Genomic DNA, 84100 nt, shown 5'->3' with positions numbered 1-84100 from the left:
CAGCGCGGAGCGGCAGAACAGCATGTGGGGCCCTTGGTGGGGTGGGGATTCTTGGGTCGTTAACCCGTCCACCAAGGGCTTCTTGCTGTTCAGAAGAGGTCCCGGGGGATCAGTGCGGGTCTGTGACCTGCACCTTCAGGAGGAAAAAGGCTCACTGCCATGGCAGACGCCTACGGCTCTGACTTCTCCTCTGAGAAGGTCGCCTGGTGTTCGCGGTACCGAACGCGCTTCCGCCGGTGGCCGATGACCGCCACCACGAAACAGCCAGATCGGGGGCGTCCACCACGGATGGAAGAACCCGGTGTATTCGGGGTCGAACACGACTATGGCTGGTCAGGGGACGGCGATCCATGGGAAAGGTGGTCGAGGGTTCATGCGTCAGGGACCTTTGCCTTCCGCCACGCTTGTCCAGGTCGAGGTGACGGCGCCAAAGACCTGACCGTTCACTCCGCCTCGGACTGCCGAACGTCACCAGGAGCTTACGCAGTCGAACACATATCCGACAGTCACCAAGGCGTTCCTCCCAGCGCCTCGCTTTGGTCGACCGGCTCTTGATAGCCCGCGCCCAGCCCTTTGATGACAACTTCTGAGAGGCGACGCTAACGTGGCAGATGATCGGCCGCGCTTCCAGGACCAGTGTCCGGACCGTCCTGCCTTCACGGCCCGCGCAGCCCAGACCGAAGAAGGGACGCATCAGCATGCTCCTGCCCGCACTCGTGGCGTTCTCCTACGGAGATCTGACCGCTGACCAGGTGCGATGGCTGCACGACACGCTTCGGCTCGAAGAAGGGACGCCCCGCACCGAGGGCTACGGGTCAAAGTCGAGCATCGCGCACCGCGTCTTCACCGATGGCATGTCGGACCATCTCGTCCTGGAACTCGGACGAGTCGGAGAGAACACGTGGGCGTTCTCCCTGTATTTCGAGGGGGAGCGGCCCTTGGCCGAGACCGTCGAAAGCCACCGGATGCTGTTTCGCAACCTCATTGAACAGCTCGATCTCTCGATCCTCGAAATCACTCCGGCCGCGACCGCCGACGAGGTCTTCGTCGCTTCCCCGCAGCCTGGCGATAACGTGGAGGGTGGTGTCGGTGTGTACTGGGACCTTCCCTACAAGGAACTGGAGCAGGCCTGGTCCCATCTCGGTCTGCGCAAGGACGCCCCTCGGGAGGTGAAGGCGGTCAAGCTCCGCGAGTTGATGAGTTTCCCGATCTGGTCCGTTGCTCCCGAGCCGCTCCGCAGCCAGGCCGAGGAGTTCCTCCGTGACACCTGACCCGACCAGGGTGGGAGTAGGCCGACCGTACGCTCGCACCGAGCCGGACTCGTGTGGAGGGACGGTCGGCCGCGGGGACCGGAGTCAGCCTTTACTCTCCGACGAATGTCTGGTCCAGCAGTTCTTTTGCCAGATCTGCGGCGATCTGCGCCAGTGCCTCACCGTTGCGGCCGGGACCGAAGGCGGCTCCCGGGGAAATCCGAGCGGCGAGCTCTTCCAGCAATCCCGCGACGATCATCGCGCGTAGCTCCGTGATGACCACGTCGCTGGACGGCTCGTCGGAAGGCCGCACCTGCGGGCTACGGTCTCCGTCGAGTCGCCGTCGCAGATCAGCCGCCCGCCCAGGCAAGGAGACCGGCTCCGCCCGCCGACCCACGTACCGCTTGGCGGCGAGCGAGTGCTCGAACGGATCAGGCGTTTCACGCTCTGCGCCGAGCGACGTCGGTGTACCACCCGCCAAGACAGAACGCAGATTCCGCAGCGCGGCATCGACCCGTTCCGGCGAGCCGTCCACGTCTGGCATCGCGTCGAGGACCCCGATCGCGGCGTTCCGCAGGCGCACGTACTCGACTCGAATCCCGTCTTCGGTCACCCTTGTTCCCCATTCTCCTCCGACTTGCGTTCGGCACATCTCCGAAGCCCGGATATCTTCTGCCGCCCTGTCCCCGAGCGGTAGCGGTACGGCTTGAACACCGGCCGCTGCGCGATCTCGAGTGTTTCTTCTATGTATGATGCCTTGTCGCAAGGTTCTTTGTGATTCCTGTTGGCTATCGCGGTGCCCCTCTGCCCTTCCCTGGGTGCCCTTTTGCTATTTCCCGGCTGGTCGAGAGGGTGCCTGTGCTTTCCTGGCTCGGTGAAGCCAAGGACGAGATCCGCACCGACCCGTACGTTCGCGACGGGTGTGCCCCATCGTCGTGCTCTGTCACTACGATCCCCCGGTCGCGGACACGGTTTCGGGCAACCGTGGCGGAGATCGTCGTGTCACCCTCCGCACCCGACGGCGGCCCCGGCCGGTGGATGGCGCGGTGAAACCCGTGGAGATGCATGTGTTCGGACCGTGGTACGCCGGTACCACAGAGGAGCTGTTGGCAGTCGGCCTCGACTCCAGACGGGAACTCACAGCTGTGCGCGAGCATCCAATCCCGGATCGGTCTCCCGAGAACGCCCCGAGGAGCAGCCAGTGATGGATGAGTACGCGCGGTTGTCGCGCGAATGGGAGTCAGCGCGCAGCGAGGACGCGCGATCCCGGCTGGAAGCGGACCTGGTGGCCGCCGCGAGGGACATCGTGACCCAGTGGCAGACCCCGCCCCTGCCGCCCTGGGCGGACGGCTCTTCGGAGAATGACTCATGGCGTAGCAGGTGGACCTTCGAGTACGCCTCGACCGGGCCTGACGGGTGGAAGCTGTCCGACGCCGACAACGAGCTCGTCTTCCGGTGGGAGATCCTCCCGCAAGCGATGGCAGGCGTGAGCAGGCCTGTGGGGCCGGTGCTCGCCTACATCGGCGGGCAGGCGGCCTCCGGTAAGACCACCGCCCAACGTGCTGCCATGGAGCGTATGGGAACCGACGGTGCCCTCATCGCCGACTTCGATGCCCTGCTCGAGTTCTCCCCGGTGTACCGGACGTTGATGGCGGAGGACGACCGTACCGCCGCCAGGCGGGTCGGCGGTGACGCGTGGGTGTGGATGAACAAGATCATCGACACCGCCCGAAAGAACAGACTGAACCTGATCCGTGAGAGCGCGATGGGCGGCGCAGAGGGCGCGGTCCGGGACTCTGAGCTGTTCCACGAGCTCGGCTACCGCGTGGAAGCCGACGTGATGGCGGTTCCCGAAGCGATCAGCAGGCTCGCGATCCTCAACCGCTACCAGCGGATGCGAGATGAGTATGGGTACGGTCGCCTTGTCGCCAGGAACATCCACGACGAAGCGGTCGTCGGTCTCCCAGAGACCATGGGGGCCGTCGACGAACTGGCGTTCCTGGACGCGATCACACTTCGCAGATGGGGCGGCCACATCGTGTACTCCAACTCCCTGGACGCCGAGGGGAACTGGCAGGGTCCGGCGAAGGCTGAGGAGACCTTGGAGAAGGAACGGCTTCGGCCGTTCACTGAGGAGGAGGTCCGCTGGTTCAGGGAGACCTACGCCTACCTTGACGCCGAGCTCACGGACGAGTTCCGGCCGGAACTCCTGGAGATCGCCGAATTGGCCGCGCGACACGGTGTCGAGATCATCCCTCAGACCATCTCGATCGACGGCGCCCGCGAGGAAACGAGCGTGAGGGATATGGACATCGCGGACCAGGAGCCACAGGCCGCGCCCGTCCACCACCGCGAGCGGTTGCTCCAGGACTACCAGCGGCGTCTGGCCGAGACACACCCCGCCGACGGCGAGGCGGTCTGGAAGGAGTTCTCCGCGGAATGGGCGCGGCTGGCTCGACAGGTCGGCATGGACCGCACCGACCTGCGCATCCTCGCCTACTGCACGGAGTGGGATCCCCACAAGGGCGGCATCGTGGCCGTCAACCGCAACCTCGTCGAAGGACTCGCCGCCGCCGGGCACGAAGTCTTCGTGCGCGTCGGGCACGAGGTGCCGCCCGACGTTCCCGGCAGCCGCATCCACCTTATCGGGCCTCGACATTACGACCCGGGCCGGGGCGAGCAGGAACAGCTCGTCTACGACGGCGAGGAACTGCCGTCGAACGTGGACGCCATCATCGGACACAGCCGTTACTCCGGGCCCGAAGCGTTGCGGGTGCGCGACGAGAGGTACCCGGACACGCCGTTCGTCCAGGTGGTCCACATGGTGACCGGTGCGCTGGCCCGAGTGGCGAAGCGACCAGACTTGGAGGTGGAGTTCGAAGGCATCGAGCGCCGCATGGTCGCCTCTGCCGACATGGTCGCGGCGGTCGGCCCGACCCTGGAGAAGGAGGCTCGCCGACTCGCCGCCACCAACCCGGGCGATCATGTTCCCGCCGTCCACCAGATCATTCCCGGCGTTCCTTTCGAGGAACAGCGGCTTCCGCTCTGGGACGGGGAACGGACACGACACGTGTTGCTGGTCGGCCGCGGTGACGCCCCGCAGAAGGGCGCTCACCACGCCGCGCTCATGGTCCGCCGGTTGCTGGGCGAGGGTATCGACGCGCAGTTGACCGTTCGCGGTGCCTCCCCAGAGACGGTGGAGGAGGTGAAGGAACGGTTGTCCGCCATCGTCGGCCGGGAGGTCGTGGTCAAGCCGTTCTCGATCGATCGAGGCGATCTGCTGTCCGACATGCGGCAGGCCGATGTGATGGTCATGCCCTCGCGGGCGGAGGGCTTCGGGCTGGTCGGGCTGGAGGCCGCAGGCGCAGGACTGCCCGTCGTGTTGCCTAGCACCAGTGGAGTCGGATCCTTCTTCGGCGACCCGAGTCGTTTCCCTCCTGAGATCACCCGTCTCATGTTGGTCGAACAGAGCTTCGAAGGCGAGGTGGATATCGAGCGCTGGACCCGGAACCTGCGGGAGATCCTGCTCGACATTCCCGCGGCCAGGGGGAACGCGCTCTCCCTGCAACGCCTCCTGCGCGAGGCCGACACGACGTGGGTGGGTGCGGCTCGGGCCTTGGCCGCCGGTATCCGGGCGATACCGGACCGCGCCGCGTCGCGCCCCCGGGCGCCCGAGCTGCCCGCGATGGTGGGCGATGGTTGGGTGAACTGCGCCGAAGGCCACCCGCATTGGGGACGCTTCGGTGCCGCCGGGCTGTTGCCGGTCCATCGTGCCGCGAACGGCGAGGCGTTCGCGCTCATGCACCACCGGGGCCCGGACACCGACCAGGGAGGAACCTGGGCACTTCTCGGCGGCGCGCGCGACAGCCATGAGTCCCCGACCGAGGCCGCCATCCGCGAGGCTGCTGAGGAGAGCACCCTCCGCCGCGCCGACGTCCGCGTCGAACGGGTCGTTCGGGACGATCACGGCGGCTGGACGTACGACATCGTGATCGCCACGGCCGACCGGCTGGTGTCGTTCGAGCCAATCGACGGCGAGACCATGGCTCTGGCATGGGTCCCGGTCTCCGAAGTCCGGGGCCTGAACCTTCATCCCGGCTTCGCCCAGAGCTGGCCGAAGCTCCAGAGCGAGATCGAGGCGGTGCTGAACGGCGGTCAACCCGCAATCGTCAGGGCTGGCGCCACGCCCCGTACCAGCGCGCTCCCGCTGCCCGTACACCCGGTCACCGCCGCGCGTGTGGTCGCCAGACAGGCGCTCGGGCACGGTGAGGGCATCTCGAGCAGGGAATTGGCCACGTTCGAGGACGGCACACGGGCCGTCTACGAGAAGTACGTCCGGACCGAGGACGCCAGAGTCAAAGTACTCGACTCGTACGTCGGCCGAGCGGTGGGTGCCCGTATCCCGCTGTCGCACCCGGTGGGGCTCCGTGAAGTTTACACCGACCACATGCTCGGTGAGCCGGCGTCCACCCGCCATCGGGATCTGGCCGACCTGGCGGACCAAGGGATGCCTTCGACCCGCGATGGTGTGTTCCTAGGTCTGTACCACGCGCTGACCGCCGTCCACGGCGTGACCACCGACCAGCTCGTTCTCGGGGGACGGCAGAGCCTGATCGCGGCAGAGGTCGGCACTGCCTCGCACGCTCCCTCCCCGGACGCGGCGAATCCGTTCGTCCGAACCTTCTTCCGGGAGACCGAGACGCACATGTTCTCGTGGGTGGACAATCCGATCTCACCCGGTGACATCGAGATCATGGGGCGACAGCTCGAGGACCTACGTCCCCTGTTCGACCAGTTCGGTCGGACCGATCTGTTCCATGCGTACATGGAGAGGTTCGATCGGGTGGCGGAGCACGCGACCGGAACCGATCGGCTGCTGCCCAGAGCCCCGGGTCACCAGGTCACGCCGCAGAACCAGGCTTCCGGGGAGCACACCCGTCAGCCCCCACTTCTGGACTCGCCGGAACGGATCGACCAACAGCGGATCGCTGAGGCACTGCTGAGTGACGACGGGCGCATCAGTGGCACGAGCCAAGCCAAGACCATAGCCATCGGGGTCCTCGCCCAAAGGATGCGGACCTCGACGCCAGAACTCGTCGTCTCCGCGTTCGGCCTGAATGTCGGAACCGACATGGTGGAAAGGCTGGGCGATCACCAATACGTCCTCGTACCGCTCAACGAGCAGTACCCCTCCATGGGGGCCGACGTCCTCCATGTCGACGAACTCGACCCGGCCGAGCCCGGACACGCTCCGGACAGAGTCATACGCATGGACCGGCCAGAGGCCGACGCCCTGGTGCGTCGGATCTCGGTCAGCGAACTGATGGGCGCTTGGTCCTACGGCTCCAACAACAATGTGCGCGTGCTGGCTCTCCAAGAGGCCACCAAAGAGGAATTCGGCCTTCCCCGGGTTCTGGAATGGAACCCGGACTCGGAGACGCGCAAGAGGGTGGAAATCGAACTTTTGTACAGCCGCGACGCCTTGCGGGACTTCGTACGTACCCAGTACGAGATGACTCAGGGGATCCTCGCCGAACGCGGCGTCTCGGAGCTGATCGGTTACCGGGCCTTGACCTGGCAGGAGGGAGCGCCCAGGCCCGATTGGGCCGATCTGAACGTCGGTGCCGGATTCCAGATGCTGCGCCGCCCCTTGGAGAGCTGGTCGGCGGACCGTCAGGTGGTCGCTGATTGGCTGGATACCCGCGGAGGCCCTGGCGTGATCCTGGCCGACCTCATGCCCGCTCAGGACATCCTGTCCCTGCCCACGACGGGTATGGGCTACCTCAGGCAGAAGGAATGGGTCGCGCTGCCCGGTGACCGCCCGAGCACGCTGGACGGTATTTCCGCCGGAAGAACGCAGGAACGTGCCGTTGAGCGGACCACGGCGAGCAGTGTCAACGTCGGTGGCCCTGTTCTGGGAGATGACAGGGCAGCCTTGGTGGAGGAGCCGATGAACCCCCCGGACGCACAGTCCCAGGGCTCGGACGGCCGGTGGCGTCCTCTGGAGATCACGAGCCACCGACTCAACCCCGCAGACCCGTTCGATCGCCGGATGATCCGGATCTTTGAGGGCGAGGAACAGTATCCGGACTGGTGGCCCCGGGACGACTCCGGCTATGCCATCGCCAAGCGCGACCTGGACTTTCTCGGTATCGATCCGGTCCAGATCAAGTGGATGGTAAGCAGGGAGGCCCCCATGGGGATGACTCCGGAGCTTTATGACCAGTTCGGTACGGAGATGTTGGAGGCTCTGCGGCGGGACGGCTTCCAACCGGAGCAGGTCGACATCCGCCTCAAGGGAACCGGTGCCGACGTCTTCTCCGGTATGCACAAGACGCTGCCCAATGAAGAGGAGCTGGCGGACAAGCCCGAGGCCGCCCGACGCATGCGGGAATGGTTCGGCGACAGTGCTGAACGTCCGCTGCGCCGTCCGTACGACGCGATGTGGCGACTGGGTCTGGCGTCCGTGCCGAGTGACTTCGATCTCGACATCAACAGCACTGCCATGATCCGTGCCGCCCGCGAACGCTGGAAGGAGCAGCGTTCCGACCGTTATCCGGGCGACTTCATGGGTGGGCACGGATACCTGGACAAACAAGCGGTTAAAGATGCTTTTCCGGAACTGGCCGAGTGGGCGAACAAGTGGGAGAAGAAGCTGGGGCGAGAGCTCTCGCTGGGAGCCTTCGAGTCCAGCGGGCCTGTCGACGCGACCAAGTTCGGGCGCTCCCTCTCAGGGCATTTCCGCAGTACCGATTGGGTCATTCACAACTCGGACCAGCCCTGGGATGCACGTACTCCCGGCGGCACGCGGCCCCAGGCCAGGGACTGGTCGACAGAGCACGCGAAGCAGGCGCAGGATCTCATGAGACGCGGAGAGCTCGCCGCCGGTGGCATGCGGCCCCAGGCCCAGAACTGGCTGACTGAGTACTGGAAGCAGGCGCAGGACCTCATCGAACGCGGTGACCTGGGACCAGAGACCGCTCCGGCGATGTTGGAACTGCACGCCCAGGCCGACCGGGTGGCCGCGGTCGCCTACAAGGACCAGGGCAAGCAGCTCGCCAAGCACGACTGGTACCAGAAGGTGCAGAAGGAGGTGTTCCTGGCGGGCCAACGCGGTGTGGACAACGCCGCCCTGCCGTCGAGCCCGAAGGAGTACTTCTCCGCCACCCAGGAAGAACGCAGACGCTACGTGCAGACGATGAAGACCACCAAGACGGCGCGGCGTCCCCAGCCTGGTCTGGCTTCCCCGGGTACACGGGGCGCCAAGACGTCCTCCCCTGCCGGTGACGGACGGAGCCGGGAAGCGCAGGAGGGCCCTGACCTGGAGCTCTAGCGGTGTGGCCAGATAAGGGAGTGGACAAGGTACGCCCGAAATCGGAACCGTCCCTGTTCAGGGGCCTTTCTGCAGGGCAGTCGAGGCCATGGGCGAGCACAATGGTCCGGGACGCGGCCGGGTGAATTCAGTTCGCCGGAGCAAGGAATCCCGACAGCGACACCGCGGTCAGCGGGCTTGGCATTCGAGCCCAGTCGGCCACCGACCGTCGCGAGGCGGACAGGGAATCCGTCGATCTGGGCTCGGAAGAGGTCAAATCGCGTGAGCGGTGGGCCGAAGACATGGAGGGCCACTCTCTGGCGACCAACTACGACCTGCCTGTCGAGGTTCTGGAGGCGATCGAGGCACCGGCATGGACCAGAGTTCGGCCATTTGGTTAGTCCGTCACGTTGTCACCGCGTGAGCGCGTCCAGGATCTCCTACTGAGTCTTGGGGATCCGTGGTGGGAAGGTCTGCTCGGTGCCGTTGATCGCGATGGTCGTCGAGCGTAGCGGCCGCAACCCTCGCGCCACGGCACGGATATCGCGCCCGGTCCGCGCCTGCACCTGTCGGGCGATCGCCACAGCGACACGATGGTCAGGTGCGCCTCGATGCTGTCCCTGGTGTGGTGGAACATCGGCCGGGCCGCCAGATCGGTCTTGCTCATCCGGAACGACTGCTCCCCATGCCACAGGTCGTGGTAAGAGCCGATCACCACCGCACCCCCACCGCCTTTGAGACGAACACACACCACGAAGGGAATCCGACGGCATGAGCGCGATCGAGTACGAGGCCAAGGTTCTGGACATCGACCCTGACCGGGTCACTCGGCTCATCCTCGACAAGGGCGGTGAGGACCTGGGGGAGGTGCTCCAGCGGCGCTACGTCTACGACATCGAACCCGAGGACGCCTCCCGGTGGGTGCGGCTGCGCGACACCGGTGGCCGGGTGACGCTCGCGGTCAAGGAGATCGGCTCCGACGCCATCGACGGCACCCGGGAGACCGAGACCGAGGTCGGCGACTTCGAGACCGCCAACGCGCTGCTGGGCAAGCTGGGGTACACGCCCAAGGCGTACCAGGAGAACCGCAGGCACAGCTTCGCACTCGACGGGGCCAGGTTGGAGATCGACACCTGGCCGCGCATCCCGGCCTACCTGGAGATCGAGGCCGACAGCCGGGAGGAGGTCGTGCGGGTGGCGGCGCTGCTCGGTTACGCCGAGGCCGAGCTGACGGGGGAGAACACCACGAAGGTGTACGCCCGCTACGGCATCGACCCGGCCACGATCATGGATCTGCGCTTCCAGGATGCGTAAAGGGAACGGGCGTGGTGCGCCCCGACGTTCGGCACGGTGCACCTCAACGAGATCAAGGAGTCCGACATCCGCCGTTGGCGCTACTCGCGGCTGCGCCGCAAGCAGAGCTGCACCCAGGTGCCCAAGGCGTACCGGCTCATGCGGGCCGTGCTCAACACCGCCGTCAAGGACAAGCTGATCCGGGAGAACCCCTGCCAGATCGACGGGGCGGGCCTGGAGGACGTCCATCTGCACGACCTCCGGCACACGGGCAACACCTTCGCGGCCGAGGCCGGGGCGTCGCTGCGGGAGCTGATGAACCGGATAGGCCACTCCAGCCCCCGGGCGGCGATGATCTACCTCCACGCCCGGGACGAACGCGCTCAGGAGTTGGCGGACCGGTTGGGTGAACGGGCCGCCGAGGAACTGCGCAAGGCCCGGGGACACGGCGGTGACGATGAAGACGATCCGCCCCTTGCCGGTGCCCGGGTCTGAGCATCGGGCACGTAGCGGGCACGCGGGCCATGTGGAGCCCTAGAAAGCAGTTAGGCCAGGTGTTCGGTTTTTACCGATCTGCCTGGCCTAACGTTGTTCGGAGCGGATGACGGGAATCGAACCCGCGCTATCAGCTTGGGAAGCTGAAGTTCTGCCATTGAACTACATCCGCGTTGTATCCCGGCGTTCCAACGGCCGGTCAACCACTGTCATCCTAGCCCACTCCCCGCCCCCGACGGCAAGTCGGTGACGGGGTCCGTGTCGGCGCTCCGTGTTCGTCCGGTGTTCCTCCGGCATCGCTCCTGGTGGCCCGTGCAGGCGGTAGGTTCGGAGCGTGTTGCTCTCCGATCGCGATATCAGGTCCGAAATCGATGCCGGGCGGGTCCGGATCGATCCCTTCGACCCCGGCCTCGTCCAGCCGTCGAGCATCGACGTACGGCTCGACCGCTTCTTCCGGGTCTTCGAGAACCACAAGTACCCGCACATCGACCCCTCGACGGAACAGCCGGACCTGACCCGGTTGGTCGAGGCGGATCCCGATGACGCCTTCGTCCTGCACCCCGGCGAGTTCGTGTTGGCGTCCACCTACGAGGTGGTCACCCTGCCCGACGACATCGCCAGCCGGCTGGAGGGCAAGAGCTCCCTCGGGCGGCTGGGGCTGTTGACCCACTCGACGGCCGGTTTCATCGACCCCGGGTTCTCCGGCCACGTGACGCTGGAACTGTCCAACGTGGCGACGCTGCCGATCAAGCTGTACCCCGGCATGAAGATCGGCCAGCTGTGCATGTTCCGGCTGACCTCGCCCGCGGAGCACCCCTACGGTTCCGCGGAGTACGGTTCCCGCTACCAGGGGCAACGCGGGCCGACCCCCTCGCGGTCGCACCTGAAGTTCAGCCGTACGCGCATCGAGTCCTGACGCGGCACCCCGGTTCTTTTCGACCGGGGTCTGTCGCGCGCACGGTCGATCACGCTACGTTGTCATGTTGGTACGGACCGTCCTGTGGTGCTCTTGTCAGCTATAGGTGACCAAGGTCACTTTGTAATGGCATGTGGCATAGATCACATATTGCTGTCCTGGGAGAACGCGGACCCCCGGCATAAGTCGACGGACCGTTTTTATGCCGTTTAAACATGTTATCTGCTGGTTACCAAGCGCCTGAACTGTGCGTACGCATCTCGGTAACGTGGCCCCCCGACGTGAACCAGGTGCTGGTCCGACCCCGAGAGGGGCGCGCAATCGGGGGGCTCTGCGCGAGCCGGCCGCCTGAGGGATCCGCGGGCCGGCGATCGGATGACCGCGCCTGCTCCGCGGCCGGGACAGCCCCGTAGAGGAGACCGTGCCAGCAGTACGAGCAGACCATCTGTACAAGGTGTTCGGTAGACAGTCCGGAACGGCCGTTCAACGGCTCTCCGACGGCAGCCACCGTGACACCATCGCCGACCTCGACGTGACAGCCGCGGTCATCGACGTCTCCTTCGACGTCGAACCCGGTGAGATCTTCGTGGTCATGGGCCTGTCCGGTTCGGGCAAGTCCACCCTGATCCGCATGCTCAACGGACTCCTGCCGCCCACCTCGGGCGCGGTCGAGATCGACGGTGTCGACATCACGGCCCTGAGCAAGAAGAACCTGCTGAGGCTGCGCGGAGAGAAGATCAGCATGGTCTTCCAGCACTTCGCGCTCCTACCGCACCGCACGGTCCTGGAGAACGCCGCCTACGGCCTGGAACTGCGCGGCGAATCCCGTCCCGAACGGGCCGAACGGGCCCGTGAGACCCTGGAACTGGTGGGTCTGGGCGGCTGGGAGGACAAGTACCCCCACCAACTGTCGGGCGGCATGCAGCAGCGCGTCGGTCTGGCCCGCGCCCTGGCCGCCGACACCGACATCATCCTGATGGACGAGGCGTTCAGCGCCCTCGACCCGCTCATCCGTCGGGACATGCAGACCCAGCTCCTGGAACTCCAGAAGAGCCTGGGCAAGACCATCGTCTTCATCACCCACGACCTCAACGAGGCCATGAGGCTGGGCGACCGGATCTGCGTGCTCCGCGACGGCCGGGTGGCCCAGATCGGCACCGCGCAGGAGATCCTCAACGAGCCCGCCAACGACTACGTCGAGCGGTTCACCGAGGACGTCGACCGCACCCGGGTGCTGACCGCGTCCGCGGCCCTGGACCCGCGGGCCGCCGCCGACGGTTCCGCGCCGCAGGTCGGGGCCGACACCCCGATCGCCGACCTGTACACGGACATGGCAGGCTCCGAATTCCTCCGCGTGGTCGACGAGGACGGCGGCGTGCTGGGCGTCGTGTCCCGAACGTCCGTGCTCGCCGCCCTCGCGTCCGGGAGGGAGCGGCAGTGACCCCCGTCGACTTCCCGCCCGCCCTGCCCATCGGCGAGGGTTTCAACGCGTTCAACGCCTGGCTCAAGACCCACTTCTCCGGTCTCTTCGACGCCATCGGCGAATTCATCCGTTGGGCGGTGGGCCTGCTGTCGGGGTTCTTCACGGACCCCGCCGCCGCGCAGCTGACGTTCATCGCCGCGGTGATCATCGCGGTCCCGCTGGTGCGGAGCCGCCGGATCCCGCTGGTCGTGACCGTCGCGGCGGTCTCGCTGCTCTACATCCTCCAGGCGTGGTTCGCGCTGGGGGACACGATCATCAACAACATGCCGCCCGCGCTCTTCCTGTGGGCGATGAACCTGTTCGACCAGTACGTCGACGCCTACTTCTGCATCTCGCTGCTGTTCCTCGTGGCCGTCACGGTCATCGCGGCCCTGGACCGGGGCACCCGGGTCCGCACCGCGATCGTCGCGGGCGGTTGGCTGGTGACCGTGCTGCTGGGATGGCTGCTGTTGCCCGCCGTGGTCATCGGCCCGAAGTCGGTGCTGATGATCCTGCTGCTGAGCCTGCTGGCGCTTTCGGTGGCCGGCTGGAAGATGGGCCTGTTCGGGCTGCTCGCGCTGTCCCTGGTCTCGTCGGTCGGCCAGTGGGACAACGCCATGGACACCCTCGGACTGGTGCTCGTGGCCAGCGCGATCGCCGTGGTCATCGCGATCCCGATCGGCGTCCTGGCCGCCTACAACGACCTGATCAGCAAGATCGTCAAGCCGATCCTGGACCTGATGCAGACGCTGCCGGCGTTCGTCTACCTGATCCCGGCGATCTTCTTCTTCTCCATCGGCGCGGTTCCCGGCGTGGTCGCGACGATCGTGTTCGCGATGCCGCCCGGCGTCCGACTCACGGAACTGGGCATCCGCCAGATCGACAGGGAACTGGTGGAGGCCGGAGAGGCGTTCGGCGCCCCGGGCCACAAGATCCTCACGGGCATCCAGCTGCCCCTGGCGCTGCCGACCATCATGGCCGGCGTCAACCAGGTCATCATGCTGGGTCTGTCCATGGTCGTCATCGCGGGCATGGTCGGCGCCGGGGGCCTGGGCAGCCAGGTCTACCAGGGCATCACCCGCAACGACGGCGCCCTCGGTTTCGAGGCCGGTATCGCGGTGGTCGTCCTGGCCATCTTCCTGGACCGCCTCACCGCGGCGGTCACCCGCAAGAGTCCGCAGGGGCGCGCCGCCGTCACCTCGGCCTGAGCACGTTCCCGCACACCGGCGGGCCCACCGCACCCGGCCCGCCGGACCGGAAGTCCCCTAGGGAAGGAATCCCACGATGTACACCCGCAAGCGCACCACCGCGCTGTCCGCCGCCGGCATGAGCGCCGCCCTCCTCCTCACCGCCTGTGGCGGTGGGGACCAGGACCTGACGGGGCCCGCCGAGGGCGAGGGCGGCGGTGACGCCCAGGAGGTCAACATCGCCCTGATCGCCTGGGAGGAGGCCATCGCCACCACCGCCATGTGGCAGGTCATCCTGGAGGAGAAGGGCTACGACGTCACGGTCACCGACGTCGACGTCGCCCCGATGTACCAGGGCGCCGCCAACGGTGACGTGGACCTGTTCCTCGACACCTGGCTGCCGGTGACCCACGCCGACTACTGGGAGGACTACGGCGACCAGCTGGAGGACCTCGGTGCCTGGTACGACAACGCCAGGCTGACCATCACGGTCCCCTCCTACGTGGAGGACGTGGACTCCATCGCCGACCTCGAAGGCCGCGCCGACGACTTCGGCGGCCGCATCGTCGGCATCGACCCGGGTGCCGGCCTGACCCGGGTCACCAAGGAGGAGGCGATGCCGGGCTACGGCCTGGACGGCGACTACGAGCTGATCGAGTCCTCCACCGCGGCCATGCTGGCGGAGCTGGACTCGGCGATCGCCGAGGAGGAGCCGATCGTCGTCACCCTGTGGCGTCCGCACCCGGCCTACGCCAAGCACGACCTGAAGGACCTGGAGGACCCCGAGGGCCTCATGGGCGACGCCGAGACCATCCACGCGGTGGGCCGCTCCGGGTTCACCGAGGACTACCCGGACCTGGCCGGCTGGCTGGAGACCTGGGAGATGACCGACGACGAGCTGGCCTCGCTGGAGGCGCTCACCCTGGACGAGTACGAGGACCCGCAGGAGGGTGCTCGCGTCTGGCTCCAGGACAACACCGACTTCCTGGAGCGCACCCTGGGCGAGGACGCCGAGGGCCTGGAGTTCTAGAACGTCCTCCGGGCACGGTCGCGTCGCGCACGCCGGCCGCCGGGGACATGGGGAAGGGGCCGCTCCGTACGGGAGGGGCCCCTTCGTCGTCGACGGGTCAGGGTGCGTGATAGCCGCCCTGGGCGCCGGGCTTCCACTGCTCGATCGGGCGTCGCCGTTCGCGCTTGGGCAGCAGGTAGGCCGCCAGCAGACCGCCGAGGAAACCGAACAGGTGGGCCTGCCACGACACACCGGGGTACTGGGGAAGGACACCCCAGATCATCGTGCCGTAGAAGAGCACCACACAGATCATGATGACGATGTCGATGGTCTTGCGCTCGATGATGCCGCGCAGCACCGTGTAGCCGAAATAGCCGAAGACCAGGCCGCTGGCGCCCACGGTGATGGAGGGCGGCGCGGTGAAGAACCACACGCCCACGCCGCTGACGACCGTGACGATCAGCGTGGTGATCAGGAAGCGGGACAGGCCGCTGAAGGCGACGAGCGACCCCAGGACGAGGAACGGCAGCGAGTTGCCGATGAGGTGCTGGAAGTTGCCGTGCATGAACGGGGCGGTGAGCACGGTCCAAGGCTCCCCGAGGTCCCAGGAGGACAGGCCGTACCGGTGGTCGAGCGTCCCTCCGAACAGCAGGAAGTCGAGGATCTCGAAGACCCACATGGCCGCGAGCATTCCCGCTACGGTCAGGATGGCGGTGATTCTGGACTGCGTCACGCAATCGAGGGTAGAGGACCCGGGCTTGCGAGGGTATGTCCGTGGGCCGTGTGGTGCGGATTCGGCTGATGTGGCCTGAGAAGTCTGACTACCTACCGTGGTGTCATGAATTTTCGGTCGGACCGTTACGGGAGTGAACGGGGTGACCGGGACCGTCGTGGAGCCGCGTCCGGAGCCCCGCCCATCGGGGGCCTCAGGAGGCCAGTGAGCGCTTGCGCGGGGGAATGCCCGCCATCGCCATGAACGACTCGACCTTGGCCGGGCTGGTCATTCCGGTCAGCGGCAGGTAGGTGCGCGAGGTGCGGCGGCTCCGGAGCGAGGGGAAGCGCTTGGGGCGGCCGGCGGTGTCGCACAGGCCCAGGGAGCGCACCCCGCCGGGCAGCAGGTAGTAGGAGCCGATGTCGCCGAAGGGAACGCTGACCTCGTACGCGCCGCGCCGGTAGTGGAACTCTCCGTCGGAGATCTCCAGCACGGGCGCCTTGATGAGGTGGCCGTGCACGGCGAGTCCCACGCCGAGGAGGACGAGGAGCAGGCCGAGCGTGATGTTGGCCCAGTGGGCGGGGTCCATCACGATCGCCACGGCGCCCAGCGCGGCCAGGAGGTAGCCGGACCACAGCTCCGCGTGCTTGCGTCCCGAAGGGCAGACCAGACGCACTGTTTGGGACACGGCAGAGGCCTCTCTCGCGGTGGCTGAGTGGATGACGGAGGTCGCCGCTGTCGACTTTATCGGCTCTCCGAGGGTGCCCACGGTGGTTTCGGACACCTCGACGAAGGGCCCTCCACGCGGCGGCTCCGCCGCCCCCTGGGCCTTTGGAGGGTATTGGAGCCCTTTGTCTTTTTATCATCACGTCATCCCATGTTTTGTGGTCGAACCACTGACTTCGGAGATGCCGCAGCCTGCCTCGCTCATTCCCGACCCCCATTGGCTCGATGCGATGTTCGTGTTCGTATGTCCGTTTTTCTGGAGTAATCACTCCGAGGCTGTGCGTGGTCAAACATTGTTTACTTTTGCGTAAACACCGTTGACTACAAAGTTATTGCGTCGACGCATTTCTGGCGTGTCCGAATCACCGGGCGCAAAGGTGCTCCATCCGCGCCTCCCTGGCCTGCGCGAACATCTGCGGCTCCGGCTTGTTACGGGTGTGTTGACGCGTGATGTCGACGCCCGAGGTCGATGAGCGCGAACCGGTTGCGGATGGGTCACGAATCCGGCATTGGGGCTATACAGACATTTCACTCGATGGTCTTCTGATCGACTAATCGCCTAAGTTCGGTGGGGACTGTGCGAACCATCCCTCCCCCCGCCGAAGGTTCGTATTAGTGATCAAGGGTGTGACTGATGCAGATTCGTAAGAAAATGCTGGGGGCTGCGGCCGTCGGTGTTTCGGCGGTGCTCGCTCTGGGTGCCTGTTCCCCCCCGCAGGACGAGGGCAACGGCGGTGGCGGCGAGAACTCGGTCACCTGGATCGTCAACCAGCCCGGTGGCGGCTGGAACCACAACTCCAACGAGGGTGGTTCCGTCTACGTCATCCAGATGCTCCACGGCGTCCTCCCGGTGCCCGGCTTCTGGAGCCCCGAGGGCCAGTGGGAGTGGAACACCGACCTCATCGTCAACACCCCGGAGCTGATCGAGGGCGACCAGGTCTCCTGGGAGTACCAGATCAACCCGGACGCCAACTGGAGCGACGGCGAGCCGATCAGCGCCGAGGACTTCATCTGGCAGTGGAAGATGACCAGCGGTGACGACGAGATCTGCGCCGAGGGCTGCAACTCGCGCGGTTCCACCCTGGGATCGCTCATCGAGAGCGTCGAGGGCTCCGACGACGGCAAGACCGTCACCGTCACCCTCAAGGAGGACGCCCAGTTCCCCGGGTGGTTCACCTTCGGTGCCGACGGCCTCTACCCGGCCCACGTCGCGGTGGCCGAGGGCATCGACCTCGACACCGCCGACGGCATGCTGGAGTCCTCGCACTTCTTCAACGACGCCCCGCTGACGATCTCCGGCGCCGAGTACGTCTTCGACGGCACCCCCGCGCTCGACGGCCGCACCGTCAAGGTCGCCAACGAGGAGTACTGGGGCGACACCCCCGACATCGGGGAGATCATCCTCGAAGTCAACACCGAAGAGGGCAGCTGGGTTCCCGCCCTCACCAACGGTGAGGTCCAGGGCGCCGCGCCGGCCTCCTGGTCCGACGACGTCATCACCCAGCTCGAAGGCCTGGAGAACGTCGAGTTCGGCGTCGACTCCGGCGGCAGCTGGGAGCACCTCGACGTCAACATGAACAACGAGGCGCTCCAGGACGAGGCCCTGCGCCACGCCATCTTCAACGCGATCGACGTCCAGAACATCGCCGACCGCACCTACGGCGAGAAGTTCCCCGACATCACGCCGCGGACCAACCACGTCTTCTCCACCAGCAGTGAGTTCCACCAGGACACCATCACCGAGCACGGTCACGGTGCCGGCGACGCCGACGCCGCCCTGGAGCTCCTGGAGGAGGCCGGCTACGAGCTCAACGGCGACACCCTGGAGCTGGACGGCGAGGCCGTCCCCGCGCTCCGCCTGCGCTACACCGCCGGTCACGTCGCCCGCGAGATCATCTCCGAGCTGATCCAGGCCGACCTGTCCGAGATCGGCATCACCGCCGAGATCGAGACCACCGACGACCTGGGCGGCACCCTCGCCGAGGCCGACTACGACCTCATGCTCTTCGGCTGGAGCACCACGCCGGACTTCTACGGCTCCCCGCACCAGTACTGGCACAGCGAGAGCGGCAGCAACTTCGGCGGCCTCGACGTCGAAGAGGTCGACACCCTGGTGGACCGGACCATGAACTCCTCCACCCCGGAGGAGTCCGCCGAGCACGCCAACGAGGCCGCCGCCCTGGTCGCCGAGCAGGCCTACGTCCTGCCCATCGTGGACACCCCGGCGTTCTACTTCTACGACACCTCCTTCATCGACGGTGTCACGGACAACAACGCCCAGTCCCGTCGGGCCCTGTGGAACCAGCACGAGTGGACCGCGGTCAACTAGCGGCCCCATCGGACCACTCCGCTCCCCTCAGGACGAGGGAAGGCGACCCCTGATCCCCGTGCCCGCGGCATCGCGCGGCACGGGGGTCGGGGCGGGACCCCGCCCGGCCGGACCATCGGTCGGGCGGGGTCCCCTTCCCGGGTCCGGAGCGTTCAACGAAGGACCTTCCCATGCTCGTATACACCGCGCGTCGCCTCGCCGTGGCGATCCCAGTACTCCTGGCGGCGTCGGTTCTCGTCTTCCTCATGGTGGACCTCAGCGGGGACCCTCTGGCGGATCTGCGGCTGCAACAGCCGCCGCCCAGCGAAGAGGTCATGGCCGCCGCCGAGGCCAGGTACTACCTCGACCGGTCGACCCCGGAACGGTACTGGCTGTGGATGACGGGGATCGGAGGCAACGGTGACATCGGCCTGCTCCAAGGCGAGTTCGGCCCCTCCGTCCGTGGCGGCGCCTTCGACATCGGTGAGCAACTGGCGTCGAGCATCACCGTCACCCTGCGTCTGGTCACCGCCGCCATCATCGCCGCCCTCGGGCTGGCGATCCTCTCCGGCGTGGTCAGCGCCATGCGGCAGTACTCCAAGCTCGACTACACCCTGACCTTCATCGGCTTCCTCGCCCTGGCCATGCCGACCTTCTGGCTGGGCGCGTTGATCAAGGAGGGCGGCCTGTGGTTCAACCAGACCACGGGCACCGGCTTCTTCTACACCATCGGCGCCAACTCGGCCCGGGTGAGCAACATGACCAACTGGGAGTACTTCCTCGACTCGGCCGGTCACCTCGTGCTCCCCACCGTCACCCTGATGCTCACCAGCTTCGCCTCGTGGAGCCGCTACCAGCGGACCTCCATGCTGGAGGTGCTCAACAGCGACTACGTGCGCCTGGCCCGCGCCAAGGGCGTGCCCAACCGCGTGGTGGTGCGCCGCCATGCCCTGCGCACCGCGCTCATCCCCCTGGTCACGGTGGCGACCATCGGCGTCGTGGGCATCATCGAGGGCGTCGTCATCACCGAGACGATCTTCCAGTGGCGCGGCCTCGGTTACTTCTTCATCGAGGCGGTCAAGACCAATGACGCCTTCGCGGTCATGTCCTGGCTCATGTTGAGCGGCACGCTCGTGGTGCTCGCCAGCCTCGTCGCCGACATCCTGTACGGCGTTCTCGACCCGAGGATCCGTTATGAGTGAAATGCAGAGCCGTATCGCGATGAGCGGTGGAGGCCCGGAGAACCCCGAACAGCCGGTCGCGAAGGGCGGGGACCTCACCCAGATCCAGATCATCTGGCGCCGTTTCCGCAGGCACCGGGCCGCGATGATCAGCCTGGTCCTGCTCGCGCTGATCACGGCCTTCGCCTTCCTGGGCCCCCTCGTCTGGCAGTGGGGCCACACCGTCAACTCCGACATCCCCAGCAACGCCGGCCCGAGCTGGGACCACCCCTTCGGCACCACCAAGCAGGGCAACGACGTGTTCGCGCAGACCATGCGCGGCGCCCAGCAGTCCCTCAAGGTGGCCTTCACCGTCGCGGTGCTCTCCACCGTGGTCGGCGCCACCTGGGGCGCCGTCGCCGGTTACTACCGGGGCCGGGTCGACGCGATCATGATGCGGATCGCCGACATCTTCCTCATCATCCCGCTCATCGTCGCCGTGGCCTCGATCAACGGCAACGTGCGGGGCGGCGCCACCTGGTACGCGGTGGCGCTCATCATGTGCCTGTTCTCGTGGGCGACGATCGCCCGCGTCGTCCGCGGCGTGGTGCTCTCCCTGCGCGAGCAGGAGTTCATCGAGGCGGCCCGCGCGGCCGGCGCCAAGGCGTCCCGGATCATCTTCCGACACCTGCTGCCCAACGCCGCCGGCCCCATCATCGTCGCCGCCACCCTGCTCATCGCGGTGGCGGTCCTGACCGAGGCGGGACTGTCCTTCATCGGGTTCGGCATCCAACCGCCGGACATCTCCCTCGGGAAGATGGTGGAGGGCGCGCGCACGGCCGCCTTCACCCGACCATGGCTGTTCTATCCGCCCGGTGTGCTGATCGTCCTCATCTGCCTGACGATCAACTTCATCGGTGACGGCCTGCGGGACGCCCTCGACCCACGACAGACGATGGTGCGGCGATGACCACGACGGAGAACATCAACGACGGCGCTTCGACGGCCGTCGACAAGGACATCGTCCTGGACGTCCAGGACCTCAACGTCACCTTCTCCTCGGAGGACGGCCCGTTGCAGGCCGTGCGCGGGGTCTCCTACCAGGTGCGCAGGGGAGAGGCCCTGGGCATCGTCGGCGAGTCCGGCTCGGGCAAGTCGGTCACCTCCATGGCGATCATGGGTCTGCTGCCCAAGACCGCGAAGGTGACCGGCTCGGCCCGGGTGCTCGGTCAGGAGCTCATCGGCCTCAACGACGCCCAGATCAGCAAGGTGCGCGGCGAGAAGATCGCCATGATCTTCCAGGACCCGCTCACCTCGCTGAACCCGGTGTACACCATCGGTTACCAGATCGCCGAGGCGATCCTCACCCACCGCAAGGTGACCAAGCAACAGGCCCGGGAGCGGGCGATCGAGCTGCTGGACAAGGTGGGCATCCCCCACCCCGACCGACGTGTCGACCAGTACCCGCACGAGCTCTCCGGCGGCATGCGCCAGCGGGTCGTCATCGCCATCGCGATGGCCAACGACCCCGACGTCATCATCGCCGACGAGCCCACCACCGCTCTGGACGTGACGGTCCAGGCCCAGGTGCTGGAGGCGTTGGAGGCGGCACGCCAGGAGACCGGCGCCGCCCTGGTGCTGATCACCCACGACCTCGGCGTCGTGGCCGGGCACGTGGACCGGGTGGCCGTGATGTACGCGGGCCGTCTGGTGGAGACCGGGACGGTCGAGGACGTCTTCTACCGCCCCCGGATGCCCTACGCCCTGGGGCTCCTGGGCTCGCTTCCGCGTATGGACGAGGCGCGCGGCGAGAAGCTCACCCCCATCCTGGGGACGCCGCCGTCTCTGCTCGACCTGCCGCGGGGCTGCGGGTTCGCACCGCGCTGCCCGATGGCCGAGGCCCTCTGCCACGCGGAGGAACCGGTCCTCAAGGAGGCGGTCGACGCGGAGGAGACCGACCTCCACCACCGTCACATGGCCGCCTGCCACTTCGGCGAGCGGCTGGTGGACGTGCGGCCCGAAGACCTCTTCCACCCCACGTCCCTCGACGCGGAGGTGCCCGTCGAGGCCGTCAGGGCGGAGGGCACCGAGGCCTCCGCCGAACGCGGGCGGGAGCACGAGGCGTCGTCCGAGGTGCTGCTCTCCGCCGTCGACCTGGTGAAGAACTTCCCGATCCGCTCCAAGGGCATCCTGCGGCGCAAGATCGGTGAGGTCCAGGCGGTCTCCGGGATCTCCCTGGAGTTGCGCGAGCACGAGACCCTCGCCCTCGTCGGCGAGTCCGGGTGCGGCAAGTCCACGACGGCCCGACTCCTGCTCCAGCTCATCCGGCAGACGTCGGGCGAGGTCACCTACATGGGACAGCCGCTGCACACGCTCAGCGACGCCCAGATGCGGCCGCTCCGACGCGACCTGCAACTGGTGTTCCAGGACCCGTTCGCGTCCCTGGACCCGCGCATGACGGTCACCGACATCATCGCCGAGCCCATGCAGATCCACGGGCAGGGCAGGACCGCCAAGGCACGGGTCAAGGAGCTGCTGGAACTGGTCGGGCTCAACCCCGAGCACGGTTCCCGCTACCCGCACGAGTTCTCCGGCGGTCAGCGTCAGCGCATCGGCATCGCCCGGGCGCTGTCGCTCAACCCGAAGGTGCTCATCCTCGACGAGCCCGTGTCGGCGTTGGACGTGTCCATCCAGGCCGGTGTGATCAACCTGCTGGAGGACCTCCAGGACGAACTGGGGCTGTCGTACCTGTTCGTCTCGCACGACCTCTCGGTGGTCCGGCACATCGCCGACCGGGTGGCCGTGATGTACCTCGGCAAGGTGATGGAGACGGGTACGACGGAGGAGCTGTTCGCCGCCCCCGCCCACCCGTACACGCAGGCCCTCATCTCGGCGATCCCGCTGCCGGACCCGGTCAAGGAGCGGACCCGCGAGCGGATCGTGGTGACCGGTGACGTGCCCAGCCCGGCCGATCCCCCCTCGGGGTGCCGGTTCCGGACGCGGTGCCCGAAGTTCGCGAACGAACTGGACGACGCGCGGCGGAACCTGTGCGTGGAGGAGCCCCCCGAACTGCTGGACCGGGGGACGGGCCACCGCGACGCCTGCCACTACTCCCAGGTGGTGGAGCTGATCTGACCCGGACACGGCACCGTTCCCGGGGCTGTTCGGGCCGGGAACGGCGCCTTCGGGTCATCCGTGGTGTCGGGGAGGGCAGGATCTCCCCGACACCACGCTCCGTCGGGTCGGAGAGGCCGGCGTGGTGTCCGGTTGTGGCCTATTTTCGGCTGTAATAAAAATTTGTTGGGGTTCTGGCCTGCTGTGGGATGAAAGAACGTTTCGCACGTTCGGCGTGTGCGTGGCGACCCACGGTGAGATTCGGTTAGGTTCGTGATCTTCCGTCCGAGCCGTTGGGAGATCCATGAGAACCCCTACCCCCCTCGCGTGCGCGCGACGCCGGTGGACCGCGGTGGCCGCCGCCGCACTGATACCGGTCACCGTGTTCGCCGCCCCCGCGCACGCGGACCCGGCCGCCGAGGCGGCCGACCTGCGGGCCGACCTCGACACGATCCTGGCCGACCCCTCGGTGGCGGACTCCGGGGTGGTCGTCCTCGACCCGGTGACGGGTGAGGAGCTGTACTCCCGTGACGCCGACTCGCCGTTCGTCCCCGCCTCCAACATGAAGCTGTTCACGGCCGCCGCCGCGCTGGAGGTCCTGGGCCCGGACCACACGTTCGACACCGAGGTGGTCATCCCCGCCCATCGCGGGAAGCCGCGCACGGTGCAGGACGTCTACCTCGTCGGCGGGGGCGACCCGACCCTTTCCGCCGCGGACATCGACGCCTTGGCGGCCGATGTCGCCGCCGCCGGTGTCAAGGTCGTCAAGGGCGACGTGTACGCCGACGACACCTGGTTCGACGACGAGCGCCTGGTCGACGACTGGTGGCCCGAGGACGAGCCCTACGCCTACTCGGCGCAGATCTCCGCGCTCACCGTCGCCCACGGGGAGCGCTACGACACCGGCGTCACCGAGGTCACCGTCACGGCCGCCGCCCAGGGCGGTGCCCCCACGGTCGACCTGGGCGCCGCCGAGGGCTACATGGAACTGGACAACCGGGCCACCACCGGCGCGGCCGGCAGCGGCAACACCCTCGTGGTCGACCGCCCCGTCGGCACCAACACCATCGTGGTGAGCGGATCCGTTCCGCAGGGCGCCGCCCCGATCGCGGTCCTGCGCACCGTGGACGAGCCCGCCGGACTGGCCGGGCACCTGTTCGAGCGGGCGCTGGAAGAGCACGGGGTCACGGTGCGCGGCGGGGTCGAACAGGGCGAGGTGCCCGACGACCTGCGCACGAGGGTCGTCGCCGACCACACCTCGCCGGACCTGGCCGAGATCTTCGTGCCGTACATGAAGTTCAGCAACAACGGCCACGCCGAGATGCTGGTCAAGTCCATCGGCCGGGAGACCGCAGACCAGGGCACCTGGGCGGCCGGACGGGTCGGGGTCGAGGAGGCCGTGGCCGGGCTGGGCGTGGACACCTCGGGTGTGGTGTTCCACGACGGTTCCGGACTGTCCCGTACCGACCGGGTGACGGCGAACGCGGTCGTCGACCTGTTGGCGAGCACGCGCGACGCCGACTGGTACCCGGTGTGGGCGTCGGCGCTGCCGGTGGCCGGTATCGAGGACCCCTTCACGGGTGGCACGCTGCGCGCCCGCATGGTGGGCACCGCCGCCCAGGGAGCGGTCACGGCCAAGACGGGCACGATGAGCGGCGTCAGCGCCCTGTCCGGCTACGTGGCGGCGCCCGGTGGCGGCGACGGTCTGGTCTTCTCGATCGTCAACAACAACCACACGGGTCCGGCGCCCCTCGCCGTGCAGAACGCGATCGCGGTCCGGCTGGCCGAGCACCTGGGGCACACGGCGCCGGCGGGCACGCTCGCGCAGGGCGCCCGCGTCCAGGAGAACCCCGAGAGCGGTGAGCTGGAGTGCTCGTGGGAGCTGACCTGCTGATCCACGGGTGATCGAGGGCCGGGATCCGTGCGGGATCCCGGCCCTTCCCGTGTCACCGGTGGTTTTCCACAGGTCGTGACCGGCGCTGTCGCGCGGAGGGCGGACCTGGCAGGCTGGAAATCCGAAGCGGAGGACGCCGGGGACGTCATGGACGTCATGGGTGTCGCGGGTGCGCGACGCCGGGGATCCTCTCGCCCGACCGCCGTCCACGCCCCCCCGTCCCCGAGCCATCGTCCCGACCGCCGCCGGCGCCCCCGTCCGGCACCTGCTGGAAAGCGAGTTCCCGACCGTGTACCTCGCCATGGTCTACGTGGGAGAGGGGATCCTCCAACTCTTCTCCCTGCTGCTCTTCGTCGCCCTGCTGATCGGCCTGGGCCTGCTGGCCAGCCGGATGATGGGCGTCCCCTTCAGCCTGCCGCGCCTGGCCCTGTCCGGGCTGGTCGGACTGTTCCTGGGGTCGGCCGCGGCGGCGGTGCTGTACTACGGCTCCCTCGAACGGTTGGCGCAGGAGGTCCCCGTCACGGCACCGGGGCCGGAGTACGTCAGCGTGACCATGCTGATGTCGGCCGCCGTGGCGCTGCTCGCCTTCGTCGGGCTGGAACTGGCCGTCCCTCGCGGCACCCGACCTCGACCGGTGCACGCGGTGCGGGCGGTGTTCGACTGGTTCGGCCGGGTGCGCCGCTACCGCCAGATCATGTGGATCCTGGCCCGGCGGGGCCTGTGGGGCTACGTCTCCGGGCGCAAGGAGGACGGCGAGGACACCTCCACCCAGCGGCGCCTGGCCCGATCACTGGCCGGCTCCCTGGAGGAGGCCGGGGTGGTGTTCGTCAAGCTGGGCCAGGTGCTGGCCACCCGACGCGACCTGCTCCCACCGGTGTTCGTCGAGGAACTGGGGCGGCTCCACAGCGAGGTGGCCCCGGTTCCGGCGGAGCGGATCCGTGACGCGGTCGAACGGGAACTGGGCCGCCCGGTGGACGACGTCTTCACCGACTTCTCCGACGAGCCGCTGGCCGCCGCGTCCATCGCCCAAGCGCACACCGCGCGCCTGGTCGACGGGGAGGAGGTGGTGGTCAAGGTGCAGCGGCCCGGGATCGCCCCGCTCGTCCACCGCGACCTGGACATCATCCGCCGCTTGGCCGCGCGCTTCGACGAGTACACCGACTGGGGACCGGCCATCGGCGTGGTGGACCTGGCCGAGGGGTTCGCCGAGGCGCTGGTGGAAGAGCTGGACTTCGAGGTGGAGGCGGCCAACATCGCCGCCGTCGCCGAGGCCGCCCACGACTCCCCGGTGCGCATCCCCCGGGTGTACGACGCCTACACCAGCAGGGGGGTGCTGGTGATGGAACGGCTGCACGGCGTCTCCATCGGCTCCGTCGACCCCGCCGACGTCGACGGTGAGGAGATCGCCCGGGTCCTGCTGAACTGCCTGCTCGAACAGGTGATGATCAGCGGCATCTTCCACGCCGACCCGCACCCCGGCAACATCATGGTGCTCGACGAGGGAGGGGTGGGCCTGCTCGACTACGGGTCGGTGGGGCGCCTGGACGGCCAGACCCGGGAGTCGCTGCGGCTCATGTTGATGGCCTTGGACCGTCGCGACGCGGTCCTGCTCACCGACACCCTCCTCGACGTGGTCACCGACCCCGAGGGGGTGGACGGAGAGCGGTTGCGCCGGGCGCTGGGTCAGTTCATGGCGCGCTACCTCCAGGCCGGGATGACCGCGAGCATGCGGATGTTCACCGAACTGCTGCTCATCGTCACCCGGTTCGGGCTCACCCTTCCGGCGGAGCTGGCGGCGGTCTTCCGGGCCCTGGCCACCCTGGAGGGCACCCTGGTGCACCTGTCGCCGGGGTTCGACACCGTCGCCGAGGCCAAGCGGTTCGCCGGGGACCGGATGTCGGAACAGCTGCGCGGTGAGGCGCTGCGCGACCTGGCGGCGGACGAGATCATCGCCCTGCTGCCCACACTGCGCCGGCTGCCGCGGCGGTTGGACCGGATCACCGACCAGTTGCACAAGGGCAGGTTCACCGTGCAGGTGCGTCCGTTCGCCCATCCGGACGACCGCAGGCTCATCGGTGATCTGGCCCAGCGGGCGATCCTCACCGTGCTGGCGGTGGCCACCGGACTGATGTCGGTGGGGTTGTTCAACGTCACCGACGGGCCCGATGTGGTGTGGTCGCAGATGTCCGCGCGAGCCCAGCTCCTCAACGGTGCCGCGTGGCTGCTGCTGGTGGTGGCCGCCCTGTTGGTGCTCCGCCTGCTGGTCGGGGTGGCCCGGGACGGTGTCCGCCGCCGACCATGATCGGAGCCGCCCCCGCCCGAGGGTCGTCGTCCCCTCGGGCGGGGGCGGAACGGTCACCAGCTGCGGCGGCCGAGGAAGGCGAGCAGACGGGTCTGCTCGTCGGCGTCGCCGGGCGGGGTGAGTTCGGGGCCGCACACCCCGTCGCCGCGCAGCGCGTCCCCGAACGCGGCGGTCGCCTCACGGGCCCATCGCACGTCATCGGGGTCGAGTCGCTCGTCCCCTCCGGTGGCACGGGCCAGATCCCACCGGTGCACGATCAGGTCGAAGTTCAAGAACCGGTCGACGGCCTCGGCGAACGTGGTGCGGCCGAAGAACCCGTCGAATGCGGTGCCGGCCCGCTCGGGATCGGCGAGATCGGCCAGGACCACGGCCCGCGCGGCGTCCCAGGAGGCCACCGGGTCATCGGCGGCCTTCGGGACGTCCCCGAGTTCCCGGCCGACCAGACCGAGGAACATGCCCTGGGTGTCCACGACGTGGCCGACCACCTCACGGGCGGTCCACTCCGGACACGGCGAGGGCGATGACCAGCGTTCTTCCGGGACCGTCGCCACCATGGCGGCGAAGGCGTCGGACAGGCGGGAGTAGCGCGCGGCGATGTCGTTCACGACGAAGTTCCTTTCGGGTGCCGTTGAGCCCTCATCCTGTCGGGCCGGCGGCGCGCCGTCTTGAAGGAAAACGACATCCGCGTCCGAGCCGTACGCGGGCGGGGGACGCCCGGGGTGATCAGCCGCGAAGCGCCCTCCGCGCCGGACCGGTTCCCGGGCCGGGAAGGCCCGGGGGCGATCCGCCGTGAAACGGCGTCCGGGCTCGGACCGAGCTCCGTCGAGGGGAGGTCCCGGAGGTGGGCCACGCGGTACGACCTTCGGCGCTCATGCCGTGGGTGGGCCGGGCGGACCGCCGTGCAACGTCCTCCGCCTCCGGGCGGAGTCCCGTCGATCGGGCGTTCCGGAGACGGACCGCGCCGACGACCTCCGCGATCGGACGGAGCGCCGGAGCCCCGGAGAGCCGGAGCCCCGGAGAGCCGGTGGACCGTTCGCGGGTCGGCGGAGTGTCGGGACCATCGATCACACTGGGGTGATGGACGTACGACCCGTCGAAGAGGACGCGCGCGGGATCATCGACCCGGCCACCGGGCTCGCCCGGTTCCGGTTGGATCGCCATCCCCCCTCTCCCGCGCTCGCCCGGTTCGTGGACCGCCACTGGGTGGCGACCTGGGATCTCACCGGGCGGGAGCCGTTCACCCAGCGGGTCCTGGCCCATCCGGTGGTGAACCTCGTGTTCACCGACGGCACGGCGACCGTGCACGGGCCGGCCGCGGGACCGGTCGGCCGACGTCTCGACGGTCGGGGGTGGGCACTGGGGGTGATGTTCCGGCCCGCCGGGTTCCGGTCGTTCGCCGACCGCCCGTTGCACGCGCTGATCGACACCTCGCTGCCTGCGGGGGAGGCGTTGCCCGGTGGGGAGGAACTCGAACGGGCGGTCCGCGATCTCGACCCCGGGGACCCCGACGCCGTGGCACCGCTCCTGGCCCGGGTCGAGGACTTCCTGGCCGCCCTGGCGCCCGCCGACCCCCACCCCGCGGAGGGGACCCGCGACATCGTGGAACGGGTGGCGGCCGACCCGACGGCCCTCGGGGTGGCGGACCTGGCCGCGCGCGAGGGGCTCGGTGTCCGGCTGTTGCAGCGACGGTTCGCCGACCACGTGGGTCCGGGCCCCAAGTCGGTCATCCGCCGCTACCGCTTCTACGAGGCGGCCGAACGGGCACGCCGGGGCACGCCGCCCGACTGGGGCCGGTTGGCCGTCGAGCTCGGATTCAGCGACCAGGCCCATCTGACGCGGGAGTTCACCGCGGTCATCGGGGTCCCGCCGGGCCGTTACGCCGCCCGGGCACGAGCCGGACGATGATCCGGTGCACCTCCTCGACCCCGGGCGGGGGATCCTCGACGCATCCGCGCAGGAACAAGCCGTCGATGGCGGCCGCGACCCCCGCGCGATCGGCCGGGTCGGCCAGCCTCGGGGCGAGGAAGGCGTCCACGGCCCGGTTCCAGCGATCGACCTCCGGGCGCAGCGCCGGACGGCGGGCGGCCATCAGGAAGAGTTCGCATTCGGCCATCAGGTGCGCCCGTCCGGAGCCGCGGCGCGCGATGATCCCGGCCAGACCGCGCAACGCCTCGTCCCGGTCGTCGGACAGGGCCTCCAACGCCGTGACGTAGGAATCGTTGACCCGGGTGAGGGTGGCCACCAACAGGTCGTCGATCGAGGCGTAGTGGTAGGTGACGGCGCTGGGCGGGACCCCCGCCTCCGCCGCCACCCGGCGTTGACTGACCGCGGCGACGCCCTCGCGTTCGATCACCCGCATGGTGGCGTCCACGAGCAGCCCTCTGCGTCGTTCGCCCTTGATCCTGCGCCCGTCCGTGGTGCCCGGTTCCCCGCGCCCGTCGTTCGTGCTCAGTGTCCGCCTCCCATCTCCAGTGCCATCACACCTCCGATGATGAGGGCGATACCGCCGATCTGGACCCAGGTGAGCGACTCGGAGAAGAGCAGGACGCCGATGACCGCGACCAGGGCGATGCCGACCGCCGCCCACACCCCGTAGGCGACACCCAGGTCCATGCCCCGGGTCAGCGCCCGGCTCAGCATGAGGAAGGCGCCGACGTAGCCGACGACCACGATCACCGACGGCAGGGGCCGGGTGAACCCCTCGGAGAGTTTGAGCGACGTCGTGGCGATCACCTCGGAGATGATCGCCCCGGCCAGCCACAACCACGGCATGATGCCTCCCGAAAAACCTGACCGAATGCTCCATATTCTAGGTTCGCGGATACCCCTTAGTACAGGGCGGTTTACGGGTGGCCCTAATCTCGTAGCAGGCGGGTTCGGGCCTGCACCCCCAGGGTGTATCGTCGTCGGTTCCGGCCTGGCATCCCCCTCCGGATAACCGTCCCGTACCGATGTGTGGGATTTCAGAACCTTTTCCGCACATGCGCGTCTTAAGTGGCGTAGAGACATGGCGTTCGAGGTGAAACATGGAGGTCCAGACGTGACGGGCAGGACCCACCCGTCGGCGATCCGCCGATTCGGCATCGGACTGGTGACGCTCGCGCTCGCGGCAACCGCCTGTACTTCCGGTGGAGCCGAGACGCAGAGCAACAGCACCGATCCGGCCGTCGACGTCGACTCCGCGGCGCTCACCATCACCCCCGAGACCGGGACCGAGGCCATCGCGCCCAACACCCCCATCACGGTCAACGCCGAGAACGGCACCATCTCCGACGTCAAGGTCGACCAGGTCGTGGCCGACGAGGCCGCCACCGAGGGCGACGACGCTCCCCTTTACGAGATGACCGGAACCCTCAACGGCGACGGCACCGAATGGGTCAGCGACTGGAACCTGAAGCCCGGCGCCGAGGTCACGGTCACCGCCACCGCCGAGAACGACGCCGGTGAGACCACCGAACTGGTTCAGGAGTTCACCACCGAGGCGGCCGTCCCCGGACGGCGCCTGGAGCTGACCCACAACTTCCCGACCACGGGCCAGACCGTGGGCGTGGGCATGCCGATCATCATCGGCTTCGACATGCCGGTCACCAACAAGGCCGAGGTCGAGAACTCCATCAAGGTCGTCTCCGAGCAGGGTGTCGCCGGGTCGTGGCGTTGGCCGGACGACAAGACCGCGGCGTTCCGCCCCGAGGAGTACTGGGACCCGTACCAGCAGATCAGCGTGGAACTCCACCTGGCCGGGGTCGAGGCCTCCGAGGGCGTCTACGGCGTGAGCGACCACAAGATCGACTTCGAGGTCGGCCGCGAGCTGATCGTCACGATGAACGTGCCCGACCACGAGGCGGTCGTCACGGTCGACGGCGAGCACGAGCGCACCATCCCGGTGAGCAACGGCAAGGCCGCCCGCAACTTCGACACCACGAGCAGTGGCGTCCACGTGCTCATGGAGCGCTACGAGCACCTGACGATGGACTCCAGCACGGTCGGCATCCCCGAGGGGACCCCGGGTTCCTACAAGGTCGACGTGCAGTACGCCGTTCGCACCTCCAACAGCGGCGAGTTCTTCCACGAGGCGTCCTACAACGGCAACATCGGCAGCGCCAACACCTCCAACGGGTGCACCAACATGCGGATGGACGACGCCAGGTGGTTCTTCGACAACACCCTGATGGGCGACGTCGTGGACACCACCGGTACCGCCCGCGTCAAGGAGTGGTACAACGGCTGGGGTTACTGGCAGCTGAGCTGGGACGAGTGGCTCTCCGAGAGCGCCACCGGTGAGCCCCAGCTGACCGACGGTTCCGGCACCCCCGGTTCCGTCCACGGCGAGCAGTAGGCCGGACCGCACGCTCGAACGCCGAAGGGCGCCGGGAACCGCAGGGTTCCCGGCGCCCTTCGGCGTTCTCCCGGGGCCGGCACGGATCCCGGTCTCCACCGTCGGCCGGGCGCTCCCATCGAGGAGCCACCGGAGCCGGGGAAGGCGCCGGGCGGGCCGGAACGGGGCCGGGACGCCGGAGCGGGGGCGGCCGCAGGTTCACCCCTCCTGGGACAGGCGGGCGACGAGCGCGTCTATGACCAGCCCGGTCACCTCGGCCATGTCGACCGCCTCGGGGTCCAGCAGCCACTGCACCTGGAGGCCGTCCATCACGGCGATGACGGCGGCGGCCGCCGCGCCCGCCGGCGAGCGGCCGTCGGGTCCCGGAGCCCCGGCGGCCCCCCGGTGCTCCGGGTCCAGCCGGTCCAGGATCGCGTCCTCGATATCGCGGCGCAGGATCGTGTAGCGGTCCCGGAACCAGTCCTGGGCCGGGTGGTTCTCGGTGGCGCTCTCGGCCGAGAGCACCGCGTAGAGCTGGGTGGTCCCGGGGCGCTCGGAGTTGCGCTCGGCGGTGGTCACCAGGTGGTCGAGCATCGGGCCGCCCTCGGGCGCCGGCTCGGTGTCGTCGCGCAGTTCCAGGACGGCGGTGAGCAGGCCGGTCTTGGAGCCGAAGTGGTGCAGCACGCCCGCCGGCGTGATGTCGAGCATCGCCGCGATGTCGGCGAGGGAGGTGTTGTGGAACCCCTGGGTGGCGAACACCTCGGCGGCCGTGCGCAGGATCCGGTCACGTCGGTTGACCCGCCGTCGCGGTGCCGGTGGCGCGGTGCTCCGCGTGTCCGGCGCGGGGGGCGTCTCGCTCATCGCTGTTCTCCACTTCTCACACCCGTCGTCGGGCATCCACGGCCGGGGGCGGGGCCGTTCGGTCCACGGTATCGAGCGCTCTTCGACCTCCTCTCGCCCAAGGAACATCAAGCATTCCACCCTCGCCCGTGAGGGGGCGTGGACCACGGAGGCGGGAGTATGTCACCTCGGACCTTCGACGACCCGTGAACCGACTCTCGACCGGGGACGGCGTCGACCGCGTTGCCGCGTGCGACGTCAGGTCGGAGGTCGATCGGACCCGGGGCGGCGCGTCCGCACCGCCCCGGCGCACCGTCGGGCCCCGGCCCCGGCCGTCCGGGGCACGGCGAACGGGGCGACCGGAAGGGCGGCCACCGGCTCCAGGGCCCACCGCAGCGGGATCTCCGTGATGGCGGCCATCAACGGCGGCCCACCGTCGTGCCCGAGGCCTTCGCGGATCAGGTCGAACGAGCGCGGGGCCGGTCGGGAGTGCGGACAAGACCGGGGCGGGGCTTCTGGACCAGGCCTCCTGTGAGGTCACGGTCGCCCGTCCGGCCGCGTGCGGTGGCTTCCCCGAGCCGACCGACGAATCCCGTGAAGGACAGCCGGTCGGCGTCGGCCGGACGGTGGGTCGGACCCGTCGGAGAAGCCACCGCGCATCCTCGCGGTCAGACGTCGGAGGCACAGCCCGGCACCGCGCAGGGGGCGATCCCGTCGAGGCCGATGGCGGGAGGGCCCGGCCGTGCGATCGCGTCCGTGGTTGCCGGGAGGGCGAGCTTCGGAGCCTCCTCGGGGTCCTTCTCGGGCCCGTCGCCCGGAGCCGTGTCCGGGCAGGCCGCGTCACCGCAGGAGAGCAGGACCAACCGCATCGAATCGGGGCCGTCCACCTCGACGGTGACCGAGGACGGCGGGTCGGCGGCGGGCACCGCCCGCGTGCATCCCGGATCGGCGCAGGTGATCAGCGTGATCTCGGCGTCCCGGTCCTGCGCGATGACCTCGAAGGAGCCCGCGCCGTCGGTGGTCACGTCCAGGCCCTCGGAGGTCGTCGCCGTCCTCTTCTCACAGGAGTCCGACGTCGGGCACACCCGCAGGTACAGCGTGGAACCCTCCTCGGCGGGGCCGGTCCGCCAGTAGGCGTTCACGAGGTGATCGCCCACCCGGGCGGTCGTCCGCGCGTCACCGTCCGGGGCCGCCAGGTCCACCTCGAAGAGGTGCTCGGAACCGTCCGCCGCCTCGATGTGCACGGTCGTCCGGTCGTCGGTGTCGACGGGGGCGGAGATCCCCGTGCTCCAGGCGGCCCCGGACACCGCCATCGTTCCCAGGAGCAGTGCCACCGGAACGGGGGCCGTGAGCGAGGGGCTCGCACCGGTGTGCTCGGGGACGCGGATCCGGGACGGCAGACCCACCAGGAGGGCGCGGAACCGACGGGGCGTCAGGGTCTCCGGTAGGACCCGCCGCACGGTGCCGCCGGTGACCACGGCGATCGGCACCGCCGACAGGAGGGCGGGCAGCAGGGGGAGCAGCGGTACGGCGGCCGAGAGCACGACCCACGGGGCCGGGGCGAGCAGCACCACGGCCGCGACCGGGACGGCGAGCACCGTGAGCCAGGCCAGAGTGACCGGGGCGGCGCGCAACGCCCCGCGGCGGACCCCGTCCGGATCCGCACGCCGTCCCAGGAGGGCGGCCGCGGTCACCGACAGGACGGCGTTGACGGAGATCGGCGCACCGGCCACGAACGCGATCACGGCCAGCGCCGGGAGCGTCGGGGAGACGGCGGTCCCGGTCGCCGCGCCCGCCGACAGCGCCGCGCCGGCCGCGGCGGTCGCCAGCGCGGCCGGGAGGAGCGGCGGCACCACGGCGGTGATCAGATCGCCGAGCGCGGCGGACGGTCGAAGACGACGTCCGTTCCCGACGTCGATGCGACCGTCCATGGCATTCCCCTCACTCGTGACCCGTTGGAAGATTACACACGCCCTCCGTGATCGCGACAGCGCCCGAGGTCACGATGATCCGGTCACCCGGTCCACGGGACGGGGGCCGGGACCTCCACCCCGTCCCCCGGCCCGCACGGGGCCGCTCCGGGGCCGAACACGGGAGTCCCCCCGGGGGTCGGCGGCGCCTCCCCGCGCAGGCGCAGCAGCGCCCGCTCCGTGGCCGACCCGGGTTCGGGGCAGTACAGCATCAGCCGCTGGTCCCCGTCGGGCACGTGGAGCACCTGACACTCGAACTCCAGCCTGCCGGCCACGGCGTGCTCCATCCGCTTCGTGAACCCGCGCCGTTCGCGCACCACCTGCGACCCCCACATCTCCGCGAACCGGGGCGAGGTGCCCAACAGGGTGGTGACCAGCCGCCCGAGCGCCGGGTCGCCCGGGTAGCGGGCGTAGGAGGCGCGCAGGTCCGCCACCGAGTAACGCGCGAAACAGTCGGTGTTCGGGTCCTCCCAGCGGTGGTCGTCCTCGGGGCGGGCGAACATCCACTCGATGATGTTGCGCCGGTCCCGGGGCAGCGCCCCCATGTCGCCGATGAAATGAACCGCCATCGCGTTCCACGCCAGCACCTCGTACCCGGCGTCCAGCACGTAGGCGGGGGTGCCGACCAGACCGTCGATGAGGTAGCGCACGGCGACGGACACCTCGCGGTCCGGGAGTCGGGCCGCGGGCGCCTCCGCGTCGGCCATGCGGAACAGGTAGGCGCGTTCGTCGGTGTCCAGCATCAGGGCGCGGGCCAGGGCCGACAACACCTGACGCGACGGATGCGGCCCTCGCGCCTGTTCCAGGCGCACGTAGTACTCCACGGAGATCCCCGCGAGGTGGGCGACCTCCTGCCGACGCAGACCGGGGACGCGTCGGCGCTCCGTCTCGGGCAGCCCGGCCTCGTGCGGTGTCCTCCCGGCCCGCCGGGCCCGCAGGAACGCCGCCAACCCCTCGCGATCCATGATGCTCCCTCCGGTGTCCTCCCCCCAGCCTGCACCCTCGCGCCCGGAACGACAGTGGTACCGCCGGTACCAGGCTGACGGGTGCCCTTACCCCCGGACGGGCGGCGGCCCCACCATGGCGGACATGAGCGAGACGAACGTGAGGATCGCCCTGGTCACCGGGGCGAACAAGGGCATCGGATTCCAGACCGCGCGGCTGTTGGGGCTGGAGGGCATGACCGTGCTGGTGGGGTCCCGGGACATCGGACGCGGGACCGAGGCGGTGCGCGCCCTGGAGAAGGAGGGCGTCGACGCGCGCCCGCTGGAGATCGACGTGACCGACCGCACGAGCGTCCTGGCGGCCGCGGCCCGGGTGGCGGAGGAGTACGGCCGACTCGACGTCCTGGTCAACAACGCGGGCGTGGCCCGGTGGTGGGGACCGCCCGGAGAGACCGACCTCGACGCCTTCCGCCAGGTGCTGGAGGTGAACGTGCTGGGTCCGGTGGCGGTGCTCGACGCCTTCCTCGACCTCCTGCGCCGTTCGTCCGCGCCCCGCGTGGTGAACGTGTCCAGTGAGATCGGGTCGATCGGCACGATGACCGACCCGGAGAGCCCGTTCCACGGCATGGCCATGGGCGCCCCGTACCCGGCCTCCAAGGCCGCCCTCAACATGATCACCGCGCTGTACGCCGGGGCGCTCGCCGGAAGCGGGGCCAAGGTCAACGCCGCCAACCCCGGCTACTGCGCCACCGATCTCAACGGGCACTCCGGAACGCGCACCGCGGAACAGGGCGCACGGGTGAGTCTGCACCTGGCGACCCTGTCCGAGGACGGGCCCACCGGCGTGCTGTGGGGACACCTGGCGGGGGCGTCGGACCCGGACGCCCACGGGGTGCTCCCCTGGTGAGGGACCGGTCCGGGGCGCGGACCCCGGACCGGAACCGGGTCACCAGGCCCGGACGCCGCCGACCGGTGCGGGCAGGCGTTCGTTCAGCCAGGTCCAGGTGCCGTCGTTCTCGGTGAAGCGGCGCTGAACCCACGCCACGTCCGTCAGGGGGTTGGCGAACACCTCGCGCCAGTCCCCGGCCGCGCGCTCCTCCAGGTAGAGGCTGCGCGCGTCGGTGCGCATGCGCACCGCCTGAACGGTATGGGAGGAGCCGTCGCTGAGTTTGATGCGGTAATAGGCCATCGGAATTCCCCGAATGTGGTTCGTCCTCATCGAAAAGGAAGAACGGTGCGTCCCGGAACGGTGGAGGGCGCATTCTGCCGCGCGCCGATGATCGGTTTCCCGAAGTGGGCGATGGGTCGCGTACGCGGCGTTCGAGATGCGGCGCACGCCCACGGGCGGCGGCATCGCGTGCCGAGGCCCGGAGCACTCCGGGGAACGGACCGGGTGCCGGGGCACCGTGCTGTCCGCTTTTCGGACTCTACTCCTGTACACGTCGGGTTGTGACCGGAAAACGGACAAGGAGTCGATGAAATCCCCATGATCTTCCGGTGAGCGTTTCCCCGATATCGGACTTAATGGCGCATGCGACCCCATTCGGATGAACGACTCGGGGATGCCCGGCGTCCCAGGGGGAGGGCACCGATCTCTGGACGGTGTTCGGCCCCGGTGGCGGTCTTGCGTCCACCGGGATCGTGCCGGTCCGCCATGACGACACCGCCTCGACGGCGAAGGGACCGGCGCGGCCGTGCGCGACTTCTGGACGTACGCCATCGGGGAAGAGGGCGCGGAGCCCGCCGCCGAGGCGGGCTCCATCCCGCTGCCCCCGTCCATCAAGGAAAGAGGCGGCCGAACGCGTCGCGCGCATCGACGCGCGATGACCACCGTGGAAAACCCGTTGCGCCGAACCGATCCCTTCGGCACGGTGTGGACGCCCCCTTCCCCGAGAGAAGAGCGACGATGTCCATCACCCCCCGCACCGCCGTCGTCTCCGGCGGCGGCACCGGCATCGGCCGGGCCACCGCACGGGTCCTGACCGACCGGGGATACCGCGTCGGCCTGGTCGGCCGCCGTGAGGCACCCCTGATCCGGACCGTCGACGAGATCCGCGCCCGGCACGGCGCCGATGCCGCGGCCCATCTCGCCCTGGACCTGAGCGACCCGGAGGCGGTCGGCGCGCACGCCCCCGCCCTGGCCGAACGCCTCGGCGGCGTCGACGTGATCGTCAACAACGCCGGCGGGTTGCGCCCGGCCCCCGACGGCACCCTGGCCGGGATCGCCGAGGGCTGGTCCGCCGACTGGGCCGCCAACGTCCTCACCGCCGTCCTGCTCACCGAGGCACTCCGCCCCCACCTGCGCGAACGCGACGCCCGGATCGTCAACGTCGGCTCCATCGCGGCGGTGCGCGGCGGAGGCGGCTCCTACTCGGCCACCAAGGCCGCCCTGCACGGGTGGACCTTCGACCTGGCCGGGGCGCTCGGCCCCACCGGATGCACGGCGAACATCGTGCTGCCGGGCTACATCGCCGACACGGAGTTCTTCGGTGACGCCATGACCGAGGCCCGCCACGCACGCCTGGTCGCCCAGACCGCCACCGGTCGGGCCGGCCGCCCCGAGGACGTGGCCGTCACCATCGCCTGGCTGGCCTCGCCGGAGGCCGGGCACGTCACCGGGCAGGTGATCCAGGTCAACGGCGGCGCCGTCATGGGCCGCTGAAGCAGCGGGGCGTCCGCACGAGAACGGTGCGGACGCCCCGGCGGCGGGTCAGGCGTTGATGCCCCCGTCCACGCCGATCACCGTTCCGGTGATGAACCGGCCGCCCGGTCCCACCAGGTGGGCGACGGTTCCGGCGATCTCCTCGGGACGCGCGAACCGGCCCAGCGGCACCAGGGAACGGATGCCGTCGGCGTTCGGCCCGTCCGCCGGGTTGGCGTCGGTGTCGGTGGGGCCCGGGTCGACCTGGGCGACGGTGATCCCGCGCGGACCCAGGTCGCGGGCCAGTCCGCGGGTCATTCCGGCCAGCGCCGACTTGCTCAGGGTGTACAGGGTGAGCCCGCCGAAGGGCACCCGGACGGCCACGTTGCTGCCCACGGTGATGATCCGACCGTCCCCGTCCATGTGGCGGACCGCCGCCCGGGCGGCGAGGAAGGGGGCCCGCACGTTGATCGCCAGCACCCGGTCGATCTCCTCGACGGTGGGTTCGTCGAAGGGGCCGAAGGGGAAGAGCGCGGCATTGTTGACCAGGACGTCCAGCCGACCGAACTCGGCGGCGACCCGGTCGACGGCCCCGGTCACCGCGTCGGCGTCCGCGGCGTCGGCCCGCAGCGCGAGTCCGCGCCGTCCCCGCTCCTCGACCGCTTCCACCACCTTCGCGGCGGCTTCCTCGTCCCGCTCGTAGGTGAGGGCGACGTCGAGGCCCTCCTCGGCCAACCGGACGGCGATGGCCGCACCGATGCCCCGGCTGCCGCCGGTGATGAGCGCGGCCTCGTTCGTGTGACGCGTGTTCTCGTTCATGAGACCGATCCTGGCCGTCATCGGCCCGGAAGTCCGGCGGGAATCGGCCCCGTCGTTCCTGCGGATCAGGCCCCGGCGGCGAGTCGGGCGCGGGCCTCCATCAGGGCGAAGCCCAGGAGGTTGAGCCCGCGCCAACGCTCCGGTCGCCCCGCGTCGTCGTGCCCCGCCCCCAGCCCGATGCCCCACACCCGATCCCGGGGACTGGCCTCCACCAGCACCCGGTTCCCGGTGCCGAGCAGGAAGTACCGCAGGTCGGAGTGCTGCCCGAACTTGGCGACGTTGGCGGCCACGACGATGTCGAACCGGGACGCCTCCCACACCGCCTGGTCGAATCCGCGCACGCGTCGGCCGATCTCCTTGGCGTCGCGGGGATGCCCCGCCTCGATGATCTCCGCCAGCGCCTCGTCGTCCCCGAACAGCCGCGCCTTGCCCGCCATCATGTAGTGCTCGGCGGTGCGGTAGAGCGCGCCGTCCACGGTGAAGTCGGCGGGCCACCACTGGGACAGGCAGCTCGCCGACACCTTGCCGGAGGGGTGCGGCCGATGACCCCAGAAGTGCAGGTACTGCACCCGGCCGGTCGTCTTCGCCAGGTCGGCCGCGGAGCGCGCGTTCTCGGGGGAGAGGGTGTCCGTCATGGGGACGAGTCTCCCGAACGGCACCGGTGTTCCGCCAGGGGTTCTCGGCGCTCAGTCGAACTGGAAGGAGCGTTTGGCCAGGCCGTGCCAGAACCCGTCCACGGTCGAGGCCGACCGCCGGTGACCGTCCAGCCCGGCGCCCAGGGCGACGAACAACGGGGCGAAGTGGTCGCTGCGCGGGTGGGCGATCGCCGCGGCCGGGGCCTTGTGCTCGAAGTCGAGCAGCGCGTCGACGTCGTGGTCGGCCACGGCCCGTCGCGTCCAGTCGTCGAACTCCACGGACCACGCGGGGGCGGCGCCGTGGGCGCCGCGCGACATCTCGCGCAGGTTGTGGGTGGTGAACCCGCTGCCGACGATGAGCACGCCCTCGTCGCGCAGCGGTGCCAGTCGCCGGCCCAGGGCGAGCAGCTCGGCGGGGTCCAGGGACGGCATGGACACCTGGAGCACCGGGATGTCGGCGTCGGGGTACATCTCCTTGAGGGGCACGTAGGCGCCGTGGTCCAACCCCCGGCGCGGGTCCTGGTGGACCGGGCCGCCGACGAGCCCGCGCACCTGCTCGGCGAGTGCGGGCGCCCCCGGGGCGGAGTAGGTGACGTCGTAGTAGCGTTGCGGGAAGCCCCAGAAGTCGTACGTCAGAGGCACTCCGTCCGTTGTCGCGCCGAGGGTGAGCGGTGCGTCCTCCCAGTGCGCGGAGACCACCAGGATCGCGCTGGGACGGCTGATGCGACCGGACCAGTCGGCGAGTTGCCGGGTCCATTCGGTGTCGTCGGCGAGCGGCGGCGCACCATGGCTGAGGTAGAGGGCCGGCATGCGCGTGGTGGTCGGTTCCATGGCGTCCTCCGATGACGGTGGGATCGGATGACGACCAGAACAAAGTTGAACTTTCAAGTATTCCTGGGGTGGCGCATCGATGTCCGACGCCGTATGGCTCGACGAGGAACAGCAGCGGACCTGGCGGACCTTCCTGGCCGCCGTCCACCTCTTGGAGGCCTCACTCGACCGGCAGCTCCGGCGGGACTCCGGCCTGCCCCACACCTACTACCAGGCCCTGGTGATGCTGTCGGAATCCCCCGGCGGGGCGATGACCATGACCGAGCTCGCCCGTCTGCTCCGCTCGTCGCCCAGCCGCCTGTCGCACGCCGCCGCGCGACTGGAGGAGGACGACCTGATCCGCCGTTTCCGTCGGCCGGGCGACCGTCGCACCACGATCGTGGAGCTCACCGAACGAGGGGCCCGGACCTTGGAGGAGGCCGCGCCGGGGCACGTGGCGCAGGTGCGGCGGGTCCTGTTCGACGTGATCGACCCGGAGCAGGCCGAGTCCCTGCGGGCGATCGCCGAGGCGATGCTCGGGGCCCTGGATCCGGAGGGCGTCGAAACCCGGTACGCGCCCCCCGGGGGTACGGGGGGTCAGGACTGAGTCGCGTTCTGTTGTGCGCTCCGAGCGGGGAGTACGTCATGTGTGACGATATGTGAGGAGCGGCACTCTATGTGTTCGTTCGACTGCGGGATAGCATGTGCCTTCCCGGGAAAAGGTTGTGTTCTCAATCCATGAGGCGCGGCCGCTCCGGGAGACCCGCTCGCAGAACACAGGAGAACCCATGACCGAGAACCCGACGGAATCCGTACCGCGCCAGAGATCGATCGCCCCCCACGTCAGCGACCTCACCGCCCTCCTCGGGAGGATCGTCGTCGGTGTCGTCTTCATCGCCCACGGCCTGCCCAAGGCCATGAACCCGGAGGGCACCGCGCAGGGCTTCGCCGCCATGGGCATCCCCTTCCCGACGTTCTCCGCCCTCCTGGGGGCGGTCATCGAGGTGGGCGGCGGTCTGGCGCTCATCATCGGACTGGCCCTGCCGCTCGCCGGGCTGGCGCTGGCGTTCATGATGGCCAACGCCTACTACTTCGTCCACGTCGGCGACCCCCTGGTCGGCGGCTACGAACTCGTCCTGGTGCTGGGCGCCACGGCGCTCGCCCTGGGCTTCTCCGGAGGGCGCTACTCCCTCGACCGGCTCCTGCCCTGGGGGCGTCGGGGGAGGTCCCGGGCCGCCGAGGCGGTCTCCGCCTGACCGAGGGGTGACCGGGGCCGACCCCCGGTGAACGGGCCGTCCGTGGCCGGAGACGGACGGCCCGGGACCACGTTCCCCCACCGTGTCCCCCTGCGGGTCGGAGGGGCGCTCCTCGCGTTCGCCTGGCCGTGCGGGGCGACCGCTCCCACGCTTCCGCCACAGGGCGCGTCGAGGGCACGCCCCTCGCCCTACCATGCTGGACATGCGCATTCTCGTGGTGGAGGACGACGACCGGGTCGCCCGGGGACTGGTGACGGCCCTGCGATCGGCCTCCTTCGAGGTCCAGCGGGTCGCCACCGCCGAGCGGGCCCTGGCCGCGCCGCCCGCCGACGTGGTCCTGCTCGACCTCGGCCTCCCCGACGCCGACGGCATCGACCTGCTGCGTCGGCTGCGCGACCGTCCCCAGACCGCGATCATCGCCGTCACCGCCCGCGCCGAGGAACGCGACCGGGTGCGCGGGCTGCGCGCCGGCGCCGACGACTACGTCGTCAAACCCTTCGGCGTCGCCGAACTCCTCGCCCGCATCGACGCCGTGCTGCGGCGCACCCGCAGCGCCCGGGCCGAGGTCGTCGGGGAGGAGTCGCCGATCCGGGTCGGCCCGCTCACCGTCGACCCCTCCGCCCGGTCGGCCACCGTCGACGGCGCACCGGTCCGACTCACCCGCAAGGAGTTCGACCTGTTGTTCCTGCTGGCCTCCCGGTCGCCCACCGTGGTCGCCCGCGACCGGATCCTCGACCAGGTGTGGGGCGCCGCCTGGGAGACCTCCTCCCGCACCCTCGACACCCACGTCGGCTCCCTGCGCGCCAAGGTCGGAGGGGCCGTGCGGATACGCACGGTGCGCGGGGTCGGCTATGTCCTCGACGAGGGCTGAACCGTGCTCCGGCGCCTGTTGTCCATCCTGCTCCCGGCCACGTTCGTGCTGGTCGCCGCGATCGTCGTCCCCCTCGGGGCGGTGATCGCCGGTCAGCGGACCCAGGAGGTGTACGTGGACCGGCTCGGCGACGCGGGACGGTTCTCCGCCCTGGCCCGCACCGCGCTGGAGACCGAACGGCGCGACGCGCTCGAACAGGAGATGCGCCGCTACGAGCAGCTGTACGGGATCCCCGTCATCGTGGTGGCCCCGGACGGGGAGATCGTGGCCGGCTCGGCCGGGATCGTACGCCTGCGCGGAGAACTGGAACGGCTGGACGCCCCGGTGGCGATCACTTCGGCCCTGGCCGGGGAACGCCCCGAGCCGCCGTCGACGGTGTGGCCGTGGGACACCGACCCCCTGGTGATCGCCGAGCCGATCGGCCGCGACAGCGAGGTGGTCGGAGCGGTCGTCCTGGTGTCCCCCACCGAACGCCTGGGAGCGGGCACCCTCGGTGCCTGGGGGTGGCTGGCCCTGGCGAGCCTGCTGCCGCTGGCGCTGCTGGTCTGGGCGGTGATGCCCCTGTCCCGGTGGGTGCTGCGTCCCATCGGGCGACTGGACGCGGCCACCTCGGCGGTCACCGCGGGGGACCTGAACGTGCACGTGGACGCCGAACGCGGGCCACCGGAGCTGCGCCGGCTCACGGATTCCTTCAACACCATGGTCGAGGTGGTCCGCCGGGCCCTGGAGCGTCAGCGGTCCTTCGTGTCGGAGGCCTCCCACCAGTTGCGCAACCCGTTGGCCAGTCTCCGCCTGGCGGTGGAGAACCTGGCGCCGTACCTCCGTACCGATGAGGCGCGTGAGGCGCACGACATCGCCGTCGAGGAGACCAAGGCGATGAACCGCATGCTCAACTCCCTGTTGGCGGCCACCCGTCTGGAGAGCGTGACCGGCACCGAGGCGACCCTGATCACGGAGGTGCTGGACACCCGGGTCGAACGGTGGCGGGCCCTGGGGGGCGAACGCGGCCTCACCGTGGCCGTCGACGTTCCCCGGGACCTGTGGGTCCGGGCTCCGGCGGGCGGACTGGGCAGCATCCTCGACGAACTCGTCAGCAACGCGCTCCGCCTCTCGGAGGGGACCCGGGTGGAGATCCGGGCCCACGGCGGCGACCCCGTACGGATCGAGGTCCTCGACGACGGGGGCGGTCTGCCGGAGGAGGAGCGTGCCGCCGCCACCGGGCGCTTCTGGCGTTCCCCCCGGCACCAGAACATCGAGGGGACCGGCATGGGACTGGCCATCGTCGCGGGGCTGCTCGAAGAGGCCGGCGGGCGACTGCTGCTGACGGACGGACTCCGCCATGACGGCGGGGCCGGTTTCGGAGCCGTGCTCCTGCTGCCCGCGGTCGCGGATCCGCCGGGATCGGACTGACCCGGGCCCCGGTCACGCCGGCTTGTTCTCCCGGTACCACTGCTCCGCCCCGGGATGAAGGGGGACCACTCCGGTGGAGATCCCGGTGCGGACGTTGATCTGCGCGGCCTCGGGCCGGGTCCGGGCGATCCGGGCGGCCCCGGTGTAGACGGTGTCGGTGATCGTGCGGGCGAGATCGTCGGGCAGCGCGGACGGGCACAGCAGCAGGTTGGGCACCGACATCGTCGGACAGGCCGGGATCCCCCGGTAGGTCGTGGCCGGGATCGTGGCGGGGAAGTACGCCTCGGGATGGGCGTCCACCATGGTCACGGCGATCCCGGACAGGTCGATCAACCTGACCCCGTGACGATCGGCCAGGTCGGCGATCGCCGGGGTGGGCAGCCCGGTGAGGGAGAACATCGCCTCGATCTCACGGTTCCACAGGGCCTCGGCGGAGGCCGCCTGATCCAGGCGTACGAGCTCCGGTTCCACACCGGTCTCGGCGATGATCTGGAGGGCGGTGAACTCGGTACCGGAGTTGACGGCACCGACCGACACCCGTCGGCCCGCGAGATCGGCCGCACGACGTATGCCGGAACCGTCCAGGACGACGAGGTGGACGAAGCTGTCATAGAGGCGGCCGATGGCGCGCAGCGGCGAGGCGTCGGTGATCTCGCCGGCGAGCACGGAGTCGAGGCTGGACAGCCCCAGGTCGGCCGTGCCCCTCGCCAGCAGACGCAGGTTGTCGTGGGAGGCCCTGGTCTCCACGGTCCGTACCGAGGTGTCGGGCAGGCGGGCGTCCAGCAGTGTGGCGATCTCCGTGCCGATCTCCCGGTAGACGGCCCCCGGAGGACCGGTGGCGACGATCAGTTCCGCGGGCGCGGCCTCGGCGCCGAAACCGCAACCGCTCATGCCGGAGGCGACGAGGGCGCCGACGGCTCCGCGCAACACGGTGCGCCGATTCGGACCTTCTGATCGCATAACGGCAGCTTAAGCGGTGTGCCAAGGCGAGCGCCCACAACGCCTCCGAGATGACCATGTGCGTCAGGTCACTGACTCGGCGTTCTCGAATGTCAGAGGAACCTTAATTTTCGGTGAGGGGTTGGACACATGATCGGGAGGTGTTCACCATCACTGTGACGAATCGAGAAATCCCGGGGAAACCGGACCGTAACGGTCCGTGATCCCCGGTAGGTCCCGGTGGGCCCGCGCGGTCCCGCCCGCGGGACCCACGACAGGAGGGTTCACATGGCGTCCCCCAAGAGCGAGCAGATCCCCGACACCTCGTCGCCCTCACAAGACGGGAGACCCGCCGGAGGTTCCCGCCTCAAGGTGGTCGGACTCATCGCGGGCCCGGTCATCGGTCTGATCGTCTACCTCCTCATGCCCGACATGCCGCTGCCGCTCATCGAGGGCGAGGACGAGGCGGTCCTGTCCGCCAACGGTCGCACCGTCGCCGCGATCACCGCGTTCATCGCGACCTGGTGGGCCACCGAGGCGATCCCGATCCCGGTGACCTCCCTGCTGCCGCTGGTGCTCTTCCCCGTGATGTTGGAGGGCACCCCCATCGCGGGCGTCGCCTCCTCCTACGGATCCGACACCATCTTCCTGTTCATGGGCGGCTTCATGCTGGCCCTGGCCATGCAGAAGTGGAACCTCCACAAACGGATCGCGCTGACCATCGTCTCCAAGGTCGGCTCCAACACGGCCGGCCTGGTCGGCGGCTTCATGGTCGCCACCGGCTTCATCACCATGTGGGTGAGCAACACCGCCACCGCCGTGATGATGCTCCCCGTCGGCCTGTCCGTGATCACGGTGCTCACCCAGTTCCGCAACGGCCGCACCGACGCCAACTTCGCCACCGCGCTCATGCTCGGTATCGCCTACGCGTCCTCCATCGGCTCGGTCGCCACCATCATCGGCACCCCGCCCAACGTGCTGATGGTCGCCTACCTCTCCGAGACCCACGACATCACCATCGGTTTCGGCCAGTGGATGCTCGCCGGGGTCCCGCTGGCGGCGGTCTTCCTGCTCATCGCCTGGTTCGTCCTCGTCAAGGTCTTCCCGCCCCAGGTCAAGAGGGTCGAGGGCGCACAGGAGCTGATCCGCTCCGAACTCGCCGAGATGGGACGCATGTCCCGCGGTGAGAAGTCGGTCTCGCTGGTGTTCGCGCTGGCCGCCCTGTCCTGGATCTTCATCCCGATGCTGGCCAGGACCGAGACGGTCGGCGCCGCGCTGCCGTGGCTGTCCTCCATCACCGACGCGGGCATCGCCATGACCGTCGCCGTCGTCCTGTTCCTGGTCCCCGTCGACCGCAAGGGCGCCCGCCTGCTCGACTGGGACACGGCCGTCCAGCTCCCCTGGGGCGTGCTGCTGCTGTTCGGCGGCGGCCTGGCCATCTCCGCGCAGTTCACCGCCAGCGGCCTGAGCACCTGGATCGGCGGTCAGGTCTCCGTCCTCGCCGGCATCCCCGTGTGGGTGCTCATCCTGGCCGTCGCCGCCCTGGTCCTGTTCCTGACCGAGCTGACCAGCAACACCGCGACCGCCGCCACCTTCCTGCCGATCCTGGGCGGCGTGGCGATGGGCATGGACATGGACGTCCTCGCCCTGGTGGTCCCCGTGGCCCTGGCCGCGACCATGGCGTTCATGCTCCCGGTCGCCACCCCGCCCAACGCGATCGTCTTCGGTTCGGGGCACGTGCGGATCGGCCAGATGATGCGCGGCGGCCTGTGGCTCAACCTCATCGCCCTCGTCCTCATCCTCGGGGCGATGTACGCCCTGTTCGCCTGGGCCCTCGGCATCACCCTGTAGACCGGACCCCGCGATCCCGCCCCCACGGGCGTCGCGGCCCGGGTCGGCCGGTGGTGTCATGTCCTCCCGGACACCACCGCACTCCCACGACCCGGGCCGCGGCGCCCTTTCCCGTTCCCGGCCCCGCCCCGGCGGCCGGGTCGCGCCGGTCGGGCGCGCGCTCCGACCCCGGTACGGGGCCGGTCGCACGTCCGACCCGTGGGCGGCCGTCACCTCCGGCGGCGAAGCACGACGAAACACGGGGAAACGCAGGCTTCACCGAAGGACAGGGCCGCCGAAACACGGCCTTCCTACCGTCGGGGCCCATGGACACACCGCTGTATACACGCCCGGACGGACCCGCCGTCGACACGGCCGGCTCCCGCCGGGACCGGGTCTACGCCCTCCTGCGGGAGGAGGTCCTCAGCGGTCGCATCACCCCCCACACCCGACTCGGCGAGGTGCGCCTGGCCGAGCGCTTCGGCGTCTCCCGCACGCCCGTCCGAGAGGCCCTGGCCCGTCTGTACTCCGACGGCCTGGTCGAGCGGCGTGAGAACGGCTTCCACATCAGCGTTCCCAACCTCGCCGAACTGCGCGACCTCTACGAACTCAGGGTCACCCTGGAGCTGCGCGGCATCGCCCGCGCCCTGGAGGACCCCGACATCCGGCACGACCCCGAGATCCTCAAGGCCCAGCGCGAACGCTGGGAGGGCATCGCGGCCGACCCGCCCGCGCCCGACGCCTCGTTCGTGCTGCTCGACGAGGACTTCCACGCCGACCTCTCCCGCGCCTCCGGCAACCGGGCCCTCACCGACTCCCTCGTCTCGGTCAACCGGCGCATCCGCCGGGTCCGCATGTACGACTTCCTCACCGAGGACCGGATCGCCTCCACCATCACCGAGCACCTCGCCATCGTCGGACACCTGCTCGACGGCGAGATCGACGCCGCCCACCGCGCCATGCACGAACACGTCGGCGCCTCCATGGAGGTCGTCCTGGAACGCGCCCGGCGCGCCCTCACCCGTATGGCGTTGCACCCCGACGCATTCTGACCCGGCGCCCCCGACGCCCACCGACCCGCGCGCAGAACCTCGGACCAAGGAGAGCCACCGTGTTCGACTCCGTGCTCATCGCCAACCGCGGCGAGATCGCCTGCCGTATCATCCGCTCCGCCCGCGAACTGGGCCTGCGCACCGTCGCCGTGTACTCCGACGCGGACGCGGGCGCCCTCCACACCCGGATGGCCGACGAGGCGGTCCGACTGGGCCCCGCCCCGGCCGCCCGGAGCTACCTCGACGTCGAACGGGTCCTGGCGGCGGCCGCCGCCACCGGCGCCGGCGCGATCCACCCCGGCTACGGATTCCTGTCCGAGAGCGCCGACTTCGCCCGCGCCGTGGAGGAGGCCGGCCCCGTCTTCGTCGGCCCCGCGCCCCACCACCTGGAACAGTTCGGCGACAAGCACACCGCCCGCAAGGCCGCCGCCGCGGCCGGTCTGCCCATGGTCGCGGGCAGCGACACCCTGTCCGACGCCGACGCGGCGGTGATCGCCGCCGAGCGCGTCGGCTACCCGGTCATCCTCAAGGCCACCTCCGGCGGCGGCGGTATCGGCCTGCGCCCCTGCGCGGACGAGGCCGAGCTGCGCGCCGCGTTCGAGCAGGTGGGGCGGATGGCCCGGACCCACTTCGGTGGGGGAGGGGTGTTCCTGGAACGCTTCGTCTCCCGCGCCCGGCACATCGAGGTCCAGGTCTTCGGGGACGGGCACGGCCGCGTCGTCACCCTCGGGGACCGTGACTGCACCCTGCAACGCCGCAACCAGAAGGTCGTGGAGGAGGCGCCCGCCCCCGATCTGTCCGACCACGTCCGGGCCGAACTGCACCGCACCGCCCGCGAACTGTGCGCCGGCGTGTCCTACCGCAGCGCCGGAACGGTGGAGTTCGTCTACGACGTCGACCGGGACGAGGCGTCCTTCCTGGAGGTCAACACCCGACTCCAGGTCGAGCACCCCATCACCGAGGAGATCACCGGCGTCGACCTGGTGGCGTGGATGCTGCGCCAGGCCCGGGGCGAGGACGTGCTCGTCGACGTCCCGCCGGAGGGGCCGGTCCGCACCGGCCACGCCGTCGAGGCGCGCGTGTACGCCGAGGACCCCGCCCACGACTTCCGCCCCAGCTCCGGCCTGCTCACCCGGGTCGAAACGCCCGAGGGCGTCCGCGTGGACGGATGGGCGGCCACCGGGCGCCGGGTGACCAGCGACTACGACCCGCTGCTCGCCAAGGTCATCGTCCACGGGACCGACCGCGACGACGCGTGGAACCGCCTCGCCGACGCCCTGGCCGACACCCGGGTGGACGGCCTCCAGACCAACCTGGGGCTGCTGCGCGCCCTGGCCGCCCACCCCGGGGTGCGCGCCGTCGACCACACCACCGCCACCTGCGCCGGAGTGGGCGATCCCGAACCCCGCATCGAGGTCGAACGCGCCGGCACCCTCACCACCGTCCAGGACTTCCCCGGCCGCACCGGGTACTGGCAGGTGGGCGTGCCCCCCTCGGGCGCCATGGACGACCTGTCACTGCGCCTGGGCAACCGCGCCCTGGGCAACCCGGAGGGCGCCCCCGGCCTGGAGTGCACCATCGAGGGACCGGCCCTGCGCTTCTCGCACGCCACGACGGTGTGCGTCACCGGCGCCCCCGCCGAGGTCACCCTGGACGGGGTCCCGGTCGCCCGATGGGAGCCCCTGGAGGTCCCGGCGGGCGGCCTGCTCGACGTCGGTCCCGCCCGAGGCCCGGGTATGCGGACCTACGTGCTGGTGCGCGGCGGCCTGGACGTCCCCGAGTACCTGGGCAGCACCTCCACGTTCACCACCGGCGGCTACGGCGGCCACAGCGGCCGCGCGCTGCGGCTCGGCGACGTGCTGCGCCCCGCGCCGATCGCCGCCGACGCCCCCGATCCCGCTCCGGTCCCCGACGCAGACCGCCCCGACCTACCGGTCCTCGCCGACGGCGACGCCCATTGGGACATCGAGGTGTCCGAGGGGCCGCACGCCGCCCCCGACTTCCTCACCCGGGAGGGCATGGCCGCGTTCTACGCCACCGCCTGGAAGGTCCACCCCCAATCGGCGCGCAACGGCGTCCGCCTGTCCGGCCCCAAACAGGGGTGGGCGCGCCTGGACGGCGGCGAGGCCGGACTGCACCCCTCCAACGTGCACGACACCGCCTACTCCATCGGCGCCGTCAACCTCTCCGGCGACACCCCGGTGCTGCTCGGCCCGGACGGGCCCAGCCTCGGCGGGTTCGTCTGCCCCGTCACCGTGGTCTCCGGCTCCCGCTGGAAGATCGGCCAGCTCCGGCCCGGCGACACCGTCCGGTTCCACCCGGTCACCGAGGCCGCCGCCGAGCGCCTGCACGGCGAGCCCACCGCGGCCGCCCTGCTGCGCGACGGCTCCGACGGCGACGACGGTGTCCTGGCCCGCGTCCCCGCGGGGGAGGGCACCCCGGAGGTCGTCTACCGGCGCGGCGGACACGACAACATCCTCGTCGAGTACGGACCCATGGCCCTCGACCTCGGGCTGCGCATGCGCGTCCACGCCCTCATGACCGCCGTGGAGGACGCCCACCCCGAAGGGATCGTCGACGTCACCCCCGGTGTGCGCTCCCTGCACCTGCACACCGACCCCGAACGCCTGCCGCTGCGCACGCTCCTCGGGCTGCTCCGCGAGGTGGAGGCCGACCTGCCGGCCACCTCCCGGATGCGGGTGCCCAGCCGCACCCTGCACCTGCCGCTGTCCTTCGACGACCCCTCCATCCACGAGGCCATCGCCCGCTACGGCACCGCCGTCCGCGACGACGCCCCCTGGAACCCCGACAACATCGAGTTCATCCGCCGTATCAACGGCCTGGACACGGTCGACCAGGTCCGCGACATCGTCTTCGACGCCTCCTACCTGGTCCTGGGCCTGGGCGACGTCTACCTCGGCGCGCCCGCCGCCACCCCGCTGGACCCCCGGCACCGGCTGGTCACCACCAAGTACAACCCCGCCCGCACCTGGACGCCCGAGGCCGGGGTCGGCATCGGCGGCGCCTACCTGTGCGTCTACGGCATGGAGAGTCCCGGCGGCTACCAGCTCATCGGCCGCACCGTCCCCATCTGGTCGGGGCTGGGCCAGTACGGGCCGTTCGAACCGGGGGTGCCGTGGCTGTTGCGGTTCTTCGACCGCGTCAGCTGGTACCCGGTCGGCCACGAGGAACTCCTGGACCTGCGCGCCGACCTGCTCGCCGGCAGCCACGAGCTGAGGATCGAGGACGGGGAGTTCGCCCTCGCGGAACACGAGCGCTTCCTGGCCGACAACGCCGACTCCATCGCCGCGTTCCGCGCCCGCCAGGCCGCCGCGTTCGAGACCGAGCGCCGAGCCTGGGAGGCCGCCGGCGAGTTCGCCGACCGCCCCGAACCCGAACCGGTGGCCACCCGGGCCCCGGACCTGCCGCCGGGCGCGGCCCTGGTGGAGGCGCCCCTGGCCGCCTCCGTGTGGAAGGTCGACGTCCGTCCCGGCGACACCGTCGAGGAGGGGCAGCCCGTGGTCCGTCTGGAGGCGATGAAGCTGGAGGTCGTGGTGCGGGCCCCGAAGGCGGGAACGATCTCCGACATCCTCGTCAGCCCGGGGCAGCACCTCGACCCGGGGAGCGCCCTGGCCGTCATCACGCAAGGAGAACCCGCCTGATGCACAACCCCACCGACCGCGTCCGCGCCGCCTACCGGCGGATCGCCGAGGCCGACCGCCCCGAGGTCTGGATCACCCTCCGCCCCGAGCACGACGTGGAGACGGAGGCCAAGGCCCTGGAGGAACGGCTCGCGACCGGCGAGGCCCTCCCGCTCGCGGGGCTGCTCGTCGCCGTCAAGGACAACATCGACGTGGCGGGACTGCCCACCACCGCCGCCCACCCGGCGTTCGCGCGCACACCGGTCGAGAGCGCGCCCGCCGTGCGGCGCCTCGTGGCGGCGGGCGCCCTGGTCCTGGGCAAGACCAACCTGGACCAGTTCGCCACCGGCCTGGTGGGGACCCGCAGCCCCTACGGGGCGGTGCGGGGCGCCGCCCACCCGGAACGGATCTCGGGCGGCTCCAGTGCCGGTTCGGCGGTGGCGGTCGCCCTGGGCGTCGCCGACTTCTCCCTGGGCACGGACACCGCCGGGTCCGGCCGGGTGCCCGCCGCCCTCAACGGCATCGTCGGCCTCAAACCCACCCTGGGCCTGGTCCCGGCGTCGGGGGTCGTCCCCGCCGCCCGCCCCTACGACTGCGTCACCGTCTTCGCCCGCGACCTCGCCACGGCCCGGGAGGCGTTGACGGTGATGTCCGGGCCGGCCGACGACGACCCCTACTCCCGCCCGGTGCCCGCCGACGTGCGCCTGGCCCCGCGCGGCGCGGGCCGGGTGGCGGTGCCGACCCCGGCGGGTCTGGAACCGCTGTCGGAGGCCGAACGGGCCGCCTTCGCCACCGTCGTCACCGATCTGGCGGCGGCCGGCGCTGAGGTGGCCGAGGTGGACGTCGCCCCGCTGCTGGAGGCGGCCCGGCTGCTCTACGACGGCGCGCTCGTCGCCGAACGGTACGCGGCCGTCGGGGACTTCCTCAAGGGGCACCCGGAGGGGGCCGACCCCACCGTGTCGGGGATCGTCCTGGCCGCCGAGACCGTCCCGGCGCACCGGCTGGCCGCCGATCAACAGCGTCTGGCCGCCTACCGGACCACGGCGGCCGGCATCCTCGACGGCTTCGACGCCCTGCTGCTGCCCACCACCGTCGGGCACCCCACCCTGGCGGAGGTCGCCGCCGACCCGGTCGCGGTGAACTCCCGGCTGGGCACCTACACCAACTTCGTCAACCTCCTCGACCTGGCGGCGGTCGCCGTCCCGGCCGGAGAGGTCGAGGGGCGCCCGTTCGGGGTCAGTCTCATCTCCCGGGCCTTCGAGGACCAGGTCGCCCTGGACCTGGCGGGCGCCCTCGTCGGGCGGGACCCGGGGGAGCTGCACCCGGGGGCGGGCGTGGAACTGGCGGTGTTCGGCGCCCACCTGCGCGGCCAGCCGCTGCACCACCAGCTCACCGGACCCGGGGCCCGGTTCGTGGAGGCCACCGCCACCGCCCCCGAGTACCGGATGGTCGCCCTGCCCACCACACCGCCCAAACCCGGACTGTTCCGCGTGGAGTCCGACGGCACCGCCCTGGCCTGCGAGGTGTGGCGGCTCTCCCCGGCGGCCCTGGGCGCCTTCCTGGCCGCCCTGCCCGCCCCGATGTCCCTGGGCGCGGTGACCCTCGCCGACGGGCGCACGGTGGTCGGTTTCGGTTGTGAGGCGGTCGCCGCCGAGGGGGCCGAGGACATCAGCGCCCACGGGGGCTGGCTCGCCTACCGGGCCGCCACCGGCTCCTAAGGCGTGTTCTTTCGAACCCGCGCTCCGCTTCGGTCCGTGCCCGGAACGCCCGGAGAACGGGGACCTTCTGCCCCGCGCCCACGTCCTCGCTCCACGGACGTTCGCTCCGGGCCTCCGGAACCCCGCGGACACCCTCGCGACCCCCCGAGGGCACGGAAGAGCACGCGAAGAACAGACCCTGGAAGCACCGGCCACGGCGGTCGGTGACACTCCGCCCGGTCGACGCACCGCGGCACCCACGGAACACGTCCTGAACGTCCCGGGAACGCGAACGGGCCCCGCGACCGATTGGTCACGGGGCCCGTCGTGGTTCGGGTCAGCGGCGCGGGCGGCGGCGGCCACGCGGGGCCGGGTCGCGTCGTCGCTCACGGGAAGCCGAAGCGGCGACGGAGACCGGCACGCCGGAGGGCTCGCGCGCCCCGGTCACCTCGTCCAGTCCCGTGTCCCCGGCTTCCACACGCAGGGTGGTCGGCTCGATCCGCGCCCGGCTCATCAGCCGGGTCATGTCGCGCCGCTGGCTCGGCAGCACGAGCGTGACCACGCTGCCGGACTCCCCGGCCCGGGCGGTGCGCCCGCCCCGGTGCAGGTAGTCCTTGTGGTCGGTGGGCGGGTCGATGTTGACCACCAGGTCCAGACCGTCCACGTGGATGCCGCGCGCCGCCACGTTGGTGGCGATCAGGGCGGTCACGTGGCCCTTCTTGAACTGGTCGAGCGTCCGGGTCCGCTGCGGCTGGCTGCGGCCGCCGTGCAGGGGCGCGGCGAGGACGCCGTTGGCCAACAGGTGGTCGGCCATCCGGTCCACGGCGCGCTTGGTGTCGAGGAACATGATGACCCGACCGTCGCGGGCGGCGATCCGGGTCGCGACGTCCTGCTTCTCCATGTGCGACACGTGCATGACGTGGTGATCCATGGTGGAGACGGCGCCTTCGGACAGGTCGACCGAGTGGACCACCGGGTCGTTCAGGAAGCGGCGGACCAGCGTGTCGACGTTGCGGTCCAGCGTCGCCGAGAACAGCATGCGCCGACCGCCGGCCGGAACCTCTTGGAGGATCGCGGTGACCTGCGGCATGAAGCCCATGTCGGTCATCTGGTCGGCCTCGTCGAGGACCGCGGACTCCACCCGGTCCAGGACGCAGTCGCCGCGCTCCATCAGGTCGCGCAGGCGTCCCGGGGTGGCCACCACGAGGTGGACGCCCTGGCGCAGGGAACGGGCCTGACGGTGGATGGGCATGCCGCCGACCACGGTCGTCGTGCGCACCCCCACCGAGCGGGCGTAGGGCGCCAACGCGTCGGCGACCTGCTGGGCCAGTTCACGGGTGGGTGCGAGCACCACGGCGAGGGGACGCCGGGGCTCGGGCTCGCGGCCGTCGAGTCCGGCGAGCAGGGCCAGCCCGAAGGCCAGGGTCTTGCCCGAACCGGTGCGGCTGCGACCCAGCACGTCGCGTCCGGCGAGGGAGTTCGGCAGGGTCGCCGCCTGGATCTCGGACGGGACGGTCAGGCCTTCGCGGGCCAGAGTCCGCTTCAACGGCTCGGGCATGTCCAGCGCGTCGAAGGACTCGACCGGAGGAAGCGCCGGGGTGACGGTGACGGGGAGGGCGAACTCCCCGGAGGGGCCGCCGCTGCGGGGGCGACCGCCGGTGTGGGGGCGACGGTCGTTGTAGGGGCGCTGCCGACCGAAAGCGGGGCGGCTGCGGCTGGAACCGGTGGTGCGGTACGGATGACTCATATGAGGCCTTTCGCCGACGGCGTTCGCCGGGCGGGAGGCCTGGATACGGCCTCGCAGGGGGAAACCGGGTACGCCGGAGGAAATAACGCGGATGACCGCGACCGATCGGAGAATTCCGAGGAGCGGTGGGCGCCGGTGCCGGTCGGAGAGCGACGGCGGAGAATCCGGCGGACAAAAAAGAAAAGCGGTGGGGCCCGGCGCCCGAAGGGCGGGCCCCTACCGCTGGAGGAGCGCTGGCTCCCCTAGATCAGGGTGATGTTCTCAGCCTGGGGGCCCTTGGCGCCCTGGACCGCATCGAACTGCACAGCCTGGCCTTCGGCAAGCTCACGGTAGCCCGAGGCCTGGATGTTCGAGTAGTGGGCGAAGACGTCGGGGCCGCCGCCGTCCTGCTCGATGAAGCCGAAGCCCTTGTCACCGTTGAACCACTTAACCGTACCGGTCGCCATATGGATACCTCTCGTTCGTAACATGAAGAAAACCGCAGATGACGATTTTCCCGTCACCGCGGTGATCTCCCGACGAGATGAAAATCCATCGGAGCTCACGACTGCAACTTCTTAGAACCTAGCACACGAAAATCAGTCTGTCCCGATCATTCGGTGTGTCGAAGCACACCAACGCGCGTGGTATCGAAGCGAAGACCGAATGTGTCGGGGGCCGGGAGGATCCCCCCCCGGCCCCCGAGGGCCGTCAGGCCCGGCCGCCGGCCTCCTTCTCCTTCTCGGCCATCGCCTGCATCAGGCCCCTGTAGTGCCGCGAACGCGCCCCGAGGACGACCGCCGCCAGCAGGGTCGCGATGAGCGAGGCCGCCAGCACACCGGTCTTGGCGTGCGCCAGATGCTCGGCCGAATCCACGAAGGAGAGCTCGCTGATCAAGAGGGACACGGTGAAGCCGATCCCCGCCAGTTGCGACATGCCGATGATGTCGATCCACTTCAGGCTCGGGTTGAGCTCGGCCCGCGTCACCTTGGTGGTCACCCACGCGCCGCCCGCGATACCGATCGCCTTGCCGACGACCAGGCCCATGATGATGCCGAGCGAGGCCGGGTCGCTGACGACCGAGCCGAACCCGTCGATGACCACGCCGGCGGAGAAGAAGGCGAAGATCGGCAGGGCCAGACCGGCCGACCAGGGCCGCAGGAGATGCTCCACACGGTGGCTCGGGTCGTGCGTCTCGCCGGGCATGGTCTTGGTCCGCATCAGCAGACCCATGGCCACACCGGCGATGGTGGCGTGCACACCGCTCTCGTGCATCAGCACCCAGATCAGCACGGCCAGCGGCACGTACACGATCCAGTTGGGCACCCGGGAGGCGTTGAGCCGTGCGGCCAGGCCCTTGCCGCGCTGGAGGTAGCCGAAGACGGCCAGACCCGCGAAGGCGGCGATCAGCATGAGCAGGTCGATGCCGGAGGTGTAGAACACCGCGATGACGATGATCGCGCCGAGGTCGTCGACGATCGCCAGGGTCAGGAGGAAGGTGCGAAGGGACGGCGGCAGGTGCCGACCGACCACCGCGAGGATGGCCACCGCGAAGGCGATGTCGGTCGCCATCGGGATGCCCCAGCCCTGGATCGTGTCCGGGGAGGAGAAGTTGATCGCCACGTAGATCGCGGCGGGAACGACCATGCCGCAGATCGCGGCGACGATCGGCAGCATCGCCCGGCGCGGGTTGCGCAGCTCTCCGTTGACGAACTCCTGTTTGAGCTCGTTGCCGACGACGAAGAAGAAGACCGCCAAGAGGGCGTCGGCCGCCCACGTCTCCAGGGACAGGTTCAGGTGCAGGGACTCGGGACCCAGGGTGACCGAGCGCAGATGCTCGTAGGCCTCACCGAAGGGCGTGTTGATCCAGATGATCGCGACCAGTGCCGCGGTGATCAGAAGAAAGCCCCCGACGGTGTCGCTGCGCAGGGCCTCGGCCAGTCGGGAGAGTGGATTCTGGGAAGCGGAATGTGCCAGTGGGTCGATGCTCATGGACGGCTTTCTGGAGACGACGAACGGGCCGCCGACCAGTCTTCCCGGCACACCTAGGACATTCGAGCCCGCCCCGTGCTCTCCGGTGATGGCACGAATGTCCAGACCAGAGCTTATCCGTCCGCTCCGAACGCACCGGTTCCGGGGAGTCGTGTACGCTTGCTCGCCGGTGTGCCGGGAAGACTGGTCGGCGGTGACCTTCCACTCATCCGGAAACGAACAGGTGCCCGATGCCCGACGCCCACCCCCACGGTACGCACATCTATCGTTCCGAAACCGGGGCCCGTGAGATCCGGGACCGGTGCGAGGAACGGATCGCCGCATGGCCGGCGCTCACCCCGCTCCCCGAGATCCACACCGCGCTCGGCACCACCCGGGCCTTCGGCGCCCCCGGCGGCGACGCCGCACCGGTCATCGTCCTCAGCGGGACCAACTTCAACTCCGCCACTTCGGTGGACCTCGCCCGGGTCCTCCAACGCGATCGCCCGGTCGTCCTGGTCGACCTGCCCGGACAGCCCGGACTCAGCGAGGCGATCCGCCCCCGGTCCGGCCGGGCGGCCCTGTACGGTGCCTGGTTCGACGAGATCCTGCCCCTGCTCACCGACCGTCCCGCGACCGTCCTCGCGCACTCCCTGGGCGCGGCCGTGCTGCTGGCCGCCAAGCCCTCCGGGCTGGTCCGCTCCGTGGTGATGGTCGGACCGGCCGGACTCACCGCCGCGGCGGTGAACTCCGATCTGATGCGGGTCGCCCTGCCGTGGATGATCGGGCCGCGCGACGACAAGAGCACCCGCCTGCTCGACCACATGAGCGGCCCCGCGTACACCTCCGCCTCCCACGGCGGAGTGCACCCGTTCGCCTCGTGGATGACCCTGGTGGGTCGGCACTGCCGGACCAGCCTGGCCCCGGGCCCGCTGCCGTTGGAGTGCCTGCGTCCCTGGGGGGACACGCCGGTGATCCTGGCGACCGGTTCCGACGACGTCTTCTACTCGCCCGCCCGCCTGCACGGACCGGCTCGCCGTCTGCTCGACGCCGACGTCACCGTCCTGGAGGGGGCCGGGCACCTGGCCATGTACGAACAGCCCGAGCGGGTAGCCGAGCTGGTGCGCTCCCTGGACTGAGGGATCCGTCCCGCGGAACGCCGGACACGCGCGTGCCGCTCTTCGCCGAACGCGGCACGCATGACGACCTTCGTCGGCCGCGCTTCGTGTTCGATGGTCGGGCGTGGGACACGGGTCGTTCGGCACCGGGGCGCTCCCGCCCACGAAGAACGGTCAGGAGCGTCCTGGCCGTGTCGCCGACGATCCCGCTCCCGGCGCCCCGCACCGCCCCGGGTCCGTCCGGCCCGGGGCGGCGGCACGCGGATCAGCCCTCGACCGGGGCGGCCTCGTGCTCCTCCGCGCGGGAGGCGCCGCGGGCCAGGGACACCGCGACGATCGACACCAGAGCGGTGAACACCAGGTAGCCGGCGATCGGCGCCCACGCGTTGTCGAACCGCGACAGCAGCCAGGTGGCGATCAGCGGCGCGGTGCCACCGGCCAGGGCGGCACCGATCTGGTAGCCCAGGGTCACGCCGGTGTAACGGACTCGGGTGGAGAAGATCTCCGAGCACAGGGTGCCGATGGTGGCGGTCACCGGCGGCCAGAACACACCCAGGCCGAGCACGGTCGCCAGGACGAGCAGCGCCGTGCTGCCGGTGCCCAGCATCAGGAAGTACGGCGCGGCGAACAGGGCCAGCAGGATCGCGCCGGTCAGGTACACGCGCTGTCGGCCCCACCGGTCGGACAGGGCGCCGTAGACCGGGATGAGCACGCTGGCGACGACGGCGGCGAGGGTGACGGCGTTGAGGGCCTCGGTGTTCTCGAAGGACAGGGTGCCCGTCGCGTAGCTCACCACGAACGTGCCGAAGATGTAGAAGGGGGCGGTCTCCACGACCTTGGCGCCGACCGCCACCAGGACCGCGCGCCAGTGGAACCGGAAGGTCTCCACGACCGGCAGCCTCGCGACCGAGCCCTCCTCCTTGGCCTTCTGGAACGAGGGGGTCTCGTCGATGCCGGAACGGATCCACAGTCCCAGGAGCACCAGCAGAACGCTCGCGACGAACGGCACCCGCCAGCCCCACGCCTCGAACTGCGCGTCGGGCAACAGGGACATCAGGGTCAGGGCCAGGCTCGCCAGCAGCATGCCCAGGGTGATGCCCATCTGCGGAACACTGCCGAAGAGGCCGCGCTTCTTCTCCGGGGCGTACTCGTAGGCCAACAGGAGCGCACCGCCCCACTCGCCGCCGATGCCCAGACCCTGCACGATCCGCAGGAGGACGAGGAGGATCGGGGCCAGGATCCCGATGCTGTCGTAGGTCGGCAGCAGGCCGATGAGCATGGTGGCCCCGCCCATCAGCGACAGGGTGATGACCAGGGTCTTCTTCCGGCCGATCCGGTCGCCGATGTGAGAGAAGAACACGCCGCCCAGCGGACGGACGAAGAACGTCAGCGAGAACGTCAGGTAGGACAGCATCAGCGAGACGAGCGGGTCGTCCGACGGGAAGAACAGCTTGTTGAAGACGAGGGCGGCGGCGGTCCCGTAGAGGAAGAAGTCGAACCACTCGATGGTGCTGCCGGTCAGGCTCGCGATGAGGACCTTCGACGTGGGCGGCCCGGGCCGCACGGTGTCCGTGCTCATGTCCAGAACTCCTGGTGGGGTGGGGTGCCGCGGGCCGAGGGGCGCCGCGAGTACGCCGGAGCCTAGAACGCGGTGGCACGGATCACCGTTGTACGAACGGACGATATGGCGACCCCGTCGGTGTCGGCGTCGACAATCCGGCCCCGCCCGGCGGCCCCACCGTCGTCACCCGTGACCGGGCGGAGATCCCGCGGAGTCCGGATCTCCACCTCGACTCCGGGCGCGCAGGGTCAGCGACGCCAACAGCCGCTGGTCGGGGTCGTCCAGATCCAGGCCGGTCAGGGTACGGATCCGGCGGACGCGGTGACGCAATGTGTTGGGGTGGACGTGCAGCAGCTCCGCCGCCCGGGTGACGTCGCCGAAGGTGGCCAGGTACACCGCCAACGAGCGGTACTGCTCCTCGTCGAGGTCGTCGAGCCGGACATCCCGTAGGTGCGGGCGCTCGGCGAGGTCGTCGATGAGTTCGCGTAGCACGACGGAGGAGCGGACGTCCTCGAAGGCGGTGACGGTGAGTTCGGGGCGGTCCCGGACCACGTCCAGCGTGCGGCTGGCGACCTTCTTCAGGGCGGGTACGCCGCTCATGCGCGGAGCGACCCCCGCCAGGGCGGCCTGTACCGGGGTGCCCAGGTTGTGCCGCAGGGTCGTGACCAGGTCCCGGACCCACGAGCCGGGCGCCGCGTTCCCCGACGGCGCCGGCATGAGCAGGTACAGCAGCCCGCAGGCGGGGATGACCAGCGCGTCGCTGCGGTAGGAGGCCGCGTACACCGACGCCGTCTCCGCCGCCCGCTCCAGGAGCCAGGGGCGTCCGTCGGCGTCCCCGCCCAGGGCCAGGGCGATGACGGAGACCGGGGTCGCCGGATCGGCTCCCAGATGGCGGGCGAGGGCGTCGGTGTCGAACGCGCCGGTGAGCAGGCCGACGGCCAGTTCGGCGGGGTCGCCGCCGACGGATCTGGCGCCGCCGTGGGCGCGCATCAGGTGCGCCGCCGCCAACCGGGCGGCGCCGAGCAGGACCCGGGCGGCCGTGGCGGGCCGCTGGGCGCCGCCGATCTGCACCCAGATGCCGCCCAGCATCCGGTCCCCGGCCAGGATGCCCACCACCAGGCGGCGTTCGGCGCCCAGGTCGGGGCGTTCGGCCACTTCGACGACCTCGCCGGCGGCCAGGCGTTCGTTGACCCCCCACGCACGCAGGTGCGCCAGGAAGGACTCCGGACAGCCGCGCCCCAGGATGGTCCTGCGCCGGAGCTCGTCGGCGCCCTCGCCGGCGGCGGAGTAGGCCAGGACGGCGCCGGCGGAGTCCTCGATGCTCACCAGACCGCCGGTGAGCGTCGCCACCGTCTCCGCGAGGGAGAACAGGTCCCGGTGGCGGGGTTCGTCACCGGGGGTCTCCAGGACGGCCCGCACCAGGTCGGCGAACTCCTTCTCGGTCAGCCGGGGGTCGACGGACAGCACGGGCAGCCCGAGGGCGCGCAGGCGTTCCGCGCCCTCGCCCGGGTCGCCGGTGACGGCCACGGCCGCGACGGTGTCGGAGATCCGGTCGGCGAGCGCGGACGCCTCCTCACCCGGAACGACCGCCAGCGTGCCGACCGGCAGGGGTTCGCCGTCGTGGGCGATGGTGACCGAGCGCACCACCGCGCCCAGCCCGCGCGGTGCCGCCATGAGCCCGTGCACGGATTCGTCCAGGGCGTCCAGGAGGCTCTTGAGGGTCCGTCCGGGTTCAGTCACGGTCGATCTCCGCGGGGTTCGGGTCGAGGCCGACCTGTTCGAGGGTGTGTGCGCCGATCGCGGCGAGCAGGGGCGCGTCGTCGGAGCAGTCGGCGAGCAGGACACCGAGGAGCAGGGCCCAGGCCCGGGCCCTGCTCCACACGTGGGGGTCGACGACCCCGGCCGCGTCCACCCGGGTGCGGAAGGCGGACCGGTCGGCCGGGCCGAAGAGCAGCCAGGCCACGGCCAGGTCCGAGGCGGGATCACCGGAGGTCAGGTCGCCGAAGTCGATCACCGCGGCCAGATCCCGGCCGTCGTCGGTGACCAGGACGTTGGCGGGATGCAGGTCGCCGTGCAGCCACAGGGGAGGTCCGGGCCAGACCGGCGCGGTGGAGAGACCGTCCCACAGGGCGGTGAGCCGCGCGCGCCGGTGGGGCGGCCCGTCGGCCAGGCGCCGGCGCAGCCCGGCGTCGCGGTCGGCGAGGGGGACGCCTCGGAAGGGGTTCACGGGGGCGTCCGCGGGCGCGGGGACGTGCAGGCGGACGACGAAGTCCGCCAGCGGGGCGACGAGCCCGCCCCGATCGGCGACGGGAACGGTGGCCGCGGGCCGCCCCTCGAACCAGGGGACGACCGACCAGTGCCAGGGGTAACCGCGGCTGGGGCCGCCGACGCGCACGGGCGTGGGCACCGGGGTGTCCAGGCGCGCGGCGATCTCCCCGAGCCGCCGCTGCTCGTTGCGCGCGAGCCCGGCGGCCCGCTCCCGGCGCGGCATGCGCACGGCCAAGGCGTCGCCCAGCCGCAGGATCACGTTGTCCCAGCCGTGGGCGACGAGGCTGAGGGGTGGGTCGGCCAGATCGGGGTGTTGATCGGCCAGCAGGGATCGGACCAGAGCGACGGTGACGTCCACCTCGGCCTCGGGGATGTCCATCCCTTCATTTTGCGGCACGGGGAGGTGTGCCGGCCTCCGCCCCGAGCCCCGGCGTCCCCGAGACGCACATGGTCGATCCGGCACCCGGTGTCCGGGGGAGCGGGTCACGGCCGAGGTCCTGGAAGGGCCGGAACGGCCCCTCGGACGATCCTCCGTCCCGAGGTCGGAGCCGGACCGCGCGAGACGCGCGAGCCGCCCCGCGACGCGGCCGTGAAGGTGTTCCGCGAACCGCCCGAACCGGAGGTCGAGGGGTCAGGGCCCGGTCGGCCAGTGCGCCGTGATGTCGTCGACCGTGGTCACCACGGCCGCGTGCATGGACAGTGCCCGCATCGCCGCCCGCTGCCTGTCCTCCTCGTAGGAGGCGGTCGCGTCGGCCGTCACCACCACGCGGAACCCGTGCTGGAAGGCGTCCCGTGAGGTGGCGTCCACGCAGCAGTCCGCCGTCAGTCCGCACACCACCACCCACGACGTGCCCCCGGAGTACAGCCCGCGGGCGAGGTCGGTGCCGTGGAAGGCCGAGTAGCGGCGCTTGACCACCACCTCCTCGTCCTCGCGCGGCGCCAGGGCGAACCACTCCGCGCCCGCCGTGCCCGCCACGCACGGTTCCCGTTCCACGAGCCGTTCGCGCGGGATGTCCACCAGCCCCCGGTGCCACCGCGAGGCGTCCCACGGTTCGTCCAGGTCCTGTTCCAGGCGCACCCACACCACGCGCACCCCCGCGGCGCGGGCCCGCTCCACCAACCGTCGGGTCCCCGCCACGGCCGCGGCCACCCGTTCGCGGCCCGCGGCGTCGATCCAGGAGAGGCGGTCCGGATCGGCGAAGTCCCGTTGCAGGTCCACGACGAGCACGGCCGCCTCCCCCGGTGCACCCGGCACCGGGCGGAGGCGGCCTGTGACGTCGGTGACGGATCCCGTCACCCGGCGCCCTCACCGGCCGGGCCGGGGCGCAGCAGCGGCATGACCCGCTCCCCGAACTCCGTCAGATCGGAGTGGTAGTCCGGGAAGATCAACATCAGCCCGTCCAGTTCGGCGAACTCGACGGTCTCCCGGATCCGCGCCGCCACCGTCTCCGGGGACCCGGTGACGAACGGCGTCTGGAACGCCTCGTCCTCGGGCCGTTCGGCGGTGGACGACATCGCCCGCTCCAGGGGCAGCCCCCAGGACACCTTCATGTTGACCAGCGCGTCCACGTCGGCGCCGCGCCCGTACTCCAGCCGCCGGGCCTCGGCGGCCTCATCGGTGTCGGCCATGATGACGGTGAGCATCGAGTAGGTGCGGATGCTCCGCCCCTGCTTCTCCGCCCGTGTCTTGACGTCGAGGCTGGCCTCGCGCAGTCCCGGAAGGTCCTGCGAGGTGAGGAACGAGCCGTCGCAGTGCCGGGCCTGGAACTCCAGGCCCGTCTCCGAACGGCCCGCCGCGATCAGCGTCGGACGTCGCTCGGGGTGCGGCAGCGACCGGCAGTCGTCCAGCTGGAAGAACTCGCCGTCGTGGCTCACCGACGGTTCCGTCCACAGGCGTTCGAGCACCGAGGTCCACTCCTCGGTGTACCGGTAGCGGTCCGCGTGCGACAGGGTCTCGTTCCACAGACCCATCTGCTCGAACTCCTTGGCGTAGGCGCCGACCACGATGTTCATCCCGGCCCGCCCGCCACTGATCTCCTGGAGGGTGGTGTACATCTTCGCGGCGATCGCCGGGTGGAACAGGTTGGTGTGGATCGTCGCCCACACCTTGACCCGTTCGGTGGCCTCGGCCAGCCCGGCCATCATCGTCATGGACTCCAGGGTCCGGCCCCAGTGGTCGGTGGCGCCGTCGTAACCGCGCCACTTGCCCATGGACATGATGAAGTCCAGGCCGTACTCCTCCGCCAGGACCGCCGCACGGCGGTTGTAGGCGTAGGTCGCCTCCGGGTGCGGTGCCGTCTCGGAGACGATCCACCCGCCGCTGCCGATCGGCAGGAAGATCCCGTACTCGGTGTCGGCGGCCCGTGTCCCGCCCGTTTCGGACAACTCAGATCCCTCGCTCGTGCTGTTCCATGGTGTTCTCCTCCGGTGCCCGCGCCGTTCCCGACGGTCCGGTCGTCACTCGTCCTCGGCGGGCCAGGTGATGTTGCCGGCCACGTAGACGGACTCCAGGTAGTGGGGCTCGAACAGGGGCTCCAGGTCGGGGACCTCGTCGAGGACGCCGTTGTCCACCAGGTTCGAGGTCTCGGCCTCGGTCAGGGACAGGTCGATGTACCCGGGGCTGGAGTCGTCGGGGGTGGAGGCGCGCACCAGCTCGCTCTCGGACTCCCAGACCTTCAGGTTGTGCTCGACGTCGTACTCACCGGTCTCGTCGAAGGTGGCGGCCTGCTCGACGCACTCCTGGCCGTTCTCCTGGCAGTGCTCGAACGCCTTGCCGATGGCCCGCAGGAAGTCCTCGACCACGGTCGGGTTCTCGGCGGCCCACTCGGAGTTGGCCCCCATGACACCGAAGGAGCCGACCACCCCGAAGTCCTCGGGCAGCCACTCGGTGTACTCCTCGCCCATGGCGTCCAACTGGTTGGGCTCGTTGGAGCGGTACGCGGCCAGCGCCTGGACCTGGTCGCGCGGCAGGATGCTCGGGTCGTAGCCGGTCTCGACCTGCTCCACGGCGTCCAGGTCGACGTCGGCGGCGAGCAGCATCGCCTCCAGCGGGGCGCCCAGCATGCCCGGGCGGCCCAGGGTCTTGCCCTCCAGGTCCTTGAGGTCCTCGATGTCGGGCTTGGTCAGCAGGGAGGCGATCGGCACGTGCCCGTAGGTGGCCAGGCCGACGATCTCGTGGTCGTTCTCGTTGGCCTGTACGACCTCGCCCTCGTTGGCCAGCGGGGTGAAGTGGGCGGTGCCCGCCGACACCAGCTGCGAGTTGGCCATGATGTCGCCGACCCCGGCCTGGACCTCGACGTCCAGGCAGACGGCGTCGAAGAAGCCCAGTTCCTCGGCCGCGAACACCTCCAACTGGCTCACCGATGCCTGGAAGTAGTAACCGGTGATGTAGGTGACGGTCCCGGCCGCGCGGTTGGTCTCGCAGCGCTCCTCGTCGATGGCCATCGCCGTCGTGGGGTCCTCCTCGGTGGAGGCCTCGGAGCCGCCGCAGGCGGCGGTCGCCAGGACCGCCGTGGCCAGTGCCGCGGCACCGAGGTACCGCGAGAGCGATGTGGTGGGGGTGATCATCTGGGAGTTCTTTCGTTCGTTGGACAGGGTGTGGGGGTGGGATCTGCGGGTCTAGGTGGAGGCACGCCGCTGCGATTCGTGCCAGAAGAGCACCCGTCGCTCGACGGCGGTGACCAGCGCCAGCATGAGAACGCCCATGGCGGCGAGGCAGGCGATCGCGGCGTAGACGGATTCGAGGCGGGCCGTGGAGGCCGCGTTGCGGATCATGGTGCCGAGGCCGCCGGTGCTGCCCGCGGCCACGAACTCCGCGACCACGGCGCCCACGATGGACAGGGGCATGACCACGCGCAGCGCGGCGAACGTGTAGGGCAGGCCGTAGAGGATGCGCGCCCGCCACAGCACCTCCGCGCGGGAGGCGTGCAGGGTCTCGAACACGTGCAGGACGGAGGGGGGCACCGCCCGCAGGCCGGTCGTGACGTTGATCAGCACGGGGAAGAACGTGATGATCGCGGTGACGACGACCTTGGGCGTCATGCCGAACCCGAACGCCAGCACCAGCCCTGGCGCCAGGGCCACGACCGGGGTCACGTTGAGGACCACCGCCAGCGGCATGAGCGCGCGCCGGACCACGGGGACCTCGGACATCACCAGTGCCAGGACGAACGCGGTGCCCGCGCCGCAGGCCACGCCGGCCAGGGCGATCGACAGGGTGGTCCACGCGTTGGTGAGGAACACCTCCGGCCGGTCCACCAGGGCCAGCCCGACCTCGGAGAGTTCGGGAAGGATGTAGGGGTGCTCGGTGGCGATCGCCGACCAGATCAGCCCCAGCACCAGGACCAGGACCGTGGTGGGCGCCCAGGTGGCGGGGTGCAGCGGTCCGCGACGGGTCGATCGTCGTCGTCGCGGGGCGGGGGTCGTCCGCCGTGGGGCGGGTGCGGACCGGACGGGGGCTTTGGCGGTCATCTCGATGCTCTCGCTCACAGCGGTACGAGGTCGTCGGGGGCGGCACCGGCCTCCCAGGCGGATTGGAGGGACGCGCGGACGCGGTCCTCCAGTGCGTGCATGCGCGGCCCGGTCACCACGGAGGCGTCCCGGGGGCGGGGCAGATCGATCGGCAGCACCTCGTGGACGCGACCGGGGCGGGCCGACATGACGACGACCTCGTCGGAGAGGGTGACCGCCTCGCGCACCGAGTGGGTGACGAAGACGACCGTCGTCGCCCGGCGCTGCCACAGGACCAGGAGTTGCAGCCGCAGCGCCTCCCGGGTGAACTCGTCCAGGGCGGAGAAGGGTTCGTCCATGAGCAGGAGCTCGGGGCGCATGCCGAAGGCGCGGGCGATGGCCACTCGCTGTTGCTGCCCGCCGGAGAGTTGGTGCGGGTACCGGTGGGCGACGTCGCCCAGGCCGACCGCCCGCAGCAGGTCGTCGGGGTCCTCCCCGCCGGTGCCGGCGCGGCGGTTGACGCTGCGGGGCAGGGTGATGTTGCGACGCACGTTCCGCCAGGGCAGCAGGGCCGGGGCCTGGGGGACCAGGCCGATCGCCTTGGCCGAGCACAGGGCGCGGGGGGTCGAACCGAAGAGTGAGACCTCGCCGGCGTCGTGGTCCTCCAGTCCCGCGATCACCCTGAGCAGGGTGGATTTCCCACAGCCGCTGGGGCCGATGAGGCTGACGAAGCGGCGCCGTCCGATGTCGAGGTCGATGGACTCCAAGGCCGGACGGTGGGGATCACCGCCCGCGTAGGTCTTGGTGAGGCCGCGTACGCGGATGCCGTCGGTGAGGTCGGTCGAGGGGTGTGTCATGCCCGCTCCTCATGCTCTGTGCGCACATGGTCGCACACGGTCGCGATCGAGGGCACGTCGATGGTGCGCAAGGCGATCAACCGAGGGGGGAGCGGGGGCGGGGGCCGGTGACACCGGCCGTCGTAAGGGGGAAGTCCACGGGAGGCACCCTCCGGGTGTCGGTCCCCGGGCACGACGGACCGGGGACAGGCGATGGAGAGCGGGTGGAAGAGGGGATCGACGGCCCGCGGGGTTCATGTGACGAGGTGAGACGCTAAGGAGCTTCGATTAACTCTGCATGAAGGCTCCGTCACGTACCGATATCGAGTATGCGCACACGGTTCTCCGGGTCCAGGAGCGCGACCGTGATCCGGTGGGTGGCGAACGCGCTGGGCAGCCAGGCGCCGCGACCGAACAGCTTGGCCAGGGGTTCGCCCAGGACCAGTAACACCCGGGCTCGGGGGAAGTGGGTGTCGCGCAGCCAGGACAGCTTGAAGGCGTCGGCGATGACCTTGTTGCGCTGTGACGACTTCATCTGACCGGCGAAGGGCGAACACTGGACGAGCAGACCCGGTGGATCCCCGTCGGCGCAGTCGACGCCGATCCGGGTGCCGTCCGCGAGCGTGAACTCACGCGGCGCCAGGTCCAGACCGAGTTGCGCGGACAGGGCTCGGGCCAGCTCGGTGTTGTCGGGTCGGACCGGCCGGGCGAGGGTGTCCGCGGGCGCGTGTGCCGCTGTTTCCCTCATGGTGAAGAAGACTTTAGTGCACAAGTGTCCCAAGGGTCGCGTCACTCGGCCTTTGTCGCGCGGGTCCTGGCACGGGTCGTCTGTGCTCACCTGGGATTTTGGCGGATTATTTTTGTGTCGAGTTTCACACGAACCGCAAAGGTGGGATGTTTACACTGGAACCCCGTACCAGAAGGGGGTTCGGGCTCCACGCGCTCCGTACGCCCACGTGCTCCACGTCGTCCTCCCGATGGTCCCCCGGGGTTATCGGAGAAAGTCGGAAGGCGGAAGAGAAAAGGTTTTTCCTTTCGGTATCCGAGAAGTCGGAGTTCAACCTTCACCGGGGGCTTCGGTGCCTTCCCGGAGGCGGGACGACCACTTCGCGTCGACCTCCGCGAGCAGATCCACGTCATGGTGGTCGGCCAGGAGCAGCAGCTGACAGAACACGTCCGCCAGTTCGGACCGGAACCCCGCCGCCATCTCCTCCGGGGTACGGCCCTTGGTGCGCGTCCCGCCCGACATGGCCAGGAACGCCTCGGTCAACTCGCCGACCTCCTCGTGCAGCTTGAGCATGAACCACGCGGAGTCCCGCTCGATGCCGTGCCGCTCCGCGTAACGGTCGGACACCGCGCCGACCCGCGCGGTGAGAGTGTGAAAGTCCATGGATCCGCCCCTTGCCCTGAGATCACGCTCTTCGAGGGAACGGATCGTAACGGCCCGTCACGACGGACCGGAACCGCGTCCGGGGATCGCGGAAGGAACGACGTTCTTCACCCGGCCGGAACGCGCACCGTCCGCACCGTTCTTCACACCGGGGCGCGCGCCCTCCCCCCGAGGCCGGGCGGCGCGCCTCCCCGGAGCCTCCCGGGACGCTCGGCCGCGTCTACGATCCCGGCGAGGAGACGGCACGCAACATCCGCAGCTGACCCATCTCGGCGGCGTTCTTCATCAGTTCGGCGTTGACCCACGCCGCGGTGTCCGCCACGGTCATCCCGGACCCCTCCGGCCACGGGAAGGGGGCGGGCGCGTCCAGGTCGACGGTGGGCAGCACCCGCGTCCACTCCTCCCGCAGGCCGACCAGCCGCGCCACCACACCCTCCGGACCCGGCCAGTCCACGGCCTCCCGGTCCCGGGGGACCCGGCCGGCCAGGTGGTCGAGGGTGACCTCCCACCACCAGCCGATGTGCCAGCTCAGCCAACCGATGGTGGGGACCGGCACGGGATCGGGCTCGGTGTCGGCCCAATCGGGGGACCAACCGTCGCCCTCCGGGCGCATCGTCCAGCAGAGGCCGGCCGGTTCCCAGAGGACGTCCTCGGGGACCAGCCGGTCCAGGTGGTACTCCAGCAGCCCCCAGGTCAGGTCGAACTGGCGGCGCAACAGGTCGGTACGGACATCGCTCATGCGGGGCAGCCTGACACACGCGCCCGCTCCGCCCCAGCGGTTTTTCACCCGGCGGGTCGCACCGGCTGCACCAGATCGGTCACCCACTCCTCTTGGGGGCGGTCGCCGGGCGTCCAGTACACCTCGCGGCAGACGCCGGCGAGCCCCAGGCCGTGCTCGCGCGTCCAGTCGACCAGCGCGGCCCAGGTCTCCCCGATCCCGGCGACCTCGCCCCGGTGGGTGGTCACGGCCGCCTCGCAGCCCGGCAGGGTGGAGACCTCCAGCCCGGGGGCCGCGTCGACCCCGTCGGGGACCACGAAGCCGGCGGTCACGGTCATCCCGGTCGCCTCCTCGGACTCGTCGTACCGGTAGAAGGCGATGCCGGGACCGACGTCGATCCCGGCTGCCGCCAGGACCCCCGCCACCTCGGGATAGAGGGGGCCGAGCACGGGGCCGACGTTCTCGGGGCCCGGGCCGGGGATCTCGCGCGTCAGCGTGGCGATCCGCTGTGGCCCGACCCACCGGACCTCGGCGGTGATGGTGGTCGATGTGGACATGGCGGGCAGTCCTTCCCTGCGTCGGAGATAGGCGTCGATCCGGTCCAGGCGGGCGCGGCGCTCCACGATGTCCCGCCGCAGCTCCGCGCTCGCGGCCCGGAGGATCTCCCGCTCCCTCCCGGGATCGGGGTCGTCGCACACGATGCGCGCGATGTCCTCCAGACCCAGCCCGAAACCGCGCAGCTGGACGATGCGGCTCAGCCGGGTCAGCTGCCCGACCTCGTAGGACCGGTACCCGGTCACGGGGTCGACCCGGGCGGGTGTGAGCAGCCCGATCCGGTCGTAGTGCCGGAGCATCCTGACGCTCACCCGGCCGATCGACGCGAACTCTCCGATGGTGAACATGACACCTCCACGTTCGGGCCTGACACCGTGTCAGGGTCAAGGGGCGCGTCACGACGGCCTTCCGGCCGGTGCCCTCCATGATCGCTCCGCGGTACGGCCGCCGAGGGGAGCCCGGCCGGGGCAGGGGCCGCCGGCCGTGTTCCCCGGAGGGGCGGACCGTGTTCCCGCGCCTTCTCGTCCCCGCGCCTCCTCGGCTACGCTCACCCCCCATATCGAGCGCCCGCGGCACCCGCGCCGCCGCTCCCACCCCTCGGAGCCCCACCGTGTCCCACGACCCCCCTCCCTCCCACGGCGCCCCTTCTCCCGGCAAGGCCGGGTCCACCGGAACCCAGGTGGCCCTCGGTCTCGGCATCGGCTGCCTCGGTCTGGTCGTCGCCGGATCCGTTCTCACGATCGGCGGCGTCCTCCTCGCCCGCGAACTCGGCCAGGACCTCGCCCCCTCTCCCGGCGTCTCCTCGGAAGAGGTGCCGGCGGAACCCACGGACGGGTACACGGCCCAGACCCTCGTCGCCGAACTGGACACGCTGTACCCGCTCCCCGACGCGCGCGACGAGTCGTCGTCGTGCGCCTCGGAGGATGACGGCTGCCTCGCCCTGGTCACGACCGATCTCGTGTCGGTGTACGAGATGCCCGACGCGGACTCCGCTGCCCGGCGGGCGGCCGGAACGGAGACCGGCGACGCCCGCCAGGCGGGCCGGTTCGTGCTGTTCTGGCCCGAGGATTCGGCCCAGTCCCTCCTGGAGCGCGACAAGCTGCACACCAAGGCGATCGTGCTCGTGGGATAGGACCCGGTGGGCCCCGACCGAGGTCAGGGGCCCACTCGACGGCGCGCCGAAGCGGTCGGGAGCGCGGAAGACCGGTGGCGTAGGGAGGGCGCGTGTTCGCGGGCGGTGGATACTCGGCTGTGTGCCCGCAGTGGTATCCGGTAGACTCTGGCCTCGGTGGCGTCAGCCCTGCTCACGCGGGTCGGTCACGGGCCTCTAGCTCAATTGGCAGAGCAACGGACTTTTAATCCGTGGGTTCAGGGTTCGAGCCCCTGGGGGCCTACCCACAAAACCCCAGGTCAGAGGCCATTTTTGAGGTCTCGGTCCTGGGTTCTTCTCGTTCCAGGTGCCCGCTGATTGCTCGGAGCTCGCTCTTTTGTCTTGACCGTGCCTCCCACCTCCCGAGCATCCTCGCTCCGCGCTCTTCCGCCGGGGCGCCGTCACGCCGTTCCCGCCCCGGCCCCGGACACGAGCCCACGTACGTCCACCAGCGCCCGCTGCGCCGCTGAACACCCGTTGGTGGTCCTGGTACGTGCTGTGGACGTGCAGGCCCGCTGAATGCCGCACATCGCCCCAGCCCGAACCGCTGTCGTTGGCGTCTGAGAGGGCTGGACGGGGCCTTCGCCCTTGGTCGCCGCCCCGCCCTACGTGAAGAGGAACTGCCCACTTGGGTATGTGTCTGGATTGCGAAGGGCCCACCCGAAGCGGCTTCTACCTGCACTGATAACGCGCACGGGGCGGGCCGTACTAATGGGCCCACCTATCGGCCCGGTCACAGGCCCTCTGGAAGGCCCAGTCACAGGCCCTGCCACAGGCCCACCCCCGATAAATAGCGTTTCAGTTCCTTATGGCCAGGTAAGTGCGAATGCGGTCGGCCAGCTCGGCGAACTCGTCCTCCACCGGTTCGGACTCCACAGCCGAGGACCTGGCCGGGTAGTCGCTCGGCTCGGCCGAGCGCGGTCGGGGAACCGCGGCAAGGTCGAGGTAGGGGCGTACCAGGGCTCCGGCGATCTGGTCGGGGTCGGCGTCCACCACATCCTCCCCTGCGAACGGTGTTGAGCGGTCGCGGTAGGCCTGCTCCCAGCGAGTCGGGGATGCGGACGCCCCGGCCGCCCAGACGCTCTGCTCCGGGAAGCCGGGCGGGTCGGAGAGCAGGTCACGGCCTTGCTTAACGTGCCCGGGGTTGCCGCCGGGCGTCGGCGCTGCGGGCAATGCGCGGGGTACTTGGGTGGGACGGTCCAGCCGTGGACTGAAGATCGTGGCCAGGGCTGTGGCCAGTAGCGCTGCGGTCAGGGCCCACACGCGCCCGGCCATGCTGTCGCAGGGCCGACGGTGACGGCCGGTAGTAGGGTGACGCATGATTTCCTCCTGCTGGTGTCAGGTGGGGATCACGCCCCGGCCGGTGTGCCAGCACCAGCCGGGGCGCTTCGTTTTCAGGGTCGCGGGGGTGTTCACGCCAGGAGCGCCGTGGAGCGCGGTGCCCGCAGGCGGGCGCGTCCCTCCACCAGTGCGCGGGTGCGGTGCACGTCCAGGGCACGGCCGTCCATCGCCACCGCGAACCACACCCGCTTGCCCACACCGCAGGCGTAGGCCCCGCACGCCTCGCGCGTGAACGCCCGGATCAGCCCGAGCCCGCGTCCGTGGTCGCCGGTCACCCAGGCCAGCTCCTCCGGCTGGGGGAACACCGGCACGGTCGGCCCGGTGTCGTACACCTCGACCACCCCGCAGCGGCCCGGTCGCGCCCAGACCTCCACACCGACCTCGGGGCGGCCGTGCAGCAGGGCGTTCGTGAACGCCTCACTCACCGCCAGCCGGGCCACGCCCAGCCCTGCCTCGTCCACCCCTGCCGCCGCCAGTGCCCCGTCCGTGAGACACCGGGCCAGACCCACGTCCTCCGGTCCCGGGCGCCTCCAGACGCACATGACTTCGTGCACCGCACATCACCTCGCTGTCGTCACCGATGCGAAGCGGGCCGCGTCGCCGCTCACTTCCGGCCCGCTGTGCATCCATCATGATTTGCAACAACGCAAATTACAAGCGCAGCAAGTTGATTTGCGTACAATGAGTGATAATGCGTGCTTCCCCTGGGTGGGAAGATGACAGCGCCGGTATCGCGACGGACAGGAGGTGGAGATGCCCGAGGGCACTCCCGCGCACGGTTCCCCCGCCCGCAGGCACTACCTGGTCAGCCAGCTCAAGCGGCTACGGGTGCAGACCGGCCTGTCCCAGGAAGAGGCCGCCGAGGAGATGGGCTGGCACAAGTCCAAGGTCTCCCGCATGGAGAACGGCAAGTGGAAGCGTCTGAGCAGCCCGGAGATCGACGCTCTCTGCCGCCTCTACAAAGCGGCCGACGATCTCCGTGAGGAATTGGCCCACATCGCCAAGGCCGCCAGCCGCAACCGCACCTCCGCCTGGTGGAACGCCTACGAGGATGTCCCCGGCGGCGCCTACTACCCGCTGGAGTACGAGGCCGGGCAGATCTTCGAGTACACGATCGGCCTGTTCGGCGGCCTGGCCCAGCACCCCGACTACATCCGCGCTCTCATGGGTCGGGGCGCCGTTCCCGACGAGGCCGAGCGCGAGCGCAGGACCCAAGCCCGCCTGGAGCGCGCCCACAGCATCCTGCACCGCGACGAACCGCCGCAGATGTGGTGGGTGATCGACGAACCCGTCCTCACCTGCCAGGTCGGCGGCCCCGGCACGATGCGCGCCCAACTGACACACCTCCTGGAGCTGAGCGACCACCCCAGGATCGACCTCCAGATCCTGCCGCAGGCCGAGGGCATGAGCCTCAACTACGGCTTCAGCCTGCTCTGGCTCGGGGACGACCAGGTCGGCCACGTGGACGTGCCTCCCCAGGGGCTGCTGTTCGACGCCCCGGAGGACGTGCAACACCATGAGCTGAGGTCCCACCACCTCCGGGCGGCGGCGCTGTCCCCCGAGAGGTCCCGCGACCTGATCCGGTCCCGGATCGCCGAACTCGACTGAGGAAGGTTCCCCACATGAGCACCCAGAGCACGCCCTGGCACAAGTCCAGTTACAGCAACGAGGCCGGGACCTGCGTGGAGGTCTCCGAAGGCCCGGTGACGCGCGTGCGCGACAACCAGAACCTCCACGTGCAGCCGCTGGACTTCACCCCGGGCTCGTGGGCGCACTTCCTCGGTGGCCTGAACACCGACTGACCGCTGGTGCCCGCCGAGGCCGGCGGGCACCGGGCGTTCACCGTTGGAACTGGGCTTTGACCAGTGAGGATCCCTCGAACTCCTCGGGGATCGCGTCCATGAGCACCTCGTCCACGGTCTCGCCGAGCCACTGGTTGGAGTTGCGCCGCACGCCCTGGCGCTTGAACCCGGCCTTCTCATAGGCACGGATGGCTCCGGTGTTCGGGGCGAGGACGGTGAGGTACACGCACCGCAGATTGGTGACGTGGAAGGCGTAGTCCAGCACCAGGCGGGTGGCCTCCGTTCCCACACCCTTGCCGCGGGACTCGCCCAGGGCCACCACGTACTCGCCGTTGCGGCGCATCTGGTCGATGTACACCTGGGCCAGGCCCACGGGGCGAGGCTCCTGCCCGGTCAGGCCGTAGACGGTGAACCGCAACTCCCGGTCCGATGCCCGCGCGTAGCCCTCCAGAAGGATGTCCCGGGTGCTCTCCACCGGCTGTGGTGTCTGCCGGTTGTAGCCGACGATCGTCGGGATCGACTGCTCCCACCGCCAGTACTCCTCCACGAGATCGGCGCGTAACGGGCCGATCCCGGCCCTGTCGCCACGCAGCCAGATCAACGGTTCACTCACGTGTTCTCCTCCGAGGTGGGGGTGATGGTCAACAGGGCCGTGCACCTGCGAGTGCTCTCCGGTTCGGCCACGGGCAGGCCTTCGGCCTCGACCCAGGCGTGCAGGCGGATGGGGTCGGTGATCACTCCGTGGTGCCAGCGCACTCGCTTGCCGAGCAGGGCGAGTGCCACCACCACGGCGACCGATTCTTCCAAGCAGGCGACCCGCACGGGCGAGAACAGGCCGAGCCGCCGTACGGCATGGACGGCGTTCTCCGCCTCTGGAAGCGTGGCCATCCGGCCGCCGCCGCGCCATGCCCGGACCAGACGCACCATGCGGCCCATCCGAGCCGAGCGCGGTCCGGCCCGCATGACGGCCAGGGAGACGGGCAGGGCCACGGTTGCGGCGATCCGGTACCGCGCGGGGACGCTGGGGAATTCCGAGAAGCCCATGGGCAGCTCCTGTACGCCCCAGCTCGGTTCCCACCGATGGCCGGCCACCATCGCCGCGGAATCGCGATCTGTTCTCCACTTCCGGGCAGCCGCTGGGGAAAGGACCCGCACCGTCCCTGTCCTGTAGTGGACGACCACCGTTGCGGAGCCGAGGTCGCAGGCACGTTCTTCAGTAGCCGGAGTCATTGCAAAACCGCCTTGTCCGGGAACCATTCGGGGGCTGGAGCGCGGTGTGCTGTGCGCAACCATGCCTCGGTCGCCACCGTGGACTCGATCTGCGCCAGCTCCTCACCGATGCCCAGTGCGGCACGGGACAGCGAGTTACGTAGAGCGGACACGTTGATCAGCCCCTCCTGGGCCAGGTGGCCGTCCACGAACTCCATCAGGAAGGGCAGGGATCGCCGCAGCCCCTCGTGGTGGTCACTGGAGGCGTCGCCCTTGGTGGTGCGCGCCAACAGCTTTGCGGGGAACAGGTCCCGCATCGCGTCGGCCATGACCGGCTTGTAGCGAGCCGGGCCGGGCAGGTCCTCCATGGGGACGCTCAGGTAGGCGTTCACCACCTGGGAGTCGAAGTAGGGGTTGTGCAGGGGGACCCCGGCAGCCTGGGCCAGCTGCACATCCGCTCGCGCGGTGCGCCCGGCGTGGATCATGGTCCGCTCCAGCATCCGGCGTGTTCGTCCCCGGGGCGAGGCATCCTCGACGCCCTGCGGTACGGGCGAGGTGATTCGTACCCAGGTCGGTACGGGATCGGGGTCCGCCCTGGAACGGGCTGCCCGCAAGGCGTTGAGGACCGACATCCTGCGGACGTGGGCCCACCGGACGGCCTCCTGGAAAGCGTGCCGCACCCGTCCTCGGTGCAGCAGTTCCACCAGTTGGTACGGGGGAGTCAGTAGCAGGGCGTCTCCGCCATCGCCGGTCATGTGCATGTCCGAGTCGACTTCCTGCGACAGCCACCGCAACTGGGCGGAGAAGTAGGCGTACGAGACCGTCGACGGTGCGGGTTCGTCGGTGGGTGGAACACAGTCCAGGCCGCCATAGGGGGAATGCTCCCGACCCAAGGGGAGGAGGCGGTGGAGCACTGCGGGATGCTGCGCCGCTTCGCGGGCGTAGTCCAGGTCGCCGCCGTAGAGTACACCGTCAGGGTGCACGGTCACCCCGACGATCTCTCGGCCGCGCGGCGCCAGTCGTTCGGCGGCCAGGAGGCCGAGTGCCGTGGAGTCGAAGCCACCGGAGAAGTCCGTGCTGGGCCTCGCGGCGCGGTCCACACGAACCGCCACGGCCCCTTCCAGCGCCGACCGCAACCGCTCTCCATGACCGGAGCCGACATCCTTGGGTTCCCACACCCGCCCTGCCACAGGTTCAGTGCCTTTGCTGAGGACGAGTCGGTGCCCGGCGGGAACCCTCTCGGCCCCGGTGAAGTACGAACCGGTGCCATGCTCTGCCGTGTCGGGGCCGATCAGCCGCTCCACCACCTTGGCGAGGTCGACCTCAACAGAGCCGTACAGCCCGGCCAGGAGCCGGGAACTCGAAGCCCACAACACCCTGTCCTCGGTTCTGCGGATGTAGAGAGGCAGTGCCGAGGTCAGATCCGTCCACAGAGTGACGGACCCGGGGGTCACCTCGACCACCACATAGCTTCCCGGCCACCGCCAGGCCACATCGCCGGGGACGGCCGGCGCCGTGGCCCGGTGAAGCTCGGCGGACTCGACGGCACAGGTGCCGAACACCAGGACATGCCGTTCACCATGCGCAGCGGTGACGAGTTCGCGCTCGGGCCACTCGGTGCTCATCCACACCCCGGGGACGTTCGGGCTCACCGGGACGGCGTTCGCAGGACGTAGGGGAATGGGGCCGGTGGAACCACCGAACCACATGGCGATCCTTATCCGTTCGGGAGAGCGTCCACGTCCGCCGCGCGGAGGCAACGGCCGTGGACGCCTCGGCGAGTCAGTTGTAGGGGTTGCGCTTGTTCTCGTTCTGGGCCCGGCCCTGGCCGAGCGTCAGGTCGGCGGCGTCGCCGAGCTCCACCAGCACCTCTTCGGAGAGCTCTCGGGCCTCCGCCTCTGGGGTGTCCATCCGCACTCGCTTCTCCACTTTTGTGAACCTTCCGCCTACGTGGCGATCGACGGTTCTACGTTCTGTTACTTGGCAGCTTTCGTGGAGGCTTGTTGCAGGGAGATGAGCGCGCTTCCGAGACACAGGAGTGCAGGATGGGAGTGCGATTCTCTGAATCTCCGCCTCTGGGAAGGCAGGCGTGCCACACTGCTTTTGACCCGGACCAGTGGGGAAAGCTATGGCGCGTGCTCCAAAAAAACCAAACACCCAGCTCTCAGAACTCTTGGACGAGGCCGGAATGCCAGCCAAAGGGCTCGCTCGAAGAGTGGTGGCCCGGGGTAAGGAGCAGGGGCTGGCCTTCTCCTACGATCACAACAGTGTCCGCCGGTGGTTGTCGGGGGAGCGGCCACAGCGGCCGACCCCTGCGATCATCGCTGGAGTCCTTTCTGAGGCGTTGGGCCGTCCGGTGCTTCCTGAGGATTGTGGGCTTCCCACCGACGAAAGCCGAACTCTCGAGTTCACCCTCTCCTGGACTGCGGGAATCAGTTCGGCCAGCCAGCTTTACCGCGATGACGGGGAGCATCGGCGCGATCTTCTCAGTGGGTACTCTACGGCGGCTTATCCCAAAGCGACCGTGCGGTGGCTCACCCAGCCTTCTACGGCTGGCCCATCCCACCGTGGCCGGATCCGTGTCGGACGTCCAGAGATCTCGGCCATCCGGCAGATGACACGCGCTTTCCGTGACCTGGACAATCGCGTCGGTGGAGGCCGTATCCGAAGCACTGTTGTGCAGTACCTTGACGCCAACGTCGCTCCTTTGCTGCGCGGTACTTACAAGGAAGAAGTCGGTAGGGATTTGTTCTCTGCGGCTGCCGAACTCACGAAGACCGTCGGCTGGATGGCGTACGACTGTGAGGAACACGGCCTTGCCCAGCGGTATCTGATCCAAGCTCTGAGAATGGCCCAGACAGCCGGTGACGACGGTTTATGTGCCGAGATCCTCGCGGCCATGGGGCACCAAGCCACCTACATTGGTCGGTCGGCTGAGGCCGTGGACCTGGCGAGAGCAGCACAGTCCGCCGCTCACCGGTCAGGGCATCCCGCACTCGCGGCGGAATGCCACCTCATCGAAGCACACGGGCACGCGGGACTCTCGGACCCGCGTGCCACGTCCCGATCCCTGCGGGCAGGGGTGAAGGCGTTCGAGGCGGATGCCCCTGACCCGCCGGAGTGGCTCGCCTATTTCGACCATGCCTACCTCGCGGCCAAGGTCGCACATTGTTTCCTCGCCCTCGGCAACGACTCTCAGACCGCCGCATACGCGGCACAGTCTCTGAAGATGAACACCGACTATGTGCGCGGCAAGACGTTCAATCTCTTGATGCTCGCCACGGCCCGCGCTACTGACGAACCAGAGGAGGCGGTACGGGTCGGCGGGATGGCCCTGGATTTGGTGGAGGGGTTACAGTCACAACGCGCTCTGTCCTACCTGCGTCGCCTTCGGCACCGACTCCGCCCCCATGAGGGTCTGCCCACGGTGGAGGAGTTCACGACGCGGGCCGAGGAACTCACACCAAGGTGAGAGCCCGATACAAGGCGACCACGGTAGAGGCACCGATGATCTCCCCTCGGGCGATCATTTCCACCGCTTCCTCCAACGGCCACCAACGGACTTCCTGGGCCTCGTTGATGTCCGGCGCCGTGTCGGTGAGGTCGGCGCCTCGGGCCAGGAAGATGATCTGGGGTTGGTCGACCGACCCGATGGCTGGCTGGAAGGTCACCAGGTGTTCGATCGAGCGAGGCCGCCATCCCGTCTCTTCCTCGACCTCACGCGCCGCCGCTGCTTCGATGTTCTCGACGCCGTCGACGTAGCCGCCGGGCAGCTCCCACACCCACCGGTCGATGATGAATCGGTGCCGCCGCATCAACAGGACTTCGCGCTGCTCGTTCACTACCAGGGTCATCGCGGCTGGCGGCATGGCAACGACGTACTGGGTGAAGGACACCCCGTCGGGGAGGGTGATATCGACGGTGGAGAGACGGATGTGCCGGTTCTGGTCCACGAGCTTCTCACCGTGGATCGTCCATTGGGTGCTCACACCGGCACCCTAGGCCAGCACGGTACTAGCGTCACCGCCGCTTGCCGTCCCTGCGTGCGAGTGGGCAGCCGTGGTCGGCCATTGGCGAGGCCCCACGATGGCTTCTTCTAGTACTCCAGCCGCACTTAGTGATCGATCAGGCGTCTTTGCCGCTGGTAGTGGCAGCGACGAGCCCGCGCCTGATGGCGGCGTCTCCACCGCGACCAGCGGACCCGGTGTGACCAGGCATGATCGGGTCGGTGGTAGTGGGCGTGCAGGCGGCGGATCTCGTTGACGGTCAGCCCGATCAGCTCGCCCGGATCGTCACCGCCCGGCCCCTCACGCGGCGATCGTCCCCACGGGCCGGGCCCCCTGTGTGGCGAGGCCATCGGTTTCCTCGCCGACCGGACCCTCCCGACCGGGTGGCGGATCGGCGGCGAGGAAGGCCAGGTGGGCGTGGGCCACCATCGCCAGCGTGATGTGCCGGTACCAGGCGGTGTGCGTGCGGACCTGGTAGTGATCCAACCCCACCTCGTTCTTGGTCGTCTGGAACACCTCTTCCACACTCCACCGGGCCCCGGCCACCCGCACCAGCTCCGACAAGGCGACCGGCCGCACCGACCAGCACCGGTAGAACGCCAGGTCCGTGGGGTCGCTGATCGAGCGGCGGGCCAGCACCCACGCGTGCCCGCCCAGGCCGATCCACGCCCAGTCGTAGAACCGGCGGCCCTTGGCACCGTCCCCGCAGGCATAGCGCTGCCACGCATCAGGGGCCAGCAGCGAGACAACGGTGTCGGCCCTGGTCCTGACCCCGCCCAGGACCAGGCGGTGGTCACGGGAGACGGCCATGACGTGGCTCAGCCCCCGGTCACGGCAGCGCTCACGCAGGCGGGTGTTGTCGCCGTAGGCCTCATCGGCGGTGATCCAGGCGAACGACAGCAACGGGTCGTCGGCGGCCCGCTCGATCATGGCCCAGGCCAGCTCCGGTTTGGTCGCGAAGTGCGCGCGTTCGGGGACTCCTGCGTCGGTGAGTCGGTCGGGGTCGGTGAACCAGGACCGGGGCAGGTACAGCTCCCGGTCGATGAGCACCCGCTGCCGGTCGGGGTCGACATAGGAGCAGAACACCCCGATCTGGCAGTTGGTGATCTTGCCCGCGGTACCGGTGTACTGACGCTGTACCCCGGCTGAGCGGCGTCCTTTCTTCTCGAACCCGGTGTCGTCCACGACCAGCACCCCGTCCAGGTGGCCGAGGCGTTCTCCCACCTGGGCGCGCAGGGCGTCGCGGACCTGTTCGGCGTCCCAGCGGGCGTGGTTGAGCAGCCGCTGCATCCCGTCCGGTGTCGCATCGCTGGCGTACTCGGCCAGGGACCAGCCGTTCTTGCGCTCCAGGGAGCTGAGCAGGCCCAGCAGGTAGGAGCGGGCGCGCAACCGGGGTTCCCGGCGGCCGAAGAAGGGCGCTACGACCTGGGAGAACAGGTCGTCGAACTCGTTCGCCCACGCGTCGGGGTCGGCCTCTACTACAGTGGGCGGCACGGCCACCGCCGATCGTTTGGTTCCAACACACCCACATGATCACAGCGGTGGCCGTCTCATGTCCGGGGGTTGCTCAGACCGAGATCTCCAAGTGCGGCTGGAGTACTAGCCGTACGGGTTGCTCGCCCAAAAGCGGACGGTGTCACTGCGGCGGTCGAACCACAGGCTGGTGGAGTGGTTGTCGCTGCTGCGGTCGAGTTCGGGTGACCGGATCCACTGTGGGTCGTCCGGGCCCTCATCCGCAAGCGGTTTCGTGAACCCAGAGGAGAAGTCGAAGGTCGGTTCCTCGGACACGAAGGCGTGAGACGTCGTCAGTTCATCGAGTTTCCCCGGGGACAGCCGGGCGAAGCCTGCGAACACCAGATCCGGCGTCTGAAGGAGACGATCGTTGTCCCGGGTGCTCACCCATTTGGCGTCGGTGAGCGAACCCAGACCGGGGAACGCCCGCTCCAAAGGTGCGGTGTCGGTACGCCAGTCCTCCTTGGTCCCGTTCACCGCCTGGCGCAGAGCCCATCCGACAGGTAGAACCGCCAACCCGACCCCGATGACCCCGATCAGCGTCCGTCGCTTCACAGCGGTTCCCTTCATGCCGGACCCGTGAGGCATCCCATCCCAGGTCTGTTTCAAAGTCGGGATCGTGAGCCATCGGCGCTGATCACAGCCTTGTAGCGATCCGGTCGAAGCGCCCACCAACGAGCAACGGAGCCCGCTAGAAGATCAGGGACTTCCACATCTCTGACTTCCAAGGGACTCCGTTGCGCCCCCAGTCTGCCATGCCCGCCCCTGTCCCTGTCGGCCTTGCCGACAAGCTCGCCCAGCTGGAGGACCCTCGCTCGCCGCAGGGTCGCCGCCACAGTCTGACACAGAGGGGTCCGGTAACCGGCCGATCGAGGTGGGTCAACGCATCGGCACTCCCCTCCTTCGGCGTCCGTCCCGGGGTGCCGCGCGAACGTCCTTGGTGCCGACGGCCCCGATTGCTTAGGCATCAGCTCCTTGTGGTGGTGGGACTCAGCTGTTGGTCGATGGCCCTGGCCCATTCGCGGCGTACCGGGCGGCGATGGTGCGGACGGCCTCGTCGACTACCTGAGCGGTGCGTTCGGCGCTCACCTCCCAGTCCGGCACTAGAAGTGTCGGCCAGAAGACGTAGTTGGAGATCATGCCCAGGAACTGGGTAGCTGCGAGGTCCACGTCTTCGATCCGCACCGTTCCCGCCTCGTGCTCAGCCTGGAGGTAGCTGCGTAGGGACTCGAAGTAGGGCAGCTTCCCGTGCGAGAACTGCGCATGGGCCAGCTCGGGGAACCGCGGCAGCTCGGCGATGACGATCCTGAACAGGTCGGTCATCTGGGCGCGGCCTAACAACTCGGCGTAACGGCGACCGATGATGCTGAGCCCGTCAACGACGTTGCCTGCTGGCGGAGGATCCTCCTCGTCAGCGGTCGACCAGGACTCGGTCACGATGGCGTCGAACAGGGCGGCTTTGCTCGGAAACTGCTTGAACAAGGTGGCCCGCGAAACGCCCGAGGACTCTGCGATCCGCGCCAGCGACGTCCGGTCGTAGCCCAACTCGAGAAACAGTGCGGTCGCGGCCGTCACGATCAGCGCGCGCTTCTCTTGGGCGACGCGCTGGTGATACGTCGTCACGGCTCTGCTCATGGGCAAAGCATACGAGGTGAGTGGCTTGACTCGCCACTGTCGCCGACCTAGTGTCAGAGCGATGGTGAGTCAAACGACTCACCACTGGCCGTCGGTTCATCACTGGTGATCCCGGTCATTCACCCACGTAAGGAACATCTGATGCCCCGCTTCGACAACCAGACCGTGCTCGTCACCGGTGGGACCGGCGGCCAAGGAGCGAGTCACGTGCGCGCCTTTCACGCGGAGGGAGCGAACGTGGTGATCGGCGACATCGACGCGGAACGCGGCGCCGCTCTGGCCGACGAGCTCGGAACCCGCGCTCGCTTCGTCCGCCTCGACGTTACCGACCAGAGCTCGTGGGCCGCCGCTGTGCTAGCCGCCGAGAGCGCCTTCGGCGCCCTGAATGTGCTCGTCAACAACGCGGGCGTGCAGAACCCGCCCGCACTGATCGAACACACGGACCAGGCCACGTGGTCGCGGATCCTCGATATCAACCTCACGGGGATCTTCCTCGGCATCAAGGTCGCAGTCCCGGCTCTGCGCCGCGCAGCCGGAGGGGCCATCGTCAACATCGCCTCAGCCATGGGCCTGGGCGGCACGGCGCACTACGCGCCCTACGTCGCCAGCAAGTGGGCTGTGCGAGGCCTCACCCAAACGGCAGCGCTCGAGCTCGGCCGCGACCACATCCGGGTGAACACCATCCACCCCGGCGTGATCTCGACCCCCTTCATCCACAAACCAGCTGTCGGCGCGACCGCGGCAATCACCGACTTCTACTCACCCGAGCCGTTCGCCATCCCCCGACTTGGGGAGCCGACCGACGTCAGCCGTCTTCTCCTGTTCCTCACCTCATCAGAGGCGTCGTTCATCACGGGGTCGGAGTACGTCATCGACGGTGGACTCCTCCTCGGCCCCGCCCTTCAGAGCGAGACCGTATGAGCACTCCAGACATGACCGGGTCGAACGACTCCGCACGGGACTCGTCCCTGTCCCACCTGCCCAACCACATCCGACAAGCCATCGAGATCACCCCCGCCGCGGGCACCAGAGAACGGACCATCGACATCACGACGCTAGGCCGCCGCACCAGCCGGCCACGCCGCATCGAGATCTTCTTCTACCGAGCTGCGGGCACCACCTACCTGTGTAGCGGCGCCGGCGGTGCCGCGACCGACTGGCACGCGAACCTGCTCGCCAATCCCGACTTCACCTTCCACCTCAAGAACGGGATCCGCGCAGATCTGCCTGCACGGGCCACGCCTGTCACCGACCCGGCTGAACGTCAGGCGGTGCTGGCCGAAATCGTCGCGGATCTCAATCAGCCCCACGACCCCGGCACCATCCGGCCGACTCGGCTCGAAGACTGGGCCGACAGTCGGCTGATGCGCATCAGTTTCCGCCATCAGCCGTGATCACGGACCCTTCGACAGACCCGGCACATCCAACGGCCCGACCGAAGCGATCAACGGCCTACTCGAACACCTCCCCGACCTGGGTGAGACCCGCACACGCAGGGAAGGAACGACCGGATCGGGTCGCAGAACAGGTCGGCCTCGGAGGCGAGACCAACACACGCAAAGAGCTACCGAGCAGATATGCGCTCCCACCTCGAGTAGCCAGCGGATTTTGACGGTACTCCTGAAGAACCAGAATTGGCTCCGTTGTGGCTCCGGTGTTCCGGAACCCCCTGGTCTGCGGTGGTCTTCCGTGGTCTCCGGTGACATCACGGGGCCCGGACAGGGCAGAACGAAGCACCACATAGTTCGACGAAACGCCCACCATCCCGCCGACTTTTAATCCGTGGGTTCAGGGTTCGAGCCCCTGGGGGCCTACCCACAAAACCCCAGTTCAGAGGCCGTTTTTGAGGTCGCAGGCCTGGGTTGTCAATGGCCAGTGTGTTTTGGCTCTGGCGCATTCTCCGTGAAGCGATCTCCTCAAGCCGCGAGCAGGACGCGTTTGCGCAGGAGGTCGAGCTTGGCGCGGCCGAACATCTGCCGCTTGAGCGCCTTGATCCGACACACGTTGCCTTCCACACGGCCGGAGCTCCACTCCAGGGTGAG

72 protein-coding genes, 2 tRNA genes and 1 pseudogene are annotated in these 84100 nt (G+C 69.8%); 34 read left to right on the top strand and 41 right to left on the bottom strand.

The window, feature by feature from the left end:
• Positions 1 to 698 precede the first annotated feature (698 nt).
• Positions 699 to 1271, top strand: a complete 573-nt coding sequence (locus tag PWG71_RS26290; protein ID WP_274812706.1) for a hypothetical protein — start codon at positions 699 to 701, stop codon at positions 1269 to 1271.
• Between the two features lie 91 nt (positions 1272 to 1362).
• On the opposite strand, the gene PWG71_RS26285 is transcribed toward PWG71_RS26290, so the two are convergent.
• Positions 1363 to 1863, bottom strand: a complete 501-nt coding sequence (locus PWG71_RS26285) for a hypothetical protein (RefSeq protein WP_274812705.1) — start codon at positions 1861 to 1863, stop codon at positions 1363 to 1365.
• A 591-nt stretch (positions 1864 to 2454) separates the two neighbouring features.
• Between PWG71_RS26285 and PWG71_RS26280 the strand changes: the two genes are divergently transcribed.
• Positions 2455 to 8583: a zeta toxin family protein gene (locus PWG71_RS26280; RefSeq protein WP_274812704.1), complete on the top strand. Its 6129-nt coding sequence runs from the start codon at positions 2455 to 2457 to the stop codon at positions 8581 to 8583.
• Between the two features lie 419 nt (positions 8584 to 9002).
• Here PWG71_RS26280 and PWG71_RS26275 read toward each other — a convergent pair.
• Positions 9003 to 9283: pseudogene (locus PWG71_RS26275) on the bottom strand (IS1634 family transposase); the annotation flags it as partial.
• Positions 9284 to 9333: 50 nt separating this feature from the next.
• Between PWG71_RS26275 and PWG71_RS26270 the strand changes: the two are divergent.
• Positions 9334 to 9876 (top strand): class IV adenylate cyclase, encoded by a 543-nt coding sequence (locus PWG71_RS26270; protein WP_274812703.1) that lies wholly within the window; start codon positions 9334 to 9336, stop codon positions 9874 to 9876.
• 36 nt (positions 9877 to 9912) lie between these two features.
• Positions 9913 to 10350 (top strand): tyrosine-type recombinase/integrase, encoded by a 438-nt coding sequence (locus PWG71_RS26265; RefSeq protein WP_274812702.1) that lies wholly within the window; start codon positions 9913 to 9915, stop codon positions 10348 to 10350.
• A gap of 101 nt (positions 10351 to 10451) precedes the next feature.
• Here PWG71_RS26265 and PWG71_RS26260 read toward each other — a convergent pair.
• Positions 10452 to 10522, bottom strand: a tRNA-Gly gene (locus PWG71_RS26260).
• Between the two features lie 162 nt (positions 10523 to 10684).
• Between PWG71_RS26260 and dcd the strand changes: the two genes are divergently transcribed.
• The 4 genes from dcd to PWG71_RS26240 all read left to right on the top strand — a co-directional run bounded on the left by dcd (position 10685) and on the right by PWG71_RS26240 (position 14945).
• Positions 10685 to 11266 carry a dCTP deaminase gene (gene dcd, locus PWG71_RS26255; protein WP_274812701.1) on the top strand — a complete coding sequence of 194 codons (582 nt, stop codon included), beginning with the start codon at positions 10685 to 10687 and terminating at the stop codon, positions 11264 to 11266.
• Positions 11267 to 11711: 445 nt separating this feature from the next.
• The gene (locus tag PWG71_RS26250; RefSeq protein WP_274812711.1) at positions 11712 to 12707 is read left to right on the top strand and encodes a quaternary amine ABC transporter ATP-binding protein; all 996 of its coding nucleotides are present in this window, start codon (positions 11712 to 11714) and stop codon (positions 12705 to 12707) included.
• Positions 12704 to 13936 (top strand): ABC transporter permease, encoded by a 1233-nt coding sequence (locus PWG71_RS26245; protein WP_274812700.1) that lies wholly within the window; start codon positions 12704 to 12706, stop codon positions 13934 to 13936. The genes PWG71_RS26250 and PWG71_RS26245 overlap by 4 nt, the downstream gene beginning before the upstream one ends.
• Before the next feature lie 76 nt (positions 13937 to 14012).
• Positions 14013 to 14945 (top strand): glycine betaine ABC transporter substrate-binding protein, encoded by a 933-nt coding sequence (locus PWG71_RS26240; protein ID WP_274812699.1) that lies wholly within the window; start codon positions 14013 to 14015, stop codon positions 14943 to 14945.
• A gap of 97 nt (positions 14946 to 15042) precedes the next feature.
• On the opposite strand, the gene PWG71_RS26235 is transcribed toward PWG71_RS26240, so the two are convergent.
• Complete coding sequence (locus PWG71_RS26235; protein ID WP_274812698.1) at positions 15043 to 15657, bottom strand: rhomboid family intramembrane serine protease; 615 nt, start codon at positions 15655 to 15657, stop codon at positions 15043 to 15045.
• Between the two features lie 193 nt (positions 15658 to 15850).
• Positions 15851 to 16324 (bottom strand): hypothetical protein, encoded by a 474-nt coding sequence (locus PWG71_RS26230; protein ID WP_274812697.1) that lies wholly within the window; start codon positions 16322 to 16324, stop codon positions 15851 to 15853.
• 672 nt (positions 16325 to 16996) lie between these two features.
• On the opposite strand from PWG71_RS26230, the gene PWG71_RS26225 reads away from it, so the two are divergent.
• From PWG71_RS26225 to PWG71_RS26200, 6 genes are all read left to right on the top strand, one after another.
• Positions 16997 to 18691: an ABC transporter family substrate-binding protein gene (locus tag PWG71_RS26225; RefSeq protein WP_274812696.1), complete on the top strand. Its 1695-nt coding sequence runs from the start codon at positions 16997 to 16999 to the stop codon at positions 18689 to 18691.
• 170 nt (positions 18692 to 18861) lie between these two features.
• A complete protein-coding gene (locus PWG71_RS26220; protein WP_274812695.1) occupies positions 18862 to 19872 on the top strand; it encodes an ABC transporter permease in 1011 nt (336 codons plus the stop codon).
• A gap of 19 nt (positions 19873 to 19891) precedes the next feature.
• Positions 19892 to 20800, top strand: coding sequence for an ABC transporter permease (locus PWG71_RS26215; RefSeq protein WP_274812710.1), 909 nt, complete (start codon positions 19892 to 19894; stop codon positions 20798 to 20800).
• A complete protein-coding gene (locus PWG71_RS26210) occupies positions 20797 to 22965 on the top strand; it encodes an ABC transporter ATP-binding protein (protein ID WP_274812694.1) in 2169 nt (722 codons plus the stop codon). The genes PWG71_RS26215 and PWG71_RS26210 overlap by 4 nt, the downstream gene beginning before the upstream one ends.
• 283 nt (positions 22966 to 23248) lie before the next feature.
• Positions 23249 to 24838, top strand: coding sequence for a D-alanyl-D-alanine carboxypeptidase/D-alanyl-D-alanine endopeptidase (gene dacB, locus PWG71_RS26205; protein ID WP_274812693.1), 1590 nt, complete (start codon positions 23249 to 23251; stop codon positions 24836 to 24838).
• Between the two features lie 301 nt (positions 24839 to 25139).
• Positions 25140 to 27140 (top strand): ABC1 kinase family protein, encoded by a 2001-nt coding sequence (locus PWG71_RS26200; protein ID WP_274812709.1) that lies wholly within the window; start codon positions 25140 to 25142, stop codon positions 27138 to 27140.
• A 53-nt stretch (positions 27141 to 27193) separates the two neighbouring features.
• Here the strand turns inward: PWG71_RS26200 and PWG71_RS26195 are convergent, their stop codons facing one another.
• Positions 27194 to 27745, bottom strand: coding sequence for a TIGR03086 family metal-binding protein (locus PWG71_RS26195; RefSeq protein WP_274812692.1), 552 nt, complete (start codon positions 27743 to 27745; stop codon positions 27194 to 27196).
• Positions 27746 to 28217: 472 nt separating this feature from the next.
• Between PWG71_RS26195 and PWG71_RS26190 the strand changes: the two genes are divergently transcribed.
• The gene (locus PWG71_RS26190; protein ID WP_274812691.1) at positions 28218 to 29045 is read left to right on the top strand and encodes a helix-turn-helix transcriptional regulator; all 828 of its coding nucleotides are present in this window, start codon (positions 28218 to 28220) and stop codon (positions 29043 to 29045) included.
• Here PWG71_RS26190 and PWG71_RS26185 read toward each other — a convergent pair.
• Together PWG71_RS26185 and PWG71_RS26180 are read right to left on the bottom strand one after the other, a co-directional pair.
• Positions 28993 to 29511: a TetR/AcrR family transcriptional regulator gene (locus PWG71_RS26185; RefSeq protein WP_274812690.1), complete on the bottom strand. Its 519-nt coding sequence runs from the start codon at positions 29509 to 29511 to the stop codon at positions 28993 to 28995. The two genes, PWG71_RS26190 and PWG71_RS26185, sit on opposite strands and share 53 nt — an antisense overlap.
• Before the next feature lie 77 nt (positions 29512 to 29588).
• Positions 29589 to 29912 carry a DMT family transporter gene (locus tag PWG71_RS26180; protein ID WP_274812689.1) on the bottom strand — a complete coding sequence of 108 codons (324 nt, stop codon included), beginning with the start codon at positions 29910 to 29912 and terminating at the stop codon, positions 29589 to 29591.
• A gap of 268 nt (positions 29913 to 30180) precedes the next feature.
• On the opposite strand from PWG71_RS26180, the gene PWG71_RS26175 reads away from it, so the two are divergent.
• Positions 30181 to 31476, top strand: coding sequence for a L,D-transpeptidase (locus tag PWG71_RS26175; protein ID WP_274812688.1), 1296 nt, complete (start codon positions 30181 to 30183; stop codon positions 31474 to 31476).
• A 198-nt stretch (positions 31477 to 31674) separates the two neighbouring features.
• On the opposite strand, the gene PWG71_RS26170 is transcribed toward PWG71_RS26175, so the two are convergent.
• The 3 genes from PWG71_RS26170 to PWG71_RS26160 all read right to left on the bottom strand — a co-directional run bounded on the left by PWG71_RS26170 (position 31675) and on the right by PWG71_RS26160 (position 35230).
• On the bottom strand, positions 31675 to 32316 hold the full coding sequence (locus tag PWG71_RS26170; protein WP_274812687.1) for a TetR/AcrR family transcriptional regulator: 642 nt from the start codon (positions 32314 to 32316) through the stop codon (positions 31675 to 31677).
• A 647-nt stretch (positions 32317 to 32963) separates the two neighbouring features.
• Positions 32964 to 34226, bottom strand: coding sequence for a hypothetical protein (locus tag PWG71_RS26165; protein WP_274812686.1), 1263 nt, complete (start codon positions 34224 to 34226; stop codon positions 32964 to 32966).
• A gap of 83 nt (positions 34227 to 34309) precedes the next feature.
• The gene (locus tag PWG71_RS26160) at positions 34310 to 35230 is read right to left on the bottom strand and encodes a helix-turn-helix domain-containing protein (protein WP_274812685.1); all 921 of its coding nucleotides are present in this window, start codon (positions 35228 to 35230) and stop codon (positions 34310 to 34312) included.
• Positions 35231 to 35354: 124 nt separating this feature from the next.
• Here PWG71_RS26160 and PWG71_RS26155 point away from each other — a divergent pair, with 124 nt between their 5' ends.
• Positions 35355 to 36116: an SDR family oxidoreductase gene (locus PWG71_RS26155; RefSeq protein ID WP_274812684.1), complete on the top strand. Its 762-nt coding sequence runs from the start codon at positions 35355 to 35357 to the stop codon at positions 36114 to 36116.
• A 39-nt stretch (positions 36117 to 36155) separates the two neighbouring features.
• Here the strand turns inward: PWG71_RS26155 and PWG71_RS26150 are convergent, their stop codons facing one another.
• Entirely contained in the window at positions 36156 to 36398 is a 243-nt protein-coding gene (locus tag PWG71_RS26150) for a hypothetical protein (protein ID WP_274812683.1), read from the bottom strand.
• Positions 36399 to 37115: 717 nt separating this feature from the next.
• Here PWG71_RS26150 and PWG71_RS26145 point away from each other — a divergent pair.
• Entirely contained in the window at positions 37116 to 37871 is a 756-nt protein-coding gene (locus PWG71_RS26145) for an SDR family NAD(P)-dependent oxidoreductase (protein WP_274812682.1), read from the top strand.
• 48 nt (positions 37872 to 37919) lie between these two features.
• On the opposite strand, the gene PWG71_RS26140 is transcribed toward PWG71_RS26145, so the two are convergent.
• The 3 genes from PWG71_RS26140 to PWG71_RS26130 form a co-directional block, all read right to left on the bottom strand.
• Positions 37920 to 38669 (bottom strand): SDR family NAD(P)-dependent oxidoreductase, encoded by a 750-nt coding sequence (locus tag PWG71_RS26140; RefSeq protein ID WP_274812681.1) that lies wholly within the window; start codon positions 38667 to 38669, stop codon positions 37920 to 37922.
• Between the two features lie 65 nt (positions 38670 to 38734).
• The gene (locus tag PWG71_RS26135) at positions 38735 to 39304 is read right to left on the bottom strand and encodes an NADAR family protein (protein ID WP_274812680.1); all 570 of its coding nucleotides are present in this window, start codon (positions 39302 to 39304) and stop codon (positions 38735 to 38737) included.
• A gap of 51 nt (positions 39305 to 39355) precedes the next feature.
• Positions 39356 to 40135, bottom strand: coding sequence for a dioxygenase family protein (locus tag PWG71_RS26130; RefSeq protein ID WP_274812679.1), 780 nt, complete (start codon positions 40133 to 40135; stop codon positions 39356 to 39358).
• 79 nt (positions 40136 to 40214) lie between these two features.
• On the opposite strand from PWG71_RS26130, the gene PWG71_RS26125 reads away from it, so the two are divergent.
• The 4 genes from PWG71_RS26125 to PWG71_RS26110 all read left to right on the top strand — a co-directional run bounded on the left by PWG71_RS26125 (position 40215) and on the right by PWG71_RS26110 (position 43651).
• Entirely contained in the window at positions 40215 to 40721 is a 507-nt protein-coding gene (locus PWG71_RS26125) for a MarR family winged helix-turn-helix transcriptional regulator (protein ID WP_274812678.1), read from the top strand.
• Positions 40722 to 40902: 181 nt separating this feature from the next.
• Positions 40903 to 41370, top strand: coding sequence for a DoxX family protein (locus tag PWG71_RS26120; RefSeq protein ID WP_274812677.1), 468 nt, complete (start codon positions 40903 to 40905; stop codon positions 41368 to 41370).
• 193 nt (positions 41371 to 41563) lie between these two features.
• The gene (locus PWG71_RS26115; RefSeq protein WP_274812676.1) at positions 41564 to 42241 is read left to right on the top strand and encodes a response regulator transcription factor; all 678 of its coding nucleotides are present in this window, start codon (positions 41564 to 41566) and stop codon (positions 42239 to 42241) included.
• 3 nt (positions 42242 to 42244) lie between these two features.
• Positions 42245 to 43651 (top strand): sensor histidine kinase, encoded by a 1407-nt coding sequence (locus PWG71_RS26110; protein WP_274812675.1) that lies wholly within the window; start codon positions 42245 to 42247, stop codon positions 43649 to 43651.
• Positions 43652 to 43663: 12 nt separating this feature from the next.
• Here the strand turns inward: PWG71_RS26110 and PWG71_RS26105 are convergent, their stop codons facing one another.
• On the bottom strand, positions 43664 to 44611 hold the full coding sequence (locus PWG71_RS26105; protein WP_274812674.1) for a TAXI family TRAP transporter solute-binding subunit: 948 nt from the start codon (positions 44609 to 44611) through the stop codon (positions 43664 to 43666).
• Positions 44612 to 44878: 267 nt separating this feature from the next.
• On the opposite strand from PWG71_RS26105, the gene PWG71_RS26100 reads away from it, so the two are divergent.
• The 4 genes from PWG71_RS26100 (at position 44879) to atzF (ending at position 52831) form a co-directional block, all read left to right on the top strand.
• Entirely contained in the window at positions 44879 to 46441 is a 1563-nt protein-coding gene (locus PWG71_RS26100; RefSeq protein WP_274812673.1) for an SLC13 family permease, read from the top strand.
• A 305-nt stretch (positions 46442 to 46746) separates the two neighbouring features.
• Complete coding sequence (locus PWG71_RS26095) at positions 46747 to 47472, top strand: GntR family transcriptional regulator (RefSeq protein WP_274812672.1); 726 nt, start codon at positions 46747 to 46749, stop codon at positions 47470 to 47472.
• Positions 47473 to 47531: 59 nt separating this feature from the next.
• Entirely contained in the window at positions 47532 to 51134 is a 3603-nt protein-coding gene (gene uca / locus PWG71_RS26090; protein WP_274812671.1) for an urea carboxylase, read from the top strand.
• Positions 51134 to 52831, top strand: a complete 1698-nt coding sequence (gene atzF / locus PWG71_RS26085) for an allophanate hydrolase (protein WP_274812670.1) — start codon at positions 51134 to 51136, stop codon at positions 52829 to 52831. The genes uca and atzF overlap by 1 nt, the downstream gene beginning before the upstream one ends.
• Positions 52832 to 53147: 316 nt before the next feature.
• On the opposite strand, the gene PWG71_RS26080 is transcribed toward atzF, so the two are convergent.
• From PWG71_RS26080 to nhaA, 3 genes are all read right to left on the bottom strand, one after another.
• Positions 53148 to 54557 (bottom strand): DEAD/DEAH box helicase, encoded by a 1410-nt coding sequence (locus PWG71_RS26080; RefSeq protein WP_274812669.1) that lies wholly within the window; start codon positions 54555 to 54557, stop codon positions 53148 to 53150.
• 242 nt (positions 54558 to 54799) lie between these two features.
• A complete protein-coding gene (locus PWG71_RS26075; protein WP_274812708.1) occupies positions 54800 to 55003 on the bottom strand; it encodes a cold-shock protein in 204 nt (67 codons plus the stop codon).
• 244 nt (positions 55004 to 55247) lie between these two features.
• Positions 55248 to 56528 (bottom strand): Na+/H+ antiporter NhaA, encoded by a 1281-nt coding sequence (gene nhaA / locus PWG71_RS26070; RefSeq protein ID WP_274812668.1) that lies wholly within the window; start codon positions 56526 to 56528, stop codon positions 55248 to 55250.
• A 230-nt stretch (positions 56529 to 56758) separates the two neighbouring features.
• Between nhaA and PWG71_RS26065 the strand changes: the two genes are divergently transcribed.
• Positions 56759 to 57646: an alpha/beta fold hydrolase gene (locus PWG71_RS26065; protein ID WP_274812667.1), complete on the top strand. Its 888-nt coding sequence runs from the start codon at positions 56759 to 56761 to the stop codon at positions 57644 to 57646.
• Positions 57647 to 57890: 244 nt separating this feature from the next.
• On the opposite strand, the gene PWG71_RS26060 is transcribed toward PWG71_RS26065, so the two are convergent.
• The 12 genes from PWG71_RS26060 to PWG71_RS26005 all read right to left on the bottom strand — a co-directional run bounded on the left by PWG71_RS26060 (position 57891) and on the right by PWG71_RS26005 (position 69749).
• On the bottom strand, positions 57891 to 59204 hold the full coding sequence (locus tag PWG71_RS26060) for an MFS transporter (RefSeq protein WP_274812666.1): 1314 nt from the start codon (positions 59202 to 59204) through the stop codon (positions 57891 to 57893).
• Positions 59205 to 59369: 165 nt separating this feature from the next.
• Entirely contained in the window at positions 59370 to 60926 is a 1557-nt protein-coding gene (locus tag PWG71_RS26055; protein ID WP_274812665.1) for a PucR family transcriptional regulator, read from the bottom strand.
• Positions 60919 to 61833 (bottom strand): aminoglycoside phosphotransferase family protein, encoded by a 915-nt coding sequence (locus PWG71_RS26050; protein ID WP_274812664.1) that lies wholly within the window; start codon positions 61831 to 61833, stop codon positions 60919 to 60921. The genes PWG71_RS26055 and PWG71_RS26050 overlap by 8 nt, the downstream gene beginning before the upstream one ends.
• 252 nt (positions 61834 to 62085) lie before the next feature.
• A complete protein-coding gene (locus PWG71_RS26045; RefSeq protein WP_274812663.1) occupies positions 62086 to 62682 on the bottom strand; it encodes a cysteine hydrolase family protein in 597 nt (198 codons plus the stop codon).
• A 65-nt stretch (positions 62683 to 62747) separates the two neighbouring features.
• Complete coding sequence (locus PWG71_RS26040) at positions 62748 to 63839, bottom strand: LLM class flavin-dependent oxidoreductase (RefSeq protein WP_274812662.1); 1092 nt, start codon at positions 63837 to 63839, stop codon at positions 62748 to 62750.
• Positions 63840 to 63911: 72 nt separating this feature from the next.
• Positions 63912 to 65021: an ABC transporter substrate-binding protein gene (locus PWG71_RS26035; RefSeq protein ID WP_274812661.1), complete on the bottom strand. Its 1110-nt coding sequence runs from the start codon at positions 65019 to 65021 to the stop codon at positions 63912 to 63914.
• Positions 65022 to 65072: 51 nt separating this feature from the next.
• Positions 65073 to 65924: an ABC transporter permease gene (locus PWG71_RS26030; protein ID WP_446725104.1), complete on the bottom strand. Its 852-nt coding sequence runs from the start codon at positions 65922 to 65924 to the stop codon at positions 65073 to 65075.
• 14 nt (positions 65925 to 65938) lie between these two features.
• Positions 65939 to 66760, bottom strand: a complete 822-nt coding sequence (locus tag PWG71_RS26025) for an ABC transporter ATP-binding protein (RefSeq protein WP_274812659.1) — start codon at positions 66758 to 66760, stop codon at positions 65939 to 65941.
• 289 nt (positions 66761 to 67049) lie between these two features.
• Positions 67050 to 67487 carry a hypothetical protein gene (locus tag PWG71_RS26020; protein ID WP_274812658.1) on the bottom strand — a complete coding sequence of 146 codons (438 nt, stop codon included), beginning with the start codon at positions 67485 to 67487 and terminating at the stop codon, positions 67050 to 67052.
• Between the two features lie 309 nt (positions 67488 to 67796).
• On the bottom strand, positions 67797 to 68129 hold the full coding sequence (locus tag PWG71_RS26015) for a pyrophosphatase (protein WP_274812657.1): 333 nt from the start codon (positions 68127 to 68129) through the stop codon (positions 67797 to 67799).
• 220 nt (positions 68130 to 68349) lie between these two features.
• Entirely contained in the window at positions 68350 to 68868 is a 519-nt protein-coding gene (locus PWG71_RS26010; protein WP_274812656.1) for a DinB family protein, read from the bottom strand.
• Positions 68869 to 68912: 44 nt separating this feature from the next.
• The gene (locus tag PWG71_RS26005; RefSeq protein WP_274812655.1) at positions 68913 to 69749 is read right to left on the bottom strand and encodes a MerR family transcriptional regulator; all 837 of its coding nucleotides are present in this window, start codon (positions 69747 to 69749) and stop codon (positions 68913 to 68915) included.
• 263 nt (positions 69750 to 70012) lie between these two features.
• Between PWG71_RS26005 and PWG71_RS26000 the strand changes: the two genes are divergently transcribed.
• Both PWG71_RS26000 and PWG71_RS25995 read left to right on the top strand, forming a co-directional pair.
• Complete coding sequence (locus tag PWG71_RS26000) at positions 70013 to 70534, top strand: hypothetical protein (protein ID WP_274812653.1); 522 nt, start codon at positions 70013 to 70015, stop codon at positions 70532 to 70534.
• Between the two features lie 189 nt (positions 70535 to 70723).
• Positions 70724 to 70796 (top strand) — tRNA-Lys (locus PWG71_RS25995).
• A 554-nt stretch (positions 70797 to 71350) separates the two neighbouring features.
• On the opposite strand, the gene PWG71_RS25990 is transcribed toward PWG71_RS25995, so the two are convergent.
• On the bottom strand, positions 71351 to 71872 hold the full coding sequence (locus PWG71_RS25990) for a hypothetical protein (RefSeq protein WP_274812652.1): 522 nt from the start codon (positions 71870 to 71872) through the stop codon (positions 71351 to 71353).
• A 92-nt stretch (positions 71873 to 71964) separates the two neighbouring features.
• Positions 71965 to 72447 (bottom strand): ATP-binding protein, encoded by a 483-nt coding sequence (locus PWG71_RS25985; protein WP_274812651.1) that lies wholly within the window; start codon positions 72445 to 72447, stop codon positions 71965 to 71967.
• A 199-nt stretch (positions 72448 to 72646) separates the two neighbouring features.
• On the opposite strand from PWG71_RS25985, the gene PWG71_RS25980 reads away from it, so the two are divergent.
• Complete coding sequence (locus PWG71_RS25980; protein ID WP_274812650.1) at positions 72647 to 73501, top strand: helix-turn-helix domain-containing protein; 855 nt, start codon at positions 72647 to 72649, stop codon at positions 73499 to 73501.
• A gap of 14 nt (positions 73502 to 73515) precedes the next feature.
• Positions 73516 to 73695 (top strand): DUF397 domain-containing protein, encoded by a 180-nt coding sequence (locus PWG71_RS25975; protein ID WP_274812649.1) that lies wholly within the window; start codon positions 73516 to 73518, stop codon positions 73693 to 73695.
• 37 nt (positions 73696 to 73732) lie between these two features.
• Here PWG71_RS25975 and PWG71_RS25970 read toward each other — a convergent pair whose 3' ends face one another.
• From PWG71_RS25970 to PWG71_RS25955, 4 genes are all read right to left on the bottom strand, one after another.
• Positions 73733 to 74308, bottom strand: coding sequence for a GNAT family N-acetyltransferase (locus PWG71_RS25970; RefSeq protein ID WP_274812648.1), 576 nt, complete (start codon positions 74306 to 74308; stop codon positions 73733 to 73735).
• On the bottom strand, positions 74305 to 74739 hold the full coding sequence (locus PWG71_RS25965; RefSeq protein ID WP_274812647.1) for a lasso peptide biosynthesis B2 protein: 435 nt from the start codon (positions 74737 to 74739) through the stop codon (positions 74305 to 74307). Before PWG71_RS25965 ends, PWG71_RS25970 begins: the two co-directional genes overlap by 4 nt.
• A 182-nt stretch (positions 74740 to 74921) precedes the next feature.
• Positions 74922 to 76613 carry an albusnodin/ikarugamycin family macrolactam cyclase gene (locus PWG71_RS25960; RefSeq protein WP_274812646.1) on the bottom strand — a complete coding sequence of 564 codons (1692 nt, stop codon included), beginning with the start codon at positions 76611 to 76613 and terminating at the stop codon, positions 74922 to 74924.
• Between the two features lie 73 nt (positions 76614 to 76686).
• Positions 76687 to 76815: an albusnodin family lasso peptide gene (locus PWG71_RS25955; protein WP_274812645.1), complete on the bottom strand. Its 129-nt coding sequence runs from the start codon at positions 76813 to 76815 to the stop codon at positions 76687 to 76689.
• A 766-nt stretch (positions 76816 to 77581) separates the two neighbouring features.
• Between PWG71_RS25955 and PWG71_RS25950 the strand changes: the two genes are divergently transcribed.
• Entirely contained in the window at positions 77582 to 78376 is a 795-nt protein-coding gene (locus tag PWG71_RS25950; protein ID WP_274812644.1) for a hypothetical protein, read from the top strand.
• On the opposite strand, the gene PWG71_RS25945 is transcribed toward PWG71_RS25950, so the two are convergent.
• From PWG71_RS25945 to PWG71_RS25930, 4 genes are all read right to left on the bottom strand, one after another.
• Complete coding sequence (locus PWG71_RS25945) at positions 78363 to 78893, bottom strand: NUDIX hydrolase (RefSeq protein ID WP_274812643.1); 531 nt, start codon at positions 78891 to 78893, stop codon at positions 78363 to 78365. The two genes, PWG71_RS25950 and PWG71_RS25945, sit on opposite strands and share 14 nt — an antisense overlap.
• 318 nt (positions 78894 to 79211) lie before the next feature.
• Entirely contained in the window at positions 79212 to 80348 is a 1137-nt protein-coding gene (locus tag PWG71_RS25940; protein WP_274812707.1) for an IS701 family transposase, read from the bottom strand.
• 162 nt (positions 80349 to 80510) lie between these two features.
• Positions 80511 to 80978, bottom strand: a complete 468-nt coding sequence (locus tag PWG71_RS25935) for a hypothetical protein (RefSeq protein WP_274812642.1) — start codon at positions 80976 to 80978, stop codon at positions 80511 to 80513.
• Between the two features lie 435 nt (positions 80979 to 81413).
• Complete coding sequence (locus tag PWG71_RS25930) at positions 81414 to 82058, bottom strand: TetR/AcrR family transcriptional regulator (protein ID WP_274812641.1); 645 nt, start codon at positions 82056 to 82058, stop codon at positions 81414 to 81416.
• Between the two features lie 141 nt (positions 82059 to 82199).
• Between PWG71_RS25930 and PWG71_RS25925 the strand changes: the two genes are divergently transcribed.
• Together PWG71_RS25925 and PWG71_RS25920 are read left to right on the top strand one after the other, a co-directional pair.
• On the top strand, positions 82200 to 82979 hold the full coding sequence (locus PWG71_RS25925) for a glucose 1-dehydrogenase (protein ID WP_274812640.1): 780 nt from the start codon (positions 82200 to 82202) through the stop codon (positions 82977 to 82979).
• Positions 82976 to 83452 (top strand): nitroreductase/quinone reductase family protein, encoded by a 477-nt coding sequence (locus PWG71_RS25920; RefSeq protein ID WP_274812639.1) that lies wholly within the window; start codon positions 82976 to 82978, stop codon positions 83450 to 83452. Before PWG71_RS25925 ends, PWG71_RS25920 begins: the two co-directional genes overlap by 4 nt.
• Positions 83453 to 84100 lie beyond the last annotated feature (648 nt).

The organism is Nocardiopsis sp. N85 (assembly GCF_028882275.1).
In the GTDB taxonomy this organism is placed as follows: Bacteria; Actinomycetota; Actinomycetes; order Streptosporangiales; family Streptosporangiaceae; genus Nocardiopsis; species Nocardiopsis lambiniae.
The sequence above is the reverse complement of the archived record's forward strand: the minus strand, read 5'-3'. Positions and strand labels throughout refer to the sequence as shown.

Excerpts from the sequence above, each read along its gene's own strand:
- PWG71_RS26015 (WP_274812657.1), bottom strand. The coding sequence starts at position 68,129 with ATGGACTTTCACACTCTCACCGCGCGGGTCGGCGCGGTGTCCGACCGT.
- PWG71_RS26050 (WP_274812664.1), bottom strand. The coding sequence starts at position 61,833 with ATGGACATCCCCGAGGCCGAGGTGGACGTCACCGTCGCTCTGGTCCGA.
- PWG71_RS25965 (WP_274812647.1), bottom strand. The coding sequence starts at position 74,739 with ATGGGCTTCTCGGAATTCCCCAGCGTCCCCGCGCGGTACCGGATCGCC.
- PWG71_RS26145 (WP_274812682.1), top strand. The coding sequence starts at position 37,116 with ATGTCCATCACCCCCCGCACCGCCGTCGTCTCCGGCGGCGGCACCGGC.
- PWG71_RS26120 (WP_274812677.1), top strand. The coding sequence starts at position 40,903 with ATGACCGAGAACCCGACGGAATCCGTACCGCGCCAGAGATCGATCGCC.
- PWG71_RS26240 (WP_274812699.1), top strand. The coding sequence starts at position 14,013 with ATGTACACCCGCAAGCGCACCACCGCGCTGTCCGCCGCCGGCATGAGC.
- PWG71_RS26025 (WP_274812659.1), bottom strand. The coding sequence starts at position 66,760 with ATGACACACCCCTCGACCGACCTCACCGACGGCATCCGCGTACGCGGC.
- PWG71_RS26005 (WP_274812655.1), bottom strand. The coding sequence starts at position 69,749 with ATGTTCACCATCGGAGAGTTCGCGTCGATCGGCCGGGTGAGCGTCAGG.
- PWG71_RS25980 (WP_274812650.1), top strand. The coding sequence starts at position 72,647 with ATGCCCGAGGGCACTCCCGCGCACGGTTCCCCCGCCCGCAGGCACTAC.
- PWG71_RS26080 (WP_274812669.1), bottom strand. The coding sequence starts at position 54,557 with ATGAGTCATCCGTACCGCACCACCGGTTCCAGCCGCAGCCGCCCCGCT.
- dacB (WP_274812693.1), top strand. The coding sequence starts at position 23,249 with ATGAGAACCCCTACCCCCCTCGCGTGCGCGCGACGCCGGTGGACCGCG.
- PWG71_RS26215 (WP_274812710.1), top strand. The coding sequence starts at position 19,892 with ATGAGCGGTGGAGGCCCGGAGAACCCCGAACAGCCGGTCGCGAAGGGC.
- PWG71_RS26140 (WP_274812681.1), bottom strand. The coding sequence starts at position 38,669 with ATGAACGAGAACACGCGTCACACGAACGAGGCCGCGCTCATCACCGGC.
- PWG71_RS26165 (WP_274812686.1), bottom strand. The coding sequence starts at position 34,226 with ATGGACGGTCGCATCGACGTCGGGAACGGACGTCGTCTTCGACCGTCC.
- PWG71_RS26010 (WP_274812656.1), bottom strand. The coding sequence starts at position 68,868 with ATGAGCGATGTCCGTACCGACCTGTTGCGCCGCCAGTTCGACCTGACC.
- PWG71_RS26225 (WP_274812696.1), top strand. The coding sequence starts at position 16,997 with ATGCAGATTCGTAAGAAAATGCTGGGGGCTGCGGCCGTCGGTGTTTCG.
- atzF (WP_274812670.1), top strand. The coding sequence starts at position 51,134 with ATGCACAACCCCACCGACCGCGTCCGCGCCGCCTACCGGCGGATCGCC.
- PWG71_RS26200 (WP_274812709.1), top strand. The coding sequence starts at position 25,140 with ATGGTCTACGTGGGAGAGGGGATCCTCCAACTCTTCTCCCTGCTGCTC.
- PWG71_RS25925 (WP_274812640.1), top strand. The coding sequence starts at position 82,200 with ATGCCCCGCTTCGACAACCAGACCGTGCTCGTCACCGGTGGGACCGGC.
- PWG71_RS26170 (WP_274812687.1), bottom strand. The coding sequence starts at position 32,316 with ATGAGCGAGACGCCCCCCGCGCCGGACACGCGGAGCACCGCGCCACCG.
- PWG71_RS25975 (WP_274812649.1), top strand. The coding sequence starts at position 73,516 with ATGAGCACCCAGAGCACGCCCTGGCACAAGTCCAGTTACAGCAACGAG.
- PWG71_RS26155 (WP_274812684.1), top strand. The coding sequence starts at position 35,355 with ATGAGCGAGACGAACGTGAGGATCGCCCTGGTCACCGGGGCGAACAAG.
- PWG71_RS26115 (WP_274812676.1), top strand. The coding sequence starts at position 41,564 with ATGCTGGACATGCGCATTCTCGTGGTGGAGGACGACGACCGGGTCGCC.
- PWG71_RS26105 (WP_274812674.1), bottom strand. The coding sequence starts at position 44,611 with ATGCGATCAGAAGGTCCGAATCGGCGCACCGTGTTGCGCGGAGCCGTC.
- PWG71_RS26060 (WP_274812666.1), bottom strand. The coding sequence starts at position 59,204 with ATGAGCACGGACACCGTGCGGCCCGGGCCGCCCACGTCGAAGGTCCTC.
- PWG71_RS25920 (WP_274812639.1), top strand. The coding sequence starts at position 82,976 with ATGAGCACTCCAGACATGACCGGGTCGAACGACTCCGCACGGGACTCG.
- PWG71_RS26065 (WP_274812667.1), top strand. The coding sequence starts at position 56,759 with ATGCCCGACGCCCACCCCCACGGTACGCACATCTATCGTTCCGAAACC.
- nhaA (WP_274812668.1), bottom strand. The coding sequence starts at position 56,528 with ATGAGCATCGACCCACTGGCACATTCCGCTTCCCAGAATCCACTCTCC.
- PWG71_RS26095 (WP_274812672.1), top strand. The coding sequence starts at position 46,747 with ATGGACACACCGCTGTATACACGCCCGGACGGACCCGCCGTCGACACG.
- PWG71_RS25955 (WP_274812645.1), bottom strand. The coding sequence starts at position 76,815 with ATGGACACCCCAGAGGCGGAGGCCCGAGAGCTCTCCGAAGAGGTGCTG.
- PWG71_RS25990 (WP_274812652.1), bottom strand. The coding sequence starts at position 71,872 with ATGCGTCACCCTACTACCGGCCGTCACCGTCGGCCCTGCGACAGCATG.
- PWG71_RS26125 (WP_274812678.1), top strand. The coding sequence starts at position 40,215 with ATGTCCGACGCCGTATGGCTCGACGAGGAACAGCAGCGGACCTGGCGG.
- PWG71_RS26210 (WP_274812694.1), top strand. The coding sequence starts at position 20,797 with ATGACCACGACGGAGAACATCAACGACGGCGCTTCGACGGCCGTCGAC.
- PWG71_RS26035 (WP_274812661.1), bottom strand. The coding sequence starts at position 65,021 with ATGATCACCCCCACCACATCGCTCTCGCGGTACCTCGGTGCCGCGGCA.
- PWG71_RS26030 (WP_446725104.1), bottom strand. The coding sequence starts at position 65,924 with ATGACCGCCAAAGCCCCCGTCCGGTCCGCACCCGCCCCACGGCGGACG.
- PWG71_RS25960 (WP_274812646.1), bottom strand. The coding sequence starts at position 76,613 with ATGTGGTTCGGTGGTTCCACCGGCCCCATTCCCCTACGTCCTGCGAAC.
- PWG71_RS26220 (WP_274812695.1), top strand. The coding sequence starts at position 18,862 with ATGCTCGTATACACCGCGCGTCGCCTCGCCGTGGCGATCCCAGTACTC.
- PWG71_RS26270 (WP_274812703.1), top strand. The coding sequence starts at position 9,334 with ATGAGCGCGATCGAGTACGAGGCCAAGGTTCTGGACATCGACCCTGAC.
- PWG71_RS26100 (WP_274812673.1), top strand. The coding sequence starts at position 44,879 with ATGGCGTCCCCCAAGAGCGAGCAGATCCCCGACACCTCGTCGCCCTCA.
- PWG71_RS26180 (WP_274812689.1), bottom strand. The coding sequence starts at position 29,912 with ATGCCGTGGTTGTGGCTGGCCGGGGCGATCATCTCCGAGGTGATCGCC.
- PWG71_RS26160 (WP_274812685.1), bottom strand. The coding sequence starts at position 35,230 with ATGGATCGCGAGGGGTTGGCGGCGTTCCTGCGGGCCCGGCGGGCCGGG.
- PWG71_RS26130 (WP_274812679.1), bottom strand. The coding sequence starts at position 40,135 with ATGGAACCGACCACCACGCGCATGCCGGCCCTCTACCTCAGCCATGGT.
- PWG71_RS26135 (WP_274812680.1), bottom strand. The coding sequence starts at position 39,304 with ATGACGGACACCCTCTCCCCCGAGAACGCGCGCTCCGCGGCCGACCTG.
- PWG71_RS26290 (WP_274812706.1), top strand. The coding sequence starts at position 699 with ATGCTCCTGCCCGCACTCGTGGCGTTCTCCTACGGAGATCTGACCGCT.
- PWG71_RS26020 (WP_274812658.1), bottom strand. The coding sequence starts at position 67,487 with ATGAGGGAAACAGCGGCACACGCGCCCGCGGACACCCTCGCCCGGCCG.
- PWG71_RS26150 (WP_274812683.1), bottom strand. The coding sequence starts at position 36,398 with ATGGCCTATTACCGCATCAAACTCAGCGACGGCTCCTCCCATACCGTT.
- PWG71_RS25930 (WP_274812641.1), bottom strand. The coding sequence starts at position 82,058 with ATGAGCAGAGCCGTGACGACGTATCACCAGCGCGTCGCCCAAGAGAAG.
- PWG71_RS26280 (WP_274812704.1), top strand. The coding sequence starts at position 2,455 with ATGGATGAGTACGCGCGGTTGTCGCGCGAATGGGAGTCAGCGCGCAGC.
- PWG71_RS26075 (WP_274812708.1), bottom strand. The coding sequence starts at position 55,003 with ATGGCGACCGGTACGGTTAAGTGGTTCAACGGTGACAAGGGCTTCGGC.
- PWG71_RS26190 (WP_274812691.1), top strand. The coding sequence starts at position 28,218 with ATGGACGTACGACCCGTCGAAGAGGACGCGCGCGGGATCATCGACCCG.